This is a genomic window from Shewanella sp. MMG014, from assembly GCF_018100775.1.
In the GTDB taxonomy this organism is placed as follows: Bacteria; Pseudomonadota; Gammaproteobacteria; order Enterobacterales; family Shewanellaceae; genus Shewanella; species Shewanella japonica.
Map to the genome: position 1 here is coordinate 1 of NZ_JAGJDZ010000013.1, position 115,343 is coordinate 115,343.

Here is a 115,343-nt window from a genome sequence, read left to right on the forward strand (position 1 = left end):
GTGTCTATAATTCGAGCGTTGGCAAAAGATAAATCCCTCGTCGTTTTAAGATAGGGCGCGGCAGTTCAAGTCTGGCCTCGGGTACCATCATTTACATACGTAAGTATGGTGCGAAAAAGCCTCAACGAAAGTTGGGGCTTTTTTGTATCTAAAATTTGAATCTACGTTTAGGGCAAAAGATAAATCCCTCGTCGTTTTAAGATAGGGCGCGGCAGTTCCAGTCTGGCCTCGGGTACCATTATAAGAAAGCCTCGACATTAGTCGGGGCTTTTTTGTGACTATAATTCGAGCGTTGGCGAAAGATAAATCCCTCGTCGTTTTAAGATAGGGCGTGGCAGTTCAAGTCTGGCCTCGGGTACCATTATTTACATACGTAAGTATGGTGCGAAAAAGCCTCAACGAAAGTTGGGGCTTTTTTGTGTCTGTAATTCGAGCGTTGGCGAAAGATAAATCCCTCGTCGTTTTAAGATAGGGCGCGCTAGTTCCAGTATGGTCTTGGGTACCATTATAAGAAAGCCTCGACATTAGTCGGGGCTTTTTTGTATCTAAAATTTGAATTTGCCTCTACGTTTAGGGCGAAAGATAAATCCCTCATCGTTTTAAGGTAGGCTAGCTGGGCCAGTGTTTAATGTGCCGTTATGGATAAGATATCAAAAGCTTTGTAAGACGCATTTGAGCGCGCGTTTGCAAGATTTGAAAATGACGTGAGATAGGATATGAAAGCCTCTTATCATCCCAAATAGGAGGCTTTAATTTGTCGTTTGACGCTACTTTTTATGGATTAATGTATTTTTTAAAGGCAGGGGCTGGTTTAAAGCTAGGTTGATTAAAACCTGGAATTTCGATGCTTTCACCCGTTTGCGGGTTCCGTCCATTCTTAGCCAAATGATACCTTAATTCAAAGGTGCCAAATTGCGGTAAATACACTTTTTCGCCTTCTGCTAACGCTTTATGAAGTTGGATAAGAATTTGCTCTAACTGTGGCTTTAATTGAGATTGAGAAACGCCGATATCAGACGCCATGACTTGTAATAATTGCTTCTTGTTCATAAATGCTGCAGTGAATAAATATTGAAAAAATTTTTGCGGGGCATGTTTATAACAGTTCTTATAATCCTTTCCTAGTTTCTTTAGTTCAATTAGCTGCTTAGTAGTCAGCGGTTAAGTTTTTTGTTCTATTTTTATCCTTCTTTCGTAGTAACTTGTAACTGAACGTCACAGTCTGTAACACAAGGTTGATATTTTTTTGCCATACTTAATTGTCTATGGCGTTAAGACGGGAGAGAAATGAATGAGAATTTTGTATTATCTACGTGTCTCTTTCACTTTTATTAGTTTGTTATCAATTGCTTTTGCAGGCCAAACTCATGCAGTGCAGTCCCAAAGGCTGTCACAAGATCAAATTCAGCCAGCAACATACAAAACACTTGCTCAGCATGTGACTTTACTTTCATTAGTGGAGTCTTCCGTTATTTGGCAAGATTACTTAACTATCTTGCAAAAGGGCAGTGAGGCTGAAAAACTCGAGTACATAGACAAAATTCAACAAGAGATCGCTCGCTTCTGGCATGATCGAAATGTACGCTTGCCTTATGATTCGCTGACTTCTTCTATGTCCGAAAAACGACAGGTTTATGCCTTAGAGCCTGCGGTTGAAGACTACCTTAGTGTTCAAAATCACATTAGGCGCTTATTGTGGCTGAATCAGCGCCATGATTGGCCTCAAATACAACCTGGTGGCTTATTAAGGCCTGGTGATAGCCATAAGACCATCAGTTTGATTTCTCAAAGACTCTGGTTATTGGGAGATTTATCTTCTCGATCTGAAACCCAATACACTTATGACAATACAATTGCGATGGCGGTGGCGAGATTTCAGCAGCGACATGGTTTGAAAGCTGATTCTGTTATTGGCCCCAAAACGTTACATTGGATTAATCAAACGCCACTGCAACGCGCTGAATTATTAGCCAGCAATTTTGTTGAAAAAACCAGTTATTTGTCTGACTTAGGTGAGCGCTACTTGTTAGTGAATATACCTGCATTTGAAATGGTATTAGTCAATGAAAGCCAAATCGCATTGAGCTCTAGAGTGATCGTAGGCAAAGCCTACAGACGAACACCTGTGATGCAGGGGCAAATCTCCAACATCGTCATCAACCCTACTTGGACCGTTCCTAAAAAACTAATGCGACGAGATATTCTGCCAAAGGTTGCCCAAGATGGACATTACATTACTGACAGGCAGTTTGATGTGTTTGATATCACTGGCACTAAAGTGAATAAAACAGCTTCAGAGTGGCAAGATATTGTTTCAACAGGCCCGTTTCCTTATCGGTTAGTGCAGAGGCCAGGTAAGATAAATGCGCTTGGACGCTACAAATTTCACTTTAAAAATGATCTCAATATCTATTTACATGACACGCCAGATAAAGCCTTGTTTGATGAAGATGACCGAGCATTATCATCTGGCTGCATTCGAATCGAAAAAGTACAAGAACTAGCGGAGTGGTTTGCCGAAAATGTGGTGATTGATAAACGCACTTGGCATCGAATGCAGGAGCAAGGCGAGCAAACGCAATGGTTTTCACTTTCTCAAACAGTGCCAGTCCACCTGGTTTACTGGAATGCGTGGGTTGATGAAACTAACCTCGCTCAGTTCCGTAATGACATTTATCATTTGAATAACATTAAGCAAACCGAAGTAGCTAATAATGCAGCAACTTCGTTACAAGTGTCTTCTCGTTAAGTTATTGACCAGATTAACACTTGCCGTTTTGTTCATAATTTAAGCTGATTTTATCGGCTTGAATGCTTGCTATTGTCTCACTTTCCGTTTAACTTCGCTTTCAATTGTGTAAAAAACGCACATGTTTTTGATTATTTGAAAGTGGTGAGTGAATGTCTTTAGTGTGTCCTGCCCGTCGGCAATTAGTGTTAGGTTTAAGTGGTGTTGCTGTTGCTTCTATGTTTTCCAATCCAGTTCAAGCAAGCCGTTCTACTCAAGGTGTTAGAGAACTCAGTTTTTACAATCGTCATACCGGAGAGCGTCAAAAAGGCCAGTTTTGGGCTGAAGGTGAGTATGACCAAGATACTTTGTCATTATTTAGCGAAGTACTACGTGATCATCGTCAGAACCAATCAGCGCCTATGGATAAGCGTTTATACGAATTTGTTTATCAGCTACAACAGGCTTTAGGTAATACTGATGAAGTTCATGTCATTTCCGGTTACCGCTCACCAAAAACCAACAATATGTTAGCAGCTAAGAGTAATGGAGTCGCAAAGAAAAGCTACCACATGAAAGGAATGGCGATGGATCTTGCAATCCCAGGCGTTGAGCTTAAAAGCCTTCGTGATGCTGCAAAGTCATTAAAATTGGGTGGCGTAGGTTATTATCCACGTTCTGGTTTTATTCATGTGGATTGTGGCCCTGTAAGAAGTTGGTAGTGTTTTCATATTGACACTATTAACGATGTGACTGCTTGATACTATCTTGAGAAGCATGAGTGAATGGTATGATTTTTACTTAATAACTTGTTGAGTCAAGGTGGCTATGATAGAATCCGCGCGCTTTGTTAAAGAACAAGCACGAGTTGTTATTGGTCGAAAATAACAACATCAATTTATTTTTTATAAGTGAGAAACACATGTCTTACACTATTCAAGCTGAAATCCGTACTGAAATCGGGAAAGGTTCGAGCCGCCGCCTACGTCATGCGAATTTAGTTCCTGCTGTTATCTACGGTCCAGGTAAAGAGCCAATGTCAATCAAAATGGCTCAAAAAGATATCGTAAACATTCAATTGAATGATGACTTCTACAACACTGACTTAACACTAGTTATCGACGGTAAAGAAGTTAAAGTACGTGTACAAGCAATGCAACGTCACGCGTACAAAACGCTAATCGAACACATTGATTTCAAATTTGCTTAATTGCTAGTTTGAGTGAAAAAAGCGCCTTAATGGCGCTTTTTTTGTGTCTGTAAATTGGCGGTATTGAAGTAACGGTAGTTCACTGTGAAATGACAAGCTGTATTAGGTTTATAGCAATAGCGGTTGCTATCGTTTTAGCGGATTAATCGACGTTAAAACTGTAGTAAATATCAAGAGACTGATTGATCGTCCCTGAGACGGTTTCTAAATATAACTGTGACAAAATATAGTATCGAACTGTCATCTCATATCCTGGGTTAAATACACCAATACCGTATTTCACCATTAAGTCTTCGCCAATGTAGCCACTAATGGCAAATCGTCCTTCATCGTTCGCATCTAGCTGGACGTTAGAAAAACCAAACTTTTCAATCAAGCCTGTGGCTGTTGAGCCAATATTATTGATTGCTCCACCACCTAATTGCGAGCCTAAGCTTAATGCAGCCCCCATCATTAAGGCATTATTTTGCTCATTGCTGGAGTTACTAAACCCTGCGCCAGTAATAATATAAGAGAGAATTTCTGCTTGCTCTTTTGCTGGACTTGAAAACAAGGTGACCTCAGGTTGCATTGCTGTACCTGTCACTCGTACGCCCGCAGTTAAGTCTTCATCTTTAATTTCTCTGACTGCTTCAATATTTAGATTAGGGACTTCGGTAGGGCCGGAGAATTGTACTTCGCCCGTACTAATCGTCAGTGTTTGTCCCATGAATTTATAAGAGCCATTAGTGACCTTAATATCACCAAATAGTAGGGGAGGCTTGAATGCTTGTTGTTGCAGCAAAAGGGTGCCACGTAATTTTCCGCTAAGGCCCATACCGTCAATCAGTAACTCATTACCAACTTTAATATTTAAATCCGAGACCACGGCGTAAGGGCTTGTTTGTTGTTCTTTTTCAGAAATAGAATCGTTAAATACGACATCTGAGGAAACGGCAACGCCGCCTTCTGCAAGCTGAACAACTGTAATTTCACCCGTTGGAATGTCGACATTGCCTTTTATCGCCAGTTGCGTTGTGTCGAAAGTAATATTGATGTCGGGAGAAATATCTAATATCGCAATTGGAGGTTGAATAAATGCGAGCTTGTCGCCCAGAATATCAATATCACCGCTAAATCGACCATCAGGCCAAGCCAACGTACCCGCCACACTCGCTTTACCATCTCCCATTGCTAACGTGCCATCAACTTTTGCCTGTTGACCTTTTAACTGCATTGCTAGAGTAATATCGTCAATTAACGTTGGGTTGTTCGTTGTGGCTAAAGCCCCGTTTTCTAGGCTTAAGCTTCCTTGCACCTCAGGCTGAGTTAGGTTACCTAATATACTCAGGTCCGCTGCGAACAAGCCTTCTAATGTTGCGAGTTTAGGGAAAAAGCCCCTTAGAGGCCCTATATTAATAGTATCGGCTTTGATAAAGCCTGTTAATGCGCGTTCTTCATCATTACTAATACTGATTTGACTGTTAATTTCAGCAATATTCTCAGCGCTAACAATAAGGCTGCTTTTGAGCTGTGTTTCATCAATCACAGCATCCAGCTTGATGGTATCGTAGTGTAAGTTGATTCGATCGTTTTCAGTGCGGCGTAATGCTATATCCCCACCATTAAGCAATAGCGCAATGTTGGCTTTAAGTTTGTCAGTTTCTGACCACTGAGCTGTTGCTTCTAAGTCGGACTCACCAGTCCAGTTTAGACGAGGAGGCAGCAGCGGCTGTAACAAGTTACCTGGTTGGCCATTGATACTTAGCGAAAGATCGCCTTGAGTACCAAATCGACCTTGCTGGTTTAAACACAGACTACTATGGGTTTGAATTAAGCAAAAAGGCGTAATCTGTCCTTCTTGATTGAGCTGATCCCATTGGATATTAACAGGGTTATTTATTTGCCAAGCACCTAATAAATTTGAAATAACAAGTGAGTTAATGTCGGTATTAAAGGTTTGCTTTTGTTCATTAAACTGATTATTGATTTGAGTGTTTAATGCGATGTCACCTTGCGTATTGAGTTTAATTTTTTGTTCAGCAAGGGTTCCTTCGGCGCTAAGCGTTAATCCTGATAAATCAATCTGTTGCCATGAAAGCTGGTTATTATTGATGCTAAGGGTAAATTGATGTTCATTTAACGGTAGGTAATGGCCTTTAAGAGTTAACTGTTCAATATCAATATCAGCAAATTTAACATTACTCACTCGGCCACTTACGTCAACGATTGGTTGCGTATCATCCCCTGTTACATCAATTTTTGCATAAATTTCGCCTTTAGCATTAGGTAACCACTGGCTAACATCAGGTACGGAGAGCTCGGCATCGACATCCCAAAAACGGCTAGCTTGACCATTAATTAATAATTCTGCTCCTAATGCACTTGCCTGTAAATTGTCGGCATTGATGGCGAACTTATCATTGAATTCGATATTCCCTTTCACCGTTAACGGAAAATCATTTAATGTGCCACTGAGATCGGCATCTTCTATGGTTATTTGCCATTGTTCATCATCAATTACGCCAGCGGATAGCAGTGAACCATCAATATTGCTTGCAAGTTCCGTTAATTCATAAAGATAGGGGACTTTGTCTAGTTGAAGCGAAGATGTCGCTAATTGTGCTGACCAACTGACCTTATCATCAAAGTTGAGGTTGCCGTCTGCTACTAGGTTTCCAGCTTCTGACTCGACATCAAGATGCGAGATAATGAGCTCATTTTGACTAAGCTCAATATTGGCATCAAGCATTAAAAGAGGGTGATACGGGCTTAAAAACTCACCACTAAAAATGGCAGACTGTTGATGAATGTTTCCTTTACTGGTGAGCTTACTTAATCTCGCGGTGTAATCGGGTTTATCAAGTGGCCAGTTAATATTTGCTTGAGCAATTTCAATTTGATAATCCATTTCTGGCTTACTTAACTCAATAATTGCTTCGAAGTCGATGTCTACATCGCCAGTTGCAGACACTAATAACGATAAGTTGTCGAAACCATTCTCGGCCTCAATCGCTATTTTTTGTTGAGTAAAATCAGGTGCTTCAGTCACCTTGCTAAGGTTAAATTTGGCATCAATATTCATTGGGTAGTCATGATTAAGACTAATATCGCCAACGAGAGAAGCCTCGCCATAATCATGAGAGACCGATAATGCTTGCACATCAATTAAGTATTCAACATAGCTACCAGTTAGCGAAATATGAGAAAAATGATCAGTTCTATTACCTAATTTCATTACGCTGTCATGGGTAATGAGCTCATCAACATAAATAGGAAAAGTCATGTAAACGGCTGGCAAGTTGGCCATGGCCCAGGTTTCTAATTCTGATGATGAAACGTTTTTATCTTGATTATTTGGGCTTGAGGTTGCTTGCGTATCGGCAGTATCTTGTTGGGAAGATTCACCTAATGGTATATCGACTAATAAGCCTTCACTATGTAAGTAATTTACTCTGAGTCCACTCTTATTCCATAACGCTTTACCTTGCAGGCGACCTGCGTTGTAACGCATGTCATTCACTGTGACTTTTACGTCGTTCAGATCTAACTGATTGAGTCCAATAGTGACGGGTAAGATCAACGGTGAAGGGGATTGCTGTTCAGCGGCATCCTCATTATTGGTGTCTTTAGCGTTGTCATTTTCTGATGGCTTAGAAGGTTCATCATCTGCAAACTGATCGGTTTGTACTATGACAGTAACATCATCAGCAAAAAAGTTATCAACACAAATCTGTTTGTTAAAAAGACAAGTTGGAACCCATGAGAGGCTCAGGCCTTCAACCTCTACAGCGACGCCGTCCATTGACCAACGAGCGGTAGTAAATTCAAGTTGATTGTTTATAGTGCCTGATTTTAAGTTTAATGCTAAATTAGGAACAAATTGGTTGGCTAGCATCACACTGATCTGGGCACCAATCGGAGTGCCAATCAGTATTGCTATCAGCATCAATAACAGTAAAGGGATATAAATAGCAGTACGAGTACAGAGTTTAAACGCTTGCCAACAACGACCTAAAAATGATTTAGGTGGTTTTGATGCAGGTATATGCGCTAACGATGAACTGTCGTGTTGATTGCTATCTTCTGTTTTAGGGGGCATAGAATCAGTCATTATAAGTCTGTCCCCATGGTTAAATGAATTCGCCAAGAACGATCAATGGTTTCAGTTTCTTTTAGGCCTACACCTAAGTCAAACTTAATAGGACCAATAGGTGAAATCCAATGTATACCGCCACCAACAGAGACGACAGGCTCAAATTGTTCAGTATCAAAAGCATTACCAGCATCGACAAAAGTGGCGACTCGCCAAGTGTCAGTGAGATAATATTGATACTCTAAACTACCAACGACTAAATAGCGTCCACCGACAACCTGCCTCGATAAGCCGCCCTCAGAGTTAACATACTCGATATATGGGCCTAACTCTTGAAAGCCGTAACCACGAATCGATTGATCGCCACCGGCAAAATAACGAAGTGAAGGCGAGATTTGATCAATTTGATCACTATCGGCAATATTTGCGCCTAAATCCAGACGTGATACAAAACGATGACGTTCAAAAAAAGTATCAATCCATTTTAATCTTGCTTCGATTTTCGTTAAGCGAATTTCAGAGCCTAGATTAGGATCGCCATACTCGAGACTGTAAGTTTGTCTAAAGCCTGACTTAGGGTCTAAGGTGTTGTCTCCACGCGTTGTTTTACTTAATCCAAAACCAGCCAATACAAATTGCGGGTCATAGTCAGTATCAGATTGATTATAAAACTCATGGTTATATTCTAAGGAGTAGCCAAATAACCAACCGCTGTCTAATCGTTGTTGCCTGATTATCCCAAACAAGCGTTTTTCAGATTCCAGTTGCCCCGTATAATCGTAGTTTCTGTCATCTTCATTGTAATCTTGCGTTACCCCGTATTTATCACGTAATAAACCAACCCTAAATTTAAGCTGATCATCAAGAGGATGAGTTAACGGAATGGTATAAGTGGTTAAAAACTTCGGTCTGTCAGGCGACCATTCCATTGTGGTTTCTTGGGTATGACCATAACTGTTAATTTCTGGCATACGCCAAGTAAGCCGAACTCTTGGCTCAACGGTTTTTTCTGCATTGGTTCCAATATCGGCGCCCAAACCCACCTCAAAAGAGTGAGTGGGTCTTGGGGCTAAATCAACTTTAATCGGTACTTTAGTCTCAGACATGTTATCAATTTGAGGTAACACTTTAATATTACTGAAATAACCGGTATCAATTAAATTCCGATTAAGCCGATTTAGGCGTTGGGTTGAGTAATTCGCATTAGGGTCAAATGGAATGAGTTTTTCAAGTAAATCATCATTTATGGTCTGGCCTGAAAACGTGACTTCCCCCATTTTGTATCGTCTTCCTGATTCAAAATAGAGGTGGATTTTAGCGGTATTTAAATCACGATTGATTTCAATTTCAGAGCGAGTAAAAGCCCCGTCAAAATAGCCTCTGGCCAGCGCGAGTGTTACTAGATTTGATTTTAATTCTGAATAAACACCATGGTTAAGGGTATCACCTGGTTTAATTGTTAACTGATCCATCCAGCGATTAAAGCTATTATCATCGAGCATTTCATCACTGAATTTGATGTCAATCCATTGAATGATAGTCGGTTCGCCTTCATCAATATTAATAGTGAGTTTCCAAGGGGAGTTTTTGGACTCGGTAACATTAATATCCACTTTTGCGTGATATCGGCCCATTGATTCAAGTGCAGCGGTAACATTATCTTCTACGGTAAACAAAAATGCGCGGCGCTGAACTTGAGAAGTGGGTGATTCACCTAAGTGAGCACGTACGTTTTTGGCCAAACTGCCTGAAACACCCTGCAGTTCAATCGTTAGCCATTCATCTTTTTTAGCCCAAGCAAAATTTGATGCCAATGAAACAAGGGCAACGCAAATGACTAGGCAATATTGTAAAGACTTGGATAACAATGACTGAATGCTTATCAACGAATAAAGATGGTTTACCTATTGTCGCCAGATTACCGCAATCAGGCAAGGTTATGATTGAAATTATCGCCTGAAATGGTTACAAAGATACAAACTGATCAAGGACTTGCTTAAAATGAAAACAATAACACTAGCACTGATAGCATCAATGGCTTTATTTTCTGGTTTAGCGAACGCAAAAACGAAACCTTTTGCGATAGCCATTCATGGTGGAGCAGGGACCATTCAGCAAAGTAGCTTTACCCCTGAGCAAGAAAAAGCCTATCGAGCGAAGCTAAAAGAAGCGGTAGATGCAGGCTATGCAGTTTTAGATAAAGGCGGCTCTAGTTTAAGTGCAGTAACCACTGCAATTAATGTATTAGAAAACTCACCGTATTTTAATGCGGGTAAAGGAGCGGTATACACTCATAATGAACAGCATGAAATGGATGCATCTATTATGGATGGTAATACCATGAACGCAGGTGCGGTTGCTGGCGTTAAACACATTAAAAATCCGATTGATTTAGCGCGCTTGGTAATGGATGAGTCTGTCCATGTCATGCTTTATGGAGAAGGGGCTGAAGAGTTTGCTTTAACTCAGGGGGTCCAATTGGTGGCTAACGAAACCTTTAATACCCAAAAACGTTATCAAGGTTTACAGCGTGCAAAAGCAAAAATGGCTGAAGCGAAAACCAGTGCAGATTATCAAGCGGCTCACCAACAACTTGATACTGAATATAAAGTTGGCACTGTTGGCGCTGTCGCATTAGATAAACAAGGTAATATTAGCGCAGGTACCTCAACCGGCGGAATGACGAATAAACGCTATGGTCGTATTGGCGATGCTCCCGTTATTGGTGCTGGAACTTATGCTGAGAATGGAGTGTGCGCAGTGTCAGCGACTGGACATGGAGAATATTTTATTCGCTACCAAGTCGCAGGTGACATTTGCGCCAAAGTGAAATACCAAAGTAAGTCGATTATTCAGGCGGCGGATGAGGTGATTAACCAAAGATTGATTACCGCTGGCGGTACAGGTGGCGTGATAGCCATTGATCATCGCGGCAATATTGCGACCCCTTTTAATACAGAAGGGATGTACCGCGCAACGCGTAAGAGTGGGGAAGAAGCACAAGTGATGATTTGGCGTGATAAGTAAGCCTTAACTTTCTTTGTTATTGTTATCAATCACGATTGAGATTTAAAAAAGCATCAAGTTTTCGCTTGGTGCTTTTTTAGTTCAGCCTATGCTGAGTTTGAGGTCGTAACTTATATGTGTTCCAAACCTTGTTTACGGCTTTGACCCAAATGAAGTTTGGAAATAAAAGATGAGGTAACGATCATCAAAAGTGCATTTACAAGCTTAATATCTAGCTCATTTATGCCCCATAACGAGCTAGCGAGAGAAACTCATGTGGCGGTGAGCGGAAATATCCCCTGATATTTTCTAGTCTTTTGTGCACTATATCTGATTCTGAAGTACTGGATAGATATACAGTTATCATTGTACACAGATGAATTGTGAGTATAGTGAGCAAAAAATCGGGTGATTTATGCTCGATAAACTGCCAACTTTTTGATAAGTTGTTGAATCTAAAGTTATTGATAAAAGGTTGTAGAGACCTCTACATCAAAGCGCTCACTTTTGCGGGCTTGATATTAATAAAACAGGTCTTACATTTTCATTTTATCAATATTAAACAGTCGGTTGGCTTGGTATCGTTGCTACTAAGTTGAATTTTTTCAGGAACATTATCGAGCAGCTATATAATAAGCTGTTAGGTTTAAAGGGAGTTAAGCTGTATGTTCTGGCAAATATCATTTTGGTTACTTGTTGTTATTTTAGTTTTACCATTTCCATTTAAAGTTTTTGCTTATATCAAAGGCTCAGACGATAGTGCATTAAGCGTAAAAATAGAAGAATCTGCCAATGCCATATTCATGTCTATTGGGCTAGTTGCTTTTTATGGGTATATAAATAATCAAATATATTTATCCCCAATATTTTGGCAAGCATGGTTATTAATAGGTGTGTTGTGGTCAATTATTGCAATTTTTTGGTCACCTAAATTAGCTTATGCAACAGAAATAATGGGGAAAAATAAAATGCGTATTGGTGCTGCTATTGGGTGTGTTTTATATATTCCATTATTTCTAGCAGTATATTTCTACGCATTTTAAACCTAACAAGGCACTCAAAAGGACAAATAACAGTTGGTTTTTGCTCCTTCGTCGCTTATTTTAACCAACTATCATTTGCCTCTTAGTGAGGCGTTAGCTTTTGCTTAATCGATATCCAACATTCAATATTAAGGTTATATATGGCAGTACCAAAAGTTTTTGTTAGCTCTACTTGTTACGATTTAGCTGAAGAGAGGTCTCAATTAGAAAGGTTTATAATTTCTTATGGGTTCCAACCTATTCTTAGTGAGTATAGTGATGTATTTTATGACCCAGATGAGCATACGCATAATGCTTGTGTAAAAGAGGTCGCGCATTGTGATTTATTTATTTTAATCATTTCAGGTCGTTTTGGTGGTAAACATATTGATGGGGATGGCGAGTCTATTACACAAGCTGAATATAATGAAGCGAGACGACTAAAAATACCAATATTTTCCTTTGTAAAGAATGATGTGTTGAATGCTCAATTATACTTCAAAGAGAATGTGAAATCTGAAGGTAAAGAATTCGCAACGAGAATTAAATATCCTTCAATATACAAACAAGATGATGCAGTAAAAATATTTGAGTTTATCCAATCTGTTCAACATGCTAGAGAAAATAATGCTATTGAGTCTTACGTATCGTTTAGCGATATAGAAGAGCATTTGAGAAAACAATGGGCAGCTCAATTCTATAAATTTCTTGAGGATAGAAAGAGCCGGCTGGATGTAGAGCACATTTCAATTATTCTAGACAAACTTTCAGGTTCTAGTAATAAGTTAGAATCTTTAGTTGAAAGTTTGCATGATAACAATCAAGGTAAAGATAAAACACAAGAGTTACTTCATAACGCTAGTATATTTAAAAATATAGAAGACTTTTGGCAAGCAGTTAAAGAGTTGTTTGATCTATATATCAGTGTATATACGCGTGAGGAGAATGAATATAATGATGAGAAATTAAAGCTTGAACAGTTTAATTTACCTGATTTTGCTCGTAATAATGTTCAAAATTGGTCTGATTTTGATCCGGTTAAAGTATCTGACTATAAAGAATACTTAACTCTACTGGGAATATTTAACTTCGAAGAACAAGAAGAAAGAAGTTTCATAAAGGTATCAATTATTGGTTTAGAAGGTTTACCTATTTCATTCTCTCCTGGAACTTGGGAAAACCGTCCTTTTGAGCCAAGTTTTGAATTAGGTATTAAGGGTTCCAATGCAGAATTACGTAAAAAAGCTCTTGTTTCTGTGTTTGGAAAAAGCTAACAAGTTGCTTAAACGGAATAAAAACAGTTGGTTATCGCTGCGCGATTTTAACCAACCTTTTTTATCCGCTTAGCAAGGCGTTATGCACCAAATCAAGGTTGAGAAATGGAATCAAATCAATTTTTAGGGTTAGTAAAATTTTTCAGAAACGAGGATTTCCTCGATAGTTTACGAGATGGCTGCTTTCATTGTACTCCGCCTGAAGTTTATCGACTTGATAAGCAAGAAGGTGTTTCTGACAAATTTGAGAGTTGTGCATATTCTTACCGAGAAGAGCGCGGTGACTCGCCGATTACTGTCAAATTTGGCGATATTGATATAAGTGATGCTTTGGGGTTAACCGTACATAACCGAACAGAAAAAGATGCTTGGATGCATTGCTGGTTCTCATTACGTTTACCAAAGGATCAGGAGGCTTTAGAAAAGCTCAAAGAAGACGTGACAAAAATGAAAGAACAATTTGGTGATCACTTCGCATTCATACCAGCACAAAATCTAAAACCTTTGATTTCCAAGTTGCAAGGTTTGAGTGATAAGCCATTATTTTGTGGAGAAGTCGAATACACTGGAGAAAAATCTAAGTGGGGAAATTTAGTTAAAGCACTAGATTATTCATACCAACGAGAATATAGATTTTTGTTTGGTGAGTGTTCTACATCTGAAAAAGAGTATTACATATTCAATAGCCCTGATGGTTTTTCAGATTTAATTCTAAAGAATACTGATTTCAAACTGCAGAGTGATAATGGTGAGCAAGTGTGGTTTGACCTCAGTGCATAACAAGGCGCTGCTACGGAAAATTTACTCGCTGGCGCTCCTAAATTTCCGCTGAGCGGGGCGTTAGTTTCTTAAAATGATCAAGAAAATATTACTAACCATCATCGCTATCCCCGTTTTTCTATTGCTCGTAAAGTGCACTTCGGAGAGTCTACGAACGCACAGTGTTGTAGAGGTTGGTGAGACAAAGCTATGTATTCCTAAAGAATACGAGTTAAGTGTAAATATACCGTATCTCTGGTTCGTAAGCGGGCTTGATGAAGATGCTGCTGGCGGCCTTTACATTATTTCAGCGAGCGAAATGTCGGAGTCTGTTGAAGGGTATACGAAAAGCCATATAAACCAACACAACGTAGACCTGGCACATGACATCACAGGTATTATTTGGGCTCAAAGCCAAATAGGAAGTCCTGATGGTTTGGCCGAGAAAGCATGGAATCTTGCTAGTACCGAAAAGCAACCCCATCATATTTACAATGCAAGCTTAGATCTGTATGAACTAGGTGATAAGCGCTTTATTGATACATGGTGGCACTTGGCTCGTACCGTGCCAGAAGGAAAAGATAAAGAGCGCCCTAGTGGTTGGTACTTTGGTTACTGTTCTGGTAAAAAGCCGGAAAACTATCATTGTACCCAAGACCTATACTACAAAGATCTCTATTTCGACTACAAAGTAAAGTATCAGGACATTCATGTAGCTGGTGGCGTAAAAGAGTTTATAGGTAATAAATTTAAACAATGGGAGCTGGCGTGTGAAAGCTAACAAGCGCATGTTGTCGGACTGGTTTTCCGCTACGCTCCAAACCAGCCGCAATACGGGCGTTACAAACTCATCCCTGTTCATTGGCGATAGGACATTAACTCATTTATTTTAGGAGCATTTTTTCCACCGAAAGCGCTATCAAGTTATCCCTTTGTTAGCCGCTCTAGCTCTTGAATTTGTTTTACAATGTCTTCTGCTTCTGCGGTAATCATTGAATAAGATTTTATATCGCCATTTCTTTGTGCATACATGGCTTGTTCAAGTTTAGCTTCATAAGCTTTATTGAGTTTTTTGATGGGGTCTTGCTTGAATATCGAAAACATACCAATCACTTTTAAATAGCTTTTGCATTAGTACGTTTTTAAATAGGTTTTAGTTTTATAATTTTCAATTAATTATTATGAAGAGTTTAACTGTTGGCTTTCCAATCAGCCCCAGTTGCTTGTGTCTTGATGCTAATGTTCTGAATTCAGCTAGCATACTGGTTTCACGCATGTCGAGCTTGAGCACTAACAGTACCATTATTAACGGCTGCTGATATGTTATTGGCCTTTATTTGATGCAGATGAATGACGGCTACAAATATGTAAGCTGTTATGACTCGTCTTTTAAGGCAAGTCTGTTACTCATCAATCTTTTTCCATCCCCTTAAATTCCTGTTACGACAATCGAGTTATTCAATCAACGTATTTTGCTAAATTTGACTACACTAATATTAGTACAATTATTAGTACGATTATTAGCACGATAACTAAACCAAAGATGAGATGTCGTCGATACTGAAAATGTAGAGTAGTGATTTTTAATGACTAAACATAAATCGTCGATTGAACACGAGCGCTGACGTTAAAATTAAAGGGGTAATATATGGATTCAATTCAAATTTCAGAATATATGGACCGCCAACCTGTGTTGTTAAAAGCCAATATGTCGTTAGCAACGGCTGTAGAGCATTTACTAACGAAGAACAAAGCTGGTGCCGCTGTGATTGATAATGACGGTCAGCTGGTGGGCTTTTTATCTCAACAGGATTGCTTATCAGTGATGCTAAAAAGCAGTTATCATTGCGATATGACAGAAACCGTTAAAGACTGCATGAAAACGGATGTACTGACAGCAACACCTGATGGCAGTATCTTACAGTTGGCTGAACAGATGTTAGGGGCAAAACCTAAAATTTATCCAGTTGTAGAAGGCAGTAAAGTCGTTGGTACGATTAATCGAACTGATGTGTTAAAGGCAATGAACATCTATATGCAGCAATGTTATTTAACGCCAGCCTAAGTTGCCAGCAAAGCTGTTTATCAAAGAGAATTTTGGCCTGAGTCAACGAGGGCTTTTTGTTTTGATTCCTTTAAACTAATACCATTCAGTCTAGTTCCTTGCTAGGATCGCAGTTTTTGAAATACTTGCTAGGAATTAGATTTGAATTCGGACCAACACCCGCTCTCTAAAGCATACCTAAACTCTTGTTATCAAACCGATGCGGCAAGAATTCGTCGTCGTTTGTATCAATTAAACAAAGAGCCGCAGTCTGAAAAGAAAGTTCAAGTCTTAGCCAAGTTAGCTGAACAAGCCACTCAAGCCTATGAAAAGGCTCAACTAAGGCTAAAAAATAGCCCTAAAGTCACTTATCCAGATGCCTTACCTGTCTCTCAAAAACGCGATGACATAGCCTCAGCTATTGCGAATAACCAGGTCGTCATTGTTGCGGGTGAAACAGGATCTGGTAAAACAACCCAGCTACCCAAAATATGTTTAGAGCTAGGCCTTGGTACACGTGGTTTAATTGGCCACACTCAACCAAGGCGTCTTGCAGCAAGAAGCGTTGCTAATCGCGTTGCTGAAGAAATTAACAGCCCGCTAGGCGAGGTTGTTGGTTTTAAAGTGCGTTTTGCAGATGCCATAAGTCCAGACAGTTACGTTAAATTAATGACTGATGGTATTTTACTGGCAGAATTAACCTCTGATAAATTTTTAAATCAATACGATGCCATCATTATTGATGAGGCGCATGAGCGTAGTTTAAACATTGATTTCATCTTAGGTTACCTCAAGCAGGTGCTGAAAAAGCGACCTGATTTAAAAGTGATCATTACTTCGGCAACCATTGATGTTGAGCGATTCTCTAAGCACTTTAATAATGCGCCAGTCATTGAAGTATCGGGTCGAACCTTCCCTGTTGAAACGCGTTATCGACCATTAGTCCGTGATACCGATGCTGACTTAGATGTGAGTGATGGTATTTTCTCCGCTGTTGATGAGCTAATGGCTGAAGGCCCTGGCGATATTTTGATTTTCATGAATGGCGAACGTGAAATTCGAGATACCGCAGAAATGCTGCGTAAGCAAAAGTACCGTGATACAGAAGTGCTGCCTTTGTACGCGCGTCTATCATATGGCGAACAATCTAAAGTCTTTAAAAGTCATATCGGCCGCCGTATAGTGTTGGCAACCAATGTGGCTGAGACGTCATTAACTGTACCTGGGATCCGCTATGTGATTGACCCAGGTACCGCTCGAATTAGCCGTTATAGTTACCGCACTAAAGTACAACGTTTGCCGATTGAACCTATTTCTCAAGCCAGCGCAAATCAGCGTCAAGGTCGCTGTGGACGTGTTGGTCCTGGTATTTGTATTCGTTTATATGATGAAACTGATTTTATTCAGCGTCCTGAGTTTACCGATCCTGAAATCTTACGTACCAATCTTGCCTCGGTAATTTTGCAGATGTTAGCCATTGGACTAGGCGATATTGCGGGTTTCCCATTTATACAGCCTCCTGAGCAAAAGCATATTCGCGATGGCTTCTTACTGCTAGAAGAGCTGCAAGCCGTTAAACAAAAACGCAAAGAGTTAGTGCTGACCAACCTTGGGCGTAACTTAGCAAAAATCCCACTCGATCCTCGTCTTGCTCGTATGGTACTTGAAGCGAAAGACATGAGTTGTTTGCATGAAGTCATGGTTATTGCTTCAGGTTTATCTATTCAAGATCCTCGAGAAAGACCGATTGAAAAGAAACAAGCTGCAGATGAGTGCCATCGTCGCTATGCCGATAAAGACTCTGATTTTGTTAGCTGGGTTAATTTATGGAATTACTTAAAAGATCAAAAAAGCGAATTGTCAGCAAGCCAGTTCAGAAAGCAATGTCGTGAAGAATACTTAGCGTATTTGCGTGTACGTGAGTGGCAAGATTTATATACCCAGATTAAACAAGCGGTACACGATTTAAAATGGCGTTTAAATGACACACCAGCCAGTTACGATAATTTACATAAAGCGTTGTTATCAGGCTTGTTAAGTCATATTGGTTTTAAAGATGCGAATAATGAATATCTTGGCGCCCGCAACCGTAAGTTTTTTGTATTTCCTGGCTCACCTTTAGCGAAAAAAGGCCCGAAATGGATAATGGCGGCCGAGCTCACTGAAACTTCACGTTTATTTGCCAGATGCTGCGCCAAAATTCAACCAGAGTGGTTAGAGCCTTTAGCTGCTCATTTGATTAAGAAAAATCATACTGAACCTCATTTTGAAGCGAAACCTGCCAGTGTCATCGCATTTGAAAATCAGGTGCTATATGGCCTAACAGTGGTTAATCGCCGTAGAGTACAATATGGGCCTATTGATCCTATTGAAGCTCGTGAAATCTTTATTCGCAGCGCGTTAGCTGAAGGGCAGTTACACACAAAAGAGCCTTTCTTTATTAAAAATCAGCAACTGCTGAATGATATTGAATCGTTAGAACATAAATCTCGACGCCGTGATATTTTAGTGGATGAGCAGGTGCTGGTGGACTTTTATGATCCGCTTATTCCGCAAGGTATTTATAATGCGCCACTATTCTTTAAATGGTGGAAACAGGCACGTAAAGAAACGCCAGAGCTACTGGACTTTAATCAAGACTTATTGATGCAGCGAACTGCAGATCATATTTCAGCGTTAGATTTCCCTGAAGTATGGCAAAAAGCTAACTTGGGTTTACAAGTGAGTTATCACTTCGAACCTGCCGCTGTTGATGATGGGGTGTCGGTGCACATTCCTGTGGCGTTGATAAACCAAGTTGATACTGAAGATTTTGATTGGTTAGTACCAGGGCTTCGTGAAGAAAAAGTCGTGGCGCTGATTAAGTCATTGCCTAAAAATCTTCGCCGTAATTTTGTGCCAGCGCCAGATTATGCTCGCGCCTGTGTACAAGCTATGGAGCCTTTTTCAATGCCGCTGCTTGATGCAATGTGTAAGCAGTTACTTCGCATGACAGGTACACGTATAAGTGGTGATGATTTTGACTTAACTCAGTTAAGTGCTCATTTAACAATTAACTTTAAAATTGAAGATGATAAGCACCGCCTAGTGGATCAGGGGCGTGATTTAGATTCTTTAAAAGATAAGTTGCAAGGTGTGGTGGCAAAAGCCATTCGTAATGTGGCGGAAGAGGGAATTGAAAAGAAAGACATCACAACATGGTCATTTGGGGATTTACCAAAGCAATATCAGAAACGTAAAGGTAATTACGAAGTTAAAGCTTATCCAGCGTTAATTGATGAGAAAGATCAAGTCTCTATTAAATTGTTTGATGATGAGTTTGAAGCTGAGCGTCAACATCGTATTGGTTTACGTCGATTATTACTGATTAATATTCCGTCTCCGGTTAAGCACTTACAAAAAGCGCTGCCAAATAAAGCAAAATTGGCGATGTACTTCAATCCATTTGGGCAAGTACAGCTGTTAATTGATGACATTATTTCGGCTTCGGTTCAGCAATTGCTAGATGAGAAAAAGCTTGATGTGCGTAACGAAGCACAGTTTGAACAAGCTAAAGATTGGGTAAGACAAGAGCTTAATACTTATGCTGAGCAAATCTCATTGCAAGTTGAGCAAATTCTGACGATATATCAACGTATTAAAAAGCGCTTAAAAGGTAAAATCAGTTTAGATATTGCTTTTGCGATGAGTGATATTAATACCCAGTTAGATAAATTGGTGTTTAAAGGTTTTGTTGAGCACTGTGGCTGGAGTCGTCTTACTGATGTGGCGAGGTATTTAAAAGCGATTGAAAACCGTTTGGATAAATTACCGGTTGATCCAACTCGTGATCGACTTCATATGCAGAGTATTAGTAAAGTACAAGACTTGTTAAATGCGCAATTAGCCAAAGTGCCTAAAACTCAGCCTGTACCTGAAGTATTAGTTGAAGCACGTTGGATGATCGAAGAATTCCGTGTTTCATGTTTTGCGCAAGTCCTAGGTACAGCGTATCCCATTTCTGAAAAACGCATTGTGGTACAAATCAGTCAAGTGTAATACTTGTCATGCGTGATTAACCTGTTAAACGCCCAGTACAATTCGTATTGGGCGTTTTTGTATATAGCTTTATTCTTTCTTCGTGTTTATCTGGTATTGGTTGAAAAGCAGCAAGTGTTAAAGCATATTGTGTCGATTGTTACTTTAAATTAGCGAAAAACTCTGAAAGTGTGATCTAATATGTAACACTTTCAGTTTTACCTATCAAAAAAGCCACTTTAAATAAGTATTTTACAAAACGAACATACATTTCTGAAAGTTTTTCGTAATTTTTGTGGGATTGGTGGTGTTAGATTGCTATAATCCGTTTCAAGAAGTAAAGATGGCTACAGCTTCTCTGTAAAGGTAAATGTCACCCCCTATATAATAGACATGCCTTACCCCCTATAAAACGGCCTAAGATTGATAGGAGTTACTATGGAAGTTCATGAATACGAAAACGCTTATTATCAAGTAAAAGATGACGTTCTAGAGTCACTACCTACTGAAGAAGAATAAGCTGATTGAACTAATATTATTAGCTCTTTCACAAGCATAAAAAAAACAGCCTAGGCTGTTTTTTTTATGCTTGTGAATCTGAAGATATGAAATTATCCTTCAATTCGGCCTTTTTCTGTTAGCACTTCCACAATAATCCAACTCTTACCATTTTTGACTAACTTGATTGTGCGGTCATCGACCCATGGGCTACCACCACGTAAACCTTCCATTTTCACTTTAACATCAACTTCATCAGTAAATTTACGGAAAAAGTCGATATCAATATCATCAATTGACATGTTCACATCTGTCATTGAAAGCCCAAGTACATGACGCTGGACTGCCGATGCAATATGGTAATGAGACATGATGTCTTTGAGTTCTTGATTGACAAACACTTTCGCTTTATTGACATCTTTATCAACATATATAGCACGGAAAAAACCTAAAGAAACTTCTTCAGGTGACAATGCTTTTTCAAGGCGACCTTGTTGTCTTTCTTCTGAGGGGGTACACGCAGCGAAGAAAAATAGGCTAATAAGAACAAAAATTTTATGCATATTAATCAGGAATTATTGTTATGTAGTATTAGTATCGCTATTTCAATGCGACGATACAAGTTACCTATGATCAAAGCATTAAAATTGAATAAATTCTTGACTCATCAATCAACACATGTCATACCTTAAGTAACTTCAATATACACCTGCGGTAACAACTCGGTGTATAACTTAATGTTATCCACAGAATCTGTGGACAACTATGTTGAATACTATTAGCCTTAATTGCAAGGTTATGAAATTCAACATTTTTTAACGCTGGTTAAAAAATAACACCTCAATTTTTCCTGTGCTAAACTATTCATTTTATCCCCTAAATTATGTTTCTTTATGCAATTTATTGCTTGCTATTTAAAAATATTTCGCGCAAGAAACGTTAGATTAAGCAAAATTAATCAATTTCAAATAGCACTGTTTTTGGCTTGATGAAATTAACAAAATAGATCGCCGAACCGTCAGAAAACCGATTTCTCGGCCATTGATTATCGCTAAGATAAACATATAAGCGAGATTTAACACTTACCAAAAAAATGAATGATATTTGCGTCTTTTTATTCTTTATTGCGTCTAGGGTATTGAGTAACGTTTTTTATCGAGTTGAGATTAACTTTATATGATATCTGAATGGCAAAACCATAAAACACAGCTACGCGGTTATGTAAGTCAACGCATTGATGACGACAGTGCGGTTGATGATATTTTGCAAGAGGTTTATATCAAAGCCAGTGGTAATTTACATCAGTTAAAATCCAGAGGCAGCCTCAAAAGCTGGTTATATCGTATTGCACATAATACGATTATGGACTTTTATCGAGAGCGGCAACAATTTGAATCTTTGCCAGATGATTTAATGGCTGAAGAGCTCGATACAGGTAAAGAAGCAAGAGAGGAGCTCGCTCAATGTTTAGGGCCTTTAATTGACGAGTTGCCAGAAAAATATGCTAAGCCATTGCGCCTCGCTGAGCTTGAGGGGGTTTCTCAACAAAGGATTGCAGAACAACTTGGTTTATCTTTATCTGGAGCGAAGAGTCGAATCCAAAGAGGCCGAGTTAAATTTAGGCAACAAATGATGGCATGTTGTGACTTCGAAGTCGGCCAAGGCGGGATTACGGGCTACACCCCCAAAGACGCAAACCACAGAAAAAAATGTAAATCACCATAATGGGGTTACTGATAAAACCTTGAATCCTGTTGACTCATTTATTAGGACTTCGTCTTAACTGACTTAGAGAGCCCTAACTGCCTCATCTAGCGTTCGGAAACGTTACTCCCGTATTCCAACATGCTCCTTTTTAACATCACGTGGCTAATACTCGTGTAGGAGCTTTATTGCTTTTTTAGGAGAAACTATGAAGTCACTGTTCCAGCCAAGAGCATTAACGCAATCAAAGCCAACAATTTCTCAGCAAATGCTAAATGAAGCCAGTGAGTGGGCGATTATGCATGGGGTGGCTTTTCGCCGAGATGATAATACTGCAAGGCACTGTCCGTTTAGTATTGCGCCGATGACAATGCAGCGGCCCGTGTTTGAGCACTTAATCAAAGTCACTCCACTATTGACTAAGTTAATCGATAGGGTGTCTGAAGATCATGATTTCTTGCAAACACAACTTGCGGATGTGGCTAAAGCCGATCCTTTTTTTAAGCGGTTACTGTCTTTGCATCATCAAGTGCATGGCAGTAAAAATCAACGTTTAACGCCAGCACGTAAACCTCTACTGCTTATGCGAACGGACTATATGGATGATCGTGAGCATGGCGCCAAAGTGATAGAGTTTAATGGCATTGCTGCAGGTATGGCACCATTTGGGCAACGTGCTACAGAGTTACATGATTTCTTACGTCTGCAATGGCCACAAGAGTTTGAGGGCTTTTTAGAGCATAAGCAATCAGTTAGCGCTGACAATAAAGGCCTGACACAACTTGCCTCTGGTATTGCCCAAGCAGCTCAAAAAGTCGCTGCTGATTTTGCAGTTAAGTTCAGCGGAGGAAGTGCACAAACTCAAACAGTGCCGACTTTTTTAATGGTTGTGCAAGAAAATGAAGATAACGTTTATGATCAACATTTATTGGAAGTGGCATTACAGCAACGTGGTATTCGCACTGTAAGAAGGACGTTTGAGCAGTTAAGTTCGCAACTTTCTACAGGAGATCATCAGCGCTTAATTCTAGAGGGCATTGGCGGGATTGATGTTGTTTATCTTAGGGCGGGTTACCAATATGCCGACTATTACTCGCCACAACGAGATGAAGCCATTTGTTGTGAAGCATTAAGTCAAACAAGATTGTTCATTGAGCAGCATCATGTCGCAGTGAATGCGACTTTCAGTCAACAGCTAGCTACCAGTAAAACGGTGCAAATGCTGTTGACCATAATGCCTGCTGAAGCTTATTCACGCTGGGGCCTGACATTAGAGGAAGCTCACTTAGTAAAAAGTGTTTTAGCAGAGATGAAACCGATTAATACAGACACCATTAATTGGTTTAATCGTCATCCCAATAAACAAGAGTGGGTGCTAAAAAATCAAGGAGAAGGTGGGGGACATTGTGTATTCGGTAAAGATATTAGTGCTAAATTAAATTCTCTGACACCGAAAGAGTACGATGCTTGGGCGTTAATGCAGCGTTTGTTTCCTCATGAACGAGAAGCCGCTACCATTGCCGTGCGAGATAGTGAACAAACGTGGGTGAACGATCTTGTCAGTGAAATAGGCTTATTTACGGCATATTTTAACGGACAACCCGTGACAGCGTTAAATGGTTATGCGGGATACCTTATTCGCAGTAAACCAGCTAGTGAAAATGAAGGTGGGATACACAGTGGTCAAGGGATATTAGACTCATTGGTTTTAGTGGATTGAGTTTATTTAATCTCAATATTTAGAATTATTTTGCATCCTTATTGAGTTTTTTACGTCTTAAAGACAATGAAGTAAAAACAACTTAATATTCCAAAGAGATTCAGAAATGATCAAGCCTTTTAAAAACAGTAAGAATATCGTCAATAGCCAAGTGTTTACCCCAAGTCCTGAGCGCCAAGATATTAGTGACAAATTTATTAAGCACGACAGCAATATGCTCAATCAAATTTATGGTACTACTGATGTAAAACCATATTGGATTGCAGATATGGACTTCCCGATAGCTTCGCCAATCACTCAAGCAATGCAGCAATTAGTTAGTCGTGAGACTTATTCTTATGAGTTTGACTCTACAACCGTGTTCGAATCCATTTCCGCTTGGAATAAAGACCGTCATAACCTTGAATTAACTCCCGAACACTTTGTTCAAGTACCAGGCGTGCTGAGTGCGATTGCTATGTTAATTCGAGACTTTACTCAAGAAGGTGAAGGGGTGTTAATACAAACTCCTGTCTATCATCAATTTCGTAGGTTGATTGAGTCTGCTGGACGCACAGTTGTTGATAACACGCTTAAGATTGAGAACGGGCGATATGTTTTTGATTTTAATGATTTTGAACAGAAGTTAAGTCGCGGTAATGTGGGGATGGTGCTGTTATGCAATCCACATAACCCAGTGGGACGAGTATGGAGCAAGTCAGAATTACAGCAGTTAACGACTATTGCCAAAAAATATCATGTGCTGATTGTGAGTGATGAAGTCCATGCAGATATTGTATTTGAAGGTTCACAATTTACGAGTATGGCCTCATTAGCCTATGAAAATAGCTTAACAATTATTGGTTCACCCGCTAAAAACTTTGGCTTAAATAGTATTTCTAACGGATATATTTATAGTGATAATCCGTCGTTACGTGAAATAATTAAAGCAACATCAGCTTCAATGTCTCTTGATCATGGCAATGCGTTTACCACCCATGCGACGATTGCAGCTTATCAGCATGGCAAAGATTGGTTTGATGCTTTTCTTACTTATACACAAACGACCCGTAATTGGATTGTTGATTTTATGGCCACAGAGCTGCCGCAAGTTATCACCTTTGTGCCAGAAGGCACTAACCAGATTTGGTTTGATTTTACCGGGTTAAATCTAACCGCTGAGCAATTAAAAGCGTTATTGACTAAACAAGCTAAAATGGCACTAACCCCTGGCACTTGGTTTGGTGAAAAGGATGAAAACTTTTATCGAATGAATTTTGCCTCACCATTAGAGCAAGTACAGGCTTCATTTGAGCAGCTTAAAAAAGGTATAGCAGATAGTAAACCTGCTAAATGATTAAAACTTAAAGGAGAATACCTACTAAAAAATGTGTATTTATTGATGTGGAATACTAATTTGTATAATAGTTTAACCAAAGTAAATTAGATATCATGTAGGTGTTATTAATAAGGGAAAACCTCTTTACTGCTCTAACAACAGGTTTCTCATATAGGATTATGTTTAGATTTAATATCTATGAGTCAGATATTAGTTAAAGGATTAACTATGCCATTAAATACTGCCGTCAAATCGGAAGTCAGTAAAAAACTAGAAACTTATGAAGGTCGAATATCTCATTTATACCTTGATACCATTGGAAAGGTAACGGTAGGTATTGGAAATATGATTCCAAATAAAGCCGCTATGAACTCTTTTTCAATGTATAAGGTATCTGCCAATAAACAATTTATAATAGCAAGTTTGGCTGATAAGGAAGCAGAATTCGATGTGATTAAAAAGCTTCCTTTTGGAAGAAACTATAGTGCTAGCTCTTTTAAAAAGCATTCGAGTTTAATTATTAAGGATGTCGATATTGATATCCAACGTGAAAAGCATATCCAATCTTTCTATAAAGAGCTGTTAAGGTATTACAGTGTAGCGAATGGCTTTAATAAATCATTTGATAATATGCCAATTGAAGCTCAACTGGCATTATTTGATATGGTGTTTAATTTAGGGATAACTAAGTTGAAAAATCAATATGTAAAATTTAATTCCTTGATTAAACAAGAAAAGTGGGCTGAAGCTGCAAAGCAAAGTAATCGTGTTGGTATTTCTCCAATAAGAAATCAATACGTTATGAAATTACTTAAATTAGCTCAACAAAAAATTACTAAAGTGCCTTAAAGGAATTAAGGATGAAAAATAAACTATTTTTAATAGGCTTATTAAGCGTTTTACTTAGTTTGATCGCTTGTCAGGTTTCTGTTGTGAGTGACGTTCAAGAGCCACGTTGGTTTAACGTAGAAGTGTTTGAAAATACCTCTACAATTGGAATGACAGTGTATGATTTTGAATTTGAAAAGCAGTTCTTAGATATAGAAAACAATGCGATAAAATTAACAAACTGTATTGATGTCTTAGCTTTTGGCAGTCACAACATTTCGGAGAGATCTTTTACAAATTGGGACCTTTTAAAAACTAACTGCGAAGCTGTTAATCGTTACTATAAAGCCCCTAATTCAGCTTTAAGCTATTGGCCATCGAAATGGGACTATTCGTTACTTGCAACATTTGCTTCTGATGTTATTCCATATATTGGGGGTGATAACTTAGTATCAGATAATAAAAGGCTAAGTGACACTAATATTGAGTTAATTGATTCTGGAAAATACAACATTAAAGTGTCATACGATAACATGATTATCGAGTATAATTTACTGGCAAAAGCTGACTTTAATCTAGATGGCAACCAAGATTTATTTATCCGAATGGATTGGTATATCGAAGGGGCACATGGGGAAGGTAATGATTGGATTGTCGTTTCAAAGTTATCTACTCAAAGTTTGCCAATAACTCTCTGGCGAAAATAGTTTTATTTCCCTCGCTTTAAATTCGTTAATCTACAAAAAAGCACTGCCTAAGCAGTGCTTTTTTTGTTTAAGCATTAACACAATCTGTGTTTACTGCTCATTCTGTGCCGCTTGAATAGCTGTTAAAGCAATGGTGTAGACAATGTCATCAACGAGTGCGCCACGAGATAAATCGTTGACTGGCTTGCGCATACCTTGAAGCATTGGGCCAATACTGATTAGGTCTGCACTACGTTGAACTGCTTTATATGTCGTGTTACCCGTGTTCAAGTCTGGGAATACGAATACTGTCGCTTTACCGGCAACAGGGCTATCTGGTGCTTTAGAGCGTGCTACATTTTCCATGACTGCAGCATCGTATTGCAGTGGTCCATCAATCACCAGATCTGGGCGTTTTTCTTTGGCGATTTTGGTCGCTTCACGCACTTTATCAACATCGGAACCTGTACCAGATGTACCTGTTGAGTAACTGATCATAGCCACACGAGGCTCAATACCAAAAGCGGCGGCAGATTCAGCTGATTGAATGGCAATATCTGCTAACTGTTCAGGGTTTGGATCTGGGTTAATCGCACAATCACCGTAGACTAAAACCTGATCTGGCATCAACATAAAGAAGATAGAAGATACTAAGCTTGACCCTGGCGCTGTTTTAATTAGCTGCAGTGGAGGACGAATGGTGTTAGCTGTAGTATTGACTGCCCCAGATACAATACCATCGACTTCATCTTGAGCAAGCATCATGGTACCTAATACCATATTGTCTTCAAGTTGCTCTTTAGCCACGACTTCAGTCAGTCCTTTGTGACGACGTAAATCTAGCATGCCTTCAACATAGCGCTCACGAGCTTGTAGAGGATCAATAATTTGAACACCTTCGCCTAGTACCACATCTTGTGATGAAGCAATACGCAGAATTTCTTCTTCGTTGCCTAAGAGTACGCAGCGAGCAATACCACGTTCAGCACAAATGGCGGCAGCCTTAATGGTTCTTGGCTCTTCACCTTCAGGCAGTACGATGGTTTTCTTAGCCGCACGAGCAAGTTCAGTTAATTTGTATCTGAATGCTGGTGGCGATAAACGATGCTCACGAGGTGAGTTTTGCGTTACGCTTTCAATCCAGCTTTGATCGATATGACTGGCGACATACTCTTGTACTCGGTCAATTCGTACAGCATCATCAACAGGGACTTCATGGTCAAAACGTTGAATATTTAACGAGGTTTGCCATGTATTTGTATTAATCAAAAATACTGGCAAGCCTGTTTCAAAAGCACGTTCACACAGTGCCATGATTTCAGGTTCTGGCTCGTATCCACCCGTCAGCAATAGGGCACCAATCTTGACCCCATTCATTGCCGCTAAACAAGCAGACACAATCACATCAGAGCGATCGCCCGATGTCACTAGCAATGAGTTGGTTCGGATATGAGTAACCATGTTAGGAATACTGCGGGCACAGAAAGTAACTTTACGTAAGCGTCGCGTATTCATTTCACCAGCATTGATGATTTTAGCATTGAGGTGTTTTGCTAAATCAGAAGCTCGAGGTGAAACAAGGTCTAAGTTATATGGCACACTACCTAAGATGCGCAGCGGGCTTTTACCCGGTAGCTGGAACATTGCTGAGGTATCCGTTGTTGATACTTCTGCATGGTCAAAGACTTCAGATAAATCAGGGCGTGCACGACCTTCATCGTCCACTGGAGCGCCAATTTTATTGATGATTGAGCCAATAAGACGTTTGTTTTTAACGCCGCCCCAAGAATTATAAGCAATCTCTAGGCGATTCATTAAGCCATTGGGTGTGTCATTTCCTGGTGTTGCAATGAAAATCACATCAGCATCTAATGCTTTAGCAATTTCAAAGTTAATGTCATCAGAAAATGGGTGATTACGAGTTGGTACTAGACCTTCAATCACGATCGTTTCGGTATTGTCGGCACATTCGCTGGCTCGAGCAATAATTTGCTCCATAAGCACATCGATTTGTTCTGAACGAATTAAGTTTTCAGCATGTTCCATAGTGAATGGTTCAAGCGGATTAACAGTCGGCGAATGACTTAAAATGGTGGTTGAACGTTCAGGACCATTGTCGCCATTACGGATTTGTGCAATTGGCTTGAAGAATTGAACTTTAACACCTTTGCGCTCTAGCGCACGAACCATCCCAAGGCTTAGCGACGTTAGACCTACACCGGTACCAATCGGGATTAACATAATATTACGAGACATATTTACCTCTAAACTGAGCGTGAATAAAGCCTGAATTAACAGGCTTTATGTCGGGCAAGGGGATTTAAGCGCTAATGAGTTTGATAGCGTCTTCTGCGATGACCCACTCTTCGTTAGTCGGGATAACCATTGCCACAGTGCTGTTCTCTTCGGTAATGATGCCATCTTTACCAAAACGCGCGGCTAGGTTTTTCTCTTCGTTTACTTTGAAATTAAAGATAGCCAGCATTTCAAGCACTTTTGCTCGGATAATATCTGAGTTTTCACCAATACCACCAGTAAATACAACGGCATCTAAACGGCCTAATGGCACAGTGTAAGAGGCAATGTATTTCGCTAAACGGTAGCAGAAAATTTCCAGTGCTAAGGTTGCGCCTTTATGGCCATCTTTGTAACCGTCTTCAATGCCACGACAATCGTTGGTTAACTCAGAAATACCTAATAAGCCGCTTTGCTTATTCAATAAGTTATTGACTTCATCAATGGTATAACCAAGTTGGTTAACTAAATGGTAAATGATTGATGGGTCCATATCTCCGCAACGTGTGCCCATAACTAAACCTTCTAGTGGTGTTAATCCCATTGAAGTGTCGACACTTTTGCCGCCTTTTATGGCCGTAACTGAAGCGCCGTTACCTAAATGTGCAACAATCACATTCGTATCAGTGGTGTCTTTATTTAGCACTTTTGCCGCTTCACGGCTTACAAATAAGTGGCTGGTGCCATGCATGCCGTAGCGGCGGATACCATGTTCACGATACAACTTATAAGGAAGGGCATAGATATAAGCTTGCTCAGGCATGGTTTGGTGGAATGCGGTATCAAAAACAGCAACTTGTGGCAGAGCAGGGAATGAAGCCATAGCAGCTCGGATACCAATTAAATGTGCTGGGTTATGAAGTGGCGCTAGTGAAGCACAATCTTCAATACCACTGATCACATCTTCATTAATGATCACTGAGCGAGAATATTTTTCGCCACCATGAACGATACGATGACCGATAGCTTGAATTTGAGCTGCAAGCTCTGGCTGATCAGCAAGGATATTATTAACGATAAATTCAACTGCTTCACGGTGAGCAGTAAATGCGCCCAATTTAGCTTCATTTTTAGCGCCGTTAACTTTCCACTTTATGCGTGAATCTTCTAAACCGAAGCATTCAGCAAGTCCTGATATGTGATCATCACCTGAAACAGCATCAATAACAGCAAATTTTAAAGAAGAGCTACCGCAGTTGAGTACCAGTACGAGTTTTTCTGACATGTTGAGACCTTATTAGTCTGATCGAGCAAAATTAAAATTGATGTGAAATGTGTTATTTCAACTATCAATCATAGTTAATGATTTACTAAACAGCCGATAAATTTACCGTAAATTTGGGGCTCAATATCGCTGTGTGCTATGGTGCATATATATTTCTAACTTGTAGGGCATACCGTTGAACGTAAACGTGTTCAAAATCATAGGTGACGGTCGACGTTACATGAAGACGTGGCCTATGGTTCGGCAACTTGGGTTTTATTTCCCTGAATATCGTGTTGTCAGAGCAACCCATCTTGGCATTTTATTGATGCCGTTATTTGCTATCTTGGCTGCTTGTAGCCAAGTGTATGTTAATGGCTGGGCGTTTTTACCCCAAGCTATTGCCTTAATGCTATTTTTTATCAGTTTGCCTATCCAAGGTTTACTCTGGCTGGGCTGGCGTGCCCGACACCCTTTGCCGATAACCTTATTTGATTGGACAAATCAGTTAACCGCCAAAATGAGTTCAATGGGCATATCTTGCCAACCCCTTGGGGCTAAAGCGTGTTATTTAGATATGGCGTTGATACTCAAAATGGCATTTGAACGTTTAGATAAAAGTTATTGGGAGCAACTGTAAGTCTTTGCTCGCCAACGATTAATAATCTGCTTTAACTCCACGCTCAGTAAAGACGGCTTTTATGGCTTCCATAGTCTCTTTGCTGGGTGGCTTAATGTCTGTTAACGAATAGCTTTCACCAAATGCTTCCCACTTGTGCGTGCCAAGTTGGTGATAAGGCAATAATTCTACCTTTTCAACGTTTTCCATAGGCTGTATGAAGTCTGCCAAAGCTTTAGCTGAGTCAATATCCTCAGTAAAACCATCAACTACCACATATCTCACCCAGGTTTTTTGATTGCGCTTCGCTAAATGTTTTGCAAACTGTAATGTTCGTTGATTACTCACCTTGGTTAAATCGATGTGCTTAGCATCATCCATTTGTTTTATATCAAGTAACACTAAGTCGGTATTGTCGAGTAATTCATCAATGACGGGCGTGTATTTACGCACAAAACCATTGGTATCAAGACAGGTATGCAGATCATTAGCTTTGCATGCTTTGAAAAGTTCGTTAACGAATTCAGCTTGAAGGATAGCTTCACCACCAGTGGCAGTTACTCCACCAGATTGTAGGAAAGGTTTGTAACTAATGATTTGGCTCATTAGTTCATCAACAGTGACTTCTTTGCCGCCGTCTAAATCCCACGTATCGCGATTGTGACAGTATTGGCATTTCATTAGGCAGCCTTGCATAAAGGCGACATAACGAATGCCTGGACCATCAACGGTACCAAATGATTCTATAGAGTGGATACGACCTGTGGTCATGATGTCTCCAAACAAGCAAAAAAAGAGGTTGTACTCGTTTTTATTAATGAAACACTAATAAAGTTAAGTACAACCAATTTTAAGAATTATTACAAGCCTTTAGTGAAAGTACGTGTAATTACATCTTGCTGTTGTTCAGGTGTTAGAGCGTTAAAGCGAACAGCGTAACCTGAAACTCGAATGGTTAATTGAGGGTATTTCTCAGGGTTAACGATGGCATCTTCTAACATTTCACGGTTCATCACGTTAACGTTTAAATGCTGACCACCTTCGCTATTGGCGTTACTCATAAAGTAGCCGTCCATTAATGATGCTAAGTTGGCGCGGCGACCTAATTCATCTTTACCTAACGCATTTGGTACGATAGAGAAAGTATAAGAAATACCGTCTTGTGCATGAGCAAAAGGCAGTTTCGCTACAGATGTAAGTGATGCAATCGCACCGTTTTCATCACGGCCATGCATAGGGTTTGCACCTGGAGCAAATGGCGCGCCAGCAGGACGTCCATCAGGTGTCGTACCTGTTTTCTTACCATAAACCACGTTAGAGGTAATGGTTAAGATTGATTGCGTTGGAATAGCGTTACGGTACATTTTCTTAGTACGGATTTTCGCCATGAAACGTTCAACTAAATCACAAGCTATGTCATCTACGCGTGGGTCGTTGTTACCAAACTTCGGATATTCACCAGAAATATCAAAGTCGATAGCAATTCCATCTTCATCACGAATAGGCTTAACAGTGCCAAACTTAATTGCAGATAAAGAATCCGCTGCAATAGAAAGACCTGCAATACCACATGCCATAGTACGACGTACATCACGGTCATGAAGCGCCATTAATGCAGACTCGTAAGAGTATTTGTCGTGCATGTAATGTATAGAATTAAGCGCTGTCACGTATTGTGTTGCTAACCAATCCATTAAGCCGTCTAAACGGTTCATTACATCATCAAAGTCAAGTACATCTGAAGTGATGGCATCTGCTTTAGGTGCAACTTGGATTTTTAACTTTTCATCCACGCCGCCATTGATGGCGTAAAGCATGGTTTTTGCTAAGTTAGCGCGAGCACCAAAGAACTGCATGTGTTTACCCACAATCATCGGGCTAACACAACATGCAATAGCATAATCGTCAGATTCAAAATCTGGACGCATTAGGTCGTCATTTTCGTACTGGATAGAGCTAGTATCGATAGATACTTTTGCACAGTAGTTTTTAAACCCTTGTGGTAACGCATTCGACCATAAAACAGTAATGTTTGGTTCAGGGCTTGGGCCCATGTTGTATAGGGTATGTAAGAAACGGAAGCTGTTCTTAGTGACTAAAGTGCGGCCGTCTAGACCCATACCTGCAACTGATTCAGTTGCCCAAATTGGGTCGCCTGAGAATAATTCATCATATTCTGGAGTACGTAAGAAACGCACCATACGCAATTTCATCACAAAATGGTCAACCATTTCTTGCGCTTGTTCTTCAGTTAATACGCCGTTAGCAATATCGCGCTCAATGAAGATATCAAGGAATGAAGAAGTACGGCCTAAAGACATTGCTGCGCCATTTTGGCTTTTCACTGCGGCAAGGTAACCAAAGTAAGTCCATTGGATGGCCTCTTTAGCATTGGTCGCAGGTAATGAAATATCACAGCCGTATTTTGCAGCCATTTTTTTCATTTGGCCTAAGGCGCGGTGTTGCTCTGCAATTTCTTCACGTAATTGCATTGTGTTTGATAAATCCTCACCCGCTTCAAAACCAGCTTGAAGTGAAGAGAATTGAGCAAACTTATCTTGCATTAGGTAGTCGATACCGTAAAGCGCGATACGACGGTAATCACCAATGATACGACCACGGCCGTATGCATCAGGTAAGCCAGTCAATACACCTGATTTACGACATGCCATGATTTCTGGCGTGTAAATATCGAAAACACCTTGGTTATGTGTTTTACGTAGTTCTGAATAGGTGTACTTGATGTCTTCGTTTAGTACGCGGTCATAAGCTTTGCAAGAACCTTCAACCATACGAATACCACCGTTAGGTAGCATGGCACGCTTTAAAGGAGCATCAGTTTGCAAACCAACAATGGTTTCTAACTCTTTGTTAATGTAACCAGCGTCATGAGAGGTAATGGTTGATACCATTTCAGTATCGAAATCAACAGGGGCATGTGTGCTGTTCTCTTGCTTGATCCCTTCCATCACTTTGTCCCAAAGTGTGGTAGTTGCTTGAGTAGCACCAGCTAGAAAAGACTCGTCGCCTTCATAAGGAGTGTAGTTTTTCTGAATAAAATCGCGAACGTTAACTTCAGTTTTCCAATCACCAGCTTCAAAACCTTGCCAAGCGTTTGCAAATAATTCTGTTTTATCGGTCATGGTATTTTACCTTCTCGTCAATTAACTGTTGATCTGCCATTTAATGGTAATGGGTAACTGTTACAACCAAGCTGGCAGTTCAAAAAATTGAGACCCCTATTAATGGATAATTGCAAGGGCATCTAATCTGTGTGCTAGCACCATAATATTTTTACAATGTCAGCGAAAATTTGTTAAATTATAAATTGGTAAGACCAATTTACCTAATGAATATTATCATAGCTTCTATGCAACATCACTTAATTAAATCAAAATTGAGTAAGATATCGACAAAAATGTTAGCTGGGTAACACTTTTTGAGCAAACAGTTTTCTATTTAGCCAAGAGTGACTACCCTTGCGACACTCCAAATGCACACTTTGTCATGCTTTCTTGTTGTGATGATGATTTGCTATACTGATATATAGCATTTTTTAGATAAGCTGATAGTTTATTAGCGATGTTTAATTGTAAATTTGTCAAAAGTGATTGAGTTTTGATACTGGCAATCTTGGTCTTACCAATTTACTTTTGTGTATCTTGATAAGAGTGATGCATGTTTATTTTTGGTTGTAATAATGGTTATCACAACACTCGCTGCTTGATATTGATACGCCTAAAATGTGCATGGTAAGTGTTGTTTATTTTTAAAAAGCGATTTGAGGTTTTTATGCAAAAATTAACTGGGCAAGATCAACAGCAAGACGCTGAAATTGCCGATGAGATAACCCCAACATCGCATGAGCAGGTTAATTGCCCGCCGAAAACAGTGAATACCTCCCCAGCGCCATCAAACTCGACCTATCAGCAAGCTGAATCATTTGGCTTAGCCAAAATAGCCAAAAGCCCTTGGCAATCTTTTACTTTATCGATTTTTGCTGGTGCTTTTATTGCCATTGCCTTTGTATTTTATGTCACGGTGACGACAGGAAGCACCAGTGATTGGGGAATGACTCGTTTTATTGGCGGTCTGGCTTTCAGCTTAGGGTTAATTTTAGTAGTGGTGTGTGGAGCTGAATTGTTCACCAGTACGGTATTAACCTCAATCCCTTGGGCACAAAAACAAGTGAAAACATCGACCCAATTGCAATGCTGGGCGAGAGTTTATGCAGGCAACTTAGTTGGCGCCTTATTGATGGTGCTTCTGATTATGATGTCACGCATGTTCGAGTTAAATGGCGGGCAATGGGGGCTAAATGCACTTAATATTGCCCAACATAAAATACACCATACTTGGGTACAAGCTTTCACTTTAGGCATTTTATGTAACATGCTTGTATGTCTAGCGGTTTGGATGACTTTTGCGACAAAAGATTTACTGACCAAATCATTATTAATGATGCTGCCTGTTGCAATGTTTGTCAGTAGTGGTTTTGAACATAGCATTGCGAATATGTTTATGGTGCCATTAGGGGTTGCGATTCATGCTTTTGCTCCTGAAAGTTTTTATGTTGCGCTTAATATCAGCCCAGAACAATATGCTGACTTAACTTTATTAAGCTTTGTGTTTAATAACCTTATCCCTGTGACACTAGGTAATATTGTTGGTGGTGGGGTCTTTATTGGACTTGGTTTTTGGTTAGTACAACAAGGGCAGTTAACTATTGGTTCGCAGGGCGCGAGTCATGGGTCCTTAGTGACTAAAGCGGAACAAAAAGATTCGCTAAGATAAACGTTATCAAATAACCCTCTTTTAAAAAGCCCAGCAAATGCTGGGCTTTTTGTATTGATTCATTCAAAACCAATTTAAATCAGCTAAGAGTGATCGATGTTAGCATCGCCAGTTACAACGCTATTTACAGCTAAGTGATTTACATTTAGACAATTTATAATTAGGCGATCTACCATTAATCCTCTTACAAACTTATGGCACATTAATTAATCGCTTGCTGCTTTACTGCCTGTTTAACAGTGCTTTTTAGATGATGCATAAAGTTTTTAAAATGTGGCATAAACTCGGCGAATAGTGGATGCTTGCGGTTTTGCATCATTATCGGGCCCAATAATCTTAATCCCAATGCCACTTTAGTGGCTTCTTGAGGCTCAAGGCCGCTGCCTTTTTGCAGTTTTTCAACGACATTCAGTACATCTTCTCTATCTTGAAATTCAAAATCTAACGTTTGACCGGTTTGGTTATCAGCTAGATTGATTTCTTCAATCGTAATACGGTACTGATGACCTTTGCGTAAAATCGTATTCATAATTAATACCTTTATATGTAGTGTGATACTGGATTTATCACGATAAAAAATGACTGATGATGTTTTGAATAACCTGGCTAAAATCAAGGTTAGCTTTTAAGAATGGCTTCGACTTTAGGCTTTATCGTTAATGAGACGGTTATCATCATGACAAGAGCAACGGGTAAGGCTGCCAGCACGGTTTGCGACCATGCAGAAAGCAGGATAGACATATCATTGATTCCGATACTGTTAATGACAGTTGATAAGGCAATGCCCGATTCCATAAGACAGGCCATCGTGAGACCGATTAATACATTGCGTACTTTTTCACTTGCATGAGGCAGGTATTTCTCGGTGAGTTTGGTCAGTACCACCATTAATGTAAAACCGATTGGCATGATAGTGACCGCAGCTAAAGTAAAAGCAGAAAACCAGTCTGCAAAAAAGGTGTCACTCAAGCCAAGATTCATATAAGTCATGAAGCCTGTTAATGTGCCGCCCATAAGTGACATCATTCCCATAACCGTGAGTATTTTTACGATAATCGAGGCTTTTTGTTGACCCACTTTAGGCTCATTAATTTGTTCAATTTGCGAAGAGGTCATTACGGCTTGTGGATTCATTGTTATCCTCCTGTCTTGTGATTTGGTTTAATTTGGTTGATAATGTCAACTATATTCTTTTTTTGGTTGACAATGTCAACTAGTTTTTGGTGGGGGGTGAATTATGCAAGATCGAAAATCCTTAGAAGGTTTGTTTCAATTAGTACATGTATTGAAAAGGCAACTACATGATAATATTGAACAACTTGATATAGATGTGGCACCAATGCATGTCAGAGTGCTTAAAATAATTAATAAAAAATCACCGTGTACAGCGATAGACATTGCTAACTTTTTAAATCGAGATAAAGCCCAGGTAACAAGGTTATTGAACACGTTAATCACTCAGGGCTTGATTGTGAAAGAGCCGAACCCAGAAGATAAGCGCAGTCAATGTTTGCGTTTAACCGAAGAAAGTCAGCTTATCATGGGTAAGATTAATCAGATTGATAAACAGATATATCAACAAATGACGCAAGGGCTAGCTGATGATGAATTAACTCTTTTTCAAACAGTGGCGCAAAAAATGGTGGTTAATTTAAATACAAAGTGAATATGAATCGCTGCTTAAATCTCACTGAAAAACAGACTGTCACTCGACAGCTAATGCTGTGGTTCAATAACTCAATTACGGTTTATTTTCGGTGCGATTTCAAAGCATATGGGAATTTTTTATTAGCTATTGTAGTATGCCAGTGTCATAAAAATGCCTAATGCGTTGGCATTAATCCATATAACAATAACTTAAAAATGGACTGTAAATGAATTCGCCACATCAAGAACCAGTAACTTCCGACTCATCCCAAGGCAATTCGCCTCAAGCACATTCCACCAACTTGACAGGTAACACCACAAGGCAGATGCCAGATACCTTGGTGATTATCTTTTTTGTTGCTCTTGCTGCTGCGTTGCTGACCTATATTATCCCTATCGGTTCTTTTTCAACTCTAGATGCTCATTATGTTATCGACGGAGCAGAAAAAACACGCACGGTAATCGACCCTAATTCGTTTCAATATGCTTTAGATGACGCTGGCGAGCCTAAAGTTGAGCCTATCTCGTTGTTTAAAGGCCATGGCGAGGTTGGCTTTTTTAATTTTGCCTTTGAAGGTATGGTGTCTGGCTCTAAATGGGGCAGTGCCATCGGGGTGATTATGTTCATGCTCGTCATTGGAGGCTCCTTTGGTGTCGTGATGGCAACGGGCACCATAGATAACGGTATTTTGCGGTTAATTGATAAAACTCAAGGCAATGAAAAACTCTTTATTCCGGTGATATTCAGTTTGTTTTCATTGGGCGGCGCAGTATTTGGAATGGGCGAGGAGGCCATTGCATTTGCGATTATTATTTGCCCGTTAATGATTCGATTAGGTTACGACTCCATCTGTACTGTGATGGTGACTTATGTTGCAACTCAAATTGGTTTTGCCAGCTCTTGGATGAACCCATTTAGTGTGGCAATTGCACAAGGCATTGCTGGGGTGCCTGTACTTTCTGGTGCAGGTGTTCGTGCCATAATGTGGTTTGGTTTCACGCTAATTGGTATTGCTTTTACCATGCGTTATGCCAGTAAAATTCAACAAACGCCAACAGCATCTTTTAGTTACGAGTCGGATCAATTTTTCCGTGATAACCAGCAAGGTCATGTCAAAGACAGTCGTTTTAATCTTGGTGATATTTTAGTGCTACTGACTATAGTTGGCACAATTGCCTGGGTGATATGGGGCGTGATTGCACATGCTTGGTTTATTCCAGAAATTGCTAGCCAGTTCTTTACGATGGGAATTATCGTGGGGGTGATTGGGGTTGTATTTAACCTAAATGGTTTAAATATGAATAAGGTTGCAGTGAGTTTTAAGCAAGGTGCAGGCACGATGCTTGAGCCTGCAGTATTGGTAGGTTGTGCTTCTGGTATCTTGTTATTACTCGGCGGTGCTGGCGCAGCTGAACCGAGTGTGCTGAACACTATTTTGCACAGTGCAGGGAATGTCATTGGCCAATTACCTACAGCACTTTCAGCTTGGTTTATGTTGTTGTTTCAGTCGGTGTTTAATTTCTTTGTGACTTCAGGCTCTGGTCAAGCTGCGTTAACTATGCCCTTAATGGCGCCTCTTGCTGATCTTGTCGGAGTGACCCGTCAAGTTGCGGTGTTAGCGTTTCAATTAGGTGATGGCTTTACCAATGTATTGGTGCCAACGTCTGCTTCTTTAATGGCGACGTTAGGGGTATGTCGTGTGGATTGGGGCAATTGGTTTAAGTTTATTTGGCGCTTTATGGTGGGCTTATTTGTATTATCTAGTATGACGGTTGTTGCTGCTCATTACTTTGGGTTTAGTTAATCTTTTAGCTAATCTTTTTATCTAATCTTAAACATAAAAAAACGGCATCAGATACTTTTGATGCCGTTAGAGTCGGGAGACACTTAAAGTTGTATTACATTAACGCTAGAACTTAACTTCACCTTCAACAAACCATTCACGTCCGCGAGCGTTGTAGACGCTACGAGGGTAGTGAGGCCATGATGTGTTGGTTGGGTCAAAGTTAGGACCTACGTCAAATAGGTTGACGATACCAGCCGTTAACTTCATGTTATCTGTGAAGTTATAAGCCGATGTTAGATTCCACTTAGTCTGTGATGCGACTTCTAAATCTTCTTCGCTGAACTCGTCATCATCAATGAATGAGCTGTAAGACACACCGTGCATACGTGCTGTATGGTAAGCACCTAGCGTGGTTTCAAAGTCATTAATGAAGTAGGTGAAGATCATGTTGGCACGGTACTGAGGTAATCCGCCGTCTTCAATGTCGTCATCAACATCTGAAGTTGGGTTTAACTGACCTTCAGATAACAAAATGTAAGTACCATTAAAGTTAACTCGTAATTCACCCATATCATTGAAGTCCCAGCTGTAACCAGCTGTTAAATCAATACCACGCACTTTTTGATACGCTAAGTTTTGAGCCACAGTGTTGATGTGAGTGATTGTGCCACTTGCATCACGAGTGATCATATCTTCATAGGTGTCGTATTCTTGAGCGGCAGTCGAAGCGCTAATATCGCTTACCATGTCGTCAAGTTTCCATTCCCATAAGTCAATCGATGCTTCTAAGCTATCGCCACCCCAAACTGCACCGATGTTAGCTGTGTAGCCTGTTTCTGCTTCTAGATCTTTGTTTGCACCAGTTGTGGTGTCAATGTGAAGCTCATTACAGATTTCATTGATGGTTGGATCTGGGTTAGTAACGCCAGGTTGTCCGCCCATTGCTTGACACTGTTTAAAGTCGATAACTGTAGTGAAGCCGTTTGTCGCATCACCATATACACGGTGCATATCAGGGGCTCGGAATACGCTACTCCAAGAACCACGAACCAATAACTCGTCAACAGGACGGTATTCTACGGTTACTTGTGGTGATAAATTACCACCAAAGTCGCTGTAGTGATCGTAACGAAGCGCCGCAGCGATTGTTAATTCGTCCATTAATGGGACACTTAATTCTGCATAAGTTGCCCAGAAATCACGTTCGCCAGCACCAGATGAACCACCTGTTGTTAGCACTGAACCATTTTGGGTTTCAGAGTCAGATTCTGTTTCATAATCTTGTTCTGTGTATTCAGCACCAAATGCAAACATGGCATCGCCATCAGGCATTTCAAACGCCATACCAGTGATGTTTGCTTGAACGTTCTTTTGAGTTGACTGAGCACGCTCAAATGGAGAGTAAGACGCTGCTTCAACATCTTCGTCAGACATATTTTCAAGTAATGAATTACCGTTTTCACCAGCTGTGATGTAATCGAACATGCCACCAACAGTTGCAAAACCGCTGCGATAGACATCGACGTTGGTACGACCGTAGTTTACAGACATATCCCAATCGTACTCATCAGCTAAAACGCCTTGAAGACCTGCTGAGAAAAAGTAGTTATTGGTGTTCGTTTCGCCACTACGGTTATCAAATTCGTGTAGACGTCGAACATAGTAGTAATCGCCATCAGTGGCATTAGCGAAGTCACCACCAAGCCCGGTTGATTTGCTGAATGTCTTGCTCATCAAATCGCCGTAGCTCACGGTTAAGTCATCACCTGATATATTGATATCGTAATCATCAATTGCCATTGGTTCAAAGTTGGTGGTTGATTTAGCGTTAGCAAAATCAAGACGACCTAAGAAAGTGATATCGTCAGATAGTTCATAGTTAAAGTTGGTTGTACTGATAAAGCGATAGCTTTCTGGCTCTAAGTCACGCCATTCTGAACGGTCAAAACCACAAATGCTGCGTGCATCATCCCAGAAGAAGCCGCCATCAGTACATTCTTGAGGCGACAGTGAACGAGCCCCTGTGCCTGTACCGGCAATACGCGCACCATAAGAGCTGTATTGTGAGTAGTCACTGTGTGGCACTTTATCAGTGTGTAGGCCGAAGTTTTCACGATCTGTGGCTTGTAATGCTTCATTGCTACTGAATTCAATGAAGGTTGATACGTTGCCTTTCTCGTTTGAAGAACCTAATGAAAGCGCGATACGATCATTCATTCCGCCGCCTTCCATAGTATCGCCATGACGATATTTAAGGGCTGCACCGTCAAAATCTTTTTTCAAGATAATGTTAATTACACCGCCAACAGCATCTGCGCCGTAAACTGCAGAACCACCAGATTGAAGAACCTCAATTCTTTCAACTGCTTCCATTGGTAAATTAGCTGTATCTACGAAGTTATCCGTTCCGCCTGCTGGTTTTGGGTACTGATTTAAGCGCTTACCATCAATAAGCGTTAATGTACGGCTTGCACCTGCGTTACGTAAACTGATTGAAGATGCTGCAGGCGTGAAACCATGGACTTCTTGAGTTGTCATGGCTCCTGTGGTCGACGTTAAGTTTTGCAGTGCATCTTGGATAGTGGTAAAGCCTTGCTTTGCCATATCGTCTGCACTAAGAACAGTGACAGGCGTCGCTGTTTCTAAGTCGGTACGTTTAATACGTGAACCAGTAATTTGAATGCGTTCTACATCTGCACCTTCTTCAGCAGCTAGCACTACTGGAGAACTTATCGCTGCGGTGAATGCTCCGCCAACCAATGCTATGCGAATTGCATTGGCTACTTTTGAATTAAGCTGCATCTCATCTCTTCCTATATTGATTTTATCAAAGCCGCGTTTTTAATTAGTAAATCTCTTTGTTGACTTGTAAATGGGGTTAACAGGTCTTTGCGGAAGATGGATAAAATCATACTTAAATAACATTGGCAACATGACTGTTACAGGGGTAAGTTGTTATTTTTGTTATAATTATGTCTTGTTTTTGTTTTTAAAATTAACATGGGCTTTTGGTGCCACATATTGTTACGAACGCTAAGAGGGTGTAACTGAATAGATAAAGCTTGGGTGGGTTATTTTTTGAGCGCAAATGTGGATTTTTTGTGTAACTACGGTAAAGAAATGTCGTGCATGATTAGCTTCAACTAAAGTGGTGACGTTTGAAGATGTTGCAAAATGTATTAGCAAAAAGGCGTTAATTTTAATGTTGCTAAATTGATTTTGTGAGGTTAATCACGATTTAACAAGTGCTGTATGGCAGATGTTTACTGGATTTGTAGGCAATACCGCTTGAATGTAAATGTTAAATTTAATTCAAGCGCTTGCCAATATGGAGAGATTTTAACGTAATTACTCAATGGTGTTACAGTTTGATAAGTGTAAACAATGAGGAGTTTTAGCCTATGGTTTTACCTTACAGCGTAATAAGGTGTGCCCTAAGCCAATATTGTCGATGTCTTCATCAACGTAAAGACCTGCTTCACTGATCATCTTTAACATATCTTTACTGTGATACATGCGGCTATAGCCATTCGCTATTGCGGTAAAATAAAGTGATGTGGCGTTTACGCAATATGCTCCCGCCTCGTAAGGTTGCCTGTCCCAGTAGGTTTCTAAAATACACAGTTCACTGTTAGGTTTCATTGCGGCAACTGTGCGTTTTAAAATGGTGATAATTTGCTGCTTTGAAAAACAGTCCAAGAACTGACTCATCCAGTATAAATCACCGCCCTCAAAAAATGGTTTGTTTGGGTCTAATAGGTCTGTTTCAAATGGAAACACTCTATCATCGACCATATTGTTGCGTGCGTTTTCCATCGCTACGGCTAGTTGCCCTGGTAGATCCATGATGGTGACGTTGACGTTTGCATCATAGCCAGTACAAGCGAATGCCCATTTACCAGTATTGCCACCGACATCGACTATATGTTGTGGCTGAGATTTGAAAATCATCGGCAGTAAACTGTCAAATGCGTGGTCTGAATAATAATGGTCAAATTCAAACCAACTACGTTTTGTCTGTTCTGGCAGTTGGCTTAATCCTGGGTAAATGGTGTCCCAGTCTCCTAAGTGTTTTAATCCCGCTGCGTTGCCTTGTTTAAGCGATGCTTCTAGCTCAAATAAACCTTGATAACAAACATCATGGATAAAGTTCAGGTTCTTGGATGCCATATCGTCATGCAGTAAGAAATATCCTGTTTTATCTAATCGATATAACTCATCTTTACACCAAAATATCCCCATGCTTAATCCCATATCCAGTAACACGTGAATGGCATATTCAGAAAGGTCATTGTTGTTAGTTAATTCCGTAAGGCTGATACCCGTTTCTCCAGCATTATCGATTTGTGCAAGTAAGCCAAACTGGCTTAAACAACGGGCCACTTGGAAACTAACAGGAGCGAAGGCAATTTTTTGGGCTTCAAACTTAGCGTCATAAGCGGATATAGATTTAGGGGATTGGTAAAAAGACATATAAGGAGACAATCTGGAGTGAATGTTAAAGTGCGCCAATGTTAACAAACGAGATTAGATAAGAATTTGATCCAGCTCTATTCCTTCAACTATATTTACTTTAGTTAGCACTAAATAATAGTGTATTTTTCAATGATTAAGTGTTGCATAGATAATTGATATTCGATTGTTTAGTGATTGTTAGTTATTGCCCAGTAAGTGTTATTTAAATGGCTTTAAAGAATTAAAAGGAGAGATTTTTATGAATCTAACATTGAGGTTTCTAACTGTTCTTATGCTAAGCATGTTGGCGAGTAGCTTTTCTACAGCACAAGATTATGATTTAGTGATCACAAATGGACGAGTGATGGATCCTGAAACTCAGTTTGACGCTGTTGCGAATGTAGGTATTAAAGGCAATAAAATTATAATCATTACAGATAAAGTCATAAAAGGTCATGAGGAAATCGATGCTAAAGGTTTAGTTGTTGCTCCTGGTTTTATCGATACTCATTTTCATTGGACACGTCCTATTGGTTATAAATTGGCTTTGCGAGATGGTGTCACTACTGCAATGGATTTAGAAGCTGGCGTTTATGGCCCTAGAGTAAGTGATTGGTATCAGATGCACGAAAATAATAGTCAAGTCAATTATGGCACGGGATCAGGCCATGAATTTGCCCGTACTAAAGTGATGCAAAATTTACCCGATGAGGATTTATTAGATGCATCATGGTCAGTGGTCAAAGGAAGGTCCTCAGGTACTGCTTGGTTTGAAAAGGTAGCTAACCTTGATGAAGGTAATCATATATTGACCATCATTGATGAAGGGCTGAGACAGGGTGCCCTTGGTGTAGCATCAACAGTTGGTTACATGCCTGGCGCCACAGCAAGAGAAATGTTTGAGATTCAGCGAGTTGGTGCTAATTACGGCCGCCCAACAGCTGTGCATCTAAGGTATACACCCGGAACAGTCACTACTGAAGCAAATGGTGCTCAAGAAATTCTAACCAATGCGATTGCATTAAACTCGCCAGCTATTATCAATCACTATAACAATCCAGGTTGGGAGTTAGTACAAGAACTGTTGGTAAAATTAAGAGCGCAAGGACATAACGTGTGGGGTGAGATTTATCCATACGCTGCAGGGCAAACCACCATAAATGCAGCATTTATCAAACCCGAAACCTGGGTTGAAAAGCTTGGTAATAAATATGAAAACACCATGCAAGACCCATTAACTGGTGATTTTTATACTATGGAAACATACCAAGAAGTATTAGCAAAGGCGCCAGCTACACAAGTAGTACTTTATAAAATGGATCCTAAAGCGATACCTGATTGGTGCCGTCTTCCTGGCGTAACATTCGCCAGTGATGCAATGATGTTACCTGGTGGGTGGGATGAAGAACCTGTATGGGAAACCCCTTATGAAGACATTCCGAATACTCATCCCAGATTAGCTGGTACGCATGGGACTTGTTTACGTATTGCACGTGAAGAGGGCATACCATTAATGCAAATTTTAGCTGCGTCGAGTTATAACCAAGCTAAATACCTAGGTAAAACAGGTCTTGAAGCAATGAAGGTTAGAGGGCGTATGCAGCAAGGAATGATTGCAGATATCACCATCCTTGATCCAAAAACAGTCAAAGATAATGCGACTTATGCAAAAGGTACTTTGCCAACCACAGGCATTCCTTTCGTTATTGTAAATGGCACCATCGTGGTTAAAGATTCAAAGGTGTTGAAAGGAGTTAACCCTGGTCAACCTATTCGGTTCCCAATAGAAGATAAAGGCCGATTTGAGCCATTATCGATCGAAAACTGGAAAAATGATTATTTAGTCGGTGATGAGTTTCTTCAAGGAGGCTTAGATCATGGTCATGTTCATTAACGATGAGTGGTTTGATTCATGAAGCTTTGAGTGAAACAACATCCCTTGCCATATAACTGGATATAGTTGAGATTCACTTTGTATTTTAATGACTAAATTGATTTGTATTAATTTAGACTGTTCTATCTTTGAAGTTTGTTCATATGATTTCTGTTAGAAACAACAAATAGAGATTGTTTAATCATTCACATAATGCGATTCGTTTTAGAGGCTTTATTTCATTGTTATCTCAACATGTGGCTAAAGACTATGTATTAGATTTAGCGAAAACGCTAATGAACTAGCTTAGTCATTTTTATTGCCAATTATAAGAATTACAAATCTCAATGATTCAGTGTCAATTAGTATATTTTAATGTTGGGTTGAGTGGGGCAACAATCCATTTTTGTAGACAGAATTGCAGTAATTAAAACTGTTTCCGAGTAGCCGATAATAAACCAAGTTTTGGTTGATTCTATTTGTTAAATCTTATTTTGAGTATAAAAAAGCCCAGCAATTGCTGGGCTTTTATTAAAACAATCTTTGACTGTGTATTACTGTACGTTTTCGCTGTCACCAAATGCGCCAGCAAATAGTGCAGATGACAGGTAACGTTCTGCTGCTGATGGCAGGATTACAACAATGTTCTTACCTGCAAATTCTGGCTTTTCAGCAATGCGGTTTGCAGCTACAACTGCAGCACCTGAAGAAATACCCACTAAGATACCTTCTTCTTCCATTAGGCGACGAGCCATAGCAATAGCATCTTCGTTGCTGACGGCTTCTACTAAATCAACCATCTCTAAATCTAGGTTACCAGGGATAAAACCTGCGCCAATACCTTGGATTTTATGTGGTCCAGGTTGAAGTGGTTGGCCTGCTTTTGCTTGTGCGATAACAGGAGAGTCAACAGGCTCTACTGCAACAGAAACAATATCTTTGTTCTGTGCTTTAAGGTAACGACTTACACCTGTAATAGTACCACCAGTACCAACACCTGCTACAAATGCTGCAACGTCACCGTCAGTATCGTTCCAGATCTCTGGACCCGTTGTTTTCTCGTGGATCTCTGGGTTAGCTGGGTTACTGAATTGACCAAGAATTAAGTACTTAGCAGGATCTGATTGACGAATTTCTTCGGCTTTATCAATCGCACCTTTCATACCTTTAGCGCCTTCAGTTAACACAAGGTTAGCACCAAGTGCTTTAAGCAACTTACGACGCTCAAGACTCATTGTGTTTGGCATAGTAAGGGTAAGTTTGTAACCACGAGCAGCTGCAACATATGCAAGTGCAATACCTGTGTTACCAGAAGTTGGCTCTACTAATTCTACTTCTTTTGTTAGGGTGCCTTTTTTCTCAGCATCCCAAATCATGTTCGCACCAATACGGCACTTAACACTGAAACTTGGATTACGTGCTTCAACTTTGGCTAACACTTTACCATTGCTTACTCGATTAAGGCGCACTAGTGGGGTATTACCTAGCGTATATGAATTGTCTTCGTAAATGTTGCTCATGGTTTGCTCCTATGTTGGCATTGTCTAATGATAATCGGTTTAAGAGGCTTTAACAGTGATACTTTGTTATTCGTTATTCCTTTTAGTTATTAAAGTTAACTCAATTATAATAATAAAGCATCTGCTTATATAACAATGTCTTAGTTAAGCACGCTTCAATGAGCTCGATGGTCTGACCATCGCTAAATCAGCATTTTGTGCTTAGCGATTACTAAAGATAGTAATAGACTGACATTACAAAAGCGCAATTCATCCTTTCTTATTGGGTGTAATGAACAAAGTCATTACTTGTTCAACACGTAAGCTTCAGCTCAAGGTTCAACACCGAGATGAATTGTTGTTTTCACCAAATTGATACGGCAGATCTAATATGAACAAAGTGGTTATTTCAGGTAGCGGCCTTTACACACCGCCATTTAGCGTAAGTAACGAAGAGTTAGTGTTAAGTTTTAATACCTATGTAGACGAATTTAATGCGCAGCACAGTACCGAAATTGAATCTGGTGAGCTTGCCTCTTTATCGCATTCTTCAGCTGAGTTTATTGAAAAAGCATCAGGGATTAAAAGCCGCTATGTGATGGTCAAAGATGGGATTTTAGATCCTAAAGTGATGATGCCATTAATTGCCGATAAACCATCAGATGCGCTTTCAATGCAGGCTGAAATTGGCATTAAAGCTGCTCAACAAGCATTAGAGCAAGCTCAGCTTAATGCAGAAGATATTGATTTGGTGATTGTGGCATGCGCTTACACGCAACGTTCTTATCCTGCTATTGCGATTGAAATTCAACAAGCTATGGGCACTAAAGGTTTTGCCTATGACATGCTGGTGGCGTGTTCATCGGCGACCTTTGCGATTGTTAATGCTGTAAATGCAGTCCAATCAGGTACTGCATCAAGAGTATTAGTCATTAATCCTGAGATTTGCTCACCGCAAGTGAATTATCGGGATAGGGACAGCCACTTCATTTTTGGCGACGTGGCAACAGCTGTTGTGGTTGAACGTGCATCGCTTGCTCAATCTGAACATGCATTTAATGTACTTTCTAGCCAATGTTTTACCGACTTTTCTAATAATATCCGCAGTAATTTTGGCCATATTAACCGCTGCGATCCGAACAATGCTGAAAAACCAGATAAATTATTCCATCAGCAAGGTCGAAAAGTATTCAAAGAATTATTGCCAATGATCTACCAACATTTAGATAAACAGCTGGCAGAAGAGCAGATCCAAGCCAATGAATTTAAGAGGTTATGGCTCCACCAAGCAAATATTAATATGAATATGTTTGTAGTTCGTAAACTTCTCGGTGATAATGTTACAAAATTGAAAGCCCCAGTGGTGTTGGATGAATATGCTAATACTGCTTCAGCCGGGTCGATTATTGCATTTCATAAATATAATCAAGATTTTACGACTGGTGATTTAGGGCTGCTTTGTTCATTTGGTGCTGGCTATTCTATTGGGAGCATCATTTTAGAAAAGACCTAATAATAAATAGGTGAATTAATTGCGTATATTGATTGTTGAAGATAACGAAGCTGTATCTAAAGTACTTCGGCATTTGTTAATGCAAGAGCTGCATTGTGAAGTTGATATTGCGGCAGATGTTTCATCAGCGAATGCCTTACTAGAACAACATTCCTATTTTGTTGTGGTTGCCGAATTGAACCTACCAGATGCACCAGATGGCGAAATTGCCCAGCTGGTGCTGATGTCTTATCAAACTCCTTGTATTGTTTTATCTTCAAACCTTGATGCTCGTCAGCGTAAAAAATTGCTTAAATTGGGTATTGCTGACTACGTGTTAAAAGAAAATCGATTCAGTTATGAGTACGTGGTCAAGCTTGTGGCGAGGTTGGATCAAAATCAACATGTCAAAGTGTTGGTGGCGGACGACTCAGTAGTGAGTCGTAAGTTCGTTAAGGTTTTACTTGAGCAGCAACTTTTTACTGTGCTAGAAGCCTGTGATGGCGCAGAGGCAATCACGGTATTAAATGAAACTCCTGATATTCAATTGCTGATCACTGATTACAACATGCCTAATGTTGATGGCTTCGAGTTAATTCTAAAAGTACGCGAAAAGTTTAGCCGTGAAGATTTAGCCATTATTGGTCTTTCAAATGATACGGATGAAAGTCTGTCTGCACGTTTCATTAAGAATGGCGCTAATGACTTTTTGCAAAAGCCGTTTGTCCACGAAGAGTTTCATTGCCGTGTGTTAAATACGCTTGACTCGTTAGACATGATCCGTAGCTTATGGGAACAAGCTAACCGTGATTATTTAACTAAGGCCTATACTCGACGTTACTTTTTTACCCAACATGAAAAAGATGTCTCTGATTCTGGTCAATTTGCATTGGGCTTAATTGATATCGACTTTTTTAAAAAGGTCAATGACACTCACGGACATGATGTAGGCGATCAAGTGTTGTTTGAGTTTGCTAAACGACTTAAAAATGCTTTCGGACAACACTTTACTGTTGCAAGGTTCGGCGGTGAAGAGTTTGTCGTGGCTTTTAAAGGACTTGATGGTGACCGTGCATTCACAGTGATGGATAAATTTAGACAACAAGTTAATTCTCAGCCTTTTATCACTGACGCGGGTGAGCTAACGATTAGTTTTAGTTGCGGTATTGCCAAAGCGGAGTCGACCGATACTAACTTAGATACTTTATTACATCGTGCTGATTTGTGTTTGTATGAAGCAAAAGAAGCTGGACGAAATAAAGTGGTGTTATGAGCTCGCTTTATTGTTTCTATAGTTATAAAAAAGGACTGCTTCGGCAGTCCTTTTTGATTCATTAACCTAAGGTTTGACTAGAGCAACCAAGCGTAACTGACTTTCATAAAGTAGGTTTTATCTTTTTGAGTTAATGAGTCAATGTCATCGGTAGAAATTAATCCATCAGAGTAACCTAAATAGAATACCGACTGAGGATTGAGTTTATAGCCGTATAAAATCTCGTTGCCTAAATTTTGATATTGTTCATTGGGTGATTGATATTGATATAAGTCTGGGTCGCGCTCAATATCAGTATAAACACTCGATAAACGTAAGAAACTGTTTAAGGTTATTTGCCAATTTAAGCGTAAATCAGTTAGGTTAGCGGTGAATAATCGACCTTCATCCACATCAAGCGCTTGGTATTTATGGTCTATATCTAAAATAATTGAATCGGTAATTTTCCATTCAAACGCAGGGTTGAACATCGTCACTGTTGCAGGGCGATCATTGGCGTAATCAATATCGTCACCATAGTTGCTATCGAACTCGATTTTTAACGAGTCGAATGGCACAAAGTTAGTGTAAAACCACATTAGGTCGATGGTATACATGCTTGTATTGCCATCAATTGCAAGTGAAGAACTATCAAGACGACGACCAACACGATCTTTGTGGACAATACCTGTAGCAATATAACTTTGCCAGCCACCTTCAAAGCTCACTGATAGTTCGGCTTCTTGTTCAATTTTTTCATTATTTTGATTATGAGTAATATCCCAATCACCACCAAACTGGATCTTGCTAAAGAAGTTGTCCGTTGGGTACCAATAGTAATTGCCACCTGCAACAAACTTACTGGCGTCAATGCGTTCAATAAAACCTAAGTCTGCTCGAAAGTCTTCGCCAGTGGATTCATAGCGTGAAAATGCACGCCAATTTCGGCGTTCATGGTCATAACTGATGCGATACATGCTGTCAGAAAAGTTACCTTGCTTTTTGGTTCGCAGTACTCGTTCGTTATAATCACAATTGCCTATTTCACAGCCTTGTGGGGGAGTTGAGCAGTCATCGCCGTTACAAAACTGCTGAAAGAAATCTTCAGGATATTCGGTATCAGAAAAGACATATTGTGCAGTAAATGTATCTTGTTTTGTCGGTTGCCATTTGGTGTCAACACTGGCGACATAGTTATGGTAGTTATCTGATTGTTTTGCGGTAACTAAGCCACCAAAAGAAAGCTCACTGCTTGGATCAAAGCGATATCGTGCTGCAAGGTTATAGCTTTCTTCATCTATGGTGGCGACGTCTGAGCTTAAGTTTCCAGGTACTAGAAACTGGGTTTGTTCATCGTTTGCCGCTAATACAGCAATGGTATGGTCGTCAGTTTTACTCGTTAATTTAAGTCCATAATCTGGCGAACTAATATTTCGAGTGTGTAATAAGCTTAATTGAGTATCGAAATAGTCTTTGTTATCTAAAAAAAATGCCCGTTTTTCAGGGTAAAACAATGCGAAATTATTATTCACATCGAGTTGACCTGAATCTGCCTCGACTTGAGAAAAATCAGGATTAATTGTGGCATTAAGCAAGGTTGTCGGGGTAATACCCCAACGTAAATCTAATCCAACCTCAATATCATCTTCATCTTGCCATGGCTGATTTGGATTCAATTCTCGTTGGCTATTTCTCGCTGCAACAATAGATGGGGTAATTTGAATATCTTGGCCTTGCTGCGCGCCAGCTAATCCTGTTGCAGTGCCTAATTGACATAGTTGACATGATACGTTTCTATCAATTTTGTTGGTTGATAAACGGTGAGTTTCATTGCGAGGGTAAAATCTGACTAATTCTATTCCCCAAGTTTGAATGTCTTTTTTATCATCAAAGTTAAATAATCTAAGAGGCAGTTCGATTTCTACTTGGTAGCCTTGCTCGGTTAATTTACCCGCGCTATACCAAATCCCATCCCATGCATCACTTTCTTGGCCAGTGAGCTCATTTTCAATAGAGTCATTTTGAACGCCATAGGGGTTGACGAAAAATTGATAAGCCAGACGGGCATTATTGAATGTATCTAGCTTAATCCCGACTTGATCATCACCCCATGAATTATCACGATCACGTAAATTAGCGCGAATTTGAGAAGGGTTATTGTCATGGGCTGTAAAGGCAACAAATAGGCTGGTTTCAGTTGCGAATATTTTGGCATCTGTTGTTACTAATGCGGCAATGTTCTCACCCGGAGAGGTTTCGTATTTAAGTTGAATATTGGCGGCTTGTTGCCACTGTGGCTCATTGAATTCACCATCTATCTCAGCGTGTTGAGTTAATGTCGGAATCGTGACATTGAATTGCTGAGGATCGCCAGCATTTACTGGGGCACTTAAACTGAGGGATGTGGCAAAGAAGCCTGATAAAAGAGTATGAAAATAAACAGTTTTATTCACAATATACGTAAGAATTATGATGAGTTTGAGCAATTGTCGCAAAATCCATCGACAAGGTCGTTAACTATTTGTGCTTAAATGGTTTCAAATTGTAACTAAAATGTTTTGGCTGGGTGTGGGTCGTTGTCGCGTTGCTAGATTAGGAAAGTTTTAGCGTTGTTTGTTTCGTACAGATTCGTTTGATTAAGGGGGATTAATCAAGCTTAGACTTTAGACCTGTATATATTAGTCCTGTAAATAAAAATGCCCTAAGCAAGCTTGGGCATTTTTATTAGGATAGGGGGCGAATAGGTTATTCGGGAGCGATTTCTGGATGTTTATACGCTTCACGGTATTTATCGACCCACATGGCTGTTGCACCACAAATCGCCACAGGCATCACGATAAAGTTAACGATAGGTATCATTGAAAATAAAGTCACCGCTGCGCCAAAACTGTAGCTGGTGCCTTTAGTTTGAGCTAAAGCAAATTTCATATCATTAAAAGGGACTTTGTGATTATCAAAAGGAAAATCACAATATTGAATCGCCATCATCCAAGCACTAAACAAGAACCAAAGGATAGGCGCTGCAGTTTGACCAACAACAGGTACAATAAATAGCACTAAAAAAAGTAATGCTCTTGGTAGATAGTATTTAAGCTTAATCCATTCTCGCCCTAGGATCCGCGGTAAGTCTTTTATAAGATCAACTGTGGTCCCAGAATTGAGTGGTTTACCCGTTAGATGCATTTCAACTTTTTCGGCAAGCAGTCCATTGAAAGGGGCTGCAATCCAGTTCATCACAGAGCTAAATACAAATGACATCACCACTAATAAGCTGACGATTGCGAGCGGCCACAAGAAAAAGTTAAGCCAAGTCAGGTATTCAGGTATTTGGCTGTTCATCCAACCAAATAGTTCATCTAGTTTGCCGACAGCAAAATAAATTGCTGTTGAAAATAAGATTAAGTTGACCATTAAGGGAATAAACACAAAAGTACGTAGCCCTGGCTGTTTTATCAGCTTAAAGCCATCAATAAAATAATTTACACCACTTTTAACGGGTTTGATTGCCATTCATTACATCCTTGAAAAAACTACTTATTACTGATTGTGGTGACGCATTGCTCGGAAAACAAGCCTTAAAGTGTGTTTAAGTCATAAAAATCGTTACAAAATGCAGCGCGATTGGTAAAGTTAGCTGTATATCTGATTCATACTTTTATATCACTTACTTATCCTAACGGAACGACGACTTAAGCAACATGCGATTAAAACAAATAAAACTTGCTGGCTTTAAGTCGTTCGTTGACGCAACCAAAATTCCCTTTAATCAACCATTGACTGCCATTATTGGTCCAAACGGCTGTGGTAAATCCAATGTGATTGATGCTGTACGTTGGGTGCTGGGTGAAAGTAGTGCCAAGCATTTACGTGGCGACTCGATGATGGACGTTATATTTAACGGTTCAAGCGCCCGTAAACCTGTATCAGTGGCCAGTATTGAGCTGAGTTTTGAAAATATAGATGGCCGACTTGCAGGTCAATATGCCAGTTATCAAGAGATCACTGTTAAACGTCAGGTGAGCCGTGATGGCGACTCTAATTATTTCCTTAATGGTCAAAAGTGTCGCCGTAAAGATATTACTGACTTATTTATGGGGACAGGTCTTGGTCCCCGCAGTTACGCCATTATTGAGCAAGGCACCATTTCACGGCTTATTGAATCAAAACCCCAAGAGCTTAGAGTATTTATTGAAGAAGCGGCGGGAATATCTCGTTACAAAGAGCGTCGCCGTGAAACTGAAAATCGGATCCGCCATACCCGTGAAAATCTTGAGCGGCTGAGCGATATTCGCTTAGAGCTTGGCACTCAGTTAGAAAAACTTGACCAACAGGCTCAAGCGGCCAAGCAATATCGTGAACTTAAGCAGCAGGAGCGTGACTTTCATGCTCAATTGCTGGTGATGCGATATCAAGAACTGCAAAGCCAAAGTGATAATATTGCGACTGAAATTAATCAGCTTGAGTTATCTATTGCGGCAGAAAAAGCCCAAGGTGAAACCACCGAACTTACGCTAACTCAGCTAAAGGCCCAACTCACTGACTTATCAGATAGTGAACAAAAGCTCGTTGAGCAGTATTATCAAGCGGGGACAGAAATTGCCAAGCTTGAGCAGCAATTGAAGCATCAACAGCAACAAGACTCCCAGCTTGAGCAGCAATTAGCTGATGTGACGAAACAACATCAAGAAGCCAGCAATGAGTTGCAAACATTATCAGTACAAGAACAGCAACTGACGTCAGAAATTGAGTCTTTAACGCCACAGCTTAGTAATGCAAATGAAGAATTAGCTATCATTGATGAACAACTGCAAGAAGTTGATGAAAAAGCTGCTGGGCTGCAACAGCACCTGAGTATTCTGTCTGATACGGTGTCAAATGCCAAAATGGAAGCGGCGTTAACTCAAAACAAATTGCAGCATCAGCAGCAAAGTTTATCTGTGTTGCAGCAACAGCTGATTTCGTTAAAAGCTGAGCAACAACACAACACTGATGAAAATAATCATGCAGAGCTAGCGGCGTTAGATGAACAGATTACATCACTAACCCAAGAGTTAGCACTAGAAGATGACATCAAACATCAGTTAACTGAACAGCTAGAAGATAAGCAACAATCACTGCAGCAAGTATCTGAACAGTATCAGCAAAATAAGCAACATTTAACCTCGCTGACTGCTCGCCATGAGTTGATTGATCAATGGTTGAGTAACAATCAGCCTGAGCATCAACAAGCCTTATGGCAGGTGATTAATGTCACTCCAGGTTGGGAGCAAGCAGTAGACTTGCTTTTGCAGGGCATTTTACAGACAGAAGTCAACACGCTTGATAATTGGGATGAACGAGGGTTTGTCAGCTGCGATAAAGGTTGGAGTCAGACGCAAATTCAAGCGCCTGTGAATCTTGCTCCTTGGCTTGAACAGGTGGTTTGGGTTGATTCCATTATCGAGGCAAAGTTAATACTCGAACACCCAAATGCTAATACTGAGTTTGGTGACAATTCTGTATCTCGTGGCAATTCTGTATCTCGTGAGAATAGAATGTCTCGTAACACCATTATTGCTACCAAAGACGGCTATCTCGTCGGTCAAGGTTTTGTGATTAGTAAATCAGAAGGTCAGCAATCTGAGCTTGCACTTAAAAATGAAGCTGTGCAACTCGACACAGAAATAACTGAACTGCAGCAAACGCTGCTCGCTGAACAAATTGCAGTGAGCGAGCTTACTCAGCAAGTGGCTGATGTTCACGGACAAATGGCAGCGTCTCAAGCTAAGTGCCATCAGTTGCAGCTTAATTGCAGTAAATTTGAGGCACAGAGTCTTAGCTTACAAAAACAGCAAAAAGAAACACAGCGACGCAAAAGCAATTTAGATCAGCAAGTCGTCAATTGTCAGCAACAAATAGAGCAAGGGCAGTTAACTGTCGCACAGCTATCCAGTGAAGTTGAACAGTTAACCGGTCAGCACCAGCAGCAGTTGGCTCATCAGCAACAAGCAAATCAAGACTGGCAGACAGCGAATCATCAATTGCGTGAATGCAAATCGAAACGTAGCCAGCATGAACGTGAAGTTAATCAGTTACAACAAAAGTCACAGGCGTTACAAACTCAATCTGCGGTGACTTCTGCGCAATTAAGCAAGCAACAGCAAGTTTGCCAAGGACTTGCTGAAAAAACGGAACAGTTGCGATTGCTGCAAAAACAAACAAATGAAACCTTGGGCGATCAGCAGTTAGCCCAGTTACAAAATCAACTATCGCAGCAATTAGATAGCCAACAAACAAAGCAACAATTGTTAAATTCCAACAGGACGCAACAAGCTGAGTTGCAAACACGTGTCGATAGTGCGGTATTGATTCAAAAACAACAGCTTGGTGCACTTCAAAACTTGACTCAATCGCTCAGCGGGTTAAAGTTACGGCGTGAAGGTTTAAAAGGTCAAGCTAACGGTCAATACCAATTACTCGAAGAGCAACAAATTACTATTCAGGCGGTACTCAAAGAGATACCTGAAGGGGCTAAAGTTGGCGCTTGGCAAAAGAGTTTAGATAAAGTCAGGGCGCGAATAAGTCACTTAGGGGCAATTAACTTAGCCGCTATTGAAGAGTTTGAGCAGCAAAGCGAGCGAAAAGCCTACTTAGATAATCAAGATAATGATTTAAACAAAGGCTTAGCCAGTCTTGAAGAAGCAATAAGAAAAATTGATAAAGAAACACGTAGTCGTTTTAAAGTGACATTTGATGCGGTGAATGCGGATTTATCGAGGTTGTTTCCTAAAGTTTTTGGCGGTGGTAAAGCATATTTAGCATTGACCGACGACGACTTACTTGAAACTGGGGTGACCATTATGGCGCAACCTCCAGGTAAGAAGAATAGTACGATTCACCTTCTTAGTGGTGGAGAAAAAGCGTTAACCGCTTTATCATTAGTATTTGCCATATTTAGACTTAATCCTGCACCATTTTGTATGCTCGATGAAGTCGATGCACCACTTGATGACGCCAATGTTGAGCGATTTTGTCGTTTACTCAAAGAGATGTCACAGAGTGTGCAGTTTGTTTATATCAGTCATAATAAAATAACCATGGAAATGGCTGATCAATTAATAGGTGTCACTATGCATGAACCGGGAGTTTCACGTATAGTCGCAGTAGATATCGATGAAGCGGTGGCACTAGCCGACGCGGATTAAACAGGATTACAGGGTTACCAATGGAAGATTTTCAACTGGTTTTGTTTGTACTGGGTGCAATAGCGATAATTGCAGTACTGGTTCATGGTTTTTGGTCTATTCGTAAACAACAACCAAAAAGCCTAAAAGACAACCCAATGACGGGTTTTTATAAAGACCAAGCTCAGCAGCGAGATTCTCAAGGGTTTGATGCTGACGGTATTGGCGAAGTTCGTCGAGTTAAAGTGGACAGTGATACAAGTGAAGGCGCTAAAGTAGAACCAAGCCCAACCCCTACACCTTCAGGCCATCAACCCGACAATAATGATGTTGAAATCAATGAAGTGGGATCTAAAAAAGGCATTGGTTTACAAAATCAATCTGCGGTTAATACTCAAGCGCCAAGTTATCATCCTGAGCGTAAAGAGCCTGTACTGAAAGTAAGCGAGCCAGTTCAAGAAACTATTGCAGAAATTCAACCAGCAGTTGAAGAGCACGTGCCAACTCAGCAAGCGTTGTTTGCAGAAGACTCTTATTCTCAACCACAATCGAGCCAAGTGGAAACCATGACGACCGCTGACGTTGAGCCTGCAGAGAGTAAGCAAGACGCGAGTGTCGCTCAAGCGGCAGTAAATGAGACAGTTAAACCAACATTGCAAGAGACGACTTCACAAGATGCTGTGATAGACACAGCAGAACCAGAAGAGCCGTTAGGTGAGCCTCAAGATGTATTAGTGCTTCATGTGGTTGCTCGTGAAGGTGAACAAATGCATGGTGCTGAGCTATTACCAAGCTTGCTGTCATTAAACTTCAAATTTGGCGACATGGATATTTTCCACCGTCACTTAGATAATGCTGGCAACGGCAAAGTACTATTCTCGATGGCAAACATGCTTAAACCGGGCGTATTTGACCCAGATAACATGGAGCAATTTGTCACCCAAGGTGTGGTGTTGTTTATGACTCTGCCTTGTCACGGCGATCCATTAATGAACTTCTCAATCATGCTTAATTCTGCTCAGCAGTTGGCTGATGATTTAGGTGCAGAAGTCTTAGATGGCCAACGTCAACCTTGGACGGATAGCACCAAACAAGAGTATTTAGGCCGTATCAGAGTTGTAGCGTAAGCGGCGACAATTTAATATTAAATGATAATAGAATGAGGCCGCACTTGCGGCCTTATTTGTCTTTAGATGAGTAATTTTTATGCAAGACATTAAAACAGAAATTCAGCAAATTAGCAGTGAACTGCATAGCCATAATATTCGTTATTACGTTGACGATGCTCCTAGTATTCCAGATGCTGAGTATGACCGTTTAATGCAACGTTTAATCGCACTTGAAACAGCTCACCCTGAACTAATGAGTGCGGACTCTCCGACGCAACGTGTAGGCGGCGTTCCTCTGGCCAAATTTGATCAAATTACCCATTTAAAGCCAATGTTGAGCCTTGATAATGCTTTTGAACAAGCTGATTTTGAGGCATTTAATAAACGTATTAGCGAAAAAGTCGATACGGTTCATTATTGTTGTGAGCCTAAATTAGATGGTCTAGCTGTCAGTATTCTATACCGTAACGGTATATTAGCACGGGCAGCAACACGTGGTGACGGAGCGGTGGGCGAAGATATTACCGATAATGTTAAAACCATTAAGTCAGTGCCACTCAAATTACGTGGAGAACACTTTCCAGAGTTATTAGAGGTGCGTGGTGAAGTCATCATGCCAAAAGCGGCTTTTGATGCATTAAATGAACGTCAATTGAGTAAAGGCGAAAAGGTCTTTGTTAATCCACGTAATGCGGCCGCAGGTAGTTTAAGACAGCTAGATAGTAAAATTACTGCAACACGTGCACTAGGCTTCTATGCCTATGCATTAGGGGTAGTCGAAGGTGAAGTGACTCCTCTAGCTGATACCCATTTTGGGCAACTAAACCAGCTTAAAGAATGGGGACTACCGTTAAGCCAAGAAGTGAAAGTCTGCGAGTCTTTACCAGAAGTGTTCGCTTATTATGCCGATATTATGGCTCGCAGAAGTGAGTTATCTTATGAAATTGATGGCGTCGTCATAAAAGTTAACGATATTGCTAAACAACAAGTGCTTGGTTTTGTTGCGCGTGCGCCGCGCTGGGCTATCGCGTATAAGTTTCCAGCTCAAGAAGAAATGACCTTACTAGAAGATGTGGATTTTCAAGTCGGTCGTACAGGTGCGGTAACGCCAGTTGCACGTTTAAAACCTGTCTTCGTGGGCGGTGTTACTGTATCAAATGCCACGTTACACAATGCCGATGAAATAGCGCGTTTAGGCGTCAAACTTGGTGATACCGTAATTATTCGCCGCGCGGGTGATGTTATTCCACAAATCGTGGCCATTGTGCCTGAAAAACGCCCTGATAATGCGACTGAGATTACTTTCCCGTCAGAGTGTCCCGTATGTCAAAGTTTAGTGGAACGTCTTGAGGGCGAAGCGGTTGCTCGATGCAGCGGTGGTTTGTTTTGTGAGGCTCAACGTAAAGAAGCGATTAAGCATTTTGCTTCACGAAAAGCGTTAAATATTGATGGTATGGGCGATAAAGTCGTTGAGCAGCTGATTGACAAGGAGCTTGTACAAAGCCCTGCTGAACTGTTTACCTTAACTGCATCAATGGTGACCATGCTTGAACGTATGGCAATGAAGTCAGCGACAAAGTTAATTGCTGCGATAGATGATGCGAAGACCACGACGTTAGCTCGTTTCATTTATGCTTTGGGGATCCGTGAAGTGGGCGAGGCAACAGCCGCTAACTTAGCAAGTCACTATAAAACGCTGGATGCAATTAAAGCGGCAGATATTGATGCCTTAATTGAAGTGGATGATGTCGGGACAATTGTGGCAAAGCATATTGCGCACTTTTTTGCTCAACCTCATAACCTTGAAGTCATTGATAAGTTAATTGAAGCAGGCGTGAATTGGCCTGCGATTAAAGCGGTTGATGAGGCTGAATTAAGTCTTAAAGGCCAAACGTGGGTGTTAACAGGCACCTTAACTCAGCTAAATCGAAATGATGCTAAAGCTCAATTACAAGCCTTGGGAGCGAAAGTAGCGGGTAGTGTATCAAAAAATACTGACTGCTTAGTGGCGGGTGAGGCCGCTGGTTCTAAACTGGCTAAAGCGCAGGATTTAGGGGTTAAAGTGATTAATGAAGACGAGCTATTAACTTTATTAAAGGCATAATCCATACACACAAATCAGTTTGCAGATAAGAATGTATCACTTGGGTGCTTGTTTTATGAGATTTAACCCTTATCTCTTTAACAAGCACTGCTTTACACTGATGTTGTCGGTTTAAACAGTAAAGCAGGTTAACCAAGTTGATATAGGTTCAACTATAAGCATGTTGATAGGTAAGTTGTGAATTTTAGTAATATCACTTGGCTCGATGAAAAAGGGCACATAAAACCCCCCATTTTTTTATATCTGATACTGGTCTTTCTGGCTCGTGGTTGGTGTGTTTTTATCGCATCACTCACTCAGTTTAATGATCGTGCAGGCTTAGTACGATTATTTTATCCCGAGAAATCTGACTTCCTAATGGCATTAATGGCTGGCGTCGGCGCTGTTATCATATACGGGCTGATTATAGCGGAAAGAAAACGGGCGCCTCAGCTCGCAAGGCCTTTTTTTAATAAGATTAAATATGGACTTTGGTTATTATTGATTGTCGATGCCATCATATTGAATCAGCGACTTGTTCATGATGACTTTTTGTTTCGTGTGAGCTTTGCGCTTGATGCGTTATTTATTTTCTGGTCTGCAATTTATTTATTAAAATCAAAACGGTTACATTACTATTTTAAAGATTGGCAAAATGAAACTGACTATCTTAATGCTGAGCAACATCATCAAAAAGACAGTAATACCGAATTGATTGAAAAGACGCTCGATGCGCATCAAGCAAAACAATATAATCGACCGAAAAATCCGTCCGTAATTGAGCAAACTCACGAAAAAAACTAGCGGTTTTATCAACTTGTTAGATAAGCTGCAATATTTTTGACGTTATTTATAGTATATTTGATGCAATACGTTACATTTATCATAATGTGAATTAACGATTATTGAATTTCGCATTAATATGAACTGTATGGATTTCAAAGGTAGCTAATAGTGTCAAAAACGGAACCTATCAATATTCCCTTGTCGCAAATTGTTGTCGGGCTAACGGTAAAGCTGCCTTTGTCGTGGTTTAACAATCCATTTTTTCGCAATAAAGTCCCTGTTACCTCGCAAGCTGAAATCGAATTAATTAACAGTTTGGATATTAGCTACGTTACCGTTATTAGCGGGATGCATTTATTAGCTGATGATAAGCCTGAAGAAGTGGTTGAGACTGTCGAGCCAGTCGTTGAGTTTGATATTCAAGGCGCCATCAGAAAATCAATACGTTCAAGCCAACAGCGCTTTAATAAAGCCGCCAGCGATTTGAGACCCGCTTTCAGTAAAGTCGTCAGTGACGCCGAAGTGTCTTATCGTGAATCTGCGTCTGTGGTTGAACAGTTAATGACGCACCTTACTGAAACTCAGCATCCTGAGTTTGTGCTTGTAACCAGTGTGGATAAAGAGCCGAGTATGACCCAGCACAGCGTATCTGTTGCTGTATTGTCTATGATGATGGCAAAAAGCCTTGGGCTAACACCTACTGAGCTTAGAGATATTGCATTGGGTTGTGTGTTTCATGATATAGGCAAATTAAAAATCCCTGATGCAATTCGACGTAAGCGCACGGATCTAACTTCTGTAGAAATAAATTACCAAAAAACACACCCTAATTTGGGGTATGAGATGCTCAATCGCAGTGGGTTATTTCCTGCGCCTATGCTGAATATTGTTTTGCATCATCACGAATTCATTGATGGCAGCGGTTACCCTGACAAATTGTCTGGGAAAAAAATTCCAGCATTAACTCAAATTGTTGCGCTAGCTAATGATTATGCGGGGTTATTACTGAAAACTGGTTCGCCTCAAGTGGCATTAGGAACCTTGTTCAAAACCCGAGTCGGTAAGCATGCAAAGGAATACATTGAAATATTGGTCAAAGTGTTAGGCATTTATCCACCAGGCTCTGTCGTAAAGTTATCTGATGGCCATTTTGCAAAAGTTATTATGACATCTCGCCAATCAAAATTGCCCCAAGTTTATAGCTGTAATGAACGAGGAGGCCAATCTGCCATCCGCTGTTTAACAGATGAAGGTGTGAACATCGTTGAAACTGTTAAGATAGATACATTACCTGAAAAAGTCATCGATACGCTTCAAGCTAAAAGTCCTGTTTGTTTTTATGTAAGCCATATTGAAGATTAAACAAGTCACAAATTTATTCAGTAACTGCAGTACCCCCATCACTCAACAGGTAATTCATCGTCAAAACCGAAACTGAGTAAGCCCTAATAGGATTGTTTTAACATTGCATAAATTGTTGAAAGCCCTGTTCAATATTACTAAACACGCTTTATACTCGCTCATTCTATAAGTTAATCTCCCACCTAAGAATCATTGAATACGGAAGTGAAAGTATGAACGATATTGCGATTGTTGGTTGCGGCTGGTTCGGATTACCTCTGGCAAAACTACTTGTCGAGCAAGGCTTTAATGTTTCAGGAACAAAGCGGACTGCTGAAGGATGTGCGTCGCTGTTATCGCATAAAATTAATCCTTTTGAACTCGATTTAAGTACCATCAATGATAATGAACTCGAGTCAAAGGCAATGACGTATGCGGGGCTTTTCGATGCAGACATGTTAATTGTGAATATTCCGCCGGGACTCAGACGTGGAGAAAGTGAGTACCTGACGCATGTTGAGCGATTAATGTCATTGATTGGTGATCGTCAATACCAGCGAGTAATCTTTATTAGTACCACTGGGGTTTATCCTGCCATTGATAAAAATATGACAGAAAATGATGCACAGGTTTATGATGATAAAAGTGCCATATTACTTAAGGCTGAATCGCAATTTACCGCTATGAACAACAGCTGTATTCTTCGTTTCTCTGGTTTAATTGGTCCCAAAAGGCATCCTGGTAAGTTCTTTGCTGGTAGAGAGAATATTGCAGGGGGTAATGTTGCGGTAAACCTAGTTCACCTTGATGATTGTATTCAAGCGGTGACGTCAATTGTGAAGGCAACAAGCGCTCACCAAGCTGTTAGTGAGACCTATAACCTTGCCGCGCCTAAGCATCCGACTCGCAGCGAATTTTATCGGTATGCTGCTAAGCATTTGGGGTTAGCCGAGCCAAGCTTTAATGACGATAAACAACCCAGCAAAGTGATTGTTGGTGATTTAATTTGCCAGCAACTCGCATTTAACTATATTCACAGCGACCCGATGTTGATGCTAGATGCATGCTAAGGCTTTAATGAAGACAAGCAACGCAGTAAGCTTGCATGATTCAATGCGTTTTAAGATTGGTATTAATCCCTGATCAGGTATAATACGCAGTATATTTATGATTAAAGGCCAATATTGAATGAGCAGCGACGTTGCAGAGTTTCCACTATTGAGTGGCGATGAGTTTGTAGAGTTATATAAAGTATTAAAAGTACAAGGTTTAGTAGATGGTGGTGGCGCAGCTAAGCACGTTATCTCTGAGGGTCTTGTAAAAGTAAACAACGACGTTGATACCCGCAAACGCAAGAAGTGTGTGGTTGGAGACGTAATCGAGTTTAATGGTGAACGTATTAAAATCGTTGCCAGCGTATAAGGATACAATCATGCAATTCCCTGATGATGATAATGGTAAAATGCTTGCGGCGATGGCCGAATCAGGTATTGATTTAAGCGTTGCACTAGATGTTGATTTCTTTTTGATTTTTGATGATCAACGTGATGCTGAATCAGCGCTTGAAGCGTTAACGCAAACAGATCTAAAAGGTGAGCTTGAGCTTAACTTTAGTGAAGAGATTGAAAAGTGGGAGCTGATTGTTTGTTTGAATATGGTTCCAGCATATGAAACTTTAGTCGCAAAAGAAATTGAACTAAATGATTTTGCTCAAGAGTTTGATGGCATGACAGATGGTTGGGGCGTGATGCAACACCAAGAGGGTGATGACGAATTTGCTGACGATGACCATGAATGTGATGATAACTGCTCGCATTCTCACTAGTCAGACATCACGTTAACGCTGTTAGCTCGATGAGCTCGCATTCATTGCTAATTATGGCTTGCTAAACCTAGATGAACTATGTCTTATCTCAGTGAGTAGTAAGCAAGAATAATATGATGTAATGACTGTTAATATTATGAAAACAAAAACCACCTTTAAGGTGGTTTTTTTGTGCCTTTCTATTATAGGATGTAGCCACATGCAGAAATAATAATTATTAGTGGAGTCGCATTCTCAATGGCAAGACATATTAGCTTTGGTACCCCAGTTAACGACGCCGAACGTTGGGCATTCTCTTTATTATCAGACGAACTTCCTGAAGATTATTTACTTCTCACAAACGTTGAAATTCCAACTCATACCGGCCAAGCCATGGAAGTTGATGCCTTAGTTGTGGGTGAATTTGGCGTTTATGTTGTCGATGTAAAAGGCTACATCGGTCGATTGAATGCAGGTCTCCATGCTTGGTCACTCGATGGACGCCATGTTGATAATAGCTTGTCTAAAGCTAACTATGTTGCTCGAGTCCTTGCGGGTAAGCTTAAAAATAAAATTCCAGTGGGAGTTTACGCTCCTTGGTGTCAAGGCATGGTGTTTGTTACTGGCCGAAAAGGGGAAGAAATTCTGGTCGAAAAAGACACCGGAAAACTAAGTATTTATACCCCAGCGAAGATCATTGAAGCATTGACAAAAGAGTGGGGCTTGACGGCGCCTCATATCCACCCTGTAACTGAAACGCAAAAAGAAATGGTGTTGGATACGATTGGCCAAGTGGCGTTAGTTGAGCAGCGTAATAATAAGATCCAAGATTTTATTAAGCTTAAATGTCTCTTTTTACAACAAGGTTTAGAGGTTTGGCAATCTGAGTACAATCCAGGTGGTTGGACAGCCCCTTGGCTGTTAAAAATTCTCGTGACAAGCCAGTTTGAGCACAGCATTGATGCAACTAACCATGAGCAAAAACTGAGAGATGAATTTAAGCGTATTCAGTCATTATCAGGCTGCAGTTGTGTTCCTTTTTGCGCGCCGTTAATTCAAGATGGTGAGCAAGTTGTGCTACCGATAAGAATGCCACGTGGTGTGCCGCTTAATATTTTTGAAGTAGATAAACAAACCACCTATCAATTACTTGAAATTCTAAGACGCAGCGTGACAGGGCTTCAACAGATCCATCGTCGAGGTTATACCATCGGTGGCTGGGCCGACAATTGTATCTTTATCTCAGAAGATGCTGATGTTGAATTTATTGATATTAAAGATTCACTAAACACCAGCGAAGATATTAAAGCCTATGCGCAAGCGTTTTTATCTTTAGCTGAAAAAACACTGCAACCTCGAATTTACCAATGGTACCGCGCTGCAGCCAATGGCAGTACGATAGATTTAGATGCCATTCGCTGTGATTTATCGGCGTTAATTGACTTGGGTGTATGTGATACCCTGCCGCAGAAGGTCGAAATAGAAAAAGGTGCTGTTATTGACCATCACTATCGGTTAGATCATTTTATCTCGGCCACTTCACGTAGTCAGTTGTGGCGAGCATTGCATATCCAAGGTAACTACCCTTGCTGTGTCAGTGTCTATCAAGATGTTGACAATCAATGGCACACGTTAAGTAATATGTATCGTAGTTTAGCGAAGATTTATCATCCTCATGTAGAACGAGTATTAGCGTTTGGACAGTTACCTCAATCTGATGACTTGTTTATCGCACGTGATTGGGTTCAGGGTGTTGGACTTGATGAAGTGCAAACTATCGAGGTAGGCCAACCTAGATTATGGTTTGTGCAACTATTAACTGCGCTGCAATATTTACATAGTCTAGATATACACCATGGAGCCATTTGCCCTAAAAACATCATTTGTCGTGATGAAAAAGCCACATTAGTGAACTTTGGTATTGGTTCTGATATTGCGGCAACTCATTATGCCGCGCAATATGCCGATCCGACACTTTGGTCGGTTGAAGGTGATGCAGAAAAAGACTTGTACGGTTTAGTGGCAAGTTTTATTGATGCGATGGCACCTGAGTCGATTAAACAGGGCTCTTCTGCTGATGCGATGCTGCGAGCACTAGAGCAATATGATAAGCAATGGCTTGGTGAAGCATTTTACGATGCTTGCTATAAAATTTTAAAATTTGAAATGCGCATAGTGCCTAATGTGAGTTACGCTAAGCAATTAGGTCTTGATGAACAAGAGCTTGAAAATTCAGGCTTATAAACAGTATTTTACAAGGGCGCAATTAAGGATGTTTGCACCCAATACTTGCTTTACCAGCAATAATAAATGAGGGAAATAATGATAATAAACCGTGTCACAATGTCAGACATTGACGATATCTTGCCGCTCTTTTCGCAATATATGTTTTTTTATGGTGTTGAGTTACCAAAAAATCAATATATCGAGTATTTAACCGCGCGTTTGCGTGAGCAAGAAGCTTTCATTTTTGCAGCGTACGACGAAGCAAGTAATCCCGTTGGTTTCGTATTAAATTATCAAAGCTTTTCAACAGTTGAGCTAGGTAAGATTTTGGTGCTTAACGATTTGTTCGTTGATCCTGACGCTCGAAATCAAGGCGTTGCCAATCGATTAATTCAGTGCTCTATTGAGTTAGCAAGAGGCCTGAATGCAGTAAGAGTGGATTTAGGGACTGCAAAGGTTAACTTTCCTGCCCAATCGGTTTATGAAAAAATAGGCTTTGTTAAAGACACGCGATTTTTCTCTTACAGTTTATCTATTAACGACCATCAAGCTGTTTGTTAAGCTGCATTCGGTAATAAACCTGTTGGCATTAACGGATTATCTCAATCAGCAGGTTTACGCTTTTTACTGAGTAAAAAATAATAAATATAAAAGTAGGTCCTATATGCAACAAAGCGAAATGTATCACATTGGCCGTGAGGGTCAGAAGTGGACTGATGAAGATAAGCAGCAATGGTTTTCGCTGCAACAAATTAAACGCAGTTATCAGCAAGAGGTTGTGAGAAAAATAGAAGCATTAGCAACGTCTTTTACTGTTACTCAATATGGTGCGCTATCGTACGATGAAGCTAAATACCCTTTATTTCTTATCAAAGATGAGTGGGATGCCAATAAGCCTGTTGTGCTTGTGACTGGTGGCGTTCATGGCTATGAAACCAGTGGTGTTCAAGGGGCGATTCGTTTTGTCGAAACTAAAGCTAAAGCCTACGCAGAACATTTCAATTTAGTCATAGCACCATGTGTTAGCCCATGGGGTTATGAGACGATCAACCGTTGGAACCCTAACGCAGTCGATCCTAATCGCTCATTTTACCCTAATAGCCCAGCTGAAGAGTCTGCTTCATTGCTTAACGCTGTGTCAGATTTAGGTGTCGATTTTCTTGCTCATATTGATCTGCATGAAACCACAGATACTGATAATTCAGAATTTAGACCTGCACTTGCCGCTAGAGAAGGCAAAGTGAATCATAACTGGAATATTCCAGATGGTTTTTATTTAGTTGGTGATTCTGAAAACCCACAGGATGAATTTCAAACAGCGATTATAAAAGGCGTTGCTGCAGTGACGCACATCGCGCCTGCAGATGATGATGGCAAATTGATTGGTGTTGAATTGTCACAGTTTGGAGTGATTAACTATCCGTGCAGTGAACTTGGCTTATGTGCAGGGTTAACCCAAGCTCAATACAAAACCACGACCGAAGTTTATCCGGACAGTCCGCTATCAGATGACGAAAATTGTATTTTGGCTCAAGTGGCGGCGATTTGCAGTGGTTTAGATTATTTGCTGGCAAAGCGTTAGCAACATAAGCTGCTTGTTTATTGGCTAGCTAGCCAGTTGATATCACCAGCTTTTCGTTTTTAAAGATAAAACCTACCTATTGGTAGGTTTTTTTATGGTGTTTTACGGTGATGCTGTGGCGATCTTGATCACGGAATCCGCCATAAGCATGCACTAAGCAGACTGTGATTTTTTTTGTTAGACACTGATCACACTTTTGGTTGCTCATAAACATTCTTTTTTAAGCGGTCTAGAACATAAAATGCGATAAATGAAACTTTATTACCACACATCGCTCATGGTTATTGTTCGTCGTAATCACAAAAAAGGTATTTGGTGAGCTGTTTGTCACACTGTTAACTTGTTAGGGTGTAATTAATTAACCATAAAACAAAGCTTTATCTTCTTTATGAGTGTGATTTACATTGTCCACATTAAAAAATAAGGGAGGGCGCTTTAATGGAAAACATACCCAATAAGTCACCGACAGAAGTGACTAATAAACGACATTTTATTATTTTGTTTAGCAACATCGCACTATTTGCGTTGTTGTATAACTTTCTGCCATTTGAACAAGGCATTAATACAGGGCTATCACTGCTTATTTTTGCTGCGATTTTGTGGCTGACTGAAGCGATTCATATCAGTATTACGGCGATATTAATTCCTATTTTGGCCGTGTTCTTGGGCGTATTTGATACCCAAACAGCAATGAGCAACTTTGCTAACCCTATTATTTATTTGTTCTTTGGTGGCTTTGTATTAGCGGCAGCATTAAATCATCAGGGTATTGATCGTTTAATTGCCCAAAAAGTGTTGTTGTTCTCTAAAGGTAAGTTAGGTATCGCGTGTCTATTGTTGTTTGTGGTTACTGCAGTATTATCGATGTGGATCAGTAACACTGCCACCGCAGCCATGATGCTACCTCTAGCGCTTGGTATATTGCATCAATTAGATTTTAAAGAGCATAAAACCACTTATTTGTTTGTTTTACTTGGCATTGCTTATTCAGCAAACATTGGCGGTATTGGTACATTAGTCGGCAGCCCGCCAAATGCTATTGCGGCAGCGCAAGTTGGTTTAACGTTTAGTGACTGGTTAGCGTTTGGGTTACCGACAGTCGCGTTAATGCTACCTGCGATGCTGGTGGCGTTATATATCTTTCTGAAACCTGATTTATCAGCAAGGTGCGAACTGAAAGCTGAAGATACGTCACTTTCATTAAGTGGCAAGCTGACCTTAGTGATATTTCTTGCGACGGTTTGTTGTTGGATATTCAGTAAGCCGATTTCTCAGGCCTTAGGTGGAATTAGCAAATTCGACACGATTGTCGCTTTAGGTGCTGTCGTGGTGCTTGCAAGCTTAAAACTGGTTGATTGGAAGAAAATTGAATCAACGACAGATTGGGGCGTACTGATTTTATTCGGAGGTGGGTTAACCTTGAGTGCGGTGCTTAAAGCAACAGGCACCAGTGTATTCTTAGCACATTTTGTGACTGATATTTTCGGTAACGCGCACATGGCATTGTTTATTATTGCGGTGATTGCCTTTGTGGTCATGCTGACAGAGTTCGCCAGTAATACCGCAAGCGCCGCGTTATTAGTTCCAGTTTTTGCCGCAATTGCAGAACCATTAGGCTTGTCACCTGTAATGATTTCGGTGGTGATTGGTATAGCGGCTTCTTGTGCGTTTATGTTGCCTGTAGCAACTCCGCCTAACGCGATTGTGTTTGGTTCGGGCTATATTAAACAATCAGAAATGATGAGAGCAGGAGTCATTATTAACTTTATCAGTATGTTTGTGCTCTTTATGATCACTAACTTCTTTTGGGGTTTTTAAGCCATAGACAAAAATAGCGTTAACCAAAAAGCAGCTTAGGCTGCTTTTTTGCTATTTGCAGTTTAATTAACCGCCAAAAATGTTAATGAATTCTTGCAATTAGTTTTGTAAATTTACCTATTTTACGTTTGTAACAGATAGCTTTTGAATTTTGTATTTAAAGCAGGTCTAATGGCCTATTAATAATAATTTAAGATCAATTTCATGTTCGAACTCACCCTACAGATCGCAGTCATTTTATTCTTTGTTGCCATTTTAGCAGGCTTTATTGATGCCATTGCTGGTGGCGGTGGTTTACTGACTATTCCTGCATTAATGTGGGCAGGTTTACCTCCTGCAGCGGCGCTTGGTACCAACAAACTACAAGCCTGTGGTGGTAGTTTTTTTGCCAGTTTGTATTTTATACGCAAAGGCATGGTTGATTTAAAGCAAGCTAAGTTGTCTATCGTCTGTGCTTTTGCTGGCGCAGCAGTGGGAACTATCATAGTTCAAATGATTGATGTGTCCGTGCTTGAGTTAGTCTTACCATTTTTGATTCTGGCTATCGGTTGTTATTTTCTATTTTCTAAAAAAATATCCGAAAACGATAAACAGCAAGTATTAACACCGACTGTATTCGCTTTTACAGCAGCGTTAGGGGTAGGGTTTTATGATGGTTTCTTTGGGCCTGGAACGGGCAGTTTTTTTGCATTAGCATTTGTTTCGTTAGCGGGCTATGGCCTTGCTAAAGCAACTGCTCACGCCAAAATCCTAAACTTTGCTACCAACATTTCATCATTGATTTTCTTCTTGATTGGTGGTCAAGTTGCGATTGTACTTGGTCTGATTATGTTGGTAGGCCAAGCCATAGGGGCAACGTTAGGCTCACGACTTGTGATGACGAAAGGGGTAAAAATTATTAAACCTTTAGTGGTTACTATGTCATTTTTGATGAGCTTTAAGTTACTGTGGTCTCAATACGGTTAGGCGTATCCTAACACTAAGGTATTCGCTTTCAGGTATATCCTGTTACTACACATTCAACAGTTATTGAAATAGGTCTTCATGCGCATTATTCACACTTCAGATTGGCACCTTGGGCAAAATTTTTATGGTAAAAGTCGCGCACATGAACATCAATTATTTATGCAGTGGTTGCTTGAGCAGATTGGTGAACATGATGTCGATGCGCTAATTGTAGCGGGTGATATTTTTGATACTGGCACACCACCAAGTTATGCCCGCAGTTTATATAATCAGTTTATTGTCGATATACAAAAAACTGGCTGCCAGCTTATTGTATTAGGCGGTAATCACGACTCAGTGGCAACACTTGGCGAATCAAAACAATTATTGGCTTGTCTCAATGCAAGTGTTATCCCCGGCGCGTTAGATGATGTTCGTGAACATGTATTGTTAGTGAAGGATAAAAGCCTGCAAGCTTGTGCCATTGTTTGCGCCTTACCTTATTTGCGCCCTAGAGATATGGTATTAAGTCAATCAGGTGAATCTAGCTCAGATAAACAGCGCAAACTAGGTAACGAAATTGCTGCGCTTTATCAATCCTGCTTTGAATACGCACAAACATTGAATAGTGAACAATCACAAGCTTTACCTATCATTGCGACCGGCCACCTCACCACAGTTGGGGCAAGTACGAGTGAATCTGTACGAGATATCTATATCGGCAGTTTAGATGCGTTTAATGCATCGTTATTCCCTGCAGCCGATTATATTGCGCTTGGGCACATTCATCGACCTCAAAAAATCGCCAAAACGGAGCATATTCGTTATAGCGGTTCTCCGATCCCTTTAAGTTTTGATGAACTTGCAGGTCAAAAGAGTGTGTTTTTAGTGGATTTTGACAAGGATAAATTAGCTCAGGTTACACCACTTGAAGTGCCTCGCTTTCAACCTATGGCAAATATTAAAGGTAGCTTGACTGAAATTGAGCAGCAATTGTCTGAGTTTTCGCTAACACCAACAGATGGTTGTCATCAGGATATTGAGTTAACTTGGCTTAGCATTGAGGTGGCGCAACAAGACTTCTTGAGTGATTTACAAACACGTATTGCGGATATTACCGAGCCTTTAGCGGTTGAAGTCCTGCAATTAAAGCGTGCAAGGCAGCAACGTCATCAACAAATTGAGCAACTTGAAAATGAAACGTTATCAGAGTTGTCCGTGAATGATGTATTTGAGCGACGTTTAGCACAAGAGGACTTTACTGAGGCTGAGCAACAACTGCGGCTTAAAAGAGTGAAGTCACAGTTTGCCCTAGTGGTATCTCAAGTTGCCGAGCAATCAACGCTGGAGGATAAATAATGAAAATCCTCAGCCTGAGATTTAAAAATATAAACTCATTAAAAAATGAATGGAAAATTGATTTTACTCAATCGCCATTTAAAGAAAATGGACTGTTTGCGATTACAGGGCCGACAGGTTCGGGTAAAACCACGATTTTAGATGCCATTTGCTTAGCGTTATATCATCGCACCCCCAGATTAAAAGTGATTTCAAAATCCACGAATGAATTGATGACCCGAGGTACCAGTGAGTGTTTAGCGGAGGTTGAGTTTGAAGTGAAAGGGAAAGGTTATCGTGCCTTTTGGAGTCAACGCCGCTCACGTGGTCAAATTGATGGCAATTTACAAGATGCACAGGTGGAATTAGCTGAACTTGATTCTGGTAAAATTATCGCTAGCCAGGTAAAGCAAAAGACCGAGCTAACTGAAGCTATAACCGGATTAGATTTTGCTCGTTTCACCAAGTCGATGATGTTATCGCAAGGTCAGTTTGCCGCATTTTTAAATGCGGATGCTAATGATAGGGCTGAGTTACTCGAAGAGTTAACGGGAACTGAAATTTATGGTCAGATTTCAGAGCAAGTGCATGTTAATTTTACACAAGCGAAACAAGCCTTAAGCTTACTTGAAGCCAAAACTGATAATGTAGAACTGTTATCTGATGTGGATATTGCTGAAAAAAACAAACAGCTAAGCGAAGGTGAGCTGCAATCTGCTAAGTTACAAAGCCTGTTAAATCAGCAACAGCAGCAACTTAATTGGGCAAAACAGCTTGAACAAAACACCGCTAAACTGGCAGAAAGTGAACGTGAACTGGACGTTGCACAAAGCGAATTGACCGCCCAAGCAGAGTCACTCGCTAAACTAGAAGCAAGTGAGCCGGCTCAGATGCTTGCTCCATTATTTGAAAGCTTAACCAAACTCGAACAGCAGCAAACTCAACTGCAAACAGAGCAACTGACACTATCCCAAGCGCAGCAACAGTCGCAATTATACCTTGAAGCCGCTAAGACAGAACATCTAAAACGACAAGAGCACTTTGATTCAGTAAAGCTGCAACACACAGAGTTGCTCACCTTGATTGAGGAGCAAGTTCAACCGCTTGATAATAAAATTGAGCAACTGAATTTTCAATGTGATCAACAGTCGAAAAATAAGCATCAACAAACAATTCAACAGCAAAAAATAACAGCGTCTCAGCTTGAGCTAACTCAAAACTTAAATCAGTTAAATCAATCACTTTCAGATAATGACAAAGTGATTGCTCTGTATCCTCAAGGGCAATTAATTCAAAGCAATATTGCAGCTTGGCAGCAGCAAGCAATTAATTTGTCAGGATTACAGCTGAAAAAAAATGAATTATCGCAGTTAATTTCAACGCTATCTCAGCAAGACATGTTTAACCAACAGCAGTTGGTGCAGCAAAATGAGACTTTAGCGTCACTTAACGCTGAATTACAGACAAAGCAGTTAGCATTAACACATAGTGAGCAGCAATTAACTCAGTGTTTAGGTACAAGTTCAGAAGCGGATTTACAAGCTCAGTACCAAAATTTGATTGAACAGCAAGTCTCCCGTACTAGATTACAGCAGTTACAAGTTGCACATACTGACTTAGTGACGCAAAGTCATAACACGACTAATGAAAATCAGCATTTTGCTGCGCAGATCTCTGCGATTGCTCAAGAATTACAGCAAGTACGTAGTGCTTGGAGTGAAAAAAATCAGCAGGTTAAAGATTTACAAATGCTGCTTAAACAAGAGCAGCAAATCGTTAATTTAACCCAAGAGCGAGCTAAACTCATTCAAGGTGAGCCTTGTGCCTTGTGTGGTTCCAAAGAGCACCCTTTAGTTGAGCATTACCAAGCGCTTGATGTTTCTGATACCGAGGTACGCTTTGAAGCCAAGTCCGCAGAACTTGAATCAATTAAGCGTCAAGGTGAGCAATTAAAGCTGCAGCAAAGTAAGTTACAGCATCAACTTGAACTGTGCGCAGATAAACAATCGATGTTACATCAGCAGATTCAAGATTGTTTGGTTGAGTACCAGCAATTAGCTGAGCAATTATCTAAGCCAGAACTGATCGCCACAAAAGCTGAAATTGATAGCGCACTATTGACTCATTTTGTTGAACAATCAGCTAGTCGCCAACAGTATTTGCATCAGCAATTAACTGATATTCGAGAACTTACTCAGGTTAAACAATCCTGTGCTGAGCAATACCAGCAAACACTGACTTTACTAGAGCAGCAGCAACATCAATTACAACTTTTTACTCAGCAGCAGCAAAATCAGCAACAGCAATTAACTGAGTCAAAGCAGCAGCTTAGCCAAATACAGCAAAACATTACTGAGCTCGAATCTAGCTGTCAGCAACAATTTTCTCAAGCTGGATTAGCTTTAAATGACTTTTCACAACTGGAAACCTGGTTAGCAGATTTACAAACCGATGTCGGTCAATGGGCTGTGGCAGTTGAGCAGCAAGGAAAATTAACTCAGCAGCAACAGTTATTAATGCAACAAGCTCAAACACTCACTCAGCAGCAGGATGAGTTATTTCAGCAAATATCACAACTCGATGAGTTATTGCAGAAAACGGATCTTGAGTTTACGAGTGTAAAGCAGCAACGATTCGCTGTTTTTGGCGATAAACAAATCAGTCAAGAAAAGCAGCGTAGTCAGCAAGCGTTGCAGCAATCAGAGTTACAATTCACTCAGCAGGCTCAAGTGCAAAGCAAGCTACAGCAGGAGTTCGATAAACTCGCTGCACAAGAGCAAGCCGTCACACAGCAGCTAGAACGCACAGTCAATGAAGTATCCGAAGCTAGAAACACTTTTACCTTGGCTTTATCAACCAGTCCATTTGGTGATCAAACTGAATTTGAACAAGCATTGATGCCTGTAGCGCAAAGACAAGCACTACAGCAACTTAAGCAAGGGCTAGATACTCGTATTTTGAAAGCTAGTACGGTTGTTGAGCAAACAAGGGCTCAACAGGCTGAGTTAGTTAAGCTGGGTGATGAATCTGAATATCATCAGGCAGATATTGCTGATGTTGCCATCATGCATGAGCAAACAGAAGCCCGTCTTTCAGCCATGAAAGAGCAGGTTTGGCAGTTAAAACACTTATTAAGTGAAGATGAGAAAAAGCGCACCACTCAACAAACCTTGGTGGCTGAGCTTACTCAAGCTAAACAGGACTTTGATGATATAGCTTATTTACACTCATTGATTGGATCGCAAAAGGGTGACAAATTCCGTAAGTTTGCTCAGGGACTCACTCTTGATCACCTTGTGGTGTTGGCGAATCGACAATTAGATAGGCTACAAGGTCGTTATTTATTAGAAAGAAAACAATCAGAAGCACTCGAGCTACAGGTACTGGATACTTGGCAGGGTGATGCTGTGCGTGATACGCGTACTTTGTCTGGCGGTGAAAGCTTTCTTGTAAGTCTTGCACTTGCGTTGGCATTATCGGATTTAGTCAGCCATAAAACCAGCATTGACTCGTTATTTTTAGATGAAGGTTTTGGTACACTTGATAGTCAAACACTAGATACTGCCCTTGATGCGCTCGATAACCTGAATGCTTCTGGCAAAATGATTGGGGTTATCAGTCATATTGAAGCGATGAAAGAGCGGATAAGTGTGCAAATTAAAGTAAATAAGATGAATGGCCTTGGGGTGAGTCGATTACAGGCTGACTATAAGTTCGATTCAGCTGAGACATAATTTGTAGCTCAAGCCCGATTTATTATGACAATTGATTAGCTATTACGGCGAAAGCAAATCTCTCACTTACTGAAATATTCGTGCTGATTTCAGTAAGTTGAGGGTAATAATTCTACCTAGATTTCATTAATCGTCATTAAATATGCACGACTTATGCAGTCTTGATATGGTTGCAAACTTCTAGTAACAGTCCCTTCCCATGCCATTTACTTTCGCTTTAGAAGTGTTCATTTGAACTGTGCAGAGTTCAAATTTATGCAGTTCAAACGACAGTTTATATTTTTATTCGTCACTATTTTTGATATAACAGTTCGCTAATATATCTTCTAGTGCTTAAGTACCCATTTTTAATATTCTATCGGTTTAGCTAAAAGGTATTATTTTTTATTCAGTATTAAGGCGGATGCAAGATTGCTTTCAGCAAATAAAAGCAGGGGCCAAGCTCGATTTAATAAGGTGCAAGCCTTACCTGCAATACACAGAAAATTATTACTTGCCAGCGTATTCGTAGTGGCAGCAGCTTTGTTGTGGCCAACACCGCAAGAGTTCTCTTCTCAACGCATTCCTGTGGCTTTAGACATTGAATCATTGATCCCGAATTTATCTGATTCTGCACCAATAGATGTTATTGAGCCCGAAAAACCGAGTTTCGAACGTATTATTGAAAATGGCGACACATTAGGTCATTTATTCGAGCTTGCGGGCATTGGTCAGCAAACCATGTATAAAGTGCTTGAAGCTGATTTGAATGTACTTGCGTTAGATACCTTAGCAGTAGGTAATCGGATACAATTTTTTCAAGATGAGCAGCAACAACTGACTAAGTTAGAACTGTATTTTAATCCTGCTTATCAAGTTGTTTTTACTCGTTTTGACGATGGTAGTTTTAGTGTTGAAGAAATCAATATCGAAGGTATTTGGCAAAATAGGATTATTAGTGGTGAAATCAATGGCTCATTTTACCTCTCCGCTCAACGTGCGGGGTTAAATGCTCGTGAAATTCAAACCATTGAAAACCTATTGTCGAGCAAATTAGACTTCTCTCGTGATCTGCGTGCAGGAGACACCTTTAATGTACTAATGAATGATCAATACATCGAAGGTGAGTCAACAGGTGCGACACAGTTACAAGCTGTAAGAATTAACACTCGTCGTAATAATGTGAATGCGTTTCAGAACGTGGATGGAAATTATTATGATGAACGTGGACAAGGGTTAGCGAGTGCTTTCCAACGTATTCCATTAGAGCGTCAATACCGTTTATCTTCCCGCTTCAATCCGACGCGTAAACACCCAGTGACTGGACGTGTTTCGCCTCATAACGGTACAGACTTTGCCACCCCAATTGGAACTCGAGTCGTCGCTCCAGGTGATGGTGTTGTGTCTATGGTCACCAATCATAGATTTGCTGGAAAATATATCGTTATCGAGCATGATAACAATGTGAGAACTCGCTACTTACATTTATCTAAGTTTCTTGTGCGCAAAGGCCAGCGGGTTAAACGTGGTCAAGTTATTGGTTTAACAGGCAATACAGGTCGAGTGACAGGGCCTCATTTACATTATGAGTTTCACGTGAACGGTCGACCAGCCGATCCAATGCGAGTGAGCATTGTTGAAGCATCGGTACTGCCAAAAAATCAAATGGACCAATTTAAACAATTGGTCAGCAGTAAAAAAATGATGATGGATCTAGGTTAATCTTTACAGGATTAAGACCTCTGTATTAATCCAATATAAACCACTTTTAATTCGATATTAAAAGTGGTTTTTTATGTTCTCCAGTCTGTTTCAAACCTGTCGGATTTACCTGTATTACAGTGCTCGCAAAGAATTTGTAGGTTGTTTATGTCTAATTCGAGTTCTGGATGCTTTGATCGAGGTTTGATGTGGTCTACATGCATAATGACATTATGCTCAGGAGAGCGGCCGCAACAGGCACATTTATTTCCGTATCGCTCAAAAGCCTCAGCTTTTAAGTCATTCCATTTTTTGCTGTTATAAAACGAAAGTATTTTGGGTTCATCAAATGGTATCAGTTCCCACTCATGGTATTCAGTTGGGGAAATGTCAGGCCCCATTAACCCTACAGAATACCCCTGTTGGCTATGTATTTTTAACCAGGAACGGATAGACTTTAGTGCAGCCTTTTCTGATTTATACTGCTTGGTTCTGCGCCCTTCACCTCTATAGGTTGCTACATACATGATAACGCTCCAATACTTTATTAATTAATTAGATTAATACGGTGACTTGCCTAACTCAATACATGTCAATAATAATCGTAAATCTAACTCAAGTTGGTGATAATCCGCTGTCATATATTCACAGAGTTGGTAAAAGGCTTTGTTGTGCTCTTTTTCTCTTAGGTGTGCAAGTTCATGCACGACCACCATTCTCAATAATGGCTCAGGGATAAACTTAAGTTTTGATGAAATTCGAATTTCATTTTTAGCTTTAACTTTACTGCCCTGTACACGGTTAGCATAAGTATGAAGGCCTAACGCTTGATGGCTTAAACTGATTTTTTCATCAAAAATGACCTTTGACAAAGGATCTGATTGTTTTAGATAAGCCTGTTTATATCCCATCGCATAGTCATATAACGCTTTATCAGTGCGAATATCATGGATCGTGGGGTAGCGTTTTATTAAAAGCCTGCCGAGGGTATCGTTGGCAATATGTTGTTTAACTTGTTCAATTGTGTTGGCTGAATAGCCTTTGATGTATTTAAGCTGCGCCTGTTGTTGTTGTTTGGCTTTTACATCTTTACTGGTAACTAAGCTTGCCAGGGTATCTCTTGCGGCTGCCACTTTTGCAGAACTTACCTTAACGGGCATTTGGGGAGGTGCTTTTCGAGGCGATTTAGCTGGTTTGTTTGAGCTCATTGAGTTAGCTCGCTTGATAGGGATGAATAGGGTGTTCTAATTATGAAGCCTACCCATTGATAATTAACGTGTTTGTTAAGTTAACAGGTAGGCTCGCAAATTTGTCTAGAGTTTAGACTTTACCGTACATACGACGATTTTGCTGTGCGTAAGCGGCTTCAAATGCTGGTAGCTGAACACGCTTTAGACCTAAAGTATCTAAATCTGCTTGAGGCGGGTTACGCTTAAGCTCTTCTTTGATAATAACAGGGCTAATTATGCCAACAGGCAAGTCAGTGATTTGAATAGCGGTTTCGAGTTTAAAACTGGTCGCAGAGCCGGCAAACTTACCTTTTTGCTCACGTTCAATGATGACAATTTCATCTACTTTGTAATCTTCCATTAATTTGTGGAAAGCAAAGTGAAACTCACGGATTGATTCTGTTTCAGCTGATTTTGAAATGCTGAAAGAAATTTGACGACACTCAGGTACGTTGAATGTTTCCACTTCGTAAGTTAATAAGCTAATGATGGCTTCGCCACCTTTTAATTCCACACCACAAATTTTCATGTTTCACCTTACTGTTAATCTGGTTTAAATCTTTATCATGCCGATTTACTGTTAAAACAGCATGATGTTTTAATGAGGTTTACTCTTCGCCAAGCTCGTGTTCATTGTCTTCAACAATGCTGTTGTCGTTTTCAACAATTTTGGCTGGCTTGGCTTTACGACGCATTGGCGCATCACCAATATCGACGCCAGTAATAAAGCGTTTATCGCGTTTAGGTGCAATTTTAGGCTTTTTAGCCGTGTTACGCTTTTTATTGGCAGCTTTAGGGTCATTGGCCTTGGTATTTTTGTTACCCGTTTTTGGCTTATCTTTTAACCCTTTAAATTTTCCTTCAAGACCTTCTATGGTCGAAAAGTCGAAATTCTTGCGTAAAAATACTTGGATTTTCTTAAAGCTGTCCCAGTCTTTAGGACCGACTAAAGAAATCGCATCACCTTTTGCGCCTGCTCGACCTGTACGGCCAATGCGATGGACGTATTCTTCGGCAAATTTAGGCATGTCAAAGTTAATCACTAATGACACGTTTAATAAATCTAGGCCACGAGAGGCGACATCCGTTGTAACTAATATTTTCTGCTGACCACGGCTAAATTTGTCCATGATCTGATTACGAGCTGATTGGTTTAAGTCACCACTTAATGCGGCAGTTTCTAATCCTTGCTCAGCAAGTAATTTAGCTAATCGGTCGGTATCAGCACGCGTCGCTGTAAATATGATGACCTGTTTATGCTGCTCGGTTTTGAGAATGTGCTGCAATAGGGCTTGCTTGTGATCTAAGTGGTCAACTAAATACACACGTTGCTGAATGTCTTTATGCTCGTTATGAGATGCCCCAATGGCGACATGGCTCGGCGTTTTAAGTAATGTGGCAGCAATATCATTAATATGGTCATGATCTAACGTGGCTGAAAACATTAATGTTTGTCGACGTTTGTGATCAGCAGCTTCGTTAATGGCTTTTAATTGCGGCGCAAAACCTAAATCAAGCATTCGGTCGGCTTCATCAAGAATAAGGAGCTCTAAGCCATTTAAGTAAAGATGACGTTGCTCTAAGTGATCAGCGATACGTCCGGGTGTAGCCACAATAAAGTGAGGGTCACGAGATAAGGATTTAGCTTGATCATTAAAGTTTTCCCCTCCTAAAATACTCACCGCTTTATACTGGGTATTTGCCACTAATAAACGTAATTGACCGTATACTTGCTGAGCCAATTCCCTTGTAGGTAGTAATATCAACACACGAGGGTCTTTTTTAGAAAGCGCTTTTGTTGAAATAACACGCTGAAGTGCGGGTAACAAAAACGCCAAGGTTTTACCTGAACCGGTTTTTGAAGATGCCATTAAATCTTTACCTGCTAAGGCAATTGGCAGGGCTTGCTGCTGAATTTCGGTTGGCTCAGAAATGCCCATATGCTTTAGACTTTCAAGTAAGCGTTTGTCTAAAGAAAAATCGGTAAATAACAAAGGTAAATCCCCTAAAAAATGATAGCCAGATATTATAACGTGTATGCTAGGCGATAGCCAACAGCTAAAGGCTCAGTTATGCTGAGTTTATAAGATTAATTGAGTCAAATTAAGCGACAAGGGATGTAAAAGATGTCGGAGCATGAAAATGAGCCTGCGGTGAATAAACCATTAAGAGTCGGTGTGGCACTGGGTAGTGGCGCAGCTAAAGGTTGGGCCCATATCGGTGTGTTGAAAGAACTGGCTGAAATGGGAATACATCCAGATAAAATTGCAGGATGTTCAGTTGGTGCATTGGTAGGTGCAGCGTATGCCAATGATCATCTTGATGAGCTAGAAGCGTGGGTGCGTGGTTTTTCCAGTTGGGATGTTTTAGGTCTGATGGATTTAAGCTGGCGTAAAGGCGGGCTGATAAGCGGTGAAAAAGTTTTTGATGTGCTGGCTGGCCGAATTGGTGAGCTAAAAATTGAACAACTGAAAAAACCATTCTCAGCGGTGGCAACTGATTTATACTCCGGACAAGAAATTTGGTTTAAAGAAGGGGATTTACGACACGCTGTTAGAGCATCATGTTCAATGCCAGGGTTTTTACCACCTGTTCAACTAGAAGACAGATGGCTAGTCGACGGCGCTGTGGTGAATCCTGTTCCAGTATCAATGTGTCGTGCGATGGGAGTTGATGTGGTCATTGCTGTTGATTTAAACGGCCATCGCCGTAACAGTATGCATATGTTGCCACAACAGATGAAAAGCCGTGCTCCTACAGCGTTAGAAAAACAACAACAAGAAGCCAAAGAGCCAGACTCTGCTTTTATGGATATTCTGGGTAAAGGTAAAGAGTACATTGCTAGCTTTTCAGAGAAGTTTTCGATGTCGACTAAATCCCATCCAGGCATGATTGCAGTGATGTCTCAGTCAATGGATATTCTAGAGCAGCGCCATAAACGTGCCAGACTGATGGGCGATCCACCTGATGTTTGCTTAGTTCCTCAGCTTGCTGATATAGGCACCATGGAGTTTCATCGTGCGGCAGAAGCCATTGAAGCTGGCAGGCAGTCTGTGCGTCAAACTGCTCATTTAATCAACTCTGCTTTAGGGCGATAACGTTTTTCAATTACTCGGTCAAGCTCTGTTTTGCCAAATAGTGCAGAGCTTGGCAGTAATATTTTTCATTTCACTTCTCCTCATCAAACTATGATCCAGATCATAGATTTCTAGTCTTCGTTATAGCTTAATGCACCATATCTAGTGTTTATTGGTTTTTTGTTGTGGATATATAGTGTTTATATCCTGTGCATAAATGGAGTAAAAGTAATGCCTGTAGTAATTAAAAGGGACGGTTGTCGGACTGTATTTGATGAGTCTAGAATTAGGGATGCCATCGTTGCTGCTATGGCGACGGCTACAGGTCATGCTGATGTTGATTACGCTGCTACCATTGCGGGTGTAATCCGAAATCAAGTCGCGAATGAAGAAGAAGTACAAATTCACCATTTACAAGATTTAGTGGAAAATCTATTAATGGAAGGGCCTCATAAAGAGGTTGCACGTCATTATATTGAATACCGTCACGATCGTGATATTTGCCGTGAAGCAAAAAGTAAACTTAACTGTGAAATTCGTGGGTTAGTTGAGCAAAGTGATAGCTCAATTTTGAACGAAAATGCCAATAAAGACGCTAAAGTTATTCCTACACAACGCGACTTACTCGCGGGTATTGTAGCCAAGCATTATGCTAAATCACACTTGTTACCAAAAGACATTGTAGCTGCTCATGAATCGGGTCAACTGCATTATCATGATTTAGATTATGCGCCTTTCTTCCCGATGTTTAACTGCATGTTAATTGATTTAGCAGGCATGATGACCCATGGCTTTAAAATGGGTAATGCCGAAATTGATACACCAAAATCAATTTCAACTGCCACAGCGGTCACTGCGCAGATTATTGCCCAAGTTGCTAGCCATATTTATGGCGGCACAACGATTAACCGTATCGATGAAGTGTTAGCGGAATTTGTGCAAAAGAGTTACCAGAAACAACTGGTGATTGGTAAAGAGTGGGGCGTGAGCGATGTGGAAGCATTTGCTATGGCGCAAACTGAAAAAGAATGTCATGACGCATTCCAGTCTTTAGAATATGAAGTGAACACTCTGCACACTGCTAATGGTCAGACTCCGTTTGTGACGTTTGGTTTTGGTCTAGGTACCAGCTGGGAGTCACGCTTAATTCAAAAATCAATTCTAACAGTACGTATGGCAGGCCTTGGTAAAAACCGTAAAACCGCGGTGTTCCCAAAACTTGTATTTGCTATTCGTGATGGCGTTAACCATAAAGCGGCTGACAGTAATTACGATATTAAAAAGTTGGCTTTAGAATGTGCCACGATGCGCATGTACCCTGATATTTTAAATTACGAGCAAGTTGAACGTGTTACTGGTTCGTTTAAAACGCCAATGGGCTGTCGCTCTTTCTTAGGTAAATATGAAGAGAATGGCGAGTTAATTCATGAAGGCCGTAATAATTTAGGTGTGGTTAGCCTTAACTTACCTAGAATCGCAATCGAAGCTAAAGGCGATGAAAAAGCCTTCTTTGCATTACTTGATGAGAGAATGACTTTAGCGCGTAAAGCGTTAGATACTCGTATTGCTCGTCTTGTCGGTGTTAAAGCCCGCGTAGCGCCAATCTTATATATGGAAGGCGCATGTGGTGTTCGTTTAAAAGCTGATGATGATATTTCGGAAATCTTCAAAAATGGTCGTGCGTCTATTTCATTAGGTTATATCGGACTTCATGAGACAATTAATGCTCTTTACGGCACAGAAGAGCATGTATTTGATAGTGAGCTACTACGTACTAAAGCCGTTGAAATTATTAATGTCATGAAGCGTGCCACGGAGTCGTGGAAGGCTGAAACAGGTTATGGCTTTAGTTTATATAGCACGCCAAGCGAAAACCTATGCAGCCGTTTTTGCCAGTTGGATGCTAAACAGTTTGGTGTGGTTGAAGGTGTGACTGATAAAGGCTACTACACCAATAGTTTCCATTTAGATGTGGAAAAGAAAGTAAACCCATACGATAAAATTGACTTTGAATTGCCATATCCTGAGCTAACAAACGGTGGATTTATTTGTTATGGCGAGTTCCCTAATATGCAACATAACGTTGAAGCATTAGAAAACGTTTGGGATTACAGCTATAGCCGAGTGCCATACTACGGTACCAATACACCTATTGATGAATGTTATGATTGCGGCTTTGTTGGTGAGTTTAACTGTACAAGTAAAGGCTTTGTCTGTCCTAAATGTGGCAACCATGAGCCAAGTAGAGTGTCAGTAACTCGTCGAGTATGTGGTTACTTAGGTAGCCCAGACGCCAGACCGTTTAACCATGGTAAGCAAGAAGAAGTAAAACGCCGCGTTAAACACATCTAGTACTCGTTCTATGTCATATCAAAAACAATAAGGCGCTGAATAGCGCCTTATCTTTTGAGTGGCTAAAGTCTTAAAAGGTCGAGATCAAATAAGGCGAGTTGAAATAGGACTACTAGGAAAAAGTCACTAAGTGCTAGATATGGTATTAAACAGCATATTTTAAGACAGTTGACTACAGTGCATTAGCTTTTTAAAGGGTTAAAGTTATGAATTTTCATCAGTATTACCCAGTCGATGTGGTAAATGGACCTGGTACGCGTTGTACCTTATTCGTAGCTGGATGTGAGCACCAATGTCGTGGCTGTTATAACCAATCAACTTGGGATCCACGCTCAGGTAATGAATTTACTCACGCGATGGAAGATCAAGTGATTGCAGATTTACAAGATACACGGATTAAACGTCGTGGTTTGTCTTTATCTGGTGGTGATCCTTTATTTGCGGATAATTTGCCAGCCATGTTAGCGCTAGTAAAAAGAGTGAAGCGTGAGTGCCCAGATAAAGATATCTGGTTGTGGAGTGGCTACCAATTAGCGGAAATGTCTTTAAAGCAGCAACAAGTACTAGCTTACGTCGATGTGTTAATTGATGGCAAATTTGAGCAAGATCTTGCCGACCCAAGCCTTAAATGGAAAGGTAGCGCTAATCAAGTGGTTCACGATTTGAGCCAGTTGATTGTGCTAAGTTAATCGGCATATTTAACAACCGGTAATCGTTTCACCGATAATGACATTATTGTCTGTTCTGTCAAATACATAGTAAGCAAAGCATTGGTCACTTACGCTGTAAGAAGGGTAATAAACTGCGACAGAGTTACCGGGGATATAGGCAACTCCAATGCTAGTGGGGCCACTGGAGCCTTCAAATAGCATGAAGCAAAAATCACTATTGGTAACACATTCTTTATCAGGTTGATTCTGGCCTTCATTTTGTAAGCTCGCATCAAGTAAATACGTCAATGCATCTTGATTATATAACCAAGGATGGCCAAATATGGTTTGGACAAATTCACCTGTTTCTAAATAAAATCCACCTTGGCTGTCAGTAGAGCTTGAACTACTATTTCGATCATTTTTCTCGATTCCTAATATGGCAGACTTGGCAAATACTAATTCATCAAAGCCTTCAAAAGCGGCAGATACACCTTGTATTCCTGATGCGTGAGCTTCATCAGCAACGGATAAAAACCTCGGTGCAGCAATAACAGCAATGATCCCCAATATAATGATGACCACAACTAATTCTATTAAAGTAAAACCTGCTTGATGCTGGGTTTGATTAGATAGATTTTGATGTAAATTATTATTGTTATGCATATTAAAGAATATCCCTAAAGGAAAATTGAGTCCGTTAATCACTTGGCCACAGATCCATCAGGCTCAATTAATGATAGTGCATTTAACACCTTATTGAACTTAAAGGTCAATTTAGCTGCAGTAATGCACAAAATTATGCACTGTAACAAGTTTTGAAGTTAGCTTATTCAGCCGCTTTAGGTATATAATTTGCGTTCGAAAAAGTGTTGTTCGATAACAAAACAACTTTTTGCTATCGATAGCATGAAAGAATTTAAGGTAAAGAAATGAATTTAAAACAAGAACTGCAAACACTAAATGATAAAGCAGAGAAGTTTCGTCGTAAGCTTGCTGCCGCTGAAGCTCGTGAAGACAAAGCCGTTATCATGCAGTTTAAGAAAGAAATTGCGACAGTGACTAAACGTATTGCCAGTTTGAAAAATCAGCAGTCTCGTTTATTGAACAAGCAAGGCCAAGATATCAAAGGTTTGAAATTTAGCCGTGAGCTCACCAAAGCTGAACAAGCTGACATGGGTAAATTAAAAAAATCGGTAAAAGGTCTAGTGGTTGTTCATCCTATGACGGCTGTAGGCCGTGAAATGAATATCAAAGTTGTTACTGGTTTTGCTCCTGCAAAATTCTAATCCAGTATTCGAAGTTTTCATGACATAACGTCAGTTCAAGGATGATCAGTCTCAAGGATTGAGCGTTGTCTTAAAGGTTTATCCATGTCGATTAAATATATCGCCACTTCTAAGTTACCTACGCCTTGGGGCGTATTTGCTATGCATGGTTTTGAAGATACAGAAACTGGTAAAGAACATGTGGCGTTAACTTATGGCGAACTTACCTCAACTGAAGCCATGTTAGGCCGCATTCATTCTGAATGCCTGACGGGTGATGCGCTATTTAGTTTACGTTGTGATTGCGGGTTCCAGTTACAAACAGCAATGCAAAATATTGCTGAAAAAGGCCAAGGCTTTATTTTATATTTGCGTCAAGAAGGGCGTGGTATAGGCTTGCTGAATAAAATTCGCGCCTATGAATTACAAGATCAAGGCGCGAATACCGTCGAAGCTAATGAACGTTTAGGTTTTGAAGCTGATATGCGTAAATACGACATGATCGAGCCAATGCTGAAACAAATTGGGGTCAGTAAGGTTAAGTTGATGACTAACAACCCTCGCAAAGTGAAAGCGATGCAAGCCGTTGGCATCGAAGTTGTTGAAAGAGTGCCTTTGCAAGTGGGTAAAAACCGCTACAATGAAGATTACTTGAAAACAAAATCTACTGAGCTGGGTCATATGATGACTGAGCACCATTTTATCGATGATGAGAAATGAGAGTAGATAATCATTCTGGACATCATCGTTAACCCATGGTTGTTACAAAATTGAAATCTACCTGTTCAGACACATCAAGAAGCGTTGCAAAAGCATTTGCAGCGCTTTTTATTGGTTTGTCGGTTTGTGTAACGTGTTATGCCGCTGACACGAATAACCCAGATGTGAACCATTATGCGTTTGCTAACTACATAGGTAGCGGTATATACCGAGCCTCTGGGCAAAATGCTGCAGTAGTCAATATTCCCTTTGCATTTGATATTGAAGAATCAGAAGACCATGTTTTAACGTTAAGGTTACCTATTTCGTTAGGCTTTTTTGATTATTCTTTCAGCGATCTTCCTGAAGGTGAATTACCTGACAATGTTGGTACCATGACCATTACGCCAGGTATTGAGTATAAATGGTTTTATGATGAGCAACTAACCTTAGAGTCATACCTTGATTTAGGCTATGGCCACAATTTTTCTAATTCCAGTAATGTTGGCATATTCTCAACAGGTATATCGGCTTTATATGAAGTCGCCGAACCCAAGTATACGCCTATTTGGGTAAATCGTGTTTACTACGCCGGCTATAAAAGCAGTATCAACGATAGCTCAGAAAGTTATTCAGTGCTTCAAACAGGTCTAGATTTTGGTGTAGGGCAACATTGGGATTGGGGCGAGTATACCGTTGAACCACGGTTATTTGTTGCGGGCCGCTGGTACTTCAATAAGCTAAAATTTATAACGCCATTAGATGATGATTTACAAACATCAAGCACTTACGAAATCGGTGCGACATTGGCTCTGTCTAAGCCGCTAGGTTGGGGATGGTTTAGTACAGATAGATTTGGGGTAAGTTACCAAACGGATGGCGAGCTACAAGTCTGGCGTTTAATATTCGAATTTCCGATGTAATAGTGAGTGCTGTGGTGCTTTCTGGGTTACGCTTTTATTGGTGGCGATATTCACAGCGTATCCGCTGTGAATGTAATGCAAATGAGTCATCGTGAACCGTACCGGGCTTATCTGAATGCGATAGCATTAATCACTTTCAACGAATATCACTTCGTACCTTATAATCACTTCGTACCTTATAATCACTTTGTACCTTATAGCCGCTCCAAGTAAATTTAGCGCCAAATATTGAAAACAGTGCGGTACGTGTTAGGCTCGCTGTTACTTTCCCCAGATGTCTGCATTCACGCCAGCAGTGCTCTTATTAGTGTGTGTCGCGTTTGTTGCGGGTTTGTTGTCACTTTTTTCGACATAAGGTTTAGGTGCGGGTAAAGGCAACTTATTCGTTTTAAGCCACAGGTATTCAACTTTATCGCGAGCCCATTGCGTTTTACGTAAAAACTTTAGGCTAGACTTGATACTCGGGTTATCGTTAAAGCAGCGGATATTGATACGGCTGCCTAGTTCTTCCCACCCATACTTATCGACAAGCTCAGTGACGATAGTTTCAAGTTTCATACCATGAAGTGGATTGTTAGCTTGTGTCATGACTCAGAGTTCACTCAGATTAAAATCTTAAAATTAGCCTAATGATACCATTAACTCGATAACTTTACTTAGGCACAAGTGAGGTATATGAGAGTCGAAAGGGAGGTTTTCATTGATTTCATTTAGGTTGTCTTTTGTTGCACTTATCGTTAAGGCATAAAATAAATAATATTAAATGCATAAAACAATGAGATTAACCGCTTAAAACTCAAAATTATTATCAGGTGGAATAGCAAATAACTCTTTCGCGATTGCTCGAATTTCTTGAGCCGCTTTTCCTTCAGGGTCAACTTCAAGCACTGAGGCACCACTTTCTTCGCTGTCATCATAGATATTACGGTTAAAGGTAATGGCATCAAGGGCTGTTAAGCCAAATGATTTAACCACGTCTTTAGCTTCTAAAATACGCTTAAATTGTGAGGGTAAAGAAGGGCATTGACTGATAACAATAGTGGCGACCATTTTCGGGTTGACCATTTTACAGGTGCTTAGCATATCTTCCATATGCGGTAAGGTTTTTAAATCGCGGCGTTTAGGTCTTAATGGGATGACAACGTAGGTTGCAACAGACATTGCTGCTCGCATCGCTAGGTTATCTTGGCCGCCACAATCGACAATGACATAATCAAAGCGCTCGCCGAGACTAAGTAAATCATTGCGGATTTTACCGTAAAGTTGAATGCAATTAATGGGTTTCAGTTCGGCTTTGGTATTACGGGCTTGTATCCAATCTGATGTGGTGCGTTGAGGGTCACAATCCACCATTAACACGTTAGCGTTAAATGTCTCTGTTACATAGACGGCTAGGTTTTGTGCTAAACAACTTTTTCCACTACCGCCTTTTTCTCCACCAACGAGTATTATCATAACCTTGCCTTTATTAAGATGATGGTTAACGTCTTCTTTATCTAAGGATAGTTCAATAATTACTTTTTAAATCATCAGTTTTATATTTATTGCGCAATTTAAATCAACATCAATTTAAAGCAATTGCATCGCAATATGATAACTATGTTCAGACGCTTGAGTGCATCGACAAACTTGCCCCTTAATGGTGTTTTGCTTGTCAGTTTGATGGTTGAAGGTAATTGCGATTAAATCGCCTAATGAGAATGCAGTTTTATAGTCGATGAGAATGCCTTTTCGGGCTAAATCGATACATACACCAAAGTCTTCATGTGACTGACCATTTGCATCAATCCAATGCAGTAAAATACGCTCTGCTTCCATGTCGACGCGTAAAGATTGACGTTTTTCTTCAAATCCAGTGTGTTCGTTAGACATGAGATTGCAACTCCGTTTTATGTTTGCTCTGTGTTATTCAGTTTGTAGCTAATTCATACTAATCAACATCGACAAAAAAAGCGATAAGTTAGTCACTTATCGCTTTTAAGGTTACGCTTTATCTCGTGTCATTCTAATGATCTAAATCTTTATTTTTGGGGTAAGGTAACTTCAACTGTCCCCAACGTATGACAATAACGGTACAAGCAAGAACAATGGTTGATACTGAGATTGCCAATATTCGCCAGTCATCCATGCCTTTCATATCAAGAATCAAGTAACGAGCTAGAGCAACAATCGCAATATAAATTGGCATTCGAATAGGTAACTTACCTGACTCGAGGTAGTTAACGACCATGGCTAGTACTTCAAGATAGATAAATAACAGCAGTAAGTCAGCTAGTTCTACAGTTCTTATCTCGAACATGTGCATGATTTCTTCGCCGATAGCAAATACCGTAGCGACAGAAATAATGAACAAAACGACATGTTCGACACTTTTCAAACTTTTGATGCCGATTTGGCGAAGGATAGGGAGCGGCATAATAATGGATATCTCTTATTAGAATCTAATTGATAATTCAGTATATTCTGCTAGGCGAGACTTTGCTCAGTGATCCAGATCATAAAAGGTAAATTTATCTGAAGGTGTCGATACAATTGCGGCAAATTACAGGCATAAAAAAACCGCCAATTACGGATGTAAGGCGGTTTTTAAAAAAGGGATAACGACTAGCGTTTTAGACCTTCATTTAATAAAGGACGCATAATTTTAACCAGTTCAGAAGTCACTTTTGGTGAACCTGCAACAACGTTGCCTGAAGCTAAGTAATTATGGTTACCGGTAAAGTCAGTAACAGTACCGCCTGACTCACGACAAATTAAGTCGCCAGCTGCGATGTCCCATGGCTTTAGACCAATTTCAAAGAAGCCATCTAAACGACCAGCAGCAACATACGCAAGGTCTAGTGCTGCAGAACCCGCACGGCGGATATCAGCACATACAGGGAATACTTCACCTAGGATGTTCATGTAAGTTTCGGTGTGTTGACGAGACTTGAACGGGAAACCTGTACCAATAACGGTATTAGTTAGTTCATTAACGCCAGTTACGCGTAAACGGAATTCGTTTAATTTAGCGCCTTGGCCACGAACTGCAGAGAATAATTCTTCACGAACAGGATCATAAATAACGGCAACTTCAATTTTGCCTTTATATTGAACTGCGATAGATACTGCGAAATGTGGGATACCACGAACGAAGTTGTTGGTACCATCCAAAGGATCGACTATCCATACATAATCTTTATTAGTGCCGCGATTTTCACCGGCCTCTTCACCAACAATCGTATGATCTGGGTAAGATTTACGAATCTGGTATGTAATGGTAGCTTCTGCTTCCTTGTCTACACTTGTTACAAAGTCATTTAGACCTTTTGAATCAACTTCAACTTTGTCGAGTTCAGTATAGGCGCGCATAATAGTTTGGCCCGCAGCGCGTGCAGCGCGCGTGGCAATAGTCAGCATCGGATGCATAGCAATCCCCTGGATGTTAAAGAACGAATAAATCAGCCGCGCAATTATACGCATTTTAGCAGGTTTATCAAATGCAGATTTTCATATAAGGAATTATTTGCAGCTTGTGTTACTATCCGCAAAGTGTTTTTTTGAATGAAAAAGTAGTTTGATGTTAAGTAATATTCGCGTTGTTTTAGTTGGGACCTCTCATCCCGGAAATATCGGCTCTACCGCAAGAGCTATGAAAACCATGGGCTTATCTAACTTATATTTAGCCGAGCCACGAGTTCAACCTGATGGTCAGTCAATTGCACTTGCTGCAGGTGCAGCTGACTTGATAAAAGATATCACCATTGTTGACTCGTTAACTGAGGCGATTAAAGACTGTAGCTTGGTTATTGCGACCAGTGCACGTAGTCGCACCCTTGATTGGCCAATGCTTGTTCCAAAAGAAGCTGGTGAAAAATTAGCATTGGAAAGCGCTAAAGGGCCGGTAGCCATCGTATTTGGTCGTGAGAACCATGGTCTGAGCAATGAAGAACTGCAAGAGTGTACTTATCATGTGTCTATTCCTGCTAATCCTGAGTACAGTTCATTAAACTTGGCTCAAGCCGTACAAATTATTTGTTACGAAACCCGTATGGCGCATTTAGCATTAGATGAGCAAGAGACGATTGAAGAAGAATATCCACTTTCTGAGGATCTACAGCGCTTTTATGTTCATTTAGAGTCTACCCTGACGAAAACAAATTTTATTATCAAAAATCATCCAGGCCAAATCATGACTAAATTAAAGCGTTTATTCAGTCGTGCTCGAATTGAAACCGCTGAGATGAATATTTTACGTGGCATTTTGACTTCTATCGATAAAAAAATGCCACAAGAAAACAGCAAAGACGATAAAGCTTCATAAGCCATTGTTAACTTAAATTTGACGTACAACTGAGTGGTAAAAGAAGGACTGTAACATGGGCGTGATAGCGCGATTAAAGGAAGATATCGAATCTATTTATCACCGCGATCCTGCGGCGAACAGTAGTTTTGAAATTTTAGTAAACTATCCTGGCATGCATGCGATATGGATCCATCGCATTAGTAATAAGCTATGGAATGCAAAGTGGCATTTATTGGCACGATGTTTATCGACCTTTTCGCGTTGGTTAACTGGCGTTGAAATACATCCTGGTGCAACCATAGGAAGACGCTTTTTTATCGATCATGGCATGGGTGTTGTGATTGGAGAAACGGCAGAAATTGGCGATGATTGCACTTTATATCATGGTGTCACCTTAGGTGGGACAACTTGGCAAGCGGGTAAACGTCACCCAACATTAGAGAACAATGTGGTTATTGGTGCAGGGGCACAAATACTGGGTCCAATTACTATGCATGACGGCGCAAGGGTTGGTTCAAACTCAGTTGTTGTTAAAGACGTGGCCAAAGATACCACCGTGGTGGGGATCCCTGGTCGGGTTGTTGCGTCGCCGTCGGCACAGTCAAAAGAGCAAACAGAGCGTCGCAGTGCGATGGCGAAGAAGTATGGATTTGATGCCTATGCGGTATCACCAGATAACCCAGATCCTGTTGCGAGTGCAATTGGCCAAATGCTTGATCATATGCATTTGATGGACTCAAAAGTGCAAGAAATCTGTCAAGCAGTGCAAACCATGGGCGGTGAAGTTTGCACTGAAAAATTGCCGGAGTTGAATGTTGATGACTTTACAGAAGCAGAACAAGAAGCGGCTGAAAAACGTAAACAAGAGATAGACAAATTTGACCCAATTATCTAGGTCATTTTTTGAATTATCTGCAATTTATTTTTGTTTGTTTATTCATTTTGAAGCTTGAAAACGATAAAGCCGATCCCCATATTTTGGGTATCGGCTTTATTATTTGAGCAGATAAATAAGATCAATGTAAATTTTTATGACACAGCGCCGTTTTATCACATTATCGCCTAATAAATGAGTAACTGGCATTGAATCTTGCACTATAAAAAGGTTAAATAGCCGTGCAAATTTTTAGACCTAAAATTGTTAGACGCGAACGAGAGGAAATACTTGAGTAATTTAGTGGGTTAAATACTTGACTAAAATACTCAGGTATGATGAAATTGCCCTATAGTTTATGGGAGCAAAATACGTTATGAAACTGACATCAAAAGGTCGCTACGCAGTGACAGCTATGCTGGACGTTGCTATTCACTCAGCCACCGGGCCAGTTCCCTTAGCGGATATTTCTGAAAGGCAGGGAATATCGCTTTCCTACCTTGAGCAACTCTTCGCTAAACTTCGTAAACATGGTCTCGTATCTAGTGTTCGTGGTCCAGGTGGCGGTTATCGCCTAGGGCAAGAAGCGAATGATATCTCTGTTGGCATGGTCGTGCATGCTGTAGACGAGTCAGTTGATGCAACTCGTTGTCAGGGAAAAGGGAATTGCCAAAGTGGCTCCCGCTGTCTCACTCACTCTTTGTGGGGAGATTTAAGTAAACAGATTTCAGAATTTTTAGATGGCATTACCCTTGCTGGATTAATGGATAAACGCGATGTGCAATTTATCTCATTAAAGCAAGACGAAATGCAGAATGAGCATAGAGTTACTTTGTAATTTTGTGTTGATGTATCGATAACAATTATATGTACGTTGTAAGTGGTCGCACAGATGACTGCTCAGTACGGAGTGTATGATGAAGCTTCCTATCTATTTAGATTATGCCGCAACAACCCCTGTCGACAAACGTGTTGCCGACAAAATGGTTCAATTTATGACAATGGACGGTGTGTTTGGTAACCCAGCATCTCGTTCTCACCGTTATGGTTGGCAAGCCGAAGAAGCAGTTGATATTGCTCGTAACCAAGTAGCTGATTTAATCAATGCTGATCACCGTGAAATCGTTTTCACTTCTGGTGCGACTGAATCAAGCAACCTAGCAATCAAAGGTATTGCACATTTCTATAATAAGAAAGGCAAGCACATCATCACCAGTAAGACAGAGCATAAAGCAACACTTGATGCTTGTCGTCAACTTGAGCGTGAAGGTTTTGAAGTTACGTATTTAGAGCCAAGTGACAATGGAATTATCCCAATGTCTGTGCTTGAAGGTGCAATGCGTGACGACACTATTTTAGTGAGCATCATGCACGTGAACAACGAAATTGGTGTCATTCAAGACATCAATGCGATTGGTGAACTATGTCGCTCTAAAGGTATTTTCTTCCATATGGATGCTGCGCAAAGTGCAGGAAAATTACCGATTGATGTTAAAACAGTTAAAGTTGATCTGATTTCTATTTCTGGCCATAAAATGTATGGACCTAAAGGTATCGGTGCACTTTACGTACGCCGTAAACCACGTATTCGTTTAGAGTCTCAAATGCATGGCGGTGGTCATGAACGTGGTATGCGAAGTGGTACATTAGCAACTCACCAAATTGTTGGTTTAGGTGAAGCCGCTGCTATCGCTAAGCAAGATATGATTGAAGATAATGCGCGCATTCTGCGTCTACGTGACAAGTTATGGAATGGCATTAAACATATCGAAGAAACTTATATTAATGGCGATATGGAACAGCGCTACAGCGGCATCTTTAATGTGAGCTTCAACTTTGTTGAAGGTGAATCATTAATGATGGCCCTTAAAGATTTAGCCGTATCGTCTGGTTCAGCTTGTACTTCTGCAAGTTTGGAGCCTAGCTATGTACTACGTGCATTAGGCTTAAATGATGAAATGGCGCACAGCTCAATTCGTTTCTCAATTGGTCGCTTTACGACTGATGAAGAAATCGAGCATGCAATTAAAGTAATTGATGATTCTATCGGTAAGTTACGTGAAATGTCTCCACTTTGGGAGATGTTTAAAGATGGTATCGATCTGGACCAAGTTCAGTGGGCACATCACTAATACATTATTATCGATAGCGATAAACGGAGCAGAATTGTTATGGCTTACAGCGAAAAAGTAATCGAACATTATGAAAATCCACGTAACGTTGGTTCATTTGATAAAAATGACCCTTCAGTGGTAACAGGTATGGTTGGTGCACCAGCATGTGGTGACGTGATGAAGCTTCAACTTAAAATTGGCGAAAACGGCATCATTGAAGACGCTAAATTCAAAACTTACGGTTGTGGTAGTGCAATCGCGTCAAGTTCGCTCGTAACTGAGTGGGTTAAAGGCAAAAGTGTTGATGAAGCAGCAACAATTAAGAATGCTGATATCGCAGAAGAACTTGCTTTACCTCCTGTTAAAATCCATTGCTCTATTTTAGCAGAAGACGCTATTAAAGCAGCATTAGATGAGTACAAATCAAAGCAAGACAAGTAATACCGGAGTTAAGATGGCAATTACAATGACCCCAGCTGCGGCTGAACGAGTGAAATCTTTCCTAGTTAATCGAGGAAAAGGCTTGGGTTTACGCCTAGGGTTAAGAACATCTGGCTGTTCTGGTATGGCTTATGTGCTTGAGTTTGTTGATGAAGCAAACGACGATGATGAGATTTACGAAATAGAAGGCGTTAATATCATCATCGATGCCAAGAGTTTTATTTATTTACAAGGCATTGAATTAGACTTTGTTAAAGAAGGCCTGAACGAAGGTTTCCAATTTAACAACCCTAATGCCAAAGGTGAATGTGGTTGTGGTGAAAGCTTTACTGTGTAATCTAATACACATAAAGCTTTACTGTCATTTACCCAAAAAGAGCATGATATCTGCCAATGAATTACTTTGAATTATTTCAAATAACACCTTCCTTTGATATCGACACCGCCAACCTTGCAGAGCGCTATCGCGAGCTGCAAAGGGCGGTTCATCCTGATAAATTTGCCAGCGAGTCTGAACAACAAAAACTGTTATCAGTGCAACGCACTGCGCAAGTTAACGACGGATACCAAACGCTTAAAAACCCATTAAAACGCGCTGAACACATGTTAAGCCTTCGTGGTGTTGATATTAGCCATGAAACTACAACAGTGAAAGATACTGCTTTCTTAATGCAGCAAATGGAATGGCGTGAAGCGTTAGAAGATATTAAAGATAGCCAGCAAGCTGATGACTTAATCGAAGATTTATATCAATCATTTGCTGACTACGAGAAAACCCTATCGCAATCCCTTGCCCAATTATTAGCCACTAATGCAGAAAATGATGATTTATCTGCAGCTGATCAGATCAGAAAGCTGAAATTTATGGCAAAATTGCAGGATGAATTAGCAAGAGTTGAAGATTCATTGCTAGATTAACGCTGAGCTCTGTCAATTACAGAGCTTTTTGCTATCTACAATTAATGGTTCTTTTTCCCTCAAAATAACTGGATTAATATGGCCCTTTTTCAAATTGCAGAGCCCGGCCAAAGCGCCGCACCTCACCAGCACAGACTTGCAGTTGGCATCGATTTAGGTACAACTAACTCTTTGGTTGCAGCTGTTAGAAGTGGTGAAGCGTCAACCTTGCCAGATAATGACAATCAACACTCACTTCCTTCTGTGGTTCATTACGGCTCTGATAGTGTCGAAACGGGTTACGCGGCACAAGTTAAGTCTGCACAAGATCCTAAAAATACCATTGTCTCAGTCAAACGTTTTATGGGGCGCAGCTTAAAAGACATTCAGTCTGCAGAGCAAAACTTGCCATATGATTTTACCGCAAGTGAAAACGGGCTACCTGTATTTAACACGGCGCAAGGCGCAGTGAATCCAGTCCAAGTTTCAGCTGAAATTTTAAAGCCGTTAATCTCAAGAGCCGAAAAAACGCTTGGCGGTGACTTAGAAGGTGTTGTCATTACAGTACCTGCTTATTTCGATGACGCGCAGCGTCAAGGCACTAAAGATGCAGCAGAGCTTCTGGGAGTCAAAGTTTTACGTTTATTAAATGAACCCACGGCTGCTGCTATTGCTTACGGTTTAGACACTAAACAAGAAGGCGTTATTGCCATCTATGATTTAGGTGGGGGAACCTTCGATATTTCTATTCTTCGTTTGAATAGAGGTGTATTTGAAGTATTAGCTACTGGCGGCGACTCCGCGCTTGGCGGTGATGACTTTGATCATCTGTTGCGTAATCACTTGCAAAGCGCAATGGGGTTGACTGAATTAACTGCTTCATTAAATAGACAGTTATTGATTGAATCTAGACGAGTCAAAGAGCAGCTAACTAATGATGAAACCAGCACGGCGAGTATTACGTTAGAAAACGGTGACGTATTAACTGCTGACGTTTCTAAAGCTGAATTTGAAGGGCTTATCGGTTCACTTGTTAAGAAAACGATTGCCAGTTGCCGTAGAACATTACGTGACGCTGAAGTCACCACTGATGAAATCATTGAAACGGTTATGGTTGGTGGCTCTACTCGTGTACCTTTAGTACGTGAGCAAGTCGAACGTTTCTTTGGTAAAACGCCATTAACATCAATTGATCCCGATCGTGTTGTGGCTATTGGTGCTGCGATTCAAGCTGACATTTTAGTGGGCAATAAACCTGAATCAGATTTATTATTGCTTGATGTTATTCCACTGTCGTTAGGCATTGAGACTATGGGGGGACTGATTGAGAAAGTCGTGACCCGTAATACCACTATCCCTGTTGCACGAGCTCAAGAGTTTACCACATTTAAAGATGGCCAAACCGCCATGGCTTTCCATGTGGTCCAAGGTGAACGTGAGTTAGTGGATGACTGTCGTTCATTAGCACGTTTCACTTTAAATGGTATTCCTGCACTAGCGGCAGGCGCTGCGCACATTCGTGTCACATTCCAAGTCGATGCTGATGGTTTACTGAGTGTCACAGCGATGGAAAAGTCGACGGAAGTTAAGTCAACGATTCAAGTAAAACCTTCATTTGGTTTATCTGATACTGAAATCGCGACTATGCTGAAAGATTCAATGAAGCATGCTAAAGATGACATCACGCGCAGAATGCTGGCAGAACAACAAGTTGAAGCTTCAAGAGTGGTTGAAACGTTATCTGCTGCATTAGCAAAAGACGCAGATTTACTTAATACCGAAGAACAAGCACAAATTCATGCTGCCATTGAACAGTTACAAATAACCGCTCAAGGTGATGATACCGATGCTATTGAAAAAGCGATTGAAGCACTAGATGAACAAACCCAAGAGTTTGCTTCACGTCGTATGGATAATTCTATTCGAGCAGCACTGAAAGGTCAGTCTGTCGATAATATATAGGTGATAAAATGCCGCAGTTAGTTTTTTTACCCCATGAAGAGCTGTGCCCAGACGGTGCTGTGTTAGAAGCTGAAGTAGGTGAAACTATTTTAGATGTTGCACTTAAAAACGGTATCCATATTGAACATGCTTGCGAAAAGTCATGTGCATGTACTACATGTCATTGTATTGTTCGTGAAGGCTTTGATGAGCTTGAAGAAAGTGATGAGCTAGAAGACGATATGCTTGATAAAGCATGGGGGTTAGAGCCAGAAAGCCGTTTATCTTGCCAGGCTAAAGTTGTTGACTGTGATATGGTGATTGATATCCCTAAGTACACCATTAATATGGTAAGTGAAGGGTAATCCTCAGTCGGCTACAGTGATTCATTATAGTTAATAATGAATCAACCAAGGAAGTCATAATGCTTCCTGTTAAAACCATAAAGCAATGACATGTGTCGTTGCTTTTTTTTTGTGACTAATGCTTATGCGTTGCTTTTTGAGATTCGCTTGGCGATCAGGGCATCAAGATTATCGTTGGTGCTAAATCTTATATGTTAGAGTTTTTGCATCATAAATTGTATGATGCAAAATAGTCTATCAACCTCTGTTTTTTTCAATGGAAATATGAATGTCAGCACCAGATTTACGCCCTAAACAAAAACGTAGCCAAGTCACGCATGACAAGTTTTTACAGTCTTTGCAACGGGCATTGAAGGTCAAGTACTTTGAACACATCAGCATAAAGGAACTGGCTGAAGGGGCAGGGGTTTCGGTTGGAACGTTTTATCGTCGCTTTGAAAATAAAGAGGCGCTATTGCCATTGTTATATGATGATTTTGGCCAGGAGCTTGGCAACTTTATCACAGAGCTCGAATGCCACGACTGTGATGGGTTAGAACAACAAGTAACACATCTTTGTCAGGCAACATTCCACTTTTTAGATGAAAGAAAAAGCGTTTTTAGAACGATACACCTTAACGCTAGGCTTCACCCTGATACCATTTTCACTAACCCTTCATTAGATAGAAATGAGGCTTACCAGCGCCTATCACAATTGCTACTTAATTTTATGGCGTCGGATGGCAAGGCGACCAAAGTGCAACAAAAAGCCGCTGATATGGTCATTTTTATGCTGATAAACAGTCTGCTTGATAAAATATTATATCCTTCTCTTACTCCTGCGATTGCTTGTTCAATGCCCAAAGATGAATTTGTTAAAGCTCTTGGGGTCATGCTGGGGAGCTATTTACAGTCTCAATTACACTGTAGTTGAACAAAGTTGTGAGCCTAGCGACTCACTGCAACCTTTGAGTTATAGTCGTGGCTTTAATTAGCTTAGTTTATGGCTAAATTGGCTTGAGGCTTATCACAATTTCTGTATTACCTAGGTCACAAGGTTACATTTTGATTATGTGACGCTATTAACCCTATGCATGTTGGCGTAAATTTCGTATAATCCGCGCGAATTTAAAACCCGTATATTTAAGAAGGAAGCTTTTCATGGCTATCGAACGTACTTTTTCTATCATTAAGCCTGATGCTGTTGCAAAAAACCACATTGGCGCTATCTACAACCGTTTTGAAACTGCTGGCCTGAAAATCATTGCTGCTAAAATGGTTCACTTAAGCAAAGAGCAAGCTGAAGGCTTCTACGCTGAGCACAGCGAACGTCCTTTCTTTGGTGCTTTAGTTGCATTCATGACTTCTGGCCCAATCATGGTTCAAACGCTTGAAGGCGAAAATGCTGTTCTAGCTCACCGTGAAATTTTAGGTGCAACTAACCCAGCTGAAGCTGCTGAAGGAACTATCCGTGCTGATTTCGCTGAAAGCATCGATGAGAACGCTGCTCACGGTTCTGATTCTGTAGCATCTGCTGAGCGTGAAGTTGCTTACTTCTTCAGTGCTGAAGAGTTATGTGCACGCACTCGTTAATTCTTAATTGAATGACGCTAAAAGGAGCCTTATGGCTCCTTTTTTGTTGTGCAATGTTGACGAAGACTTATTTTACTTAAATTAAATGGTATCCAATGTCAGTTTAAGAGGAAGTAAGCAATCCCATTGCTGCATTATCTTATCTGGCAGCTTTAATTCCTCTTTTCATCACAACCTTGTTACTTTTTGCATAGTTATTCTTGTTTAATTCACTTTATATGCAGCTATTCTTTGGCTGTGAATCAAACACACACTGATTTTTCATATTCTTTGCTTTTAATATGCCTAAAAATGCACATTTTTATAATTTACTCGTCAAATTGTGTACGAATAAATAAATATTTTTAAAATTTAATTTGTTACTTAGGTTAATTGTTTGTTAAATATTGTCTCATTAATGTTTATTTATTTTCTATATTTTAAATTGGATTTAACCTTTTTGATCAAATAACACTCATAATTAATGTTTGTTATTACTTTTGCTTAACAAATATATCATGTAGGTGTTACATATGGTGTTCTATTTTGTTTAAATTGCTGATAAGTAACGATTTAACATATTTATAACAGATGTTAAGTTTTTAGTGTAACCATTCTAATTTCAAACGTTATTAATTTGTAATAGATGTTGACTAATGTGATTTTATTTAACAATAATGCTCTCGGTTAATTAAATGTTTAACCTAAAAATAAAAAATATAACGTTATGACTTTATATATGGCATAGCGAAGGGAGTATTATAATGAGTTCAGTATCTTTAACAGCTAAGGCTATTCGCCGTGGCTTATTGACAATTGCAGCAACGACTGTAGCAACAGGTTCTGTTTTTTCAGCTAGTGTAATGGCTGAAGAAGCACAAGCAGAAAAAGTAGAAAGAATTGCAGTAACCGGTTCACGTATTAAACGTACCGATATGGAAACTGCTAGCCCAGTAAGTGTTATTGATGCTTCATCTATTATCGCATCTGGCGCAACTTCTATTGATGACGTACTACAGAAGATGACTTCTTCTGGTGGTGCTATGACTAACGCAGCTGTGAACAACGGTTCTGGCGGTAACGCACGTGTTAACTTACGTGGTCTAGGTTCAAACCGTACACTAGTTCTTGTTAACGGTCGTCGTATGATTGCATCAGGTACAGGTGCAGCATCTTCAGTTGATTTAAACACTATCCCAGTTTCAATGATCCAACGTGTTGAAGTACTTAAAGATGGCGCATCAGCTGTTTACGGTACTGACGCTATCGCTGGTGTTGTAAACGTAATCTTAAAGCGTGATTTTGACGGTTTTGAGATGAACGTTCAAACAGGTATGTCTGGTCAAGGTGACGCTGATGAAACGAGCATCGACTTCACATTAGGTAACACATTCGATAAAGGTAATGTTGTTATTAACGCTCAGTACACTAAGCGTGGCGATGCAAGCCAAGCAGACCGTGATTTCTCTGATTGTCCAATAGCAGAAGGTGCTGATGGCCTATACTGTGCTGGTTCTTCTTACTCAGAAGGCGGTCATGTATGGGGTGATAACAATTTTGGTATCACTGGTACAGGTGAAGACGGCGCTTATGCTATCGGTGATTCTGGTTTCTACGGTGAATATGTAGACGACGGTGAAGGCAAACCAAAATTCCAGTACTTCGATGGTAAATCTGCTGCTGACTTAAGTGGTCGTGGTGGTGAATATCATGAATTTAGTAATGAAGACAGATACAATTACTCTGCTGATAGCTACCTTTCAACGCCAATGGAGCGTTTGAACTTAAGTATGGCTGGTACATATGAGCTTTCAGATACAATTATTTTCTTCTCTGAAGCAATGTACTCTAAGCGTTGGTCTGACCAACAAATGGCACCACAACCAATCTGGAACGCTGCTGCATGGGAATACAAGCCTATGTCAGACGGTGGTTTCATGACTGATGATTTACTTCCTTGGGTACAACCAGGTGAAGAAGTTAGCTACGGTCGTCGTATGGTTGAATCTGGTACCCGTGACTTTGGTCAGGTAGTTGATACTATCCGTTTAGTTGTTGGTCTTGAAGGCGAGTTCGATAACGGTTGGACTTGGGATGCTTCTTACAACAAAGGTAAGAATGATTCAGTTGATACTTTAGCTAACTTACACAACATCGGTTCGATTAATGATGCTGTTCAAGAAGGTGAGTTTGACCCATTCCTACAGTCTTCTTGGATGGGCGACAGCATTGCTCCATTCGTATACACAGAAGTTAACGCTGGCGGTAGTGAATTAGATATTGCAGCAGCGACGCTTTCTGGCGACATCGTTGACTTACCTGCTGGTACCTTAGCTTTTGCTGCTGGTGCGGAATACCGTAAAGAATCTGCTTACTTCACTCCAGATTCATTAACTGCACAAGGTCTTGCAAATGACCCACGTGTAGAAGCAACATCTGGTTCATTTGATGTTAGCGAATTCTATGCTGAATTAGCTATTCCTTTATTAAGTGACTTACCACTAGCTCAACAAGTTGATATGAGCGCTGCAATTCGTTACTTCGATTACAGCACATTCGGTGATGATAGCACTTGGAAATTGGGTTTAACTTGGCGTTTATTTGATGACTTAATGGTTCGTGGTGTGCAATCTACCGCTTTCCGTGCTCCAACTGTTGATGAGTTATACGGTGGTAAGTCTCCATCATTCGACCAAATTGTTCACCCTGCAACAGATCAAACTCAAGCAGAAGTGACTGTAGGTGGTAACCCTAACCTTACTCCTGAAGAAGCTGATATTACAACTCTTGGTTTAGTTTACTCTCCAAGCTTTGTTGAAGGGTTATCTTTAACTGTTGATTACTACGATATTGCAATTACAAATACTATTACTTCTGTTGATTCTAACTATGTTGCTAATCAGTGTTTAGATGCAAATGGCAACAAGATCAATGAAGGTACAGCACTTTGTCAATCAGCTAATATCTCTATTGATAACACTGGTCGTATCGCATTTGATAATGGTTTACAAAACATTGGTGAAACAAACACTTCTGGTTTCGACATTAATGTAGCTTATACCTTCGAAGGTTTAGGTTTAGATTGGAAAGCGGGTCTTGATACTTCTATCCTAGATACTTATGAAGAATTTGACCAAGACGGTAATGCAGTTGATTACACTGGCTACATCACAGGTGGTGTAGGTGCATACGCTGAGTTAAAAACTAACTTTAACTTAACTGCATCAGGTGACGATTGGTCTGCTACATATGAAGCACGTTACATCGACGGTATGGATTCATTTGCTTGTAAAGATGACCCAAGTGACTGTTACGCGCCTTCAGTTGACTCAATCGTTTACCACGACATTTCTGCATCTTACGATATTAACGAAACTGTTAGATTGTCAGGTGGTGTGAATAACGTATTAGATGAAGAGCCTCCATACTACACAGGTAACAACGATTCAAATACCGATCCGTACACTTATGATGTATTAGGTCGTTACTTCTTCGTTCGTGCTAGCGTGAAGTTCTAAATCACAAAATTTACCTTGTAAGTTAAGGTTAAATGTTAAAAATCTCGGCCAATTGGCCGAGATTTTTTTTGTTTCGCTCTTAAAAGTGCACAAAATTTACCATGTTATTGAGTGTTAACAAAAAGTAACCTTACACTTTCAATGGTTACTGGTTGTAACCGCTTTGGGCTGTTTAGTTGTAAAACGGTTGTTTTAATATAAGCGCTTGTAATATATGGCTTTGTGATAGTTACCTTTTGATACTATTTGCTAATATGTATTAATTTGTATCCCGCTCGTTAAATGGTTGTGTCTCTTGTTGAAGCTTTTGGGTTGTTTTAACAGTATCAATGTGAGGTCTTAACTTCACTATAACTAAATAAAACAATAAAAAGTCAATACGTTATCAGATTTAACGTTCAGGGAGATTTACATGAGTTCATTAACGCTAACAGCTAAGGCGATTCGTCGCAGTATTCTAGCTGCAACAGCAGCATCGTTGGCTTTTTCAGGTATCGCTTTTGCTGAAGAAACTGAAAAAGTAGAAAGAATAGAAGTGACAGGTTCACGTATTAAGCAAGTGGATATGGAAACATCTTCACCTGTAACAGTCTTAAGTGCTGCTGATATTGCACTGACTGGTGAAAAAACAGTTGCTGATGTACTTAACAACTCATCTATCAACGCATTTGGTTCATGGCGTGGTACGTCTGGTTATGGCTCTGGTGCAAGTGCAACTAGCTCAATTAACATGCGTGGCCTTGGCTCACAAGCTACCTTGGTATTATTAGATGGTCGTCGTATGCCAGGAACGAGTTCTAGTTCTGGTTCTACTGCTGATACATCACAAATTCCAATCGCTATTGTAGAACGTATCGAGATTTTACGTGATGGTGCGTCAGCTGTTTACGGCTCGGATGCGGTTGCTGGTGTAATTAACATCATTACGAAAAAAGAGTTTGAAGGTGTTCAATTAGATTACAGCATGGAAATGCCAGATGTTGAAGGTGGGGATGCAACTCGATTCTCAATTGCAACTGGTTACAATACGGATAAAGGTAATATCACTTTTACCTATGAGTATTACGATACTAAAGCTGTGATGGATCGCGATATCTGGAACATGGATGATGACTCTTATGGTGATTATAGCTCATTCAGTTCAGTTCCAAACGGCTATTACAATACTGGTAGAGTCGATGAGGATGGTGAAGACATTTATGAGTTCTATTCAAACTCAGAAATGTGTGATGACACAGAAAATGTCGTAAATGGTACTGATGGTAATAACAACGGTCGCTGTTATTACAGTTATGGCGAAGTAACAAAGTTATTTGGTGACATGACGCGTAACTCGTTTATGACCAACTTTAGTTATGATATTACCGATGATATTCAATTTCGTGGTCGTGGTTCTGCATCATTAAGTGAAACCAACACTCGTTATGCCGGAACACCAGTTTCTACCAATTACCCAGTCATGTCTGCGGACAATGTCTATAACCCAACGGGTGAAGACATGACGCTTTACATGCGTTCAGTTCAAATAGGTGAGCGTGATACGTTAACTGAAACAAATAACTACGACATGTTAGGTGGCTTTGTTGGTTTTGCTGACATTGGTAATGGTATCGATTGGGAGATTAATGCCCAATACTCAGGTTCTACAACTAATTCATTTAACTACAACTTGATTAATGATGACATTATTCAAAGTGAAATTGACACTGGTAACTACGATATCTTTAACACCAGTGGCATGAGCTATGATGAATGGGATCAAACCATGACTGCTCTTTATAGTGCAGCAAATCATACTGGTGTTTACCAAGGTAAGTTCGATAGCACTCAAATTGATGGCCTTGCTTCTACAACGTTTATTGATAGCGACAACTTTACACTGGCTATGTTAGTGGGTGCAGAGTACGAAATGATCAACTTCAAGCAAACATCAGATCCTGAGTCTGCTGCGGGTATCATTTCTGGTGGTTCGGGTGGTGATGATGTCGATGCAGAGCGTGATCGTACAGCTGCATACACTGAGATCCAAATGGGCTTACCTGCCAACGTTGATGTATCGTTAGCAGTACGTTATGAACGTTATGAGCAAGAAGGCTCGCTAACGGGTGCTACGGGTGTTGTGACTAATTCATCTACTTTTGATGCCGTCGTACCTAAAATTGGTGTTAGCTGGCGTCCTGTGGATAGCTTATTAGTCCGTGCAAGTTATGGTGATTCATTCCGTGCTCCTAATATGGGCGAAATGTTCTCATCTCAATCTCTAAGTTTTGAAACTGCTTATGACTCAGTATGGTGTGAAGCTAACAACGGTTCTGATGAAAACTATTGTGCAACGGGTAATCAGCATAAAACATGGTTTGGTGGTAACCCTGACTTAGAAGCTGAAGAAGGTAACTCTCTTACTTTAGGTGCTGTTTGGAATGTAACTGATGCTTGGAGCGTTGAGCTTTCTTACTACGACATTACTTACGATAACAAGATTGAAGCAGTAAGTGCTACAGATGTTATTCGTGACGAAAAGCTTAATGGTAGCTCAGACTTTGTGACTCGTGGGGCAGACGGTAAAATCGAATACATAGAAAGTGGTTACATTAATATGTCATCGGTTGTGACCAGCGGTTTAGATTTTGCTACCTCATATAATTTAGAAACCGGTTTCGGTGACTTTAACTTCAAAGTTGATATGACACACGTATTAGAATTTGAAGAACAAGCTGATTCAGAGTCAATTGCAATCGATTACGCAGGTATTCAAGATTATCCACAATGGCGTGGTAATTTAGCTGCTGCATGGTACTACAATGACTTTAATGCAGCGTGGACTACTGTGTATATTGGTAGCCAATCTGGTCAATACTGGCGTGATCTAGGCTATGATTATATTACAGATACACCGGATTACTTTAAGCATAATATCCAGTTCGGTTACACCCATGATTGGAACGGTACGATTACAGTAGGTATTAACAACGTATTTGATGAAGAAGCACCAACTTGGTACGACTTCTCAGGTTACCGCGATGTCAATACTGACTTGTATGATGTTCTAGGTCGTACTTACTACCTACGTATTAATCAAAAATTCTAAAGTGAATTTACGCTAAAAAAAACCTCCGCTAGTCGGAGGTTTTTTTATATCTCAAAAGCGATACGATTGAAATCGAGCAGTATTAAGATGATGGGGAAGGTGACTTTTATGAATCACTGTATATACGAGTGACTCTCGATATTTAAGTGACACGCTATATTTTAATGGCACTTTATATTTTAATGGCTTAGTCGCAACTCTTGTCGATGTTCATTACGATGTTTCTCTGCACAGCAAGCACATCGCTGCTCGGTGGGATCTGCTGCTAGTCGCTCAGGTTCAATATCGGATTCGCAATCTGAACATAAGCCATACAAACCTAACTCTAATTGGCATAATGCAGCATCTAGGCGTGTTAATTGACCAAATAGCGGAGTGTCAGTTAAATTCTGCTGACTCATTAATTCAATAAGCTCGGTTAAGCTCATATTAAAGTGGCTTTGTGAGGCACTTTGCACATGACCTTTTTGATTTAATTGATGCACTAGCTCATATTTAAGCTGCGCTTCTCTTTGCATTAATGATTGCTGTATTTCTTGAATACTCACAAAATGACCTAATTACTTAATCGCTTATCTGGGTATTTAGTCTAACGTCATCGGCCAGTATTGTTATGATGGAGATCAATTCAAAGCTTCATTTAAGCAAACAAATATTAAGTTTCGTTAATATTAATACGTACTAATGAAGCTTTTTTATGAAATTAACGATTTTGTTGTTCGTAGGTTTTTTCTAGTATGGCGACAATTTCATCTGTGGTTTTTAATACACGTAGGTCTCTAAATAACGCATCGGCTTCTGGGTATTGTTTATTAAGGTAGGTAAACCACTGCTTAACTCTTGCAGGGTAATAGTCTGACTTCTTACCAATTAATTGTTTTTGGGTGTAACGTAGCAACAAACTTAACGTTTGAGCCCAAGTATAAGGTGTTTGCTCGCCTTTAATTGCTGCAGCCAAGTTTGGTAATGACATTGCTCCGCGCCCTAGCATGATGTTGTCACAGCCAGTGACATCCATGCATCTTATTGCATCTTCACGACTCCAAATTTCACCATTGGCAATTACTGGAATAGGTAATCGTTTACGCACTTCAGTAATGTACTCCCAATAAGCTGGTGGCTTATAGCCATCAACTTTACTTCTGGCATGAATTGCAATTTCACTGGCACCAGCTTCATAAACAGCTAACGCATTTTCCATAAAGAGTGACTTGTCTTCAAAACCTAAACGGATTTTAGCTGTAACAGGTTGCTCATTCGGTACAGCGTCACGCATGGCTTTAACAATATCGTGGATGGTATCAGGGTATTGCAATAATACTGCGCCGCCTTTACTTCGATTAACCATTTTTGCTGGACAACCGAAATTAGCATCGACACCTTGTGAGCCAAGTTCAACTGCTCTGTGTGCATTTTCAGCCATGACACTTGGGTGTTGGCCTAACAGTTGAATACGTACCGGCGTACCAGAGGCGGTTAAGCCGCCATTGCGCAGTTCAGGACATAATTTGTAATAGACTTTTTCTGGAAGTAATTGGCTGACAACCCTAACAAACTCAGTCACCACCAAGTCATATGGGTTAATTTCAGACAATATTTCTCGCATCAAGTCATCAATGACGCCTTCCATAGGGGCTAATACTACGCGCACGGTTCAACCTGTAATCAGTAAAAGGAGCGCTATTCTAGCGACTTTGATTTGTTATACAAATTCATTTATAAATCATCAAAAAGTAGCTGGGTACATGATTACTTAATTTTAATGATAAATATCAGCTAGATAAATCCTATTTTTACACTATGCTTACAACTATAAATTATTCTCTAGCAAGAAATTTTGAAAATAATTATGATTTAGATCAAATTATGTGAAATAAAAGTAAACGTGATTAGGTCTATTAAATTGTAAGCCAGCACTGTTAGTTGTTGGTCACCATTATAAAGTTTGAATATAAGGAAGATTATTATGAACTCAGTAAAGCAAACTACAGTAGCAATGGCGTTAGGTGCAGTGGTATTAACAGCAGGTGTTTCTACTCAAGTCGAAGCTAACCCATTTGGCTTCGAACAAATGAATGCCGGCTACCAACTTGATGGTGGCGAAGAAAAAGCCAAAGAAGGTAAGTGTGGCGAAGGTAAATGCGGCGGCGACATGAAAGCCAAAGAAGGCAAGTGTGGCGAAGGTAAATGCGGCGGCGATATGAAAGCCAAAGAAGGCAAGTGTGGCGAAGGTAAATGCGGCGGCGATATGAAAGCCAAAGAAGGCAAGTGTGGCGAAGGTAAATGCGGCGGCGACATGAAAGCCAAAGAAGGTAAGTGTGGTGAAGGTAAATGCGGCGGCGACAAAAAAGCCAAAGAAGGCAAATGCGGTGAAGGTAAATGTGGTGGTGCTAAGTAATTCATTTACTAGCATATAAACTTTACATCCATAACATTTTTTTACCCCATTGAATGTTTAATGTGAATGTAAAGTACGTCATGATAAGGCCTGTTATGCAGGCCTTTTTAATTGATAAAAAGTAACAGACGGAGTGTTGTAATGGCAGAGCAAGCAAAAGTTGGACTGGGTTTACGCCGAGAGATGCTTGATGAGTTTTGTCAGCAAGTGCCAGATGAGATTAACTTCTTTGAAGTGGCGCCAGAAAACTGGATGACTCTGGGAGGAAAGTTTGGCAAACAGTTTAGGCAACTCACTGAGCAGCATGATTTCTTTTGCCATGGTTTGTCCTTGTCAATTGGTAGCCCTGAAGAGCTTGATACTGAATTTGTTAAACAAATAAAAGCGTTTCTCGATTTACATCAGATCTCTATTTATTCTGAACATTTAAGCTACTGTTCCGGTACGGGTCACATGTATGACTTGATGCCAATTCCGTTTACTGATGAAGCAGTCACTTACGTCGCTAAACGTATAAAACAAGTTGAAGACATTCTCGAGCGCCCATTTATTCTTGAAAATGTGTCTTTTTATGCAGCGCCTGGTGCGCAGATGAATGAACAAACCTTTGTGAATGCGGTATTAGCTGAAGCTGATTGTAAATTACTGCTTGATGTAAATAATATTTACGTTAATTCAATTAACCATCAATATGATGCGGCTGAGTTTTTAGCTTCTATGCCAACTGAACGTATTGAATATATGCACATAGCAGGGCATTACGAAGAATCGTCAGACCTGATGGTCGACACTCATGGTGCAGATGTTATAGACCCTGTGTGGAAATTATTACAGCAAAGCTATCAGCAGCATGGCGTATTTCCTACCTTGTTAGAGCGAGATTTTAATATTCCTGAAACGCCAGAGTTATTAATTGAAATTAATCAGATTCATCAATACCAACAACAGGCATTATTACAGGCTAAGTCAAGGAGTGCCTAATGAGCTTTATTGATACTCAATATGAGTTTATGGATTACATTCGCGACCCCAGTAAACCCTTGCCTGAGGGAATAAGCCTTGAACGGATGACGGTTTATCGGGAATTGTTTTTTAATAACATTAATGGGTTCGTATCGAGTGCTTTTCCTGTTCTTAAATCGTTATACACTGATGATGCTTGGCTTAAATTAATCCAAGAGTTTTTTGTTAGTTTTGACTGTAAGACACCTTTGTTTGTTGAAATTTCACAAGAATTTATCGCTTTTTTACAAACGGATTATCAAGCAAAAGATTACGATCCGCCGTTTATGGTGGAGTTGGCCCATTATGAGTGGTTAGAGCTTTATATTTCGGCTGTCTTTGATAACGACAAGCAAGTGGCTATTGCTAGAGATATGATTACCGAGCTGCCGCTCACTCTGTCAGACACAGCGATCATTGCACAATATCAATACGATGTGCAGCACATCAGTCTTGACTATCAGCCAACAGAGCCGAGTGAGCTACCACATAGTTTTTGTATATACCGAGATCAAGCTGATGAGGTAAACTTTTTACAGTTAAACCCATTAACAGCGCAAGTGCTCGCATACATTAATCAAGCCGAGCAATGTTATTTTTCAGATATAATAGAATGGCTTAAACAATCTTACCCGCAAATGACTTCAGAAACCTTAGCCAGCGGCTGCTTACAGATGTTACAACAGTTGGCTGAAAAACAGATTATTTGTCGAGATAGTAGAGGATAAACAGGATAATAAATGGCTTAAAATTTTTAGGGTTTTTATTGTAGGCCTTTTTACTTACAATGGCGCGGATTTTGTGATCTACTTCACGCTGCCGGTAGGTGGTCAACTTAACTCTTAGGAATCAAATAACATGAGTCAGCCGTTTAAAGACCCATTTAACATTTTGTATTTTATTGGTTTTATCCTTGTTTTACTTTTACCAACATTACCAGCTTCTATTTCTGCGTTGAGACTTGCAGGCTTAATTTAACTGCTGATCTCAGTTATGATATCGATGTATTTTTATAGCATCGGTAAACTAAAAACCATTCTATTGAATGGTTTTTTTGATTGAGTTTGGAGAATTATGCCCCTAAAACGTGGCTTGTTTTTAATTACTGGGTTAACCAGCGTCACGCTGGGAACGATTGGTATTGTGGTTCCTTTACTACCGACTGTACCATTTATCTTGCTTGCAGCTTATTGCTTTGCCCGCTCAAGTGACAGGTTACACAATTGGCTGATGACACATCCTTGGTTTTCTCAAGGGCTCAATGACTGGCAAAATAAGCGATCAATTAACAAACGCTTGAAGCGAAAAGCCATGATTATGACGACGCTAAGTTTCGTGGTCAGTATCGCCATCGTGCCACTGCTTTGGGTGCAAATCATGTTAGTTTGTATGTTATGTATACTGTTACTTTTTTTGTGGCAGATCCCAGAGTTAGATTAAAAGTTGCCGGAATTTTGCTCTCGAGTTGCAACTGTATTGAAACATGCTTACTATCACCTCCAATCGAGTGATATGTCAGATACTATTTTTGCATTTTAAGTGTAATCAAATACCAATAACTGGCTATTAATCCATTCCTTTTTAAATAGACAATCTATTATGACTATGAATTCAGCAAGTTTAGCGTTAATCAAAGACAGTATTAAAGCCATTCCTGACTATCCCATTCCGGGCATTATGTTCCGTGATGTCACCAGCTTATTAGAAAATGCTGAAGCCTACCAAGCCACGATTGCGATGTTTGTTGAGCATTACAAGTCACTTGGTTTTACTAAAGTTGTAGGTACAGAGGCTCGTGGTTTTTTGTTTGGAGCGCCGCTGGCTTTAGAACTCGGCGTTGGTTTTGTTCCGGTTCGTAAACCAGGAAAACTACCACGCAAAACAATTGCGCAAACTTACGACCTTGAATACGGAAAAGATACCTTAGAAATTCATGTTGATGCCATTCAGCCTGGTGATAAGGTGCTTGTGGTTGACGACTTACTTGCTACTGGTGGCACAATCGAAGCCACTGTTAAGCTAATTCGTGAACTCGGTGGTGAAGTCGAGCATGCTGCATTTGTTATTTCGTTGCCTGATATCGGTGGCGAAAAACGCATTGAAGCATTGGGTATCGAAATTTTGACCCTTTGTGAGTTTGAAGGTGAGTAATCGATTTACCCAATGACCTCGTCATTATATCAAGGCAGTGCTTGCATATTCATTATCAAGCGCTGCTTTTTTATGTCTGTAAATCAGGATTAACGTCAATACAGCGAAATGGTTAGTGTAATTCTTGGGCAAACCCGCTCGCTAAATTGTGTATCAATAGCGCAGCATTGACTTGCATGTTATTGTTAAATTTATTTTTGGGTAAAATGAAGCTTACTCAACCCGTTTTATTAAAGCTTGGGGAATTCCATGTCTTATCAGGTGTTAGCCCGTAAGTGGCGGCCTGCAAAATTTGAAGAGATGGTAGGGCAGTCACATGTCTTATTAGCTCTAACAAATGCATTAACTCAGCAGCGCTTACATCATGCATATTTATTTACAGGCACCCGTGGTGTCGGTAAAACCAGTTTAGCTCGACTATTTGCTAAAGGGCTTAACTGTGAGCAAGGGGTGACCTCAGCACCTTGTGGAGTGTGTTCGAGCTGTGTTGAAATCGCTCAAGGTCGGTTTGTAGACTTAATTGAAGTCGATGCGGCATCACGAACTAAGGTCGATGACACTCGTGAGTTACTGGATAACGTTCAATACAAACCATCTCGTGGGCGTTTCAAAGTTTACTTGATTGATGAAGTGCATATGTTGTCGCGAAGCAGTTTTAATGCTTTGCTTAAAACCTTGGAAGAGCCCCCTGAGCACGTCAAATTCTTATTGGCTACAACGGATCCTCAAAAGCTACCAGTCACCGTTTTATCTCGGTGTTTACAGTTTAATTTAAAAAGCTTGTCGCAAGATGAAATCAGTCAACAACTGGATTTCATTTTAACTCAAGAGCAGCTTGAGTATGAGCCTCAAGCGCTGACTTTATTGGCTAAAGCGGCTAATGGTAGTATGCGCGATGCACTTAGCTTAACCGACCAAGCCATTGCATTTGGTAGCGGCCAAGTCATGCATCAGCAAGTACAGTCGATGTTAGGCAGTATTGATACTCAACAAGTGCTTGCTTTACTCAAGGCGCTTTGCGATGCCGACGTCGGGCATTTAATGATGACAACCAGTCAAGTGCTCAGCTTTGGAGCTGACGCTGATGAAGTGCTAAGAAGCTTACTTGAATTACTCCATCAAATTACGTTAAGCCAATTCGCCCCTGCAGCTGCGCAGCAATCACTTTATAGTGAACAAATTCTCGCTTTTGCTCAACAACTCTCGCCAGAGCAAGTGCAGTTGTATTATCAGCTGTTACTCGCTGGGCGCAAAGAGTTATCGTTTGCTCCAGACCCTAAGTCAGGGCTTGAAATGGCGCTATTAAGAGCGATTGCCTTTGTACCGGAAAAGCCTGTAAAACGTTGGCATACTGATGAAGCTGCAAAGATTACATTACCTGAACCCTCAGAGCAGAACACCGCTGCTGAAGCGCAAAAGCATGATGTTGTAAAACCTGTTACGCCAGTGGTTGATACACTCGTAAATACCGGTAATACGCTCAATGAGTCAGCTAACAGCAAGGTTGCAGATGCTAACTTACAACCAGTTACTCAGCCTGAGTCTACTGAGTCGAATCAAGGTCAATCTGATGAAGCGATAGCTGCCGAACAAGCATTGCTATTAAGCCAAGCGGACAGTTTAGGTTTTGGTCAACAAGATAAATCATTATCGCAAAGCACACCAACGAAAGCGCAAGCGTCATCGGCTAATGCACCGCAAGCGAGTGAGGATAAACAAGCGGCGACGCAGGCGCTTGATATTGATTCGGGCGAAAACATACAAACGCCACCTCAATCAAAGTCAGGCTCTTTAGCTTTAGAGAAAATTGCCCCTGCAGATAAGCCAGAAGTGAGTGCTGAGCCCCAAGCAGTCTATTCATCTGATGATGGGATGCCAATGGATGCTTATGAGCAATTTTCACAGGCTGACAGTGACGATAATAATGCTGAATATGGGCTAGGTGATATGGCGTCGTATCACCCTGAGCAGCCTGTCGCTGCATCGACAAATGATTCACAGGTTGAGGCCGCTAAAACAACAGAAAGTACTGAAAGTAGCGATGATTTAGATGCGCTACTGGATGCCGTTTTAGCAACTAATGATTCCTTGAAAGCAGAGTTAAACTTACTCACAAGTCAAGGAGAGCAAGCAAAAAAGCAACAGGCGGCAGCGAGTCCTAGTATTAAGGTACCCGCACCACGCAGTAACCATGCCGCAGAAGGACAACGTGCAACTCAAGATACAGAGCAAACACATAATAGCCAGACGGAACAGCAATCACTCAATCAAGCGTCTCATCATAATGACAGTATAGGCTCAGCAAGCACTGACGTTATTGATAGTGCGAACGTTACAGATAAAGGCGCGCAGATTGAAGAGCAAGCACCTTGGAATAAACCTCAAGATGCAATTGAACCGCCAATGGCCAATGCACAAGCAATAAAAGATACACAAAATGCGGTTGCTGATGCACAGGTTACTGATTTGCAAGCTGGCAATGGTGAGCAGCAAAGCCATGATTCAAGCCCAAATCTAGGCGTTGTCGAGGCAGTGGCTCAAGTCGATACCAACCAGCAGGTGACGTCGATACCTAAACCCACTGCGCTTGCGGTCAATGGCGAACATGAAATATCGGGTGATGAACTTGATTTACACTGGTATAAAGTCATGGCATCACTCAGTATTGGTGGTAGGGTAAGGCAGCTCGCTGTTAACTCAGTTTGTCAAAGCTTGAGTAATCCGATTCCATTACTGTTAAAGCCAGACCAAAAGCATCTTGCAGCGGACATCGCCATTGAGCAACTGCAAGTTGCATTAACAGAACACATGGGCGTGCCGACCACGGTTGAGATTACTGTTGGTGTAGATAAAGCACATGAAACCCCACTTGAGTTAAGAAAAAGATTTCATCGTGAATTATTAGCGAATGCAAATTACGCTTTAATTAATGATGACAACGTACAATGGATGTCTAGTCGATTAGCTGCACAGCTAAATCCAGATACCTTGGTGTATCCAGCGGAGAAGTTACAAGCAATAGGGCAACAAATTCCTGCTTTAGTTGCACAATAAATCAACTAAAGCGTTGTTAACTTCAAAAGTTTGATTGCAATAAACGCAGTT

At 40.3% G+C, this 115,343-nt stretch carries 90 protein-coding genes and 1 pseudogene; 63 read left to right on the forward strand and 28 right to left on the reverse strand.

Translation table 11 applies throughout. The annotated features are described in order from the left end of the window. Positions 1-774: 774 nt before the first annotated feature. Positions 775-1,158: an HU family DNA-binding protein gene (locus J8L86_RS17970; RefSeq protein ID WP_282098423.1), complete on the reverse strand. Its 384-nt coding sequence runs from the start codon at positions 1,156-1,158 to the stop codon at positions 775-777. Positions 1,159-1,291: 133 nt separating this feature from the next. On the opposite strand from J8L86_RS17970, the gene J8L86_RS17975 reads away from it, so the two are divergent. From J8L86_RS17975 to rplY, 3 genes are all read left to right on the forward strand, one after another. Then, positions 1,292-2,749, forward strand: coding sequence for a L,D-transpeptidase family protein (locus J8L86_RS17975; RefSeq protein ID WP_065108894.1), 1,458 nt, complete (start codon positions 1,292-1,294; stop codon positions 2,747-2,749). A gap of 152 nt (positions 2,750-2,901) precedes the next feature. Next, positions 2,902-3,450, forward strand: a complete 549-nt coding sequence (locus J8L86_RS17980; RefSeq protein ID WP_055024730.1) for a DUF882 domain-containing protein — start codon at positions 2,902-2,904, stop codon at positions 3,448-3,450. A gap of 200 nt (positions 3,451-3,650) precedes the next feature. Continuing rightward, entirely contained in the window at positions 3,651-3,938 is a 288-nt protein-coding gene (gene rplY / locus J8L86_RS17985) for a 50S ribosomal protein L25 (RefSeq protein ID WP_055024729.1), read from the forward strand. A gap of 142 nt (positions 3,939-4,080) precedes the next feature. Here rplY and J8L86_RS17990 read toward each other — a convergent pair whose 3' ends face one another. Both J8L86_RS17990 and J8L86_RS17995 read right to left on the reverse strand, forming a co-directional pair. Then, positions 4,081-8,031 (reverse strand): translocation/assembly module TamB domain-containing protein, encoded by a 3,951-nt coding sequence (locus J8L86_RS17990; RefSeq protein ID WP_211031216.1) that lies wholly within the window; start codon positions 8,029-8,031, stop codon positions 4,081-4,083. Further along, the gene (locus tag J8L86_RS17995) at positions 8,031-9,848 is read right to left on the reverse strand and encodes an autotransporter assembly complex family protein (protein WP_065108905.1); all 1,818 of its coding nucleotides are present in this window, start codon (positions 9,846-9,848) and stop codon (positions 8,031-8,033) included. Before J8L86_RS17995 ends, J8L86_RS17990 begins: the two co-directional genes overlap by 1 nt. Before the next feature lie 166 nt (positions 9,849-10,014). Between J8L86_RS17995 and J8L86_RS18000 the strand changes: the two genes are divergently transcribed. From J8L86_RS18000 to J8L86_RS18020, 5 genes are all read left to right on the forward strand, one after another. Then, positions 10,015-11,040, forward strand: a complete 1,026-nt coding sequence (locus tag J8L86_RS18000; RefSeq protein ID WP_055024727.1) for an isoaspartyl peptidase/L-asparaginase — start codon at positions 10,015-10,017, stop codon at positions 11,038-11,040. Between the two features lie 644 nt (positions 11,041-11,684). Further along, positions 11,685-12,062, forward strand: coding sequence for a hypothetical protein (locus J8L86_RS18005; protein ID WP_211031217.1), 378 nt, complete (start codon positions 11,685-11,687; stop codon positions 12,060-12,062). Between the two features lie 140 nt (positions 12,063-12,202). Then, entirely contained in the window at positions 12,203-13,315 is a 1,113-nt protein-coding gene (locus J8L86_RS18010; protein ID WP_211031218.1) for a DUF4062 domain-containing protein, read from the forward strand. A gap of 105 nt (positions 13,316-13,420) precedes the next feature. Continuing rightward, positions 13,421-14,095, forward strand: coding sequence for a hypothetical protein (locus J8L86_RS18015; protein ID WP_211031219.1), 675 nt, complete (start codon positions 13,421-13,423; stop codon positions 14,093-14,095). Positions 14,096-14,393: 298 nt separating this feature from the next. After that, positions 14,394-14,855, forward strand: a complete 462-nt coding sequence (locus tag J8L86_RS18020; protein WP_211031220.1) for a hypothetical protein — start codon at positions 14,394-14,396, stop codon at positions 14,853-14,855. A 143-nt stretch (positions 14,856-14,998) separates the two neighbouring features. On the opposite strand, the gene J8L86_RS18025 is transcribed toward J8L86_RS18020, so the two are convergent. Further along, a complete protein-coding gene (locus J8L86_RS18025; RefSeq protein WP_065110610.1) occupies positions 14,999-15,178 on the reverse strand; it encodes a DUF6435 family protein in 180 nt (59 codons plus the stop codon). 544 nt (positions 15,179-15,722) lie between these two features. Between J8L86_RS18025 and J8L86_RS18030 the strand changes: the two genes are divergently transcribed. Together J8L86_RS18030 and hrpA are read left to right on the forward strand one after the other, a co-directional pair. Next, a complete protein-coding gene (locus J8L86_RS18030; RefSeq protein ID WP_055024722.1) occupies positions 15,723-16,139 on the forward strand; it encodes a CBS domain-containing protein in 417 nt (138 codons plus the stop codon). Positions 16,140-16,280: 141 nt separating this feature from the next. Next, complete coding sequence (gene hrpA, locus J8L86_RS18035) at positions 16,281-20,156, forward strand: ATP-dependent RNA helicase HrpA (RefSeq protein WP_211031221.1); 3,876 nt, start codon at positions 16,281-16,283, stop codon at positions 20,154-20,156. A gap of 590 nt (positions 20,157-20,746) precedes the next feature. On the opposite strand, the gene J8L86_RS18040 is transcribed toward hrpA, so the two are convergent. Continuing rightward, on the reverse strand, positions 20,747-21,196 hold the full coding sequence (locus tag J8L86_RS18040) for a hypothetical protein (RefSeq protein ID WP_055024720.1): 450 nt from the start codon (positions 21,194-21,196) through the stop codon (positions 20,747-20,749). Between the two features lie 613 nt (positions 21,197-21,809). On the opposite strand from J8L86_RS18040, the gene sigZ reads away from it, so the two are divergent. The 5 genes from sigZ to J8L86_RS18065 all read left to right on the forward strand — a co-directional run bounded on the left by sigZ (position 21,810) and on the right by J8L86_RS18065 (position 26,910). Then, on the forward strand, positions 21,810-22,358 hold the full coding sequence (gene sigZ, locus J8L86_RS18045) for an RNA polymerase sigma factor SigZ (RefSeq protein ID WP_065110608.1): 549 nt from the start codon (positions 21,810-21,812) through the stop codon (positions 22,356-22,358). A gap of 187 nt (positions 22,359-22,545) precedes the next feature. Next, positions 22,546-24,057 (forward strand): glutathione synthase, encoded by a 1,512-nt coding sequence (locus J8L86_RS18050; RefSeq protein ID WP_211031222.1) that lies wholly within the window; start codon positions 22,546-22,548, stop codon positions 24,055-24,057. Positions 24,058-24,163: 106 nt separating this feature from the next. Next, positions 24,164-25,393, forward strand: a complete 1,230-nt coding sequence (locus tag J8L86_RS18055) for a PatB family C-S lyase (protein ID WP_231919236.1) — start codon at positions 24,164-24,166, stop codon at positions 25,391-25,393. Positions 25,394-25,603: 210 nt separating this feature from the next. Next, positions 25,604-26,224, forward strand: coding sequence for a hypothetical protein (locus J8L86_RS18060; RefSeq protein ID WP_211031223.1), 621 nt, complete (start codon positions 25,604-25,606; stop codon positions 26,222-26,224). Between the two features lie 11 nt (positions 26,225-26,235). Next, the gene (locus J8L86_RS18065) at positions 26,236-26,910 is read left to right on the forward strand and encodes a hypothetical protein (protein ID WP_211031224.1); all 675 of its coding nucleotides are present in this window, start codon (positions 26,236-26,238) and stop codon (positions 26,908-26,910) included. Between the two features lie 90 nt (positions 26,911-27,000). On the opposite strand, the gene pta is transcribed toward J8L86_RS18065, so the two are convergent. Further along, on the reverse strand, positions 27,001-29,145 hold the full coding sequence (pta, locus tag J8L86_RS18070; protein WP_055024717.1) for a phosphate acetyltransferase: 2,145 nt from the start codon (positions 29,143-29,145) through the stop codon (positions 27,001-27,003). Positions 29,146-29,209: 64 nt separating this feature from the next. Beyond that, a complete protein-coding gene (ackA, locus tag J8L86_RS18075; RefSeq protein WP_065110606.1) occupies positions 29,210-30,409 on the reverse strand; it encodes an acetate kinase in 1,200 nt (399 codons plus the stop codon). A 175-nt stretch (positions 30,410-30,584) separates the two neighbouring features. Between ackA and yfbV the strand changes: the two genes are divergently transcribed. Beyond that, entirely contained in the window at positions 30,585-31,028 is a 444-nt protein-coding gene (yfbV, locus tag J8L86_RS18080) for a terminus macrodomain insulation protein YfbV (RefSeq protein ID WP_055024715.1), read from the forward strand. Positions 31,029-31,046: 18 nt separating this feature from the next. Here the strand turns inward: yfbV and pflA are convergent, their stop codons facing one another. Together pflA and pflB are read right to left on the reverse strand one after the other, a co-directional pair. Then, positions 31,047-31,781, reverse strand: coding sequence for a pyruvate formate lyase 1-activating protein (gene pflA / locus J8L86_RS18085; RefSeq protein ID WP_211031250.1), 735 nt, complete (start codon positions 31,779-31,781; stop codon positions 31,047-31,049). Between the two features lie 86 nt (positions 31,782-31,867). Beyond that, the gene (gene pflB, locus J8L86_RS18090; RefSeq protein WP_055024713.1) at positions 31,868-34,150 is read right to left on the reverse strand and encodes a formate C-acetyltransferase; all 2,283 of its coding nucleotides are present in this window, start codon (positions 34,148-34,150) and stop codon (positions 31,868-31,870) included. Positions 34,151-34,799: 649 nt separating this feature from the next. Between pflB and focA the strand changes: the two genes are divergently transcribed. Continuing rightward, positions 34,800-35,801: a formate transporter FocA gene (gene focA / locus J8L86_RS18095; RefSeq protein ID WP_065110605.1), complete on the forward strand. Its 1,002-nt coding sequence runs from the start codon at positions 34,800-34,802 to the stop codon at positions 35,799-35,801. Between the two features lie 202 nt (positions 35,802-36,003). Here the strand turns inward: focA and J8L86_RS18100 are convergent, their stop codons facing one another. Further along, a complete protein-coding gene (locus J8L86_RS18100; protein ID WP_055024711.1) occupies positions 36,004-36,330 on the reverse strand; it encodes a DUF3861 domain-containing protein in 327 nt (108 codons plus the stop codon). An 89-nt stretch (positions 36,331-36,419) separates the two neighbouring features. Next, positions 36,420-36,935, reverse strand: a complete 516-nt coding sequence (locus J8L86_RS18105) for a DUF2798 domain-containing protein (protein WP_211031225.1) — start codon at positions 36,933-36,935, stop codon at positions 36,420-36,422. A gap of 103 nt (positions 36,936-37,038) precedes the next feature. Here J8L86_RS18105 and J8L86_RS18110 point away from each other — a divergent pair, with 103 nt between their 5' ends. Together J8L86_RS18110 and yfcC are read left to right on the forward strand one after the other, a co-directional pair. Continuing rightward, positions 37,039-37,467: a MarR family transcriptional regulator gene (locus J8L86_RS18110; RefSeq protein ID WP_065110603.1), complete on the forward strand. Its 429-nt coding sequence runs from the start codon at positions 37,039-37,041 to the stop codon at positions 37,465-37,467. Positions 37,468-37,774: 307 nt separating this feature from the next. Continuing rightward, positions 37,775-39,253, forward strand: a complete 1,479-nt coding sequence (gene yfcC / locus J8L86_RS18115) for a putative basic amino acid antiporter YfcC (RefSeq protein ID WP_211031251.1) — start codon at positions 37,775-37,777, stop codon at positions 39,251-39,253. Between the two features lie 105 nt (positions 39,254-39,358). On the opposite strand, the gene J8L86_RS18120 is transcribed toward yfcC, so the two are convergent. Both J8L86_RS18120 and J8L86_RS18125 read right to left on the reverse strand, forming a co-directional pair. Next, complete coding sequence (locus tag J8L86_RS18120) at positions 39,359-42,037, reverse strand: TonB-dependent receptor (RefSeq protein ID WP_211031226.1); 2,679 nt, start codon at positions 42,035-42,037, stop codon at positions 39,359-39,361. 597 nt (positions 42,038-42,634) lie between these two features. After that, on the reverse strand, positions 42,635-43,708 hold the full coding sequence (locus J8L86_RS18125) for a methyltransferase (RefSeq protein ID WP_211031227.1): 1,074 nt from the start codon (positions 43,706-43,708) through the stop codon (positions 42,635-42,637). Positions 43,709-43,949: 241 nt separating this feature from the next. Between J8L86_RS18125 and J8L86_RS18130 the strand changes: the two genes are divergently transcribed. Then, the gene (locus J8L86_RS18130; RefSeq protein WP_211031228.1) at positions 43,950-45,584 is read left to right on the forward strand and encodes an amidohydrolase family protein; all 1,635 of its coding nucleotides are present in this window, start codon (positions 43,950-43,952) and stop codon (positions 45,582-45,584) included. 533 nt (positions 45,585-46,117) lie between these two features. On the opposite strand, the gene cysK is transcribed toward J8L86_RS18130, so the two are convergent. Next, complete coding sequence (cysK, locus tag J8L86_RS18135) at positions 46,118-47,083, reverse strand: cysteine synthase A (RefSeq protein WP_055024706.1); 966 nt, start codon at positions 47,081-47,083, stop codon at positions 46,118-46,120. A 370-nt stretch (positions 47,084-47,453) separates the two neighbouring features. Between cysK and J8L86_RS18140 the strand changes: the two genes are divergently transcribed. Further along, positions 47,454-48,575, forward strand: a complete 1,122-nt coding sequence (locus J8L86_RS18140; protein ID WP_211031229.1) for a beta-ketoacyl-ACP synthase III — start codon at positions 47,454-47,456, stop codon at positions 48,573-48,575. A gap of 19 nt (positions 48,576-48,594) precedes the next feature. Continuing rightward, positions 48,595-49,827, forward strand: a complete 1,233-nt coding sequence (locus J8L86_RS18145; protein ID WP_065110600.1) for a response regulator — start codon at positions 48,595-48,597, stop codon at positions 49,825-49,827. Positions 49,828-49,904: 77 nt separating this feature from the next. Here J8L86_RS18145 and J8L86_RS18150 read toward each other — a convergent pair whose 3' ends face one another. Further along, the gene (locus J8L86_RS18150) at positions 49,905-52,259 is read right to left on the reverse strand and encodes a carbohydrate binding family 9 domain-containing protein (RefSeq protein WP_065110617.1); all 2,355 of its coding nucleotides are present in this window, start codon (positions 52,257-52,259) and stop codon (positions 49,905-49,907) included. Between the two features lie 292 nt (positions 52,260-52,551). Continuing rightward, positions 52,552-53,316 carry a sulfate transporter CysZ gene (gene cysZ / locus J8L86_RS18155; RefSeq protein WP_211031230.1) on the reverse strand — a complete coding sequence of 255 codons (765 nt, stop codon included), beginning with the start codon at positions 53,314-53,316 and terminating at the stop codon, positions 52,552-52,554. Positions 53,317-53,504: 188 nt separating this feature from the next. On the opposite strand from cysZ, the gene smc reads away from it, so the two are divergent. The 16 genes and pseudogenes from smc to J8L86_RS18235 all read left to right on the forward strand — a co-directional run bounded on the left by smc (position 53,505) and on the right by J8L86_RS18235 (position 77,436). Next, positions 53,505-56,990, forward strand: coding sequence for a chromosome segregation protein SMC (smc, locus tag J8L86_RS18160; protein ID WP_211031231.1), 3,486 nt, complete (start codon positions 53,505-53,507; stop codon positions 56,988-56,990). A gap of 20 nt (positions 56,991-57,010) precedes the next feature. Beyond that, positions 57,011-58,096, forward strand: a complete 1,086-nt coding sequence (zipA, locus tag J8L86_RS18165) for a cell division protein ZipA (RefSeq protein WP_065110598.1) — start codon at positions 57,011-57,013, stop codon at positions 58,094-58,096. A gap of 79 nt (positions 58,097-58,175) precedes the next feature. Then, a complete protein-coding gene (gene ligA, locus J8L86_RS18170; protein WP_211031232.1) occupies positions 58,176-60,182 on the forward strand; it encodes an NAD-dependent DNA ligase LigA in 2,007 nt (668 codons plus the stop codon). Positions 60,183-60,359: 177 nt separating this feature from the next. Continuing rightward, a pseudogene (locus tag J8L86_RS18175) lies at positions 60,360-60,812 on the forward strand (DUF2919 domain-containing protein); the annotation flags it as partial. Positions 60,813-61,115: 303 nt separating this feature from the next. Continuing rightward, on the forward strand, positions 61,116-62,309 hold the full coding sequence (locus J8L86_RS18180) for an HD-GYP domain-containing protein (protein WP_211031234.1): 1,194 nt from the start codon (positions 61,116-61,118) through the stop codon (positions 62,307-62,309). 212 nt (positions 62,310-62,521) lie between these two features. Then, complete coding sequence (locus J8L86_RS18185) at positions 62,522-63,358, forward strand: SDR family oxidoreductase (protein ID WP_082972486.1); 837 nt, start codon at positions 62,522-62,524, stop codon at positions 63,356-63,358. Positions 63,359-63,476: 118 nt separating this feature from the next. Next, complete coding sequence (locus J8L86_RS18190) at positions 63,477-63,710, forward strand: RNA-binding S4 domain-containing protein (protein WP_055024696.1); 234 nt, start codon at positions 63,477-63,479, stop codon at positions 63,708-63,710. A gap of 10 nt (positions 63,711-63,720) precedes the next feature. Then, a complete protein-coding gene (locus J8L86_RS18195; protein ID WP_065110594.1) occupies positions 63,721-64,113 on the forward strand; it encodes a ribonuclease E inhibitor RraB in 393 nt (130 codons plus the stop codon). 237 nt (positions 64,114-64,350) lie between these two features. Next, entirely contained in the window at positions 64,351-66,336 is a 1,986-nt protein-coding gene (locus J8L86_RS18200; protein ID WP_055024694.1) for an NERD domain-containing protein kinase family protein, read from the forward strand. Between the two features lie 78 nt (positions 66,337-66,414). Continuing rightward, entirely contained in the window at positions 66,415-66,879 is a 465-nt protein-coding gene (locus tag J8L86_RS18205) for a GNAT family N-acetyltransferase (RefSeq protein WP_055024693.1), read from the forward strand. A gap of 103 nt (positions 66,880-66,982) precedes the next feature. After that, positions 66,983-67,900 (forward strand): M14 family metallocarboxypeptidase, encoded by a 918-nt coding sequence (locus tag J8L86_RS18210; RefSeq protein WP_211031235.1) that lies wholly within the window; start codon positions 66,983-66,985, stop codon positions 67,898-67,900. A 438-nt stretch (positions 67,901-68,338) separates the two neighbouring features. Next, the gene (locus J8L86_RS18215; protein WP_055024691.1) at positions 68,339-69,718 is read left to right on the forward strand and encodes a DASS family sodium-coupled anion symporter; all 1,380 of its coding nucleotides are present in this window, start codon (positions 68,339-68,341) and stop codon (positions 69,716-69,718) included. Positions 69,719-69,922: 204 nt separating this feature from the next. Further along, entirely contained in the window at positions 69,923-70,684 is a 762-nt protein-coding gene (locus tag J8L86_RS18220) for a TSUP family transporter (RefSeq protein WP_055024690.1), read from the forward strand. 78 nt (positions 70,685-70,762) lie between these two features. Then, entirely contained in the window at positions 70,763-72,022 is a 1,260-nt protein-coding gene (gene sbcD / locus J8L86_RS18225) for an exonuclease subunit SbcD (RefSeq protein WP_211031236.1), read from the forward strand. Further along, the gene (locus tag J8L86_RS18230; protein WP_211031237.1) at positions 72,022-75,735 is read left to right on the forward strand and encodes an AAA family ATPase; all 3,714 of its coding nucleotides are present in this window, start codon (positions 72,022-72,024) and stop codon (positions 75,733-75,735) included. Before sbcD ends, J8L86_RS18230 begins: the two co-directional genes overlap by 1 nt. 411 nt (positions 75,736-76,146) lie before the next feature. After that, positions 76,147-77,436: a peptidoglycan DD-metalloendopeptidase family protein gene (locus J8L86_RS18235; protein ID WP_065110589.1), complete on the forward strand. Its 1,290-nt coding sequence runs from the start codon at positions 76,147-76,149 to the stop codon at positions 77,434-77,436. A gap of 71 nt (positions 77,437-77,507) precedes the next feature. Here the strand turns inward: J8L86_RS18235 and J8L86_RS18240 are convergent, their stop codons facing one another. The 4 genes from J8L86_RS18240 to J8L86_RS18255 form a co-directional block, all read right to left on the reverse strand. After that, positions 77,508-77,942: an HNH endonuclease signature motif containing protein gene (locus tag J8L86_RS18240; protein WP_211031238.1), complete on the reverse strand. Its 435-nt coding sequence runs from the start codon at positions 77,940-77,942 to the stop codon at positions 77,508-77,510. 33 nt (positions 77,943-77,975) lie between these two features. Further along, entirely contained in the window at positions 77,976-78,575 is a 600-nt protein-coding gene (locus tag J8L86_RS18245; RefSeq protein WP_082972494.1) for a YgjP-like metallopeptidase domain-containing protein, read from the reverse strand. A gap of 160 nt (positions 78,576-78,735) precedes the next feature. Then, positions 78,736-79,173, reverse strand: a complete 438-nt coding sequence (locus J8L86_RS18250) for a DUF3010 family protein (RefSeq protein WP_055024685.1) — start codon at positions 79,171-79,173, stop codon at positions 78,736-78,738. Positions 79,174-79,252: 79 nt separating this feature from the next. Further along, entirely contained in the window at positions 79,253-80,638 is a 1,386-nt protein-coding gene (locus J8L86_RS18255) for a DEAD/DEAH box helicase (RefSeq protein ID WP_055024684.1), read from the reverse strand. A 132-nt stretch (positions 80,639-80,770) separates the two neighbouring features. Here J8L86_RS18255 and rssA point away from each other — a divergent pair, with 132 nt between their 5' ends. The 3 genes from rssA to nrdG all read left to right on the forward strand — a co-directional run bounded on the left by rssA (position 80,771) and on the right by nrdG (position 84,762). Further along, a complete protein-coding gene (gene rssA / locus J8L86_RS18260; RefSeq protein WP_065110588.1) occupies positions 80,771-81,742 on the forward strand; it encodes a patatin-like phospholipase RssA in 972 nt (323 codons plus the stop codon). A gap of 210 nt (positions 81,743-81,952) precedes the next feature. Further along, complete coding sequence (nrdD, locus tag J8L86_RS18265) at positions 81,953-84,073, forward strand: anaerobic ribonucleoside-triphosphate reductase (RefSeq protein WP_211031239.1); 2,121 nt, start codon at positions 81,953-81,955, stop codon at positions 84,071-84,073. Between the two features lie 206 nt (positions 84,074-84,279). Beyond that, on the forward strand, positions 84,280-84,762 hold the full coding sequence (nrdG, locus tag J8L86_RS18270; protein WP_065110587.1) for an anaerobic ribonucleoside-triphosphate reductase-activating protein: 483 nt from the start codon (positions 84,280-84,282) through the stop codon (positions 84,760-84,762). A gap of 9 nt (positions 84,763-84,771) precedes the next feature. On the opposite strand, the gene J8L86_RS21300 is transcribed toward nrdG, so the two are convergent. Further along, positions 84,772-85,389 carry a prepilin-type N-terminal cleavage/methylation domain-containing protein gene (locus tag J8L86_RS21300; protein ID WP_211031240.1) on the reverse strand — a complete coding sequence of 206 codons (618 nt, stop codon included), beginning with the start codon at positions 85,387-85,389 and terminating at the stop codon, positions 84,772-84,774. A gap of 266 nt (positions 85,390-85,655) precedes the next feature. Here J8L86_RS21300 and J8L86_RS18280 point away from each other — a divergent pair, with 266 nt between their 5' ends. The 3 genes from J8L86_RS18280 to J8L86_RS18290 all read left to right on the forward strand — a co-directional run bounded on the left by J8L86_RS18280 (position 85,656) and on the right by J8L86_RS18290 (position 87,613). Beyond that, positions 85,656-86,012: a YibL family ribosome-associated protein gene (locus J8L86_RS18280; protein WP_055024679.1), complete on the forward strand. Its 357-nt coding sequence runs from the start codon at positions 85,656-85,658 to the stop codon at positions 86,010-86,012. An 84-nt stretch (positions 86,013-86,096) separates the two neighbouring features. Then, the gene (ribA, locus tag J8L86_RS18285) at positions 86,097-86,711 is read left to right on the forward strand and encodes a GTP cyclohydrolase II (protein ID WP_055024678.1); all 615 of its coding nucleotides are present in this window, start codon (positions 86,097-86,099) and stop codon (positions 86,709-86,711) included. Positions 86,712-86,761: 50 nt separating this feature from the next. Further along, positions 86,762-87,613 carry a hypothetical protein gene (locus J8L86_RS18290; protein ID WP_162928497.1) on the forward strand — a complete coding sequence of 284 codons (852 nt, stop codon included), beginning with the start codon at positions 86,762-86,764 and terminating at the stop codon, positions 87,611-87,613. A gap of 261 nt (positions 87,614-87,874) precedes the next feature. On the opposite strand, the gene J8L86_RS18295 is transcribed toward J8L86_RS18290, so the two are convergent. The 5 genes from J8L86_RS18295 to suhB all read right to left on the reverse strand — a co-directional run bounded on the left by J8L86_RS18295 (position 87,875) and on the right by suhB (position 91,021). Then, complete coding sequence (locus tag J8L86_RS18295) at positions 87,875-88,201, reverse strand: VF530 family protein (RefSeq protein WP_065110585.1); 327 nt, start codon at positions 88,199-88,201, stop codon at positions 87,875-87,877. Positions 88,202-88,402: 201 nt separating this feature from the next. Beyond that, a complete protein-coding gene (locus tag J8L86_RS18300; protein WP_055024675.1) occupies positions 88,403-89,068 on the reverse strand; it encodes an AAA family ATPase in 666 nt (221 codons plus the stop codon). A 114-nt stretch (positions 89,069-89,182) separates the two neighbouring features. Beyond that, positions 89,183-89,485, reverse strand: a complete 303-nt coding sequence (locus J8L86_RS18305; protein ID WP_080916054.1) for a PilZ domain-containing protein — start codon at positions 89,483-89,485, stop codon at positions 89,183-89,185. Positions 89,486-89,618: 133 nt separating this feature from the next. Next, positions 89,619-90,029 (reverse strand): phosphate-starvation-inducible PsiE family protein, encoded by a 411-nt coding sequence (locus tag J8L86_RS18310; RefSeq protein WP_055024673.1) that lies wholly within the window; start codon positions 90,027-90,029, stop codon positions 89,619-89,621. 188 nt (positions 90,030-90,217) lie between these two features. Beyond that, complete coding sequence (gene suhB, locus J8L86_RS18315; RefSeq protein ID WP_055024672.1) at positions 90,218-91,021, reverse strand: inositol-1-monophosphatase; 804 nt, start codon at positions 91,019-91,021, stop codon at positions 90,218-90,220. A 151-nt stretch (positions 91,022-91,172) separates the two neighbouring features. On the opposite strand from suhB, the gene trmJ reads away from it, so the two are divergent. The 13 genes from trmJ to J8L86_RS18380 all read left to right on the forward strand — a co-directional run bounded on the left by trmJ (position 91,173) and on the right by J8L86_RS18380 (position 106,687). Further along, entirely contained in the window at positions 91,173-91,916 is a 744-nt protein-coding gene (gene trmJ / locus J8L86_RS18320; protein ID WP_192022931.1) for a tRNA (cytosine(32)/uridine(32)-2'-O)-methyltransferase TrmJ, read from the forward strand. Between the two features lie 55 nt (positions 91,917-91,971). Further along, positions 91,972-92,793, forward strand: coding sequence for a serine O-acetyltransferase (gene cysE, locus J8L86_RS18325; RefSeq protein WP_055024670.1), 822 nt, complete (start codon positions 91,972-91,974; stop codon positions 92,791-92,793). Between the two features lie 355 nt (positions 92,794-93,148). Beyond that, positions 93,149-93,610: a Fe-S cluster assembly transcriptional regulator IscR gene (gene iscR, locus J8L86_RS18330; RefSeq protein WP_055024669.1), complete on the forward strand. Its 462-nt coding sequence runs from the start codon at positions 93,149-93,151 to the stop codon at positions 93,608-93,610. A gap of 79 nt (positions 93,611-93,689) precedes the next feature. Beyond that, on the forward strand, positions 93,690-94,904 hold the full coding sequence (locus J8L86_RS18335) for an IscS subfamily cysteine desulfurase (protein ID WP_055024668.1): 1,215 nt from the start codon (positions 93,690-93,692) through the stop codon (positions 94,902-94,904). Between the two features lie 39 nt (positions 94,905-94,943). Continuing rightward, positions 94,944-95,327, forward strand: coding sequence for a Fe-S cluster assembly scaffold IscU (gene iscU, locus J8L86_RS18340; RefSeq protein WP_055024667.1), 384 nt, complete (start codon positions 94,944-94,946; stop codon positions 95,325-95,327). A gap of 13 nt (positions 95,328-95,340) precedes the next feature. Next, positions 95,341-95,664 carry an iron-sulfur cluster assembly protein IscA gene (gene iscA / locus J8L86_RS18345; protein ID WP_055024666.1) on the forward strand — a complete coding sequence of 108 codons (324 nt, stop codon included), beginning with the start codon at positions 95,341-95,343 and terminating at the stop codon, positions 95,662-95,664. 56 nt (positions 95,665-95,720) lie between these two features. After that, positions 95,721-96,245 carry a co-chaperone HscB gene (hscB, locus tag J8L86_RS18350; protein WP_055024665.1) on the forward strand — a complete coding sequence of 175 codons (525 nt, stop codon included), beginning with the start codon at positions 95,721-95,723 and terminating at the stop codon, positions 96,243-96,245. A 78-nt stretch (positions 96,246-96,323) separates the two neighbouring features. Next, the gene (gene hscA / locus J8L86_RS18355; RefSeq protein ID WP_055024664.1) at positions 96,324-98,186 is read left to right on the forward strand and encodes a Fe-S protein assembly chaperone HscA; all 1,863 of its coding nucleotides are present in this window, start codon (positions 96,324-96,326) and stop codon (positions 98,184-98,186) included. 8 nt (positions 98,187-98,194) lie between these two features. Continuing rightward, entirely contained in the window at positions 98,195-98,530 is a 336-nt protein-coding gene (gene fdx / locus J8L86_RS18360) for an ISC system 2Fe-2S type ferredoxin (protein WP_055024663.1), read from the forward strand. Positions 98,531-98,798: 268 nt separating this feature from the next. Then, positions 98,799-99,443: a TetR/AcrR family transcriptional regulator gene (locus J8L86_RS18365; protein ID WP_065110579.1), complete on the forward strand. Its 645-nt coding sequence runs from the start codon at positions 98,799-98,801 to the stop codon at positions 99,441-99,443. Positions 99,444-99,670: 227 nt separating this feature from the next. After that, on the forward strand, positions 99,671-100,102 hold the full coding sequence (gene ndk, locus J8L86_RS18370) for a nucleoside-diphosphate kinase (protein WP_055024661.1): 432 nt from the start codon (positions 99,671-99,673) through the stop codon (positions 100,100-100,102). 743 nt (positions 100,103-100,845) lie between these two features. Next, positions 100,846-103,599 carry a TonB-dependent receptor gene (locus J8L86_RS18375; RefSeq protein WP_065110578.1) on the forward strand — a complete coding sequence of 918 codons (2,754 nt, stop codon included), beginning with the start codon at positions 100,846-100,848 and terminating at the stop codon, positions 103,597-103,599. Between the two features lie 412 nt (positions 103,600-104,011). Continuing rightward, positions 104,012-106,687 carry a TonB-dependent receptor gene (locus J8L86_RS18380; RefSeq protein WP_211031241.1) on the forward strand — a complete coding sequence of 892 codons (2,676 nt, stop codon included), beginning with the start codon at positions 104,012-104,014 and terminating at the stop codon, positions 106,685-106,687. Positions 106,688-106,866: 179 nt separating this feature from the next. Here the strand turns inward: J8L86_RS18380 and J8L86_RS18385 are convergent, their stop codons facing one another. Together J8L86_RS18385 and J8L86_RS18390 are read right to left on the reverse strand one after the other, a co-directional pair. Next, entirely contained in the window at positions 106,867-107,235 is a 369-nt protein-coding gene (locus J8L86_RS18385; RefSeq protein WP_055024658.1) for a TraR/DksA C4-type zinc finger protein, read from the reverse strand. Positions 107,236-107,390: 155 nt separating this feature from the next. Continuing rightward, on the reverse strand, positions 107,391-108,338 hold the full coding sequence (locus J8L86_RS18390; RefSeq protein ID WP_065110575.1) for a tRNA dihydrouridine(16) synthase DusC: 948 nt from the start codon (positions 108,336-108,338) through the stop codon (positions 107,391-107,393). 315 nt (positions 108,339-108,653) lie between these two features. Between J8L86_RS18390 and J8L86_RS18395 the strand changes: the two genes are divergently transcribed. From J8L86_RS18395 to dnaX, 6 genes are all read left to right on the forward strand, one after another. Further along, complete coding sequence (locus J8L86_RS18395; protein ID WP_055024656.1) at positions 108,654-109,085, forward strand: hypothetical protein; 432 nt, start codon at positions 108,654-108,656, stop codon at positions 109,083-109,085. A 141-nt stretch (positions 109,086-109,226) separates the two neighbouring features. Next, positions 109,227-110,066, forward strand: a complete 840-nt coding sequence (locus tag J8L86_RS18400; protein WP_055024655.1) for a DUF692 domain-containing protein — start codon at positions 109,227-109,229, stop codon at positions 110,064-110,066. Then, positions 110,066-110,815, forward strand: coding sequence for a putative DNA-binding domain-containing protein (locus J8L86_RS18405; RefSeq protein WP_211031242.1), 750 nt, complete (start codon positions 110,066-110,068; stop codon positions 110,813-110,815). Before J8L86_RS18400 ends, J8L86_RS18405 begins: the two co-directional genes overlap by 1 nt. A gap of 346 nt (positions 110,816-111,161) precedes the next feature. Further along, positions 111,162-111,527 carry a YbaN family protein gene (locus tag J8L86_RS18410; protein ID WP_065110571.1) on the forward strand — a complete coding sequence of 122 codons (366 nt, stop codon included), beginning with the start codon at positions 111,162-111,164 and terminating at the stop codon, positions 111,525-111,527. Between the two features lie 159 nt (positions 111,528-111,686). After that, positions 111,687-112,238 carry an adenine phosphoribosyltransferase gene (gene apt / locus J8L86_RS18415; RefSeq protein ID WP_055024652.1) on the forward strand — a complete coding sequence of 184 codons (552 nt, stop codon included), beginning with the start codon at positions 111,687-111,689 and terminating at the stop codon, positions 112,236-112,238. Positions 112,239-112,487: 249 nt separating this feature from the next. After that, positions 112,488-115,292, forward strand: coding sequence for a DNA polymerase III subunit gamma/tau (gene dnaX / locus J8L86_RS18420; RefSeq protein ID WP_211031243.1), 2,805 nt, complete (start codon positions 112,488-112,490; stop codon positions 115,290-115,292). Positions 115,293-115,343 lie beyond the last annotated feature (51 nt).

Excerpts from the sequence above, each read along its gene's own strand:
- J8L86_RS17975 (WP_065108894.1), top strand. The coding sequence starts at position 1,292 with ATGAGAATTTTGTATTATCTACGTGTCTCTTTCACTTTTATTAGTTTG.
- J8L86_RS17980 (WP_055024730.1), top strand. The coding sequence starts at position 2,902 with ATGTCTTTAGTGTGTCCTGCCCGTCGGCAATTAGTGTTAGGTTTAAGT.
- rplY (WP_055024729.1), top strand. The coding sequence starts at position 3,651 with ATGTCTTACACTATTCAAGCTGAAATCCGTACTGAAATCGGGAAAGGT.
- J8L86_RS17990 (WP_211031216.1), bottom strand. The coding sequence starts at position 8,031 with ATGACTGATTCTATGCCCCCTAAAACAGAAGATAGCAATCAACACGAC.
- J8L86_RS18000 (WP_055024727.1), top strand. The coding sequence starts at position 10,015 with ATGAAAACAATAACACTAGCACTGATAGCATCAATGGCTTTATTTTCT.
- J8L86_RS18005 (WP_211031217.1), top strand. The coding sequence starts at position 11,685 with ATGTTCTGGCAAATATCATTTTGGTTACTTGTTGTTATTTTAGTTTTA.
- J8L86_RS18010 (WP_211031218.1), top strand. The coding sequence starts at position 12,203 with ATGGCAGTACCAAAAGTTTTTGTTAGCTCTACTTGTTACGATTTAGCT.
- J8L86_RS18015 (WP_211031219.1), top strand. The coding sequence starts at position 13,421 with ATGGAATCAAATCAATTTTTAGGGTTAGTAAAATTTTTCAGAAACGAG.
- J8L86_RS18020 (WP_211031220.1), top strand. The coding sequence starts at position 14,394 with ATGTCGGAGTCTGTTGAAGGGTATACGAAAAGCCATATAAACCAACAC.
- J8L86_RS18025 (WP_065110610.1), bottom strand. The coding sequence starts at position 15,178 with ATGTTTTCGATATTCAAGCAAGACCCCATCAAAAAACTCAATAAAGCT.
- J8L86_RS18030 (WP_055024722.1), top strand. The coding sequence starts at position 15,723 with ATGGATTCAATTCAAATTTCAGAATATATGGACCGCCAACCTGTGTTG.
- J8L86_RS18040 (WP_055024720.1), bottom strand. The coding sequence starts at position 21,196 with ATGCATAAAATTTTTGTTCTTATTAGCCTATTTTTCTTCGCTGCGTGT.
- sigZ (WP_065110608.1), top strand. The coding sequence starts at position 21,810 with ATGATATCTGAATGGCAAAACCATAAAACACAGCTACGCGGTTATGTA.
- J8L86_RS18050 (WP_211031222.1), top strand. The coding sequence starts at position 22,546 with ATGAAGTCACTGTTCCAGCCAAGAGCATTAACGCAATCAAAGCCAACA.
- J8L86_RS18055 (WP_231919236.1), top strand. The coding sequence starts at position 24,164 with ATGATCAAGCCTTTTAAAAACAGTAAGAATATCGTCAATAGCCAAGTG.
- J8L86_RS18060 (WP_211031223.1), top strand. The coding sequence starts at position 25,604 with ATGCCATTAAATACTGCCGTCAAATCGGAAGTCAGTAAAAAACTAGAA.
- J8L86_RS18065 (WP_211031224.1), top strand. The coding sequence starts at position 26,236 with ATGAAAAATAAACTATTTTTAATAGGCTTATTAAGCGTTTTACTTAGT.
- pta (WP_055024717.1), bottom strand. The coding sequence starts at position 29,145 with ATGTCTCGTAATATTATGTTAATCCCGATTGGTACCGGTGTAGGTCTA.
- ackA (WP_065110606.1), bottom strand. The coding sequence starts at position 30,409 with ATGTCAGAAAAACTCGTACTGGTACTCAACTGCGGTAGCTCTTCTTTA.
- pflB (WP_055024713.1), bottom strand. The coding sequence starts at position 34,150 with ATGACCGATAAAACAGAATTATTTGCAAACGCTTGGCAAGGTTTTGAA.
- focA (WP_065110605.1), top strand. The coding sequence starts at position 34,800 with ATGCAAAAATTAACTGGGCAAGATCAACAGCAAGACGCTGAAATTGCC.
- J8L86_RS18100 (WP_055024711.1), bottom strand. The coding sequence starts at position 36,330 with ATGAATACGATTTTACGCAAAGGTCATCAGTACCGTATTACGATTGAA.
- J8L86_RS18105 (WP_211031225.1), bottom strand. The coding sequence starts at position 36,935 with ATGAATCCACAAGCCGTAATGACCTCTTCGCAAATTGAACAAATTAAT.
- J8L86_RS18110 (WP_065110603.1), top strand. The coding sequence starts at position 37,039 with ATGCAAGATCGAAAATCCTTAGAAGGTTTGTTTCAATTAGTACATGTA.
- yfcC (WP_211031251.1), top strand. The coding sequence starts at position 37,775 with ATGCCAGATACCTTGGTGATTATCTTTTTTGTTGCTCTTGCTGCTGCG.
- J8L86_RS18120 (WP_211031226.1), bottom strand. The coding sequence starts at position 42,037 with ATGCAGCTTAATTCAAAAGTAGCCAATGCAATTCGCATAGCATTGGTT.
- J8L86_RS18125 (WP_211031227.1), bottom strand. The coding sequence starts at position 43,708 with ATGTCTTTTTACCAATCCCCTAAATCTATATCCGCTTATGACGCTAAG.
- J8L86_RS18130 (WP_211031228.1), top strand. The coding sequence starts at position 43,950 with ATGAATCTAACATTGAGGTTTCTAACTGTTCTTATGCTAAGCATGTTG.
- cysK (WP_055024706.1), bottom strand. The coding sequence starts at position 47,083 with ATGAGCAACATTTACGAAGACAATTCATATACGCTAGGTAATACCCCA.
- J8L86_RS18140 (WP_211031229.1), top strand. The coding sequence starts at position 47,454 with ATGAACAAAGTGGTTATTTCAGGTAGCGGCCTTTACACACCGCCATTT.
- cysZ (WP_211031230.1), bottom strand. The coding sequence starts at position 53,316 with ATGGCAATCAAACCCGTTAAAAGTGGTGTAAATTATTTTATTGATGGC.
- smc (WP_211031231.1), top strand. The coding sequence starts at position 53,505 with ATGCGATTAAAACAAATAAAACTTGCTGGCTTTAAGTCGTTCGTTGAC.
- zipA (WP_065110598.1), top strand. The coding sequence starts at position 57,011 with ATGGAAGATTTTCAACTGGTTTTGTTTGTACTGGGTGCAATAGCGATA.
- ligA (WP_211031232.1), top strand. The coding sequence starts at position 58,176 with ATGCAAGACATTAAAACAGAAATTCAGCAAATTAGCAGTGAACTGCAT.
- J8L86_RS18185 (WP_082972486.1), top strand. The coding sequence starts at position 62,522 with ATGAACGATATTGCGATTGTTGGTTGCGGCTGGTTCGGATTACCTCTG.
- J8L86_RS18190 (WP_055024696.1), top strand. The coding sequence starts at position 63,477 with ATGAGCAGCGACGTTGCAGAGTTTCCACTATTGAGTGGCGATGAGTTT.
- J8L86_RS18195 (WP_065110594.1), top strand. The coding sequence starts at position 63,721 with ATGCAATTCCCTGATGATGATAATGGTAAAATGCTTGCGGCGATGGCC.
- J8L86_RS18200 (WP_055024694.1), top strand. The coding sequence starts at position 64,351 with ATGGCAAGACATATTAGCTTTGGTACCCCAGTTAACGACGCCGAACGT.
- J8L86_RS18205 (WP_055024693.1), top strand. The coding sequence starts at position 66,415 with ATGATAATAAACCGTGTCACAATGTCAGACATTGACGATATCTTGCCG.
- J8L86_RS18210 (WP_211031235.1), top strand. The coding sequence starts at position 66,983 with ATGCAACAAAGCGAAATGTATCACATTGGCCGTGAGGGTCAGAAGTGG.
- J8L86_RS18215 (WP_055024691.1), top strand. The coding sequence starts at position 68,339 with ATGGAAAACATACCCAATAAGTCACCGACAGAAGTGACTAATAAACGA.
- J8L86_RS18220 (WP_055024690.1), top strand. The coding sequence starts at position 69,923 with ATGTTCGAACTCACCCTACAGATCGCAGTCATTTTATTCTTTGTTGCC.
- sbcD (WP_211031236.1), top strand. The coding sequence starts at position 70,763 with ATGCGCATTATTCACACTTCAGATTGGCACCTTGGGCAAAATTTTTAT.
- J8L86_RS18230 (WP_211031237.1), top strand. The coding sequence starts at position 72,022 with ATGAAAATCCTCAGCCTGAGATTTAAAAATATAAACTCATTAAAAAAT.
- J8L86_RS18240 (WP_211031238.1), bottom strand. The coding sequence starts at position 77,942 with ATGTATGTAGCAACCTATAGAGGTGAAGGGCGCAGAACCAAGCAGTAT.
- J8L86_RS18245 (WP_082972494.1), bottom strand. The coding sequence starts at position 78,575 with ATGCCCGTTAAGGTAAGTTCTGCAAAAGTGGCAGCCGCAAGAGATACC.
- J8L86_RS18250 (WP_055024685.1), bottom strand. The coding sequence starts at position 79,173 with ATGAAAATTTGTGGTGTGGAATTAAAAGGTGGCGAAGCCATCATTAGC.
- rssA (WP_065110588.1), top strand. The coding sequence starts at position 80,771 with ATGTCGGAGCATGAAAATGAGCCTGCGGTGAATAAACCATTAAGAGTC.
- nrdD (WP_211031239.1), top strand. The coding sequence starts at position 81,953 with ATGCCTGTAGTAATTAAAAGGGACGGTTGTCGGACTGTATTTGATGAG.
- nrdG (WP_065110587.1), top strand. The coding sequence starts at position 84,280 with ATGAATTTTCATCAGTATTACCCAGTCGATGTGGTAAATGGACCTGGT.
- J8L86_RS21300 (WP_211031240.1), bottom strand. The coding sequence starts at position 85,389 with ATGCATAACAATAATAATTTACATCAAAATCTATCTAATCAAACCCAG.
- J8L86_RS18280 (WP_055024679.1), top strand. The coding sequence starts at position 85,656 with ATGAATTTAAAACAAGAACTGCAAACACTAAATGATAAAGCAGAGAAG.
- ribA (WP_055024678.1), top strand. The coding sequence starts at position 86,097 with ATGTCGATTAAATATATCGCCACTTCTAAGTTACCTACGCCTTGGGGC.
- J8L86_RS18295 (WP_065110585.1), bottom strand. The coding sequence starts at position 88,201 with ATGACACAAGCTAACAATCCACTTCATGGTATGAAACTTGAAACTATC.
- J8L86_RS18300 (WP_055024675.1), bottom strand. The coding sequence starts at position 89,068 with ATGATAATACTCGTTGGTGGAGAAAAAGGCGGTAGTGGAAAAAGTTGT.
- J8L86_RS18305 (WP_080916054.1), bottom strand. The coding sequence starts at position 89,485 with ATGTCTAACGAACACACTGGATTTGAAGAAAAACGTCAATCTTTACGC.
- J8L86_RS18310 (WP_055024673.1), bottom strand. The coding sequence starts at position 90,029 with ATGCCGCTCCCTATCCTTCGCCAAATCGGCATCAAAAGTTTGAAAAGT.
- suhB (WP_055024672.1), bottom strand. The coding sequence starts at position 91,021 with ATGCATCCGATGCTGACTATTGCCACGCGCGCTGCACGCGCTGCGGGC.
- trmJ (WP_192022931.1), top strand. The coding sequence starts at position 91,173 with ATGTTAAGTAATATTCGCGTTGTTTTAGTTGGGACCTCTCATCCCGGA.
- cysE (WP_055024670.1), top strand. The coding sequence starts at position 91,972 with ATGGGCGTGATAGCGCGATTAAAGGAAGATATCGAATCTATTTATCAC.
- iscR (WP_055024669.1), top strand. The coding sequence starts at position 93,149 with ATGAAACTGACATCAAAAGGTCGCTACGCAGTGACAGCTATGCTGGAC.
- J8L86_RS18335 (WP_055024668.1), top strand. The coding sequence starts at position 93,690 with ATGAAGCTTCCTATCTATTTAGATTATGCCGCAACAACCCCTGTCGAC.
- iscU (WP_055024667.1), top strand. The coding sequence starts at position 94,944 with ATGGCTTACAGCGAAAAAGTAATCGAACATTATGAAAATCCACGTAAC.
- iscA (WP_055024666.1), top strand. The coding sequence starts at position 95,341 with ATGGCAATTACAATGACCCCAGCTGCGGCTGAACGAGTGAAATCTTTC.
- hscB (WP_055024665.1), top strand. The coding sequence starts at position 95,721 with ATGAATTACTTTGAATTATTTCAAATAACACCTTCCTTTGATATCGAC.
- hscA (WP_055024664.1), top strand. The coding sequence starts at position 96,324 with ATGGCCCTTTTTCAAATTGCAGAGCCCGGCCAAAGCGCCGCACCTCAC.
- fdx (WP_055024663.1), top strand. The coding sequence starts at position 98,195 with ATGCCGCAGTTAGTTTTTTTACCCCATGAAGAGCTGTGCCCAGACGGT.
- J8L86_RS18365 (WP_065110579.1), top strand. The coding sequence starts at position 98,799 with ATGTCAGCACCAGATTTACGCCCTAAACAAAAACGTAGCCAAGTCACG.
- ndk (WP_055024661.1), top strand. The coding sequence starts at position 99,671 with ATGGCTATCGAACGTACTTTTTCTATCATTAAGCCTGATGCTGTTGCA.
- J8L86_RS18375 (WP_065110578.1), top strand. The coding sequence starts at position 100,846 with ATGAGTTCAGTATCTTTAACAGCTAAGGCTATTCGCCGTGGCTTATTG.
- J8L86_RS18380 (WP_211031241.1), top strand. The coding sequence starts at position 104,012 with ATGAGTTCATTAACGCTAACAGCTAAGGCGATTCGTCGCAGTATTCTA.
- J8L86_RS18395 (WP_055024656.1), top strand. The coding sequence starts at position 108,654 with ATGAACTCAGTAAAGCAAACTACAGTAGCAATGGCGTTAGGTGCAGTG.
- J8L86_RS18400 (WP_055024655.1), top strand. The coding sequence starts at position 109,227 with ATGGCAGAGCAAGCAAAAGTTGGACTGGGTTTACGCCGAGAGATGCTT.
- J8L86_RS18405 (WP_211031242.1), top strand. The coding sequence starts at position 110,066 with ATGAGCTTTATTGATACTCAATATGAGTTTATGGATTACATTCGCGAC.
- J8L86_RS18410 (WP_065110571.1), top strand. The coding sequence starts at position 111,162 with ATGCCCCTAAAACGTGGCTTGTTTTTAATTACTGGGTTAACCAGCGTC.
- apt (WP_055024652.1), top strand. The coding sequence starts at position 111,687 with ATGACTATGAATTCAGCAAGTTTAGCGTTAATCAAAGACAGTATTAAA.
- dnaX (WP_211031243.1), top strand. The coding sequence starts at position 112,488 with ATGTCTTATCAGGTGTTAGCCCGTAAGTGGCGGCCTGCAAAATTTGAA.